The organism is Streptomyces sp. NPDC020965 (genome assembly GCF_044333555.1).
Classification (GTDB): Bacteria; Actinomycetota; Actinomycetes; order Streptomycetales; family Streptomycetaceae; genus Streptomyces.
Genome location: NZ_JBIRRE010000001.1, coordinates 1 through 113407, shown reverse-complemented (window position 1 = coordinate 113407; position 113407 = coordinate 1). Strand labels below are relative to the sequence as shown.

Here is a 113407-nt window from a genome sequence, read left to right as displayed (position 1 = left end):
TGGGTGATCGCGTACACCGTGTCACGCTCCAGGGCGAGTTACGTTGGCACGAGTCGGCCGGGGAGTATCTCCGGCCGCATCCATCGAGAGGCACCTCATGCGCTTCACGCGCACCATCGCCGCTTCACGGACTCTTCTGATCACCTCGATCGCCGTCGTCGGCCTCACCGCCGCCCCCGCCGTCGCCTCCACCGCAGGCCACGCGGGCGCCGCCGCCTCCGGAGCCCGCGGCGGCTCCGGCATCCTCGGCCTCCCCGGCAGCAACGGTTCCAACGGCGTCGGGAGCAGCGGCGGTGTCGGTGGCCTCGGAGGCCTCGGGGGCGCTGCCGGTGCCAATGGCAACGGTGGTAACGGCGGCAACGGCGGCAATGCCAACGGCACTGGCAGTACCGGTGGCCAGGGCGGCGCCGGCGGCGCGGGCGGCGCCAACGGCAACGGCGGTAACGGGGGCGCCGGGGGTGTCGCCACGCTCGGCGGCACCGGTGGCAAGGGCGGCGTGGGCGGTGTCGGCAATGCCGGTACCGGCATCCCCGGCGGCGCGGGTGGTAACGGCGGCGCCTCTACGGCCGGCGGTGTCTTCACCGGCGGCACCGGTGGTGCGGGTGGCGCGGCCAGCCCGGTCTGCCCCGGCAAGCCCGGCGGCAACGGCACCGCCGCGACGGCCACCGCGAACGGCACCACCGGTGCCACCGGCGCGGCCGGTAAGTCCACCCTCCCCTGCTGACCCGGCTCCCTGACCGGCGGAGCAACTCCTCGTACGCCGCGCGCGGCGCCGCCACCGTCTCCCGGTGGCGGCCTGCGTGGTTTCCGGACCCCGCCCGCGTCCAGCGGGGCCTTCGCCGTCACCGTGCCCGGCGGTCCCGAACGGTAGCCACTCGAACCATGGTTGACCTCAAGCGCGCTTGATGTTCAACGATGGCCGGTGAGGGCGCACCACAGGGGGGCGTCGAACCGAGGGGACACCGTCATGACCGCGTATGTGACCAGCCGGCCCGATGCCCGGCCCGACCTCGGCCGCTCCGGCGTGGGCGTCGTCAAGGTGTCCACCTGGGACGTCGGCACCCCCGAGCGCCAGCACGCCACCGTCGACGCCATCGCCACGGCCTGGGGGAGCCGGAGATGGCCCGCCGTCGGACTCCTCTCGTACACCGTGCACATCGGCGAGGACGGGCGGACGCTGCTGCACTATTCGCAGTGGGCCGATGAGGAGGCGTACCAGAAGTTCTTCCGGGGCTACCGGGACGAGCGGAACGCCGAGATCGACGCGGCCGTCCCCGGGATCGATCGGGTCGGGATCCACGGGTACGAGCTGTACCGGGGCGGAGTACCGGAGGGGGACGGCCGGGTCCCCGGGGCCGTCGTGATCGTGGAGGTGGAGTTCGAGGGACCCGACCGGGAGCGGCAGCGGGCGTGGGTGGACCAGGTCCTGACCGCGCTCGCCGCCGACGAGAAGTCGGGCGCGGGCCGGGGCGGGCCCCGGGACGCCGGGATCTCCGGCTGGTTCCACCTCGGCGTGGACGGCGACCGGGTGCTCAACTACGCGGAGTGGGAGACCGCCGACGCCCATCGCGCCGCCCTGGCCGCGCCCGGTGAGGGCATCGGCGGCGACGGTCCTGAGTGGGCCGCCGTGCACGCCTTCCCCGGGGTGACCGGTCGCCGGGTGACCCGCTACACACCCGGACTGAGCATCAGCCCGGGTGGGTAGGACGGGACAGTACGGTTTACGGGCGGAAGCGCAGCACCTGCGGGTCGTGGTCGCTGTTCTGCTCCGCGAACTCCGCGTTGATGTGCACGCTGTCGTACTCGAAGTCGTCGATCGAGGGGCTGGTCAGGATCTGGTCCAGCACCTGGCTGTTGCCCTGGAAGACGTACGAGTAGCGCTCGGCGCGCGGCAGTGAGGTGATCGCCGCGTGCAGCGCGCCGCCCTCGGTGAGCGTCTTCGTCGTCGCCGAGAACTCGAAGTCGTTGATATCGCCGACGACGAGGACGTCCGCGCGGCGGTCGGCCTTGAGGATCTCCTTGACGAACGTGTTCACCGAGCGCGCCTGGGCCACCCGCTGGACCTCGGAGGACCGGTTCGGCGGCTGGAACTGCGAGGTCAGGGCCTGGTCGCCGCCCTTCGACGCGAAGTGGTTGGCGATCACGAAGACCGGGCGGCCACGGAAGCTGAACTCACCCGCGAGCGGCTTGCGGCTGGACTCCCAGGCGGCGGTGTTCCCCGGGTCGACCCGGCCCGGGGACAGCGTCAGGGCGGCCCGGCGGCCGTCCCGTACGACCCCGGTCGGTGTGGTGGCGTCGCCGCCCGCGCGGTCGGTGAACGAGACCCGCTCGGGGTTGAAGAGGAAGACCTGGCGGATGTTGCCGCCCGGCTGGCCGCCGTCCTTGTTGTTCTCCGGGTCCACGGACCGCCACTCGTACGCGGGGCCGCCCGCCGCGACGATCGCTTCCGTGAACTTCCGCACGGTCTTGTCGGCGGCGACCGTGCCGTCGTTCCGGCTGCCGCTGTTGTCCTGGATCTCCTCCAGGGCGAGGATGTCGGGCGAGGCCAGATTCTCCACGACGGCCCGGCCGAGCGCGTCGAACGTCTCCTGCGGGTCGGACGGGTCGAGGTTCTCCACGTTGTACGTGGCCACGGCCAGCTCGCCCCGGCGCTGCGGGCGGGTCCGCTCGGGCTGGAGGCCCCGGTCGGCCACCGTGCCGAGGGTCCGCGCGGTCAGGGTGTAGCCACCGAACTGGCTGAAGTCCAGCGGGCCCTCGGTCCAGCCGGTGAGCCAGTCGCCGACGTTCGCCTTCGGGAAGGGCTGCTCGGCGGTGGGGACCAGCGACTGGATCTGGAGCCGGCCGGTGTTCTGGGAGGCGTACGAGCCGTAGCGGGTGCCGCCGCCCGCGGTCGGGTTCTCGAACGGCTTGACCGTCACCCACAGCTCGGAGAACGGGTCGGTCGCGCCCACGACCCTGGAGGTGCCGACGCGGACGTTGGTGCCCTCCAGGGACTCGTAGTAGTCCAGGGCGTACGTACGCGGCTTCAGCGGCAGGGCGTTCACGCTGCCCCCGGCCGCCGGGTCGCCCTCCGGGGCGTAGCGGGACGGCACGGACCAGGCGGAGACCGTGACCGGCGCGGGCAGCTCATTGCCGGAGGAGAGCACCGTGACCGTCGGGCGGGAGAGCTGGGTGAGCGACTGGTTGCCGGAAGCGGCCCCTCCGGGGACGAATTCGGCGACCGTGCCGGAGACCCGCACATCGTCGCCGACCTTGACGGCCGGGGTGGAGCCGGGGCCGGTGAAGACGAAGAGGCCCTCGCTGGTCGCCGGGTCGCCGTCGCCGCCGGGGTCCTGGATCCAGAAGCCGCGCGATGAGCCGTAGGTCCGTACGCCGGTGACGATGCCGGGGACCTCGGCGACGGCCTGCCCGGCGAGCGGGGAGGTCCGGGTGGAGCCCTGGACGTCATGGATCCGGACGCCGTCGCCGGGCGCCGGGGCGGCGGACGCGGCGGCGGAGCCGGTGAGCAGGCCGGCCGCGAGCGCGGCGGCGACGAGGGAGGCGACGGCGGCGGTTCTCGGTACGACGGAGGAAGGCATCGGGTCTCCGGTGTCAGAGGAGTGAGGGTGTGTGGGTGGTGTCGAGGAGCGAGGGTGCGTGCGTGGGGTGGTGCGGTGCACGACAAGTTCTACGCGCGTCAATCTCTTTGCTGAGCAGGGCACTTGTCAAGGGTCGGTGAGTGGACGGAAAGGGTCGGGCCGGTGAACCGCCCGAACCCGCGCTCCGGGCCCTCCGGCCGGAGCCGCCCGGGAGGCGGCCGGGGGCCCCTGCGCCCCCGGCGCCCCTCGCGCCGGGGGGACGCCTTCGGGGTGCGCCGGGCCTTGGCCGGGAATGCCGACCGGTCGGCGAAACCCGGTGATATACGTCTACGCTGGGTGCCGCCCCCGGGGCCGTGACCGGACCCCGTACCCGCCGCCCCGCCCCCGAGGAGATTCACCTGATGTCCCAAGACCGTCCCACCCTGCCGCCCGTACGGCTGCACTCGGACGCGGAGCTGGCGCGGGACGCGCTCGCCACACCCCTGCTGACGAAGGCCGTACGGCTCGCACGCTGGGCGGGTCCGGAGACCCGGGTGGGCGCGGGCGGGGAGCTGGCCGACGAACAACTGCCCGCCGCGGCACAGGCGCTGGGGCTGACCGACGACGAGGACGGGCCCGCCTACGCGAGCGAGGCGTGGCGCACCGCCGTCGACGCCGGTCTGGTGGCGGTCCACGACGCCGACGCCGATGCCGACGACACCGACGCGGCCTCTGCGTACGGCACGGTCTCGGCCGGCGAGAACCTCGCCCTGCTCACCTCCGGCGCGCCCCAGGACGTCCTCGCCATCTGGCAGGAGGCGCTGGACGCCGTGCACGCCGACGCCATCGCACCGCTGCTGGACGATCTGACCGAGGCGATCGGCGCGGACGGTGAGATCGACTACGGAATGCTCGACTGGGACCCGGAGGGCGAGGCCGAATTCCTCGACGGAGTCCTCGGCAACCTCTACCTCCTCACCGTCACGGACGGCGGCGCGGGCGACGAGCCGGTGCCGCTGCCCGCGCTCGCCGCTTCGATGATCGTCCCCGACGATATGGGCCAGCCCACCGACGAGGTGCTGGAGCAGGTGTCGGTCGCGATGATGCGGCTGGACGACCAGTTCCAACTGCTGGAGGGCATCGGCCTGGTCGAGTACCGGCCGGTCGACGAGGCGCTGATGATGGACGAGGGCGACGGCACCGACACCCCCGCGCCGGCCGTCGACGAGGAGGACGTCTCCCGGTATGGGCTGGTCAAGCTGACCCGCCTCGGCCTCTACGGCGTCCGGGCGCGGCTGCTGGAGAGCGGTGTCGACGCGCCCGCCGTGGGCGATCTGGCCGAGAAGGGCGCGGACACCCTCCTCGACGGGCTGGCGCACTACCCCGAGTCGGCCGCCCGCGCCGAGACCGAGCAGTGGCTGGCCCGGCGCGAGCCCGCCGCCGCCGCGCACGAGCTGCTGCTCGCCGCGCGCGGTGCGGACGAGGGCGGCCCGCTGCGGCGGCTGCGCTGCCAGCAGGCGCTGACCCTCGTCGGCGACCAGGCGGAGCACGAGGTCCGCGCCGTCCTGGACGACGCCGAACTGGGCGGGCTCGCCCGGGTCTGGCTCGCCGAGCGCGGCGCGGCCGATGTGCCCGCACCCCCGGAGACGATGATCTTCTGGCTCTCGATCGACACCATCGCCGCCCAACTGGACGCGGACGGTGAGTCGGAGGAGCTGCGCGGTCTGGTCGAGGGACTGACCGGACAGCACAGCGGCTTCTTCGACGCGGCCTGGCGGGTCGACCACCCCGCGACGGCTGAGGTGCTGGAGGCGATGGGGCGCGTACATCCGGACAAGCGGGTGGCGAAGGAGGCGCGGAAGGCGGCCTTCAAGGCCCGGTCGAGGGCGGGGGCCTAGCCGGGGCACCCCACCAACCATGGGGCCCAAGGGGGACAAGGGGAGAAACGGTCCGCACGGGACGCCCGGCCACCGGTGACCGCCGTGGCCGGGCGTTCGCGCGCCCGCGCGTGATCCCCCGGATGAGGCCCGGCCGAACCGCTCGGATTCGGCCGCCCGCCCGCCGATCGGTGTTCAGGACGCGTCCGTACGAGGCAGAAACCGTATGCCCGTCATCCGCTCAGCAGCCTCATCGGACGCACGCCCCCCAGGGAGTCACGCGATGTCACTCACCCGCAGGGAATTCTCCAGACAGTCCGCGCTCACCGGAGCCGGTGTCGCCCTCACGGGCGCCGTCGGTTCGCTCGCCACCGCCCCCGGCGCCCTCGCGGCCGACGAGGCCGCCATATCGGCGGGCGCCCCCGGCATCCTCGGTTACGGTCCGCTCCTCCCCGACCCCCAGGGGCTCCTCGCCCTCCCCCGCGGTTTCACCTACCGGGTCATCACCCACAGCGGGGTGACCCGGCTGGAATCCGGTGAGTTCACCCCTTCCGGCCACGACGGCACCGCCACCTTCGCCGGGCCCCGCGGCATCACCCTCCTCGTCGCCAACCACGAGCTGGGCGGCGCGCGCTCCCGCTGGGAACACCCGGTGCCGCTCGCCGAAGGACTCGTCTACGACCCCGCCGCGGCTGGCGGCTGCTCGGTCGTCGAGGTCCGCCCGCACGGCGCCGTCGCCCAGTGGGTCGGAGTCGCCGGCACCTCCACCAACTGCGCGGGCGGCCGCACCTCCTGGGGCACCTGGCTCACCTGCGAGGAGTCCGAGGACCTCGCGGGACAGAACGGCATGACCAAGGACCACGGCTATGTCTTCGAGGTCGACCCCTACGACCGCCGGGCCAACCGCGACCCCCACCCCATCAAGGCGCTCGGCCGCTACGCCCACGAGGCCGTCGTCATCGACCCCCGGCGCGGCCACGCCTATCTGACCGAGGACGCGAGCAGGCCCCACGGCCTCTTCTTCCGCTGGGTGCCGCCGGCCGGCTTCCGGCACGGGCGCGGCAGGCTGCGCACCCTCGCCGACGACGCCGGCGTCCTCCAGGCCGCCCGCTGCTTCGACTCCGGCGGCCGCTTCGTGGACGACCTCTCCCGGGCCACCCGGATCGGCACCGTCTACGGCGTGGACTGGGCCGACGTGCCCGACCGGGACGCCAGGATCACACCCGTGCGCCAGCAGTTCACGGACACCGAGGTCACCCGGGGCCGCAAGCTCGAAGGCATGTGGTGGGGCGACGGCGGCGCCTACGTCGTCTCGTCGTACGCCCGCTCCGACAGCCCGGGGCCGCACGACGGCCAGGTCTGGTTCTACGATCCGGGGCGCCGCACCCTCACCCTGAAGGTGCTCCTCGGCGTGACGCCCGACCCGGACCGGTTCGAGGGCCCCGACAACATCACGGTCTCCCCGTACGGCGGGCTGATCCTCGCCGAGGACGGCGCGGGCGGCCAGCACCTCTTCGGCGCCACCGACCAGGGCCGTACCTACCCCATCGCCCGCAATGAACTGGACATCGGCACCCCGGACGCGCCGGAGTACGGGGAGTTCGCGGGGGTCGTCTTCTCGCCCGACGGCCGCACCCTCTACGCGAACATCCAGAACCCGGGCATCATGCTCGCCATCACCGGGCCGTGGCGGCGGCAGCGGGACCGCCACTGACGGGGAGGACGCGGTTGTACGCCCGTACCCGGTCGGCGGTACGGGCGTACCAGCCCCACCCGTCGGCGGCGATGCCCTGAAGACCCGGCTCCCGCCAGATCCGCAGCGGGGTGCCGGTGGCGAGGTCGAGCTGTGCGCAGACCTCGTTGGTGGCGGCGTAGCCGACCGGGCCGCCCAGGACCGGCGGGAGCTGGGCGATGCCCGGCAGGGCGCGCCGCCAGCGGACCGCGCCCGTGCGGGTGTCCAGGGCCTCCAGGGTCCCCGGCGCCGACCAGTGCAACAGCACGCGCCCGCCGGGCAGTACGGGACGGCGGGCCCCGCCGACGGTCACGGGCCAGTTGGCCTCCAGACCGAAGGTGGCGCGCTGCCAGCGCCGGCGCCCGTCCCGCGTGGTGAAGCCGCAGAGCGTTCCCCCGGCGATCAACAGCCCGACGCCGCCGTCGTCGGCCACGGCCGCCGTGCCCGTGCGCACCGCCGTCATCGGCCGCTGCCGCGCGACGCGGGAGCCGTCTCGGGCGCCGAAGAGGTGCAGTGTCCCGCTCTCGGTGAGGACGGCGAACCGGTGCACCGCCGAGAGCCCCGCCATCGCCACGATCCGGTCGCCGTCGTTCAGATCCGGGGCGCGCCACAACTCCTCGCCGGTGGCGGTGTCCACACAGACCACCCCGGGGGTCGACTCCGGGGCCAGCAGCACGGCCCCGTCCACGACAGCCGGAGCCTTCAGGGTCTGTGTGGACAGCCGCCAGCGGACCGCTCCCGTCCGCAGGTCGAAGCCGTACAGGGGCAGGTCCGCGTCGGCCGGGTACTCCGTGATCAGCGTCGGGCCCGCGACGGTGTACCAGAGGGGCGCGGGAGGCAGCGTCGCCGGATCGCCGACCGGCTCACCCGTCGACGGGCGGATGGCGTGCGCCCCCACCTCGCCCGCCACCAGAACACCCGCGTGCACACCCCAGGCGCCGGGCGTCCCGGCGCCCGCCCGCCGATGCCACCGGGGGGCGCCGTCCTCGGGACGGAAGCACTGGAGGTTCCCCGAACCCGGGCCGGTGGTGGCGTGCAGCACCAGGGCGCTGTTCCGGTCGAGCACCATGCCGTCGACCACGCCGTCCTTCAGGACGAGGGTCCAGCGCAGTGCGCCGGGCGCGGCCGAGCCCGCCGTCGTCGCGGTCAGCGCGTCGGCCCCCGCCGTGCCGCCGTCACGATCCCGCGCCGCGAGACCGATCAGGGTGGCCAGGCCGCCAGCCCCGGCCAGCAGGACGCCGCGCCGGGCGAGGACGCGACCACGGGCGAACCGCCGCCGGCCCGCCGCCACGGATGGTGTGACCAGGGTCAGCGTGGTGGTCGGCCGGGCGACCGTACTGTCCTCACTGGCCTTGGGGGCCGTCCCGTCCGTCGCTGTCATCAGCGTCCGCAGCGGCTCCGCGCGCCACCACAGCGGGGCGGCGGGGTCGGCCAGCCCCAGCAGCACCGCGGCCACGGTCGGCCGCAGCTCGGGCTCCTTGCGGAGGCAGGTGGCGATCACCGTCCGCAGGGGGTCCGGCACGTCCGGCAGCTCGGCCGCCTCGTGCACGGCGCGGTAGAGCAGGATCGCGGCCGTGCCGTCGCCGAACGGGTTCCGCCCGGTCGCCGCGAACGCCAGCACCGCCCCCAGCGCGAACACGTCCGCCGCCCCGGTGACCGGGGACGCGTCGGTGATCTGCTCCGGCGCGATGAACCCCGGGGTGCCGACGATGTCACCGGCCGCCGTCAGACCGTGGTCGCTGAGCGCCCAGGCGATCCCGAAGCCGATGATGCGCGGTCCGTCCGCCGTGACCAGCACATTGGACGGTTTGAGATCGCGATGGACGAGACCCGCGCCATGGATTCCGGTCAGCGCCTCGGCGAGGGCCGCGCCCAGCGCCCGTACCGCGTCGTCCGGCAGGGGGCCGGTGGCCGCGACCGCGCGGCGCAGGGTCACCCCCGACAGATAGGCGGTGGCCAGCCAGGGGACCGGTGAATCGGGGTCGGCGTCCAGCACCGCCGCCGTGTGCGCGCCGGTCACCGCGCGGGCGGCGGCGGCCTCGCGCCGGAAGCGCTCCCTGAAGTGCGGGTCGGCGGCGAGGTGCGGGTGGACGGTCTTCACCGCGACCAGCCGGCCACCGGTCGTACGGCCCAGATACACCTGGCCCATGCCACCGGCGCCGAGCCGGCCGAGGAGGCGCAGGGATCCCAGTCGGGTCGGATCGCCCGGGAGCAGCGGATCGGTCATGCCGGGTCCGGCAGGCCGAAGGTGTACAGCGTGCCGTGGGACGACACATGGAGGAGACCCGTCCCGGCGACGGCGGTGATATCGCGCATGGTGTCGAGCGGTGCCCGCCAGGCCATGTCGCCGGTGCGGACGTCGAGGGTGTACACCCCCCACGCGTCGGCGTGCGGGGCCGGCTCCCGGCTCTTCGGGTCGGGACCGGAGAGATGGACCTGGGAGCCGGAGACCAGCGGCGGCCGGTTCGCCATGAGCCCCGCCACATCGGTACGGCTCCACCGGGTCCGCCCGGTCCGGGCGTCGAGCGCCCGGAACTCCTCCGGGGTCGAGACGAGGACGACACCGTGGGTCGCGGTCGGGGTGATCCGGGCCTCCTCCTCCAACGCGCGCCGCCAGAGCACGCGGCCGGTCGCCAGCTCCACCGCGCTCGTCAGCCGCCCTTCGGCGTAGTGGCCGACGCCGGTGGACCCCGGGTGGACCTCGGGGCGGGCGCCGCCGTCGGGGATCTCCCGTTCAAGGGTGCCGTCGCGGGCCCGCAGGACGAACAGCGGCCGGGGCGGCGGTTGTCCGGAGGCCCGCTCCGGGCTCTGGGAAGCGGCCACCGCGATCCGTCCCCCGGCCTGGTGGACGCCGACGACACCCGCCGACGTGCCCTCGTGGAACCAGAGAGCACGGCCGGTACGGGCGTCGTAGCCGTAGGCGTGCCAGCGCTGGCCGCGCGCCGACCGCTCTTCCCAGAGGGTGGTGCGCGGGGCGTGGGTGACCAGGCAGACGACGCCGTCGCGGACGGAGAGGACCGCCGACGCGCCCTCGCCGGCCGGCCGGCTGACGGTGCTCGCGCCCAGCGGCCGTTCCTGGCGGCCCATCAGGCCGACGCTCAAGAGGGGTCTCCCGATCCCGCCGGACCAGCGGGGTTTCCCGGTCGTGGCGTCGAGGGCGATGACCTCGTGGTGGATGACGGGTGCGGACCGCAGGACGAACAGCAGACCGCCCGCGGCGGCCAGGCCGGTGATGCCGTCGTCGTCGTAGGTCCAGCGGACCGCGCCGGTACGGGCGTCGAGCCGGGTGATGCGCGTCGGTTCGTGCAGGCAGAGGCCCGTGCCGTGCCGCAGCAGGGCCGCCCCGCCGACGCGGCGCGTCCACAGGGTGCGCGGCTGGGGGCCGACGGCCACCTCCGCCTGGGTGAGCTCCCGGGTGCCGCCGAAGGGCCGGGCGCTCATGGCCACCACCCCGCCGACCGCCGAGCCGCCCACCAGGAGGGCACCGCCCCACCGGAGTAGCCGTCGACGGGACGACGGCTGCCGGTGCTCAGAGGTCGGCGGGTCGGGGCGCGCGGGGGACCTCCGGACGGCCGGGGCCGTGCCCGCGGCCAGCGCCGCCACCTCCTCCTCCCGCCGCGCGATCAGCCTGGTGACCACCGCGCCCTCCCACCAGGGCACCGCCGGTGCCCGCGCGGCGCACCAGTCCAGGACGCCCGTCACCGTGGGCCGTTCGGCGGGATCGCGGGCCAGCAGCCGACCCAGGAACTCCCGCCACTCCGGATCGGGCACGCCGTCCAGGTCAGGCCCGTCGTGCAGGGACCGGTAGAGGATCTGGTGCGGCCGGCCCGTCCCGTACGGTGGCCGGCCGGTCGCCGCGCGGCTCAGCAGCGCGCCCAGCGAGAACACATCCGCAGCCGGGGTCGGTGCCACCGTCGCCGTCAGGAGTTCGGGGGCGATGAAACCGGGTGAGCCGATGATCTCCCCGTCGCCGGTCAGGGTCCGCTCGGCCGCCGCCTTCGCGATACCGAAGTCGATCACCATGGGTCCGCCGCGGGTCACTACCACGTTCGACGGGGTGAGATCGCGGTGGACCAGCCCCGCCGCGTGGATGGCAGCCAACGCCTCGGCGAGCGCGGCCCCGAGCGTCGCCAGCTCGCCGGAGCGCAGTGGTCCGTGCGCGTCGACCGCCGTGCCGAGCCCGGGACCCGGGCAGAACACGGTCGCCAGCCACGGTCGTACGGCGTCGGGGTCGGCATCGAGCACCGCGGCGGTGAACGGGCCCGTCACGGAGCGGGCCGCCACCAGCTCGCGGCGGAAGCGCTCGCGGAAGGCGGGCTCGGCGGCGAGATGCTCATGGACGGTCTTCACCGCGACCAGCCGCCCGGACGCGGTGCGGGCCAGGTGCACCCGGCCCATACCGCCGTCGCCGAGTGGTGCGACGAGCCGGTATCCGGCGATCCGCTCCATTCCGCCCGCCCCTCTTCCCCGCCCGTACCGCCGCCGCCCGTACCGGTCACTGTGACCCGGCGTAGGTACCGGTCACGGTGACCCGGTCACTGCGACGCGGGGGAGGGCACGGTCGGTTGCGCGGGTCCCCCCGGACGCTCAGACGGGTAACGAGACTGCCCGCCCGGCGCGCCGGCTGTCCAGGCGCGCGGGGGCGGGGTGGAACTCCCGGGCCGAGGGCCTCACCTGTACGGCCGGCTGTCCAGGCGCGCGTGCGCGGGTGATGGGGGCGCCGCGACACCGTGGGCGGCGGCTCCGCCGCGCCCGGGGCGCGCCCGGGAGCGGATCGGGCGCAAGGGGCGGATCGCGCGGCCACCCCGCCGCACCCCCGGCGGGCGCTTGTCTTCACTCGTCGGAGTGGAGCGCCCCCGCCGGCACGGGCGCTCGAACTGGAGAGCTGTATCGCGCGGCCCCTCGCCCGGGGCCCGTACGGAGCGGCTCCTGGGGGGTCGCGGCGGCCCGCGTGGACTGAGGGAATCGTCACAGATCCCGTGCACCGGGCGCATGCCGACGGTGCGGACGACCGAGCTGGTCACCTCGTGGGGAGATCCACTCCGGGGCGACCGGGCTCCGCTTCCACCTCGGTGGAGAGCCCCCGATCACCGCCGCTGGCACGGGCTCCGGAACCCTTGGGACACCCCCACAGATTCCATGATCACTGTTGCGATCCGGTCGCACTTCTGATCGAGCGGTGTCCGGGCACGGCTGGAGGCACCATACTTCGGTAATGACGAAGTCAGCCGGATCCCGGCGCCATCTGCCGTCCAGTCCCTTCAACCGCACGGCTCCGGCGACTCCACCGATCGAGCAGTACACGGTGGGCGACCGGGTTTCGCACGACCAGTTCGGTCTCGGGAGGGTGATCGCGGTGGAGAATGACAACGCCGCCGTCCTCGTCGACTTCTCCGGTCGCAAGGGGCGCATCGCGAGCCCTTACGCCAAGCTGGCCAAGCTCTGAGCGACCGCCGTCCCCGTCGGGACCGTCGCCGTCGCTCGCGCGCGACGGCGACGACCCCGAAGGCGCCGTCAGAGCGCCTGTGCGGCGGGCTTGACCATGCCGCGCACCGTGCGTGACTTCACGAAGTCACCCATCGCGGTCATCTCCCACTCGCCCGAGAACTGCTTGATCAACTTCGCCATCATGACCCCGGTCTGCGCCTCGGCACCGGTGAGGTCGAAGCGGACCAGCTCCTCGCCGGTCGCCGCGTCCATCAGCCGGCAGTATGCCTTGGCGACCTCGGTGAACTTCTGTCCCGAGAACGAATTCACCGTGAAGACCAGACCGGTGGCCTCGGCCGGGAGACGGCCCAGATCCACGGTGATCGCCTCGTCGTCGCCGGCGCCCTCGCCCGTCAGATTGTCGCCGGAGTGCTTGACGGAGCCGCCGAGGATCGTGAGCTTGCCGAAGTAGCAACTGTCCAGGTGGTTGCGCTGGGGGCCGTAGGCGATGACCGAGGCGTCGAGGTCGATGTCCTTGCCGCGGTACGCCGGCTCCCAGCCCAGACCCATCCTGACCTGGGAGAGCAGCGGACGGCCGCCCTTCACCAGCGACACCGTCTGGTTCTTCTGGAGATTGACCCTGCCCTTGTCCAGGTTGATCTTCCCGGTGCCCGGCGCGGGCGCGGCCGGGGGAGCGGCGGGCGGGGCGGGCGCGGCCACTCGGGGGTCCACCGGCGCGGGCGCCACCGGCGGTGCCACGGCGGCGGGGGCCGGCGCGGGGGCCGCAGCGGGCTCCTCCTCGACCGAGACACCGAAGTCGGTGGCGATGCCCGCCAGGCCGTTGGCGTAGCCCTGGCCGACCGCACGGGCCTTCCAGACGCCGTTCCGCCGGTAGATCTCCACCACGACCAGCGCGGTCTCGCCGCCGAGCTGCGGCGGGGTGAAGGTGGCGTAGGCGCTGCCGTCGTCGGCGTTACGGATGGTGGCGGTGGGCTCGATGCCCTGGAAGGTCTGCCCTGCGGCGTCCGGACTGGCCGTGACGACGATCTTCTCGATGCCGGGCGGCACGGCGGTGGTGTCCACCACGATCATGTCGGGGGCGCTGCCACCGCCTGAGCGGTAGGTGACACCGGGGCCCGTCGGCTGGTTGAAGAAGATGAAGTCGTCGTCGGAGCGCACCTTGCCGTCGGCGGTGAGCAGCAGGCCCGATACGTCGAGCCGCACCGGGGCGGCGACGTCCACCGCGACGCGGGCGGCGGGGAGAGGGATGTTCGAGCCGGGGGTCATAGCTGTCATGCCGGGGTAACGAGCGAGGTCCGTCCGCCGTTCCCCGCTGCTCTCCGCCGTTCCCCGGCGTTTCCCCCGGTCGGACCAGTCCGCACCGGTGACGGCCCCACGCCGGTGCGGCGGCGCACGGGTCACGGTCCCGGTCGGTGCGCGGGCGGCACCGGGGGATCGCCCGGACAGGGCCTAGCTGCGGGGCGGCGCCGGGAGGACGCTCAAGAGGGCCAGCGCGGCGGGTCGGTGACGAAGTGCCCGCCGAGACGGGCGTGGTCCGGCCGCTCCGGGTCGAGTTCGCCCTGCTCGGCGACGAGTTTGGGGGCGTACTGCTCGGAGTCGTCCTGGGGCTCGTAACCGAGCGCGCGCGCCGTGCCGAGGTCCCACCACAGCCGGGTGTTGGCGGAGGAGCCGTAGGCGACGGTGTGGCCGACGCGGTCGGCGGTCAGCGCCGCGTGGAAGAGCCGGGCGCCGTCTCCGGGACTCAGCCACACGGACAGCATCCGTACCGTGGTGGGCTCCATGAAGCAGGAGCCGATGCGCACCGAGACGGTTTCCACTCCATCGCGGTCCCAGTAGAGCTGGGCGAGATCCTCACCGAAGCACTTCGACAGCCCGTAGTACGTGTCCGGCCGGCGCGGGGTGTCGATGGGGATCAGCCGCTCGGGCGGGCAGGGGGCATCCCCCCGGGGGCGCGGCGTGTAGCCGACCGCGTGGTTGCTGGAGGCGAAGACGATGCGTCCCCGGCCCGCCGCCGTACCTTCGGCGCCCCACTCGTCGCGCGCGGCTTCGTAGAGGTTGTACGTCCCCTCGATGTTCGAGCGGAGGATGTCCTCGAACGGGGCTTCCAGCGAGATGCCCGCCAGATGGACGATCGCGTCCACGCCCCGCACCGCCTCGCGCAGCGCCTGCTTGTCGGCGAGGTCGGCGGTGATCGCCGCCGGCTCGCCCTCGATGGGGGTGGCGTCGAAGAGCCGGAGTTCATAGCCGTACGCGGGGAGCAGACCCCGCATCAGGGTGCCGAGTCCGCCTGCTGCGCCGGTGAGCAGGACGGTGCGGGGGGTCGGCATGGAGGGGTCTCCTTGATGCTCAGGTCCATGGCCGGTGTTCGCGTCCATGGACGGACGGGGGAGTGGTCCGGGACACCGTCAAGTGTGGCCCGGAGGGGGTGACTCCGCCCCTGAGTCGCTGCTTCCGGTCGTGTTCCGCGCCGGTCGTGTTCCGTGCGGATCGAGAACCGCGCTGGTCGTGTTCCGTGCCGGTCGTGTTCCGTGCCGGTCGAGACCGTGCCGGTCAGGGTCCGCCGCCTGTCAGGTACGTCCCTGGTACGTCCGGCACGGCGGGTGCGGTGCCGGACGTACCGGATGTACCGGACGCGTCGGGCGTGCCGCCGTGCCGGACGGGAGGACGGGCCGCGACGCTGTCAGCGCAGCGCGGCGGCCATCATCTTCTGGGCGACCGGCGCGGCCAGCCCATTGCCGCTGACCTCCGAACGCGGACCGCCCGCGTCCTCGATCAGCACCGCCACCGCGACCTCCTTGCCGTCGGCCTTCCCGTAGGAGGTGAACCAGGCGTACGGCGTCTTGCTGTTGTTCTCGCCGTGCTGGGCCGTGCCCGTCTTGCCGCCGACCTCGGCGCCATCGATCTGGGCGTTGGAGCCCGTGCCGTCCTCGACGACGGTCACCATCGCACTGCGGAGCTGTTCGGCGGTCTCGGCCGAGACGACCCGCTTCGATGCACCGTCCTCGTACGAGTCGAGGGTGGTGCCGCCGGAGTCCACCACCTTGCTGACCATGTGCGGGGACTCCATCACACCGTCGTTGGCTATCGCGGCGGAGACCATCGCGATCTGGAGCGGGGTGGCCGTCACATCGAACTGGCCGATGCCGGTGAGCGCCGTCTCCGACCGCTCCAGACCGGTCGGATAGACGCTCTCGTACGCCCGCACCGGGACGTCGATCTTGTCGTCGTTGAAGCCGAACTTCTCCGCCATCGCCCGGACCTTGTCCTGCCCCAGGTCGACCGCGAGATTCGCGAAGACGTTGTTGCACGACCATCGCAGGGCCGTCCGCAGGGAGGCGTTCTCACAGGGCGCGGTGGGGATGTCGTTGTCGAGCTGCCGGGTGGTGCCGGGGAGGACGTACGGCATGGGGCTGTCGGTCTTCTCGTCCACCGATCCGTACCGGCCGTCCTCCAGCGCCGCCGCCGCGACGACCAGCTTGAAGGTCGAGCCGGGCGGCAGCGGCTGCCGAATCGCCCTGTTGACCAGTGGTTTGTCCTCGTCGGCCAGCAGCTTCTTCCAGGCCGCCGAGTCCGAGGTCCCGGCGATCGTGGAGGGGTCGTACGACGGGGTGCTGACCATCCCGAGGATCTTCCCGGTCTTCGGGTCGATCGCGACCGCCGCGCCCTTGATGTCACCGAGCGCCTCGTAACCCGCCTTCTGGACGGCGGGATCGATGGTGGTCAGTACGGAGCCGGGCTTCTGCTGCTTGCCGGTGAGGGCGTCCACGGGGTTCTTCAGCCGGGGGTCAGTGCCGTCCAGGACTTCGCTGTGGATGCCCTCCAACTGGGTCGCGCCGTACGCCTGTGAGCTGTAGCCGGTGACGGCCGAATACAGCGCGCCATCGGTGTAGGTGCGCTTGTACGCCAGATCGCTGCCGGTCGTCGGCGTCGACCCGGTGATCGGGGTTCCGGCCACCACGATGTCGCCCAGCGGCTGTGCGTACTGGTCGATGACCGTGCGCCGGTTCTTGTCGTTCTCCGCGAGTGCCTTGGCGTCGTATGCCTGCACCCAGGTGGCCCGCACCAGAAGGGCGAGCACCAGCAGCAGACTGAAGACGGCGGCGTGTCTGATCGTTCTGTTCATCCCACGGAAAGACGAACGGCGCGGGGCGTCGCGTTCCCGTACGTCCCGATTCTCAGGATCTCCTCATCCGGAGGGGGAACGACCGGCAGCGGCCCCCAGGCGGGGAGGGCGGGGCCCCGAGGGCGGGGCTAAAGACGTCGGGTCGCCAGCGTCAGCCGGTCCCGCGCGTCGAAGAGCGCGTCCTTGATCAGTTGCTCATGGCCCTGGGTGAGCCTGGCCACCGGCACCGAGCAACTGATCGCGTCCCGTGCCGGACTCCGGTAGGGAATCGCGATACCGAAGCAGCGCAGCCCCAGGGTGTTCTCCTCGCGGTCCACGGCGTACCCCTGTTCGCGGACCGTCCCCAGCTCCTCGATGAGCCGCTCGCGGTCCGTGATGGTGTGCTCGGTCAGGGAGGACAGCTTGGCGGGGAGCATCGTGCGCAGCCGTTCGTCGCTGTGGGTGGCGAGCAGCGCCTTGCCCAGCGAGGTCGAGTGGGCGGGCAGCCGACGGCCGACGCGGGTGAAGGGGCGCAGGTAGTGCTGTGACTGCCGGGTGGCCAGATAGACCACATTGGTGCCGTCGAGGCGGGCGAGGTGAATGGTCTCGGCGGTGTCGTCGGAGAGCCGGTCCAGTGTGGGCCGGGCGGCGGCCACCACTTCGTCGCCGTCGATGTAGGAGGTGCCGACCAGCAGCGCGCGTACCCCGATTCCGTACCGGGTGCCCGTCGCGTCCGTCTCCACCCAGTCCAGATCCACCAGGGTGCGCAGCAACATGTACAGACTCGACTTCGGATAGCCGACCGCTTCCTGGACGGTGGCGAGCGAGTGCATACCGGGACGTCCGGCGAAGAACTCCAGCAATTCCACCGTCCGCACCGCGGACTTGACCTGTGCTCCGCCTGAACCGGCCGTCGACATCGCTTTGTCCCCTTCGTGACCGCTGTGACCGCTGTGACCGCTGTGAGCGCCGGGATCGCGCGGAGTGTCCGGAAAGGGGTCCCCACGCCATTCACCGACAGGAACGGCGTTCACGATACCGAACGAGTGCCGGTACGGGGCCGTCCCGAGGAAGCTGCCGCGCGGGACTCCCCAGCTCCGCCTCCGGCCGATCCCTCCCGACCCGTCTGCCCCCTCCCGCCCCCGCGACCCGCTGGAATCTGTGGGACGCCGTATGCGTTCCCTACGTGGCGAAGGACGCCCCCGCAGTCGTACGACCCCACTGGAGAGCCTCATCATGCGCGTCGAAATCTGGAGCGATATCGCTTGTCCCTGGTGCTACGTAGGCAAGGCACGCTTTGAGAAGGGGCTCGCTGGATTCGCCCACCGCGATCAGGTCGAGGTGGTGCACCGCTCCTTCGAGCTCGACCCGAACCGGGCCAAGGGGGACACCGAGGCCGTCGTCGACATGCTGGCGCTGAAGTACGGCCGGACCCGTGACGAGGCACTCGCCATGGAGGAGAACGTCGCCTCCAACGCCCGTGCCGAGGGCCTCGGCTACCGCACCGAGGGTCGTGACCACGGCAGCACCTTCGACATCCACCGGCTGCTGCACCTGGCCCGGGCCAGGGGCCGCCAGGGCGAGCTGCTGGACCTCGCCTACCGGGCCAACTTCGCCGAGGAGCGATCGGTCTTCGACTCCGAGGTGCTGCTCCGGCTCGCCGTCGAGGCCGGACTCGACGAGACCGAGGCCCGCGCGGTCCTCGCGGACGAGAGCGCGTACGCCGACGAGGTGCGCGCCGACGAGCGCGAGGCCGCCGAGCTGGGGGCGACCGGGGTGCCGTTCTTCGTCTTCGACCGGAGGTACGGCCTCTCCGGCGGCCAGCCAGCCGAGCTGTTCACCCAGGCGCTGGAGCAGGCGTGGCAGGGCCGCGACGACACGCCGGCCGATCCGGCGGCGTCGCGGTCGGCCGATACCGCGCCCGCCTGCGACAGGGACGGATCGTGCGAGGTCCCGCAGCACTGACAGGCAGACGGGGCGGGCCCCGGCAGACGCAGGCGGGCGCAGGCGGGCCGGCACCTGCCGATATCGGCCGATATCGGCAGGTCGGGCGCTTGACATGGTCGGCGCCGGCCCGTCCGGGTGCTGATGGGTGGGCGCGCGGGCGGGTCGGTGTGGCCGGGGACGGCTGCGGTGACCCGCCCCCGCGCCGCCCCGCCCCCGCGCCCCCCCGCCGTTCGGTCGCCACCCGGCGTGATTCTCGATTGACCAGTCGTCAAGAGCACCGCAGTGTGAAGATATGGATACCCTGGGTGGCGCCGAGTTCGCGCCGGAGACGACCTACCTCAACACCTCCACCTGCGGCCTGCTGCCGATGGCGGCGGTCGCCGCGATGACGGCGCTGCTGGGAGAGCTGGTGGCCGGGCGGCCGGGCGGAGCCGGTGACCAGGAGATGGTGACCGCCGCCCGGCAGTCCTTCGCCCGGCTGGCCGGCGTGCCGCAGGAGCGGGTCGCCGCCGGCGGTTCGGTCTCGGTCCACGTCGGACTGATCGCGGCCTCGCTGCCGCCCGGCGCCGAGGTGCTCTTCCCGGAGGGCGAGTTCGCCTCGGTGGTCACCCCGTTCACCGTGCGCGACGACCTCAGGCTGCGGTACGCCCCGCTGGAGCGCCTCGCGGAGGCGGTCGGCCCCGAGACCGCGGTGGTGGCGTTCTCCCTGGTGCAGTCGGTCGACGGTCGGATCGCCGATCTGTCGGCCGTACGGTCGGCGGCGGCGGCGCACGGGGCCCGTACGCTCGTCGACGCCAGTCAGTCGGCCGGTTGGCTGCCGCTTACCGCGGGTGACTGGGACTACACGGTCACCGGCGGTTTCAAATATCTGCTCTGCCCGCGCGGGGTCTCCTTCCTCACCGTCACCGAGGAGGCCCAGGAGTCGCTGGTGCCGGGCCATGCGGGGGCCTACGCAGCCGAGGACCCGTGGGCACGGATCTACGGCCCGATCAAGGAGCTGGCCCGCTCCGCCCGCCGCTTCGACGAGCCGCCCGCGTACCTCGCCTACCACGGGGCCGAACGGTCGCTCGCGCTGGTGGAGGAGATCGGGGTGGACGCCATCCACGCCCATGCGACCGCGCTCGCGCGACGGTTCAGGGAAGGGGTGACGGCCCTCGGTCACACCCCGGTCCCGGGCGAATCGGCGATCGTCGCCGTCCCGGGCCTCGGCTCCCGGGTGGCGGACCTGGCCGGCCGGGGAGTGCTCGTGGCGGGCCGTGCGGGTGGGCTGCGGGCGTCGTTCCACCTCTACAACTCGACGGCGGACGTGGACCGGGCCCTGGAGGTGCTGGCCGGCTGAGCCGGAGGCGGCGCGAGGCCGGCCCGGCGCGCCCCGAAGCCCGGTGCGTCCATGGTCGCGGTGTGCGGTGCGCCCGCGATCCCGGCGCGCCCACATCCCGGTGCCCGGCGCGACCAGCGCGCCCGGGGGGCCTGGTGCCCTGCCCGCCCATGGTCCCTGCCCGCCCATGGTCCTGGCGCGCCCATGGTCCCTGCCCGCCCAAGATCCTGGCGCGCGGTGCACCCATGGTCCCGGTGTGCCGTGCGTCCGTGGCTCCGGCGTCCGTGGCTCCGGCGCGCCCGGCCGGGGGTCTGTGCCCCGCGCCCGGCCGGGGGCCTATGCCGGTCCCGTGCAGTCCGCCGTCTGTCGGCAGAGGTTGTCCTCCACCTTGCCCAGCAGCCGGATCAGCTCCGCCCGCTCGGTCTCGTCAAGACCCGCGAGCGTCTGCCCCTCCAACTGGGTCCAGGCGTCCTCCACCGCCCATCGCAGGGCGCAGCTCTCCGCCGTCGCCTCGACCAGGACCGCGCGCCGGTCGGCCGGGTCGGGGTGGCGGCGCACATGGCCCGCCTGCTCCAGTCGCTGGAGCATCTTGGTGACCGTGGAGGGGTCGAGGTCCAGGGTCTTGATCAACTCAGACTGGCGCAGCGGACCCGCGTCCCACAGGTGCATCAGCAGGAACTCCTGCCCCGGGTAGAGGCCGAGGCCCCTGAGTACCTTGGCCGCCGCCATCCGATGCAACCGGGAGACCCGGGAGACGGCGTGGCTGACCGGCCCGCCGAGCGAGCAGCCGGGCAGCGGCTCCCCGCAGCTCGGTGGCGGCGGGCTACAGACGGGGTCGCCCGCGGTCTCGTGGGTCATCGGGGCCTCCTCGCTGGGAACTGTTCCGGACAGTCTCCCCGACCGTCGGCCGGTCGCTCCACAAATTTTACCTTGGTCGGCCAAGTAATGCGCTACAGTGACTCTCATCGGTAAATGCTTGGCCGACCACATACTTTTCCTGGAGCCCTTATGACCATCGCGTTCGCCCCCGTGGACCTCTCCGGCAAACAGCTCGCGAACCGCATCGCCATGGCCCCCATGACCCGCAGTCGCGCCTTCGGCCCCGGCCTCACGCCGACCGAATCGACGGTGGAGTACTACGCGCAGCGGGCCGGCGCCGGTCTGATCGTCACCGAGGGGATCCAGCCCTCCGTCACCGGTCAGGGCTACCCCGACACCCCGGGGCTGCACAGCGACGAGCAGGTCGCCGCCTGGCGCAAGGTCACCGACGCCGTGCACGCCAACGGCGGCCGGATCTTCGCCCAGCTGATGCACTCGGGCCGGATCGGCCACCCGGTGCTCTTCCCGGACGGGCGGGCCAGCGTCGCCCCCTCCGCCGTCGCGGCCGCCGGTCAGCTCTTCACCCACGAGGGGCCGAAGGACTTCCTGCCCCCGCGCGAGCTGGCGGCCGACGAGATCCCGTCCGTCGTCGCCGAGTTCGTGCACAGCGCCCGTAACGCCGTCGCGGCCGGATTCGACGGTGTGGAACTGCACGGCGCCAACGGCTACCTCATCCAGCAGTTCCTGTCGTCCAACACCAACCTGCGCACCGACGAATGGGGCGGTTCCGTCGAGAACCGGGTCCGTTTCGCCGTCGAGGTGACGCGCGCTGTGGTCGAGGCCATCGGCGCGGACCGGACCGCCATCCGGATCTCGCCCACCAACGCCTACAACGACATCGCCGAGACCGACGCGCACGAGGTCTACCCCGCGCTGGTGGACCTGCTGCAGCCGCTGGGCCTGGCGTATCTGCACATCACCGAGACCAACCCGGGCGCCCGCGAGGTGACGGTCGCGCTGCGTGAGCGGTACACCGGGACCGTCGTGCTCAACCCGACGACCGAGGGCCCGACGGACCACGACTCGCTCGCCCTGATCGAGGAGGGCCTCGCCGACATCATCGCCTTCGGCGCCCTCTTCCTCGCCAACCCGGACCTGCCGGAGCGGCTGCGGACGGCCGGTCCCTACAACGCCCCCGACCCCGCCACCTTCTTCGGCGGCGGCGACAAGGGTTACACGGACTACCCGGCGCTCCAGACCGTCTGACCCGTCGCGCCGTCGACGGCGTCCGAGCGAGCCGCACCACCCAGGGGGACGGGGACGGGCCGGTCCGCTGGTGCGGACCGGCCCGTCCCCGACACATAGCGCCCGGGGCAGCCACCCAGGCCCCTCCCGGACAGGACCTCCCGGTCAGCGCACCGGGGTGAAGTCCCGCGAACCGATGAACTCCGGCCGGGGGACGGGCGCGGCGAACGGCCGCACCGCCGCGTTCTCCACGCTGTTGAAGACGATGAAGACATTGCTGCGCGCGTACGGGGTGATGTTGTCGCCCGAGCCGTGCATACAGTTGCAGTCGAACCAGGTCCCCGACCCGGCCCGGCCGGTGAAGAGTCGGATGCCGTGCTGATCGGCGAACCGGGTCAGGGCGGCGTCGGACGGCGTGCCGGCGTCCTGCATCTGGAGCGACTTCTTGTAGTTGTCCTGGGGCGTCTCACCCGCGCACCCCAGGAACGTCCGGTGTGAACCGGGCATGATCATCAGACCGCCGTTGGTGTCCCGGTTCTCGGTCAGCGCGATGGAGACCGAGACGGTCCGCATGTTCGGCAGCCCGTCCTCGGCGTGCCAGGTCTCGAAGTCCGAGTGCCAGTAGAAGCCCGACGCGCCGAAGCCCGGCTTCACATTGATACGGGACTGGTGGACGTAGACGTCCGAGCCGAGGATCTGCCGGGCCCGGCCCACCACGCGCTCGTCGCGCACCAGGGCGGCGAAGACCTCGCTCAGCCGGTGCACCTCGAACACCGAGCGCACGTCCTGCGACTTCGGCTCGATGATCGAGCGCTCGTCGGCGCGGACGGCGGGGTCGGCGATCAGCCGTTCCATCTCCGTGCGGTAGAGCGCGACCTCGTCGTCGGAGATCAGATCCTCGACGGCGAGGAATCCGTCCCGCTCGTACTCCGTCAGCTCGGTCGGGACGATCGGCCCCGGCGCGCCCGGCGCCGACCAGACGACCGGGTCCTGGCGCGGGGTGACCACCTCGCCCACACCACGGGTCGGGTAGAGATCGGTGCGTACGGCGGTTGCCATGGTTCAGCCCTCCTCGGTGATCAGGGGATATACCCCGTTCTCGTCGTGGTCCTCGCGCCCGGTGACGGGCGGGTTGAAGACACAGACACAGCGGAAATCGGTCTTGGGACGCATGGTGTGACGCTCATGGCCGTCCAGCAGATACATCGTGCCGGGCTCGATCCAGTGGGTCTCGCCCGTCTCGTCGTTGGTCAACTCGGCCTCGCCCTCCACACAGAGCACGGCCTCGATGTGGTTCGCGTACCACATCGACGTCTCCGTACCCGCGTAGAGCACGGTCTCGTGGAGCGAGAAGCCGACCTTCTCCTGGGCGAGCACGATCCGCTTGCTCTCCCAGGTGCCGGAGGCGGCCCTGACATGGCGTTCGGTGTTCTCGATGTCCTTGAACGAGCGGACGATCACGGTGCGTGGCTGCCTTTCTCTGGCGTACGGAGTGGATGCGGAGGCGCGGGGGACAGGGGTGCGGGGGACAGGGGTGCTCGGACGTGCGGGGACACCGGCGTACGGGGTGTATCCAGCCGTACGCGGTGACTCAGGCGGTCTCGCGGACGCTGCGCGCCACGATGCTGAGGCCCTCGTCCAGTTCATCGGGCGTGACGGTGAGCGGCGGGAGGAGTTTCACGACCTCGCTCTGCGGTCCGGAGGTTTCGAGGAGGAGGCCGAGTTCGAAGGCCCGGGCGCAGATGGCGGAGGCGCGGGAGGTGTCCTCGAACTGGAGGCCCCAGACGAGACCGCGACCGCGGAAGCTGACGCCGGGTTCGGCGCTCTCGCCCGCGATGGCGAGGAGGGCCTGCTCGACCTGTTCGCCGCGGGCCAGGGTCTGCTTCTCCATCTGGCCGTCGGCCCAGTAGGTGTCGAGCGCGGCGGCGGCGGTGACGAAGGCGGGGTTGTTACCGCGGAAGGTGCCGTTGTGCTCGCCGGGCTCCCAGATGTCGAGTTCGGGCTTGAAGAGGCAGAGGGACATGGGCATCCCGTAACCGCTGATCGACTTGGAGAGGGTGACGATGTCGGGGGTGATCCCGGCCTCCTCGAAGGAGAAGAACCCTCCGGTGCGACCGCAGCCCATCTGGATGTCGTCGACGATCAGGAGCATGTCCTGGCGGTGGCAGAGGTCCTGGAGCGCGCGGAGCCATTCGGGGCGGGCGACATTGATGCCGCCTTCGCCCTGGACGGTCTCCACGATCACGGCGGCGGGCTTGTTGAGCCCGGAGCCCTGGTCCTCCAGGAGGCGTTCGAACCAGATGAAGTCGGGGATCTGTCCGTCGAAGTAGTTGTCGAAGGGCATCGGGGTGCCGTGGACGAGGGGGATGCCGGCGCCGGCGCGCTTGAAGGCGTTACCGGTGACGGCGAGCGAGCCCAGCGACATGCCGTGGAAGGCGTTGGTGAAGGAGACGACCGACTCGCGGCCCTTGACCTTCCGGGCGAGCTTCAGCGCGGACTCCACCGCGTTGGTGCCGGTGGGGCCGGGGAACATCACCTTGTAGGGGAGGTCCCGCGGTCGGAGCACGATGTTCTGGAAGGACTCCAGGAACGCGCGTTTCGCGGTGGTGGCCATGTCCAGACCGTGGGTGATGCCATCGCGTTCGATGTAGTCGATCAGCGCGCGTTTCAGTACGGGGTTGTTGTGGCCGTAGTTCAGTGATCCGGCGCCGGCGAAGAAGTCGAGGTAGCTGTGGCCGTCCTCGTCGTGCAGGCGGCTGCCCTGGGCGCGGTCGAAGACGGCGGGCCAGCCGCGGCAGTAGCTGCGGACCTCGGACTCAAGGGTTTCGAAGACGCTGAGGGCGGGCGGGGTGATGGTCACGGCGAAGTCTCCCGTCGAGGGGGCGAAAAAGATCGGAGAAGAAGGCGGCGGCGGTGGTGGGCGCGTGGGGCGGCCGGGGCGATCGGGGAAGGGCCGGTCCGTCGTGGTGGACCTGGCGTCGGCCCCCGGGTCCCGCGGTGTGCGGGTCGGCCAGTGGGTCGGCGGCGCGGTCGGCCAGCGGGTCGGATGGCCTCTGGCGCGGTCGGCCAGTGGCTCAGTCGGCGAGTGGGCCGATGCGGTACAGCACCTCCGGCAGGTGCGCTCCCGCGGACTCGTCCTCGGCACCGGAATCCCGTGGGAAGAGGGCCCCGTCGAACAGGACCTCCCGCTCCATCCGTGCCCCGTGCCGCTCGGCGAAGGAGGTGAACAGCCGTTCCGACGCGGCGTTGTCCGGCGTGATGGTGGTCTCCACCTCGCGGATGCCCCGGTCACCGCCGACCTTCGCGATCAGCGCGTCCAGGAGGACCCCGGCCAAGCCCTGGCCCCGGTGCGTGGCGTCGACGGCGATCTGCCAGACCACCAGGGCCTGGGGCCGGTCGGGCCGTGCGTAACCGGTGACGAACGCGACCGGCTCACCGCTCGTGTCACGGGCCACCAGCGACGTCGCGGCGAAATCACGACACCACAACAGATAGCTGTACGAAGAGTTGAGGTCCAGGACCTCGGAGTCACGGGCTATACGCCAGATCGCGGCTCCGTCCTCCACTCGTGGCGTGTCGATGGTGGTGAATTCGCTCGTAGGGATGGCTCGTACAAGGTCTTCTTGTGCGGCGGTCATGGCCAAGTAATTTACCGAGCAAATTCGGAAAATGCATGGTCGGGAGGGGTTGGGTGAAAGGGCCCTATGTGTTATCGCGCGGGCGCGACCTTCGGTCGCGAGGGCTTGGGTTTCGTGGTGATTTGTCCGGTAAATAAGCCACTAAACGGGCACGTTGTGGAGTAGGTCACATGGTCATCACGCCCCGGTGAGCCTTGTTGAAACCTTAGTGTTTAAGCCCGGGGGGAGGGGGCAGAAGAAAACGGGAAGCTGCTCGCTATAAAGCAGCTTCCCGTTTTTATGAATTATTCACGAGCAATTGTCTTCGCCGGGTCAACCTTTACGCCGGAGTGAGCGTCTTAGAGAAGCTGAGCCGAATCCGATCCGTCTCGCCCGTGGTGCACACTCGCGGTCGGCCGAAAAAGTCGGCAGACCGAAGCACCCGGCAGACCGAAGCGCCCGGCCGAGCGCCCGCCGCCCGGCCAGGCCCGCTCCGCTACGCCCAGACCTCCGTGACCGCCCGCCCGGCCGCCTCCAGGTCAACCGGGGCGCCACGCTCCGCGAGCGCCGAGCCCAGCGCCGTCAGCGAGGAACGCACCGCACCGCGGGTGGCGTCCACGCCGTAGTGATTGACCCGGATCATCTCCTTGGCCAGCGCCCCACCGCCGGCGATCAGCGGCAGCGAGGGATCGGCGGCCAGTGCCTCCGCGACCAGCTCCGACGCGTTCACCCCGGCCGGCACGCGCAGTGTCGTCGCCACCGGGGCCGCGTCCCGCGCCTCGTGGACATACGGTTCCAGCCCGCCGCCGAGCGCGAGCACGCCCCTGCGCGTCGCCGCCGCCGCCGAGGCGTGCCGCGCCATCACCGCGTCCAGCCCCTCCGTCTCGATCCGCTCCACGCACGCTTCGAGCGCGAGCATCTCCAACTGCGCGGGCGCGTGCAGCAGCGCCTTGCGGCCACCGTCGATCCAGCGCTCCTTCCAGTCCAGCAGGGAGAGGTACGAGCGCCGGGGTGCGGCCGGGTTGGCCGCGAACCGCTCCCAGGCGCGGGCGCTGACCGACACCGCCGAAACCCCGGCCGGGCCGCCCATCGCCTTCTGCGCGCCGATCACGCAGAGATCGACGCCCCAGGCGTCCGGCAGCAGCGGCTCGGCGGCCACCGAGGCCACCGCGTCGAGCATGAAGAGCGCGCCGTGCGCCCGTACGACCTCACCGATCTCCGCGACCGGGTTGGTGTTGCCCGTCGCCGCCTCCGCGTGCACCAGGGAGACGAAGTCGATCTCCGGATGCGCCGCGAGCGCCCGCTCGACCTGCTCCGCCGTCACCGCCGTGTGGAAGGGCACCTCCAGATCGACGACCCGGGCACCGCAGTCCCGCAGCCAGTTGCCGAAGGTCTGCCCGTACGGGCCCGTGACGACGTTCAGCGCGGTCGAGCCGGCCGGGGCGCCCGCGCGGATGCAGCCCTCCAGCGGCAGCAGCGCCTCCCCCTGGGTGATCACCACGTCCTGCTCGGTGTCGAGCAGTGTGGCGACCCGCCGTTCGATGGCCGCGAACCGCGCGGCGGTCAGCGGGGGCAGGTCCAGAAACGGATGTGTCACGGCGGTGCCTTCTTCGGATCAGTGGTCGGGCAAGGGGCGGGGACGGGCTTGTCCGGCCCCTCGGTCGAGGGTACCGAGGGGCTCGTACAGTGCTGACATGAGCGATCACGTGGTGCTGCATGTGAAGGGGCGGGTGCTCGTCGGCCCGGAGGACGTACGGGACGAACTCTGGGTCGTCGGCGGGCGGATCACGTATGACCGGCCCGTGGGCGCCGGTGAGGTGACGACCGTGACGGGTTGGGCGCTCCCGGGGTTGGTGGACGCGCACTGTCATGTGGGGCTCGATCGCCATGGACCGGTGGACGACGCGACCAGCGAGCAGCAGGCGCTCGCGGACCGTGCGGCGGGCGCCCTGTTGATCCGGGACGCCGGATCGCCGTCCGACACCCGGTGGATCGACGATCGCGAGGACCTCCCGAAGATCATCCGGGCGGGGCGGCACATCGCCAGGACCCGCCGCTACATCCGTAACTACGCCCATGAGATCGAGCCGGACGATCTCGTCACGTACGTCGCCAGGGAGGCCCGGCGCGGTGACGGCTGGGTCAAGCTCGTCGGCGACTGGATCGACCGAGAGGCCGGTGATCTGACCGCGTGTTGGCCGCGCGGCGCGGTGGAGGCGGCGATCGCCGAAGCCCATCGGCTGGGCGCGCGGGTGACCGCGCACTGCTTCGCCGAGGACTCCCTCCGCGATCTTGTGGAGGCGGGTATCGACTGCATCGAACACGCCACGGGTCTCACCGAGGAGACCATTCCGCTCTTCGCCGAGCGGGGCGTCGCCATCGTCCCGACCCTCGTCAACATCGCCACCTTTCCGGCGTTGGCCGACGGCGGCGAGAGGAAGTTCCCCGTCTGGTCGGCCCATCTGCGGCGGTTGTACGAGCGCAGGTACGACACGGTCCGCGCGGCGTACGACGCCGGTGTGCCGGTCTTCGTCGGTACGGACGCGGGCGGTTCGCTCGCCCACGGCCTGGTCGCGGGCGAGGTCGCGGAGCTGGTGAAGGCGGGCATCCCGCCGATCGAGGCGCTGTCGGCGACCTCCTGGGGCGCACGGGCGTGGCTGGGGCGTCCGGCGCTGGAGGAGGGCGCGCCGGCGGATCTGGTGGTGTACGACACCGATCCCCGGCAGGACGTCGGAGTGCTGGCGACCCCGCGCCGGGTGGTCCTGAACGGACAGGTTGTGGGCTGACACGGGCGCGCTCGCGGTCCTCCGGCCGGGGGGGAGTCGTGTGCTGACGGAGCCGTGTTCTCGGCCGGGGGAGCCGTGGACTGACGGAGCCGTGTTCTCGGCCGGGGGAGGAGGCTGACCGAGGCGCGTTCCCGGCCGGGCACGGGCCGATGCGGGCGCGTCCTCAGCCGGGGGCACGGGCGGACAGGAGCGCGTCTTCGGACGGTGGCGAAGGTGCTCGTGCGGGGCGGCGGGTTGACGAGGGCGTCTCCCGTGACCTGGCCGTTCGTTGAGCACCAAACGCGTGAGCATTCGCGTTCATCCGATATGCCCGGCGTGCCCCCGTCGTGGGCCGGCGTGCGACCTGCGGCTGTGTGACACGCGGGGCGTCAGGGAACACTCGTACCTCAAGAATCGAATACAGGCGCGGAAACCCCCCTTTGGAGTGAACTAACCCCAGGTGTGCGCGAGTTCACTCTCAGTGCGTAAAGATTCCGGTGTCCCAGTCGCCACCGCCCACGAGTCCCTGTGGGACGGCGGGTGACGCCATGTCTCCTGTGGGGGTTCCACCACCTTGAACAGCAACACCTTCCGCATGCCCGTACGCCGCTGCGCCGCCGTCACGGCCTCCGTCGCCCTGGTCGCGACGCCCGTCGCGCTCGCCGGCCCCGCGCATGGCACCGGGGGCGGCGCCGAAGGGAGGGCCAGTGCGGTCGTCCTCCGTACCGGACTCGACGTGTCCCTGCTCAACAAGACCGTCAACCTCCCGCTCAACGCCTCGTTGAACGAGGTGACGGCGCCCGCCAGCGCCGAACGCAGCACGCTCTCCGTGCGCCTGGACGGCGTCAACCAGGGCCAGCCCTTCCAACTGCTCCGTGCCGATGTGGCCACGGCGAAGGCGACCGCGGACGAGAAGCGGGCCGAGGGCTACGCCAATCTCGTCCGCGCCCGGATCCATGTGCCGGGGCTCCCGCTGGTCTCCCTCATCGAGGTCGAGAAGGTCACCTCCAGGGCCTTATGCCTGGCGGGCGAGCGGCCCGTCGCCGAGTCCAACGTCCTCGGCCATGTGACGGTCCTCGGCGAGAAGGTCACGCTCACCGCCGGGGGGCGGACGACGGTCGACGTGCCCGCCGTCGGCAAGGTGACCCTCGACCTGTCCCGGGAGCAGACCACCTCCCGGACGGCCGCCGCCACCGCCCTGCAACTGAAGGTCGCGGTCAACCCGCTGAAGCTGAACGTCGCCGAGGTGAACGGCACCGTCACCCTCGTCCAGGCCACGTGCACTTCGCCCAAGGCCCCGCCGAAGAAGGAGGAGAAGCCGGCCGAGGAGAAGCCGAAGCCGGAGATCACCCCGCAGACCGGCGCGGAGCCCAAGGAGAATCTGGCCGAGACGGGCGGCAGCTCCACCACGCCCTACATCGCCGGGGGGTCGGCGGCGCTGCTGGGCCTCGGGGCCGGCGCGCTGGTGATGGCGCGGCGCCGGGGCCGCGCCCGCGCCCGGGGCTGAGAGGGTCCCGGCACCCCGGCCCCGCCCCAGGGAGCGGCGGCCCGGCTGAACCAAAGCCGCGCTGAACCAAAGCCGCGCAGGACCACGCCTCTACAAGCTCTACAGAAACTCAGCTCCCCAGAACCACAGCTCCACAGCTCCACACAGAGTCGGGGCCCGCGGCCGAAGCGTCGCGGAGCCCAGCCCCCGGGGACCCGCGGCCAGGGAGAGGCCGTGAGTCCCCGGGGGCGTGCACCGGCCCGTTCCGGGCCGGGCGACGCCACTCCGAGGCCACTCCCTACGCGCCCACCATCGTCAGCGCCTGGTCGAGCGCCTGTAGAAAGCGGTTGGTGGTGGCCCGGTCCCGGACGGCTATCCGCAGCCAGCCAGGACCGAGGCCCGGGAAGGTGTCTCCACGGCGGACCGCGAACCCGAGCCGGCGCAGTCGCTCCCGCACCTGCTCACCGTGGCGCACCCGGACGAGCACGAACGACGCCTCGGCCGCGGCCACCACCCGTACCTCATCGAACTCCGCCAGACCGGCCAGCAGATGGGCCCGCTCGCGGGCGATCCGCCGCGCCGCGTCCGCCGCCTCCGCCAGTGCGGCCGGGGTCATGCACGCCTCCGCCGCCGTCAGCGCGGGGGAGGAGACGGGCCAGAGCGGCTGGGCCCGCTCCAGGGCCGCCACGGTCTCCGGCTCGGCCAGCACATAGCCGATCCGCAGCCCAGCCAGCCCCCAGGTCTTGGTGAGACTGCGCAGCACCACCAGACCCGGCACATCCGTACGGTCCGCGAGCGACTCGGATTCGCCCGGCACGGCGTCCATGAATGCCTCGTCCACCACCAGCAGCCGCCCCGGGCGGGCCAGGGAGACGATATCGGCGGCCCGGTGCAGCACCGATGTGGGATTGGTCGGATTCCCGATCATCACCAGGTCCGCCGAATCGGGCACGGCTGCCGGATCGAGCCGGAAACCGTCCTCCTCCCGCAGCAGCAGCCGCGCCACCGCGTGACCGGCGTCCCGCAGCGCCGCCTCGGGTTCGGTGAACTGCGGATGGACGACCAGCGGCCGGCTCACCGCCAGGGCGCGGGCCAGCAGGACGAACGCCTCCGCCGCCCCCGCCGTCAGCAACACCCGTTCCACCGGCAGCCCGTGCCTGGCCGCGACGGCGGCCCGGGCCGCGCGCCCGTCCGGATAGGTGCCCAGGGAAGCCAGCGAACCGGCGATCAGCTCCCGCAGCCACTCCGGGGGCGTGCCCGTGCGCACATTGACCGCGAGATCGGTCAGCGTGGCGGCCGTGTCCCGCATCTCGGCGTCACCGTGGTGACCCAGATCGTGCGGGTCGTCAGTGTGCGTGTGCATGGCTGCCGTGGTGGTGATGCCCATGCCCGTGCCCGTGGTGATGGCCGTCGTCGTTCGGGTGGAAGTGCGGCTTCTGCTCCATGCCGACCTTGTCCTCGAAGCCCGGCAGGGCGATCCGGTAGACACAGGAGTCGCAGTTCATCCGGATATCGCCTTCGACGGCCTCCCGATAGCGCTCCAGCACCAGATCGAGCAGCTCGTCGGTGGCGCCGATCACCTCCGCCGAGACCACGTCGATCTCCGGGTGGGCCGCCGCCCACTCCTCGGTCTGGGCCAGCACCCGGTCCGGCAGGATGCCGGTGAAGAGGAAGTACGGCAGCACCACGACATGGCGCGCGCCCAGCAGGACACATCGGTCGAGGCCGCTCGGCACGTCCGGCGCCGCGAGCGACACGAACGCCGTCTCGACACCCGCGTACCCCCGCCCCTCCCAGAGCAGCCGCGCGGCCTTCAACACCTCGGCGTTGGCGTCCGGGTCGGTCGAACCCCGGCCCACCAGCAGGACGGTCACCTCGGAGCGGTCGACGGTGAGCCCGGCCAGCGCGTGCTCGATCCGCCGCTCCAGGACCCGCAGCAGCGCGGGGTGCGGGCCGAGCGGGCGGCCGTAGCTGTACGAGATCCCGGGGTGCCGCTCCTTCTCACGGGCGAGGGCGGCGGGGATGTCCCCCTTGGCGTGACCGGCCGACACCAGCATCAGCGGTACGGCGGCGAATCGTTTCACGCCCCGCTCGACCAATTCGGTGACGGCCTCGCCGAGCGGCGGCGGCGAGAGTTCTATGAAGCCGCCGGCGACGGGGATTCCGGGTGCGCGGCGCCCCAACTCCTGGACGAAATCACGGAAAGCCTGCGCTCCCGCTTCGTCACGGGTTCCGTGGCCGGCGATGAGCAGTGCGGGCGGGGTGGTCACGCGTTCTCCTTGATATGGGGGTGGTACAGCAGGGCGTTGAGCGCCGCCGATGCGACGGCGCTGCCACCCTTCTCGGACACATTGCTGACGGCGGGCAGTCCGCTCGCGCGGAGGGCGGCCTTGGACTCGACGGCGCCGACGAATCCGACCGGCAGTCCGATGACGAGGGCGGGTTCTGCGCCGAGGGTGAGCAGCTCCTCCAGCGCGGTCGGCGCGCACCCGATCACCCAGAGGGCGCCGGGCCCCACCTGCTCGTACGCCAGCCGTATCGCATGGGCGGAGCGGGTGCGGTCGGGCGTCGCCGTGGCGTCCTTGAGCCGGCAGACGGTCTCACGCCGGGTGATCCCGGCGGCGACCATCTCGACATCGACCACCACGGGCGCGCCCGAGTGCAGCGCGGTGTGCGCGTCGGCGAGGGACGTCTCGTCGCAGACGAGGTCGGCGGCGTAGTCGAGGTCGGCGGCGGAGTGCACGACCCGCTCGACGACGGCGCGGGTGAGCGGCGGCAGCGCGGTGGTGTCCAGGCGGGAGCGCAGCCGGCGGAAGGATTCCTGTTCGATGGGGTGGACGACACGTGTCACGCGGCGACTCCGGTGGGTGGGGGAGAGGGGGTTCGGGACGCTTCGGCGGGGGTGACCGCGTCGCGTCGTCGGACGGTTCCGGTGGCGGTACGGCGCCGTGCGGTACGGGCACGGGGAGGGCGGCCCATGGCGTACGGGGCCGTCACGGAGCCCGCCCGGCGCGCGCGGCGCCGTGTCCGCGCGCACACGGAAGCGCGCGCGGTCATGATTGCCACCGGTAGCCGCGCGGGGTCACCATGCGGGACGCGATGGTGCGGGTGGCCGTGTTGCCGACCGTCACGACCGTCATCATGTCCACCGTCGCCGGATCCACTCCGGCCAATGTCGTCACCCGGCTTGATTCATCCGGCCGTGAGGCGTTTCGCACCACTCCCACCGGCGTCTCCGGCTCCCGGTGCTCCGCCAGGATCGACAGCGCCTTGGGGAGCTGCCAGTCCCGGCCCCGGCTCCGCGGGTTGTAGAAGGTCACGATGAGGTCGGCCGCCGCCGCCGCCCGCACCCGGCGCTCGATGACCTCCCACGGGGTGTGCAGGTCCGACAGGCTGATCGAGACATGGTCATGGCCCAGCGGGGCGCCCAGGATCGACGCCGCCGCCAGGGCCGCCGTCACACCGGGCACGCCCACCACGTCGATGTCGTCGGACGCCTCCGCGAGCGCGGGCGACGCCATCGCGTAGACGCCCGCGTCCCCGCTGCCGATCAGCGCGACCGCGTGGCCCGCGCGGGCTTCGGCCACCGCCGTACGGGCCCGTTCCTCCTCCGCCCCGAGGCCGGACTCCAGGATGCGGGTCCCGGGCCGGATCAGATCGCGGATCTGGTCCACGTACTGGTCGAGCCCGACCAGCACGGACGCCCGCCGCAGTTCGTCGGTGGCCCGGGGGGTGAGCAGATCGCGGGCCCCGGGGCCGAGGCCGACCACCGCGAGCCGTCCGCGCGGCGCCCGGCGCACCACCGCGCAGGTCGCCATCGCGGGCCGTCCGCCGGGGGTCGACTTCCGCTTCGGCACCAGCAGTTCACCGCCGCCGGCGAGTGCCGCGGCCTCCGCCACGGACGGGGTGCCCACCGCCGCGAGCGGGGCGGCGGACGGATGGGGCACGGCGATGGCGGCCAGCCGCTCGGCGGGGTGGGTCACCAGGGGCACGCCCAGGTGCTCCGCCGCCGCCACGATGCCGGGTTCGGTGGCCTTCGCGTCGACGGTGGCCAGCTCAGCGACGCTCAGCTCCGACAGCCCGGCGTCCCGCAGCGCGTCCCGGATCAGACCGATGACCTCCGCCGCGGGGGCGCCGCTGGACGCGCCGACGCCGACGACCAGCGACGGCGGCCGCAGCACCGCCTCGTACACCTCGGATGCCTCGTACGCCTCGTCCTTCGTGTCGGACCCGGGCGCCTCGTACGTCTTCTCGGACCCGGGTCCCACCAGCCGGTCGGTCACCCGCAGGACCGTCGCGGGCGCATCAGGCGTGAGCGGCGCGTCGGGTACGGCCCCTGCGTCGAGCACGAGGGGCGTATCGGGTACGGGGGATACGGGGCGGGGCCGGCCCGCGGTGTCCGGTGCGGCGGGAACCGTCCCGTCCGCGCCGCCCGGTGTCACGGCCGGCCCGGTACCCGCCACCGCCAGCGGCGCGGTCACATTCGGCGGCAGCGGCGGCAGCGGCCAGACCGCGTCCGCCCGCAGCGCCACCGGATCGCCGTCCAGCATCGCCCGGGAGACCGCCGCCACGGCGCCCTCCACCGGCCAGCCCAGCGTGTCCAGTCCGGGCACGCCGGTCGCGTCCGTCGCCGTCGTCACCACCGGCGCGCAGCCGATGACCTCGGCGACCCGGTCCGCCAGTTCGTTCGCGCCGCCGCCGTGGCCGCCGAGCAGGGCGACCGCGAACCGCTGACCCTCGTCCACACAGACCACACCCGGGTCCGTCGCCTTGTCCACCAGCAGCGGGGCGACCAGCCGTACCGTCGCGCCCGTCGCGAGGAAGCACACGAGCTGCTCGCACTCCGCGAACGCGCGCTCCACCGCCGCCCGCACCGGGCCCTCGTACACCCGGGTACGGCCGGGCCAGGCCGCGGCGAGTCGGTCGCGGGCGGCGGCGCCGGCCGCCGTCGCGGAGATCAGGCCGATCACTGGGGAGTTCCTTCCGTCAATGCGTCCGAGGGGCGGTCGCCCCACAGCAGAAACACCGGGTTGGTGGCCGCGAGCCGGGTGACGTCCCCGGGCAGCGGCGCGAGCCGTGCCGCGTTCAGCAGCACCCCGTCGGTGGTGAGGCCCGCGCCGGAGAGCGCGGCCCGTACGGCGGGCACCCGGTCCAGCGCCGCCAGCGCGACGACCACCGTGCGCCGGGCCCGCGGCGCGCACGCCGCCACGATCGCGGGCAGCCCGCCGCCCCCGCCGCCGATGAACACCGCGTCCGGTTCGGGCAGTCCGGCCAGCGCCTCCGGCGCCGAGCCGTGCACGGCCCGGACGTCCACGCCGTGTGCGGCGGCGTTCGCCCGGATCCGGTCGACTCCGTCCGCGGCCTTCTCCACCGCGACCGCCGCCGCCCCGAACCGCGCGCACTCCACGGCCACCGAACCCGATCCTGCGCCGATGTCCCAGACCAGATCGCCGGTGCGCGGACCGAGCCTGGCCAGTGCCAGCGCCCGTACCTCGAACTTGGTGATCATCGAATCGCGGTGCGCGAACGCGTCCTCGGCCAGCGCCCAGCGGTCCGGGGCCCGACCGCCCCCGGCGACGGTGAGCTGCCCGGGGGCGAGCGCCCGCGCCGGATCCAGACAGAGGACCACGCTCACCGCGTCCCACTCCCGCTCCGCGGCCCGCTCCGGGGTCAGCCGTTCGACGCGCTCCCGGTCCGGGTCGCCCAGCGCGGTGGCCACCACCAGCACCCGGCCCGTGCCCACCAGGGCCGCGCCCAGCTCGGCGGGGCCCGCGCCGGGCCCGGTCAGTACGGCCGTCTTGGGGTGCGCGAGACAGCTGTTGACCGCGGTCCGCAGCGCCCGGCCGTGCGCGCTGATGACCAGCGCATCGTCCCAGGGCAGCCCGATCCGGGCGAAGGCGACCGCGACGGACGCCGTCCCGGGCCGGACGTCCAGCGCCTCCGGGCCGAACCGTTCGGCCAGCGCCCGGACGATCCCGAAGAACCCGGGATCGCCGGAGGCCAGCACCACCGGCCGGCTCGCCGCCGCCAGCCGGTCGAGCGCGGGCGCCAGCGGCCCGAGCGTGATCCGCTCGGCGCCGGCCGGCACCGGTGCCGCCGCCAGATGCCGGGCCGCGCCCACCACCAGCGTCGCCGCCGTCAGGGCCGCGGTGTCCCGCGCGGACAGGGGCGCGCCCGTCCCCGTACCGATCACTGTGATCATGGCGTGGCACCCTGGGCGCGCAGGGCTCTGCGGGCCTCCGGGTCGGCCTTGCGGAAGCCGTGGAAGTGCCCCGGGTGGTAGAGGTGCGACCGGGTCCCCGACGCCGACAGCGCGGGGCCGACCAGGAACAGCGTGTGCTTCCAGAGCTTGTGCTCCTTGACGGTCTCCTCCAGCGTGCCGATCGTGCAGCGCAGGATCAGCTCCTCCGGCCAGGTCGCCTGATACGCGATCACCACCGGAGTGCCGGTCGGGTAGCCGCCCTCCAGCAGCTCCTGCGTCAACTGGCCCGATCTGGCCGCCGACAGGAACAGCGCCATCGTGGTGCCGTGCCGGGCGAACTCCCGGACCTCCTCGCCCGGGGGCATCGGGGTCTTCCCGCCGCCCAGCCGGGTCAGGATCACCGACTGCGCGACCTCCGGAATCGTCAGCTCGCGCCCGACCAGCGCGGCGACGGCCGAGAACGACGACACCCCCGGCACGATCTCCGTCTCGACCCCCAGCTCCACGCACCGGTCGAACTGCTCCTGCGTGCCGCCCCACAGCGCGGGGTCGCCGGAGTGGATCCTGGCCACCCGCAGCCGCTCGTCGCGCGCCCGCTCGTAGACGGCCACGACGTCCTCCAGCGACATGGTGGCCGAGTCGAGGATCTCGGCGCCCTCGCGGGCGTGCTCCAACACCTCGGCCTGCACCAGGCTCGCCGCCCAGATGACGATGTCGGCGTCGGCGATGGCGCGCGCGGCGCGGAACGTCAGCAGATCGGCGGCGCCTGGGCCGGCACCGACGAAGGTCACCTTGCCCTGAACGGCAACGGCCATGAGTAGGGGGTCCTCTCGGGTCAAACGGGTGATTCGGAAGTGTGCGGGAGGTGGGGCGGGTCTGAAGGGGTTACGGGGCGGTTCGATCGGCTAGCAAGGGCGCATGGCGGTGTTCGTCGCGCTCGGCGCGTTCCTGATGACGCTCTTCGGCGGGTGGACGGCGCAGCGCGTCACCGACCGCCGCCACCTCGTGCTGGGCCTGGCGGGCGGGCTGATGCTCGGCGTCGTCGGCCTCGACCTGCTGCCCGAGGCACTGGAGGCGGCCGGCCGGCCGGTCTTCGGCGTGCCACAGGCGCTGCTGCTGTTCGTCGGCGGCTTCCTCGTCGCCCATATGGTGGAACGGCTGCTGGCGGCCCGGCAGTCGGCGCACGGCGCGGCCGACCGGCCGGCCGGCGCGGGCGGGGCGGCGGGCGCGAAGGCGCCCCAGATGGGTCTGACGGCCGCCGCCGCCATGGTCGGCCACAGCCTGATGGACGGCATCGCCATCGGCGCGGCCTTCCAGGTCGGCGAGGGCATGGGGCTGACCGTGGCGCTCGCCGTCATCGCCCACGACTTCGCGGACGGTTTCAACACCTACACCCTCACCGCCGCGTACGGGAACACCCGGGGGAAGGCGGTCGCCATGCTCCTCGCGGACGCGTGCGCCCCCGTGGTCGGCGCGGCCTCCACCCTCTTCGTCACCATCCCGGTCGAAGCCCTCGGCAGCTACCTCGGCTTCTTCGGCGGCGCCCTGCTCTACCTCGCCGCCGCCGAGATCCTGCCCGAGGCGCACCACACGCACCCGGCCCGCTCCACCCTGCTGTGCACGGCGGCGGGGGCCGGATTCATCTGGCTGGTGGTCGGCATCGCCCAGTGACGGCCCCGGAGGACCGCCCGGGAGATCCGGTGCGGCGGGTCTCACAACTTGCCCCCACGGCCGCCGTCCCGTCGGGCCGGCGCGATCAGCGTGGAGAGGTACGGCAGCGGTGCGGCGGTCGGACCGCCCTCCGGACCGTCCTCCGGGCCCCCCGTCTCCACCAGCTCCGACGCCCGCCGGATCGACTCCCCGGGCAGCCCGAGCGCCGACCCCCACACCGCGCCGTCGGTCCGCCCGGTCTCGCGCAGCGCGGTCGCCACCTCCGCCGCCAGCCGGCCGAACTTGTACGCCACGACCGTCCCCGGGCCCGCCAGCGCGTCCTTCAGCACGGCCGCGCCCGCCGTCACCGGGACCAGCGTCAGCGGCTCCGTGCCCTCGGTGAGCACCGCGCCGCTGCGGGCCGCCAGATCCTGCATCGCGGTGATACCGGGCACCGTCTCCACCACCGTCCCCGGCAGCAGCTCGCCGATGGTCTGCGCGAGATAGGTGAAGGTGGAGTACACATTGGGGTCGCCGATCGTCGCGAACGCGACACTGTCGCTCTCGCCCAGCAGCGCGGCGACCCGCGCGCCCGCCGCGTCCCAGGCGGCCTCCCGGCGGGCCCGGTCGGTGCGTTCATTGAGTGCGAAGACGATCCGTACGACGTTGTCCGCCGGGACGTAGTGCAGCACGGTCGCCTCGGCACGCCCCCGCTCACCGGTCTCCATCACGGGCACGACGACCACATCGGCCTCCCGCAGCACCCGCACGCCCTTCACGGTCACCAACTCCGGGTCACCGGGTCCCACTCCGACCCCGATCAGCCTGCTCATCGCGTACACCTTTCGACAAAACGACGGGCCACACCGGGCTCGGCCGCCCAGTGCGTATGCAGATAACTCGCGTGCACCCCGCCCTGGACGAACCCCTCGGTACGCCGCTCCGGCCGGTACACACCCCACGCGGGGGACGGGCCCGCCCCTGGTTCGATCACCGTCCGGTGGAATTCATGACCGCGCAGCCGGGTCCCGGCCGCCGCGAGACAGCTATCGGTGACCGCGACGGCCTGCCGATACCCGAGGGTGAGCCGCTCACCCATCCGCGCGTCGGCGTCCAACACCCCGCACATGGGCTGTCCGTCCAGCGAACGGGAGAGGTAGAGGAGGCCCGCGCACTCGGCGGCGATCGGCGCACCGGAACGGGCCAGCTCGCCGACGGCCTTCCGCAGCGGTTCGTTGGCGGCCAGCTCCGGCGCGTAGACCTCGGGGAAGCCGCCGCCTATGACGACTCCGGCCGTGCCGTCGGGCAGCAGCTCGTCCCGGAGGGGGTCGAAGGTGACGACCTCAGCGCCGGACGCGGTGAGCAGTTCGAGCTGCTCGGCGTAGGAGAAGCTGAAGGCCGGGCCGCCCGCCACGGCGACGACGGGCCGCGCCCGCCCGGGGGGTCGCGGCGCCGGCGGTTGGTCCCCGCCGTCCGGAACGGGCAGCTCCGGGGCGCTCCGGGCCAGCGCCAACAGCGCGGGCACATCGCACCCCGCCCGTACTAGCTCACCCATCGCGGCGACCGCCGACAGGGCCTCGGCCCGGCGCTCCGCCACCGGGACCAGCCCCAGATGCCGGGACGGGGTCGCCACCGCGGCCCCCCGCCGCAAGACGCCCAGCACCGGCGCGCCGGCCTCGTCCAACGCCTCCCGGAGCAGGGCCTCATGGCGGTCGGAACCCACCTTGTTCAGGATCACGCCGCCGATCCGCACCTCCGGATCCCAGGAGCGGAAGCCGTGCACCAGCGCCGCCACCGAACGCGACTGCGACGACGCGTCCACCACCAGCACCACCGGCGCCCGCAGCAGCTTCGCGAGCTGCGCCGTGGACGCCAGCTCGCCCTCGCCCGCCGCGCCGTCGTACAGCCCCATCACGCCCTCGACGACGGCCACGTCACAGCCGGCCGCGCCCCGGGCGAAGAGCGGGGCCATCAGCTCCGTACCGCAGAGGTAGGCGTCCAGATTCCGGCCCGGGCGGCCCGTGGCGAGCGCGTGGTAGCCCGGATCGATGTAGTCGGGGCCCACCTTGTGCGGGGAGACGGCGAGGCCCGCCGCGGCGAAGGCGGCCATCAGGCCCGTCGCCACGGTGGTCTTGCCGCTGCCCGACGACGGCGCGGCGATGACGAGTCGTGCTACCACTCGATGCCCCGCTGCCCCTTCTGACCCGCGTCCATCGGGTGCTTCACCTTCGTCATCTCGGTCACCAGATCGGCGAAGTCGACCAGCTCGGCCGGGGCGTTACGGCCGGTGATCACCACATGCTGGTTGCCCGGGCGGTCCCGCAGCACCGAGAGGACCTCGGCCGTGTCCACCCAGCCCCAGTGCAGGGGATAGGCGAACTCGTCCAGGACGTAGAGCCGGTAGCTCTCGGCCGCCAGATCCCGCTTGATCTGCTCCCAGCCCTCGCGGGCCGCCTCCTCATTGCTGAACTGGCGGTCCCGCTGCACCCAGGACCAGCCCTCGCCCATCTTGTGCCAGTCGACCCGGCCGCCCTCGCCGGACGCCCCCAGCACCCGCAGCGCGTTCTCCTCGCCGACCTTCCACTTGGCGGACTTGACGAACTGGAAGACCCCGATCGGCCAGCCCTGATTCCAGGCGCGCAGCGCCAGCCCGAAGGCGGCCGTCGACTTGCCCTTGCCGACGCCCGTGTGGACGACGACCAGCGGCCGGTTGCGGCGCTGACGGGTGGTGAGCCCGTCGTCCGGTACGACGGACGGCTGTCCCTGTGGCATTACGCGGCCCTCCCGGCCCGAGCGGCGGACTGAACATCCCGGACGAGCCCGGCTATCGCATCGGCCCGCAACTCGTCGAGCGTGACGGCGGCGCCGTCCAGATCGCCCGCCAGCTTCGCCGCGAGCCCCAGCCGGACCGGCCCGGACTCGCAGTCCACGACGATCGCGGCCGTCCCGCCAGCGGCGTGCAGCCGCGCGGCCCGGGACGCCAGCGCCACCGGATCGGGGCCGCCCGTCGCCCGGCCGTCGGTGACCACGACCAGCAGCGGACGCCGCGAGGGATCACGGGTCCGCTCCACCCGCAGGACGTCATGGGCGCGCAGCAGCCCGGCCGCCAGCGGGGTCCGCCCACCGGTCGGCAGCAGCTCCAGCCGGGCCGCCGCCGCGTCCACCGATGAGGTCGGGGGCAGCGCCACCTCCGCCTCCTTGCCCCGGAAGGTCACCAGACCGACCTTGTCGCGGCGCTGGTAGGCGTCGAGCAGCAGCGACAGCACCGCACCCTTGACCGCACCCATCCGCTGGCGGGCCGCCATCGAACCGGAGGCGTCCACCACGAAGAGCACCAGATTGGACTCGCGCCCCTCCCGGACCGCCTGCCGCAGATCGTCCCGCCGCACCACCAGACCGGGGCCGCTGCGCCCCCGCGCCCGCTGGTACGGCGCCGCGGCCCGTACGGTCGCCGCCAGATGCAGCTTGGTCAGCGCGCCCCTCGGCCGCCGCGAACCCGTCGTACGGCCGTGGTCGGCCCGGGAGCGCGACCTGCGGCCCGCGGCGCCGTCACCGGTGCCGGGCACGCTCAACATCCTGGTACGGAACGGCTCACCGGCGCCGACCGCCCGCTGCTCGCCGCCCCCGCCGCCGCTGGGCGAACCGTCCTGGTCACCCGCCTCCGGGCGGGCCGGCTCGTCCTCCCGCGGCCCGCCGTCGTCTCCGCTTCCGTCACCGCTGTCGTCCCCGTTGGCGTCCCCGTCGCGGGGGCCGCCCCCCGGGCCGCCGTCGGGTCCGCCGCCGTCCGGGTCGGGATCCGGGTCGTCGTCGCCGAACTCCCGCAGCGTGTCGTCGAGCCTGTCCTCGTCCAGCCCCGGCGCATCGAACGGATTGCGCCGGCGCCGGTGGGGGAGGGCCAGCAGCGCCGCCTGGCGGACATCCTCCGCCAGCACCTCCGTACGCCCCGCCCAGGCGGCCAGCGCGGTCGCCGTACGGGCCATCACGATGTCGGCGCGCATCCCGTCCACCTCGAACGCCGCGCAGGTCGCCGCGATCTGCCGCAGCGCGCCGTCGCCGAGCCGGACCTCGGGCAGCAGCGCCCTGGCCGCCACGATCCGCGCCCGCAGCGCCGCCTCCTCGTCGGCCCAGCGGGCCGCGAAGGCCGCCGGATCGTCGTCGTACGCCAGCCGGCGCCGCACCACCTCGACCCGCTGGTCCGGCTCCCGCGAGGCCGCGACCTCGACTGTCAGACCGAACCGGTCGAGCAACTGCGGGCGCAGCTCGCCCTCCTCCGGGTTCATCGTCCCCACCAGCAGGAAGCGCGCGGCGTGCCGCACCGACACCCCCTCGCGCTCGACGTAGGACGCGCCCATCGCCGCGGCGTCCAGCAGGGTGTCCACCAGATGGTCGTGCAGGAGGTTCACTTCGTCGACGTACAGGATCCCGCGGTGCGCGTCGGCGAGCAGCCCCGGCTCGAACGCCTTCACGCCCTCCGCCAGCGCCCGCTCGATGTCCAGCGCGCCGACCAGCCGGTCCTCGGACGCGCCGATGGGCAGTTCGACCACCCGGGCGGCCCGGGACGTGCCGGGGTCCGCCCCGTGCGGCCCGTCGGGGCAGGCCGGGTCGGGGACGGCGGGATCGCAGGAGAAGCGGCAGCCCGCGACGACGGCGACATCCGGCAGCAGCGTGGAGAGCGCGCGCACGGCGGTGCTCTTCGCCGTGCCCTTCTCGCCGCGGACCAGGACCCCGCCCACGGCCGGGGAGACCGCGTTCAACAGCAGCCCGAGCCGCAGATCGTCCTGTCCGACGATCGCGGTGAACGGAAAGGGCGTGCTCATACCCGGATCACTCCTTGGGGATAGTTCTTCGCGGTGCCGGTCCGGTGCCGGGGCCGCCGCTCGCGGTACGGGGTTCCCGGGGCGCTCACTCGTCGCCCTCCAGATCGCCTTCGAGCTCCAGATACGTCTGCCGCAGCCGCTCCAGCGTCTCCGCGTCCGGCTCGGCCCACAGGCCCCGGTCCGCCGCCTCCAGGAGTCGTTCCGTGATGCCGCGCAGGGCCCAGGGGTTGGACTTCTTCATGAAGTCCCGGTTCTCCGGGGCGAAGACGTACTCCGCCGAGAGCTTCTCGTACATCCAGTCGTCCACGACCCCGGCCGTGGCGTCGTACCCGAAGAGGTAGTCCACGGTCGCGGCCATCTCGAAGGCGCCCTTGTAGCCGTGCCGCCGCATCGCGGCCATCCAGCGCGGATTCACCACCCGCGCCCGGAACACCCGGTGCGTCTCCTCGCCCAGCGTCCGCGTCTTCACCTGGTCGGGGGTGGCCGAATCGCCCACGTACGCCTCCGGGCTGGTGCCCGTCAGATGGCGCACCATCGCCACCATCCCGCCGTGGTACTGGAAGTAGTCGTCGGCGTCCACGAGATCGTGCTCCCGGGTGTCGACGTTCTTCGCCGCCACCGCGATGCGCCGGAACGCCGTCTCCATGTCCCCGCGCGCCGCCCGGCCGTCCAGCCCGCGTCCGTAGGCGTAGCCGCCCCACACCGCGTACACCTCGGCCAGATCGGCGTCGCTGCGCCAGTTCCGCGCGTCGATCAGCGGGAGCAGGCCGGCCCCGTACGCGCCCGGCTTGGAGCCGAAGATCCGGGCGGTGGCGCGGCGGCGGTCGCCGTGCTCGGCCGTGTCCTCGTCCGCGTGGGCCCGTACGTAGTTGGCGTCGGCGGGCTCGTCCAGCTCGGCCACCGTCCGTACGGCGTCGTCGATCAGGCCCACCACATGCGGGAAGGCGTCCCGGAAGAAGCCGGAGATCCGGACTGTGACATCGATCCTGGGCCGGCCCAGCTCCGCCAGCGGCACCACCTCGAAGCCGGTGACCCGGCGGGACGCGTCGTCCCAGACCGGGCGGCAGCCCAGCAGCGCCAGGATCTCGGCGATGTCATCACCCTGGGTGCGCATCGCCGATGTGCCCCAGACGGTGAGGCCCACCGAGGTCGGATAGGCGCCGGTGTCGGCGAGGTACCTGGCGACCAGCGAATCGGCGAGCGCCTGGCCGACCTCCCAGGAGAGCCGGGACGGAATCGCCTTCGGGTCGACGGAGTAGAAGTTGCGCCCCGTCGGGAGCACATTGACCAGCCCGCGCGTCGGCGAGCCGGAGGGCCCGGCCGGGACGTAGCCGCCGTCCAGCGCGCGCAGGATGTGGGTGATCTCGTCGGTCGTACGGGCGAGTCGGGGCACCACCTCGCGGCAGGCGAACTCCAGCACCGCCACCGGGTCCGGCAGCTCGGCGCCGAGCACCTCCCGCACCAGGGCGGGGACCCCGGCGGCGTCCCAGCCCAGCTCCTCCATGCGCTCCGCCAGTCGCCGGCAGAGCTGTTCCAGCAGATCGATCGCGTCCGCCGCCGACCTGGCGGGGCCCGGCACCAGGGAGCTGAGCCCGTCGGGGACCTTCACCCGCGCGCCCGGCTCGGCCAGCAACTCCTTCTCGACCAGGCCGAAGTGCTCGGCCAGCGAGGCCCGCAGCCCCGGCAGGGCGTTCGCCTGCCCGCCCCACACCTGGGACGCGCGCAGCACCGCCAGCACCAGATTGACCCGGGGTTCCGCCTCGGGGCCGCCGCCCAGCACATGCAGGCCGTCCCGGATCTGGACGTCCTTGATCTCACAGAGGTAGCCGTCGATGTGCATCACGAACTCGTCGAAGGAGTCGTCGTCCGGCTGCTCGTCCACATGGAGGTCGTGGTGCAGCTCGGCGGTCTTCACCAAAGTCCAGATCTGCGCCCGCACGGCCGGGGCCTTCACCGGGTCGAGATCGCTGACCAGGGCGTACTCATCCAGGAGTTGTTCCAGCTTCGCCAGGTCGCCATAGGTGTCGGCGCGCGCCATCGGCGGCACCAGATGGTCCACGACGGTGGCGTGCCCCCGGCGCTTGGCCTGGGTGCCCTCGCCGGGGTCGTTGACGATGAAGGGGTAGACCAGGGGCAGTTCACCGAGGACCGCGTCGGGGCCGCACCCTGCCGACAGCCCGAGGCCCTTGCCCGGCAGCCACTCCATGGTGCCGTGCTTGCCCATGTGGACGACGGCGTCGGCGCCGAACGACTCCTCCAGCCAGCGGTAGGCCGCCATGTAGTGGTGCGACGGGGGCATGTCCGGATCGTGGTAGATCGCGATCGGGTTCTCCCCGAAGCCGCGCGGCGGCTGGATCATCACGACCACATTGCCGAACTGCAGTGACGCCAGGACGACGTCGTCGCCATCGACGTAGAGGGTGCCCGGGGGCTCCCCCCAGTGCTCCAGCATCCCGTCGCGCAGCTCCGGTTCCAGCTTGTCGAACCAGCCACGGTAGTCGGCGAGCGGCACCCGGGCGGGGGCGGCGGCCAACTGCTCCTCGGTCAGCCACTCCACATCGTGCCCACCGGCGTTGATGAGCCGGTGGATCAGCTCGTCGCCGTTGTCCGGATAGCCGTCGACCTGGTAGCCGGCGTCCCGCAGCGCGTCCAGGACCCGCACCGCCGAAGCGGGTGTGTCGAGACCCACGGCGTTGCCGACCCGCGAGTGCTTGGTGGGGTAGGCGGTGAAGACCAGGGCGAGCTTCTTCTCGGCATTCGGCTTGTGCCGCAGCCGGGCGTGGCGCACCGCGATCCCGGCCACCCGCGCGGCCCGCTCGGGGTCCGCGACATAGACCGGTACGTCGTCGGGCCCGCGCTCCTTGAACGAGAACGGGACCGTGATCAGCCGCCCGTCGAACTCGGGGATCGCCACCTGCATCGCCGCGTCCATGGGCGAGAGGGCGGCGTCCGACGCCTCCCAGGCCGCCCGCGACGACGTGAGGCAGAGTCCCTGGAGCACCGGGACGTTCAGCTCGGCGAGGGCGCCGATGTCCCACGCCTCCTCGTCGCCGCCCGCGCTGGCCCGGGAGGCGTTGGTGCCGCCAGCCGCGAGCACGGTCGCGATCAGCGCGTCGGCCGTCCCCAGCAGCTCGTACAGCTCCGGTCCGGCGTCCCGCAGCGAACCGACGTACACCGGGAGTGCGTTGGCGCCCCGGGCCTCGATCCGGTCGCAGAGCACCTCCACGAAGGAGGTGTTCCCGGCGAGCTGGTGGGCGCGGTAGAAGAGCACGCCGACCGTGGGGCGGCCCTCCTCGCGGGCGTAGCCGCCGTGCACCCCCCACTCGGGCATCTTCTGCGGTTCGGCGAAGCCGTGGCCGGTCAGCAGCACGGTGTCGGAGAGGAAGCGGGCCAGCTCGACCAGATTCCCCGGGCCGCCCTCCACCAGATAGCGCAGAGCCTCGGCGACCACACCGGCCGGCACCGACGACTCGGCCATCAGCTCGGCGTCCGGGACGGCCTCCCCGCCGAGGAGCACCGTCGGTATCCCCGAGGCCCGCAGCGCGGCGAGCCCGTCCTCCCAGGCGCGCTTGCCGCCCAACAGCCGGACGACGGCGACCGAGGCGCCCTCGATCAGCCCGGGCAGTTCGGCGGCCACGTCGACACGGGTCGGATTGCCGATCCGGTACGGCGCGCCGGAGGCCCGGGCCGCCAGCAGATCCGTGTCGGCGGTCGACAACAACAGCACTGTGTTCATGCGGGTGCTCCGAGTTCTCCAGATGCGGCGGACGTGGTGGTGGGTGTGGCGGATGTACTGGGTGTGTCTGGTGTGGCGGTTGAGCCTGATGCGGTGACTGTGTCTGGTGCTCCGGATGCGCTGGACGCGCCGGATGTGTCCGATGCCTCGGCTGGGGCGGGCGCGCCGGATGTGTCCGATGCCGATGCCGATGCCGATGCCGTGGCCGGTGCGGGCGTCGGGTGGTCGGGCGCACCCGGCGGGATGAAGGGAAGACCGGCGGGCGCGCCGTGCTCGATGAGCCGCAGCAGCGCGTCCGTGTCCATGTGGTCCTCGACGAGATCGCCGAGGCGGTCGAGCTGTTCCTCGCGCAGGGCTTCGAACGACGTGTCCGGAGCGGGTACGAAGCGCCGGCCGGTGGCGCTCGCAACCCGGCTCAGGAACTGTCGTCGGAAGCCGTCGCTCTCCAACGAGCCGTGCCAGTGGGTGCCCCACACCTCACCGACCCGGCAGCCGCCCAGGAACTCCTCGCCGCCGAGCACATCGGCGACGCCGTGGTGGATCTCGTATCCCGTAACCGGCTCGCCGAGCGCTGTGCCCGCGGGCCGTGCAAGGGTCTTCTCGGCCCGGAACCGCACCCGCACGGGCAGCAGTCCCAGACCGGTCACGGAACCCGCCCGTGACTCGACCTCATCCGTGATGTGCTCACCGAGCACCTGGAACCCGCCGCAGATCCCCAGCACCGGACGGCCGTCGGCCGCCCTGCGCGCCAGCTCCCGCGCGAGTCCGCGCTCCCTCAGCCACTCCAACGCCCGTACCGTGCCCCGGGTTCCCGGCACGATCACGAGATCCGCATCGGCCAACTCCTCCGGCCGGTCCACGAATCGGACCACCACACCCGGCTCGGCGGCCAGTGCGTCCACGTCCGTGAAATTGGACATCAGCGGCACCGCGCACACCGCGACGCGCAGGATGTCCGCGCCGACGGGCGGTGCCACCACCGACTCGCGCACGGCTCCGCGCAACGAGACCCGCAGCCCGTCCTCCTCGTCGATGCCGAGGCCCCGCGCATACGGCAGCACCCCGTACACCTGCCGTCCGGTGAGTCCCCGGAGCATCTCAAGCCCCGGCTCCAGGAGTGCCACGTCCCCGCGGAACTTATTGACGAGATACCCCGCGACCAGCTTCTGGTCCTCGGCGCCGAGCAGTGCCGTCGTACCGAAGAAGGAGGCGAAGACGCCGCCGCGGTCGATGTCCCCGACGACGAGCACCGGGAGCCGTGCGGCCCGGGCGACCCCCATGTTCACGATGTCCGTACGGCGCAGATTGATCTCGGCCGGACTGCCCGCCCCCTCGCAGATCACGGCGTCATACGTGCCCCGCAGCTCCTCCAGGCACGCCACGACGGTCCCGAGCAGCGCCTCCTGCCGGCCGCCGCGCAGCGCGTTCCCCGGTGCGTCCGGCCCGCCGAAGAAGCCACGCGCGCTCAGCTCCCCGACCGGCTTGCCCAGCAGCACCACCTGACTGCTGCGGTCGCTCCCCGGTTTGAGCAGCACCGGATTCATCAGCGCCGTCGGCTCCACCCGCGCGGCCTGCGCCTGCATCGCCTGCGCGCGGCCGATCTCCGCGCCCTCCCGGGTCACGAAGGAGTTGAGCGACATGTTCTGGCCCTTGAAGGGGGCGACCTTCACGCCCTGCCGCACCAGCCAGCGGCAGATCCCGGCGGTGACGACGCTCTTGCCGGCGTCGGAGGTCGTCCCCGCCACCAGCAGCCCGCCACCGCGCTTCCCACGACCACTCATGCCGTCCCCTCCCGTCCGCGGACCCGCCGCGCTCCCCGGGTGGCCAACAGCCGCCCGGCCACACTCACGCCCAGCGCCAGCAGACCCACGCGCCGTGACAGCCGCACGGCGCGTTCGATGTCCGCGACCTCCACCGGCCGTCCCGCGCCATGGAGCACCGGCCGGTGCTCGACCCGGCCGCCGTACGCCAGGGTGCCGCCGAGCCGGACGCCGAGCGCTCCGGCGAACGACGCCTCCACGGGGCCCGCGTTGGGGCTCGGATGCCGGTGGGCGTCGGCCCGCCACGCCCGTACGGCGCCGCGCGGGTCGTCGCCCGCGAGCACCGCGAGAGCGGCCGTGAGCCGGGCGCCCGGCCAGCCGGCGAGGTCGTCGAGGCGGGCCGAGGCCCAGCCGAACCGGCGGTACCGGGGCGAACGGTGTCCGACCATCGCGTCCAGGGTGTTGACCGCGCGGAAGCCCACCAGACCCGGCACACCGGCGACCGCGCCCCAGACCAGCGCGCCCACCACGGCGTCGGAGGTGTTCTCGGCGACGGACTCCACGACGGCGCGGGCGATCTGCCGCTCGTCCAACGACTGCGGATCACGCCCGCAGAGATGGGGGAGTCGCGCACGGGCCCGGGTCACGTCCCCGGCTTCGAGGGCGGCGCCGATGGCGCGCGCCTCCCGTCCCAGCGACGTACCGCCGACGACGGTCCAGGTGGCGGCGGCGGTCAGGGCGACGGAAGCGGCGGGGGCGACCCGGACCCCGCGCGCGAGCAGCGCGGCGGCCAGTGCGGCGCCTCCGGCGCAGACGGCGGTGTGCAGGGCGCCCCACCCGCGGTGGTCACGCCACAGGACACGCTCGACGGCGCCCGCGGCACGACCGAAGGCGGCGACCGGATGTCCGCGGCGGGGATCGCCGAGCAGCAGGTCCCCGACGAGGCCGAGGGGGGCGCCGTACGCGAAAACTCGGTCGGCACGCATGGTTCAGGCCGGAGTCTCGTTCCGGACGGGTCGGGAGCGCGGGGCGCGACACGGGGGAGCGGCTGAACCGGGGCCGGGCATGGCGATATGTCCTCACTCAGGGTATCCGCGCCCTGGTTCGACGTGATCGACGGTGAGAGTTCCTGGCTTCCGGGGATGGTCGTCCTCGGTGACAGTGGCGGGACCGCGCCGGATTCGCACCGGCTTCCTCTGCTGACGTCGTAATGGCCTCGGCAGTCCACCACGCTGCGCGAACACCCGTCAACCTGCCGTTGACCTGCGACGGGGCAGTGTGCCGAGCCCCACACGGAACCGGGCCCAGTGGGGGAGTACGGGACGGCGTACGGGGGTGGACCCGGCCCGGGGGCGGGTGAGCCGTCCCCGGGTACGGCGCGGGCGTCCCCCGGCCGGCGGCGCCGGGAACGGCACCGGGCCGGAACATCGACGGCGATGTTCCGGCCCGGTGGGTGGTGCGGTGGTGCGGCGGTGACCTCAGGTCACGATCAGGAAGATCCCGTACGAGACGGCAGCCAGGCAGAGCGCGAAGCAGACATACGCGCCGGTGCGTGCGACGGCGACGGAGCCGCCGCCCTGGCCGCTCGCCGACGGCTCCTTGCTCAGGCCGATGATGCCCAGGGTGAACAGGCCCACCAGGGCCACGGTGGCGACGAGACTGATACCGAATACGGAGCCGAGGGCTGCCCAGTCGATGTTCATGCTGATCTGTCCTTACACCGCGGCCGGGCGCGTCGCCTGGCCGGGTTCGGAGGAGGCGGGGGTCGGGATGGTCGACTTGAGACCGTCCGCCACGGGAGTGCCGGCCGGGGGCGGGGTGACGGCCGCGATGGCCTCGGTCACGACGCCGGGAGCGTCGCCCTCGTCGTCTCCGTTGACGTTGGTGTGGTCGATGACCTGGCGGCGCGAGTACACCCAGATCGCGGCGGACGAGGCGACCAGGAAGATCGTGACGACGGCCATGCCCCAGTCACCCTGCCGGGTCACCAGCTCCGAGGCCGCGGCGACCAGACCGGCGGCCGGCAGGGTCAGACCCCAGGCCACGAACATCCGGGTGGCGGTGGACCAACGGACCACACCGCCCTTGCGGCCGAGGCCCGCACCCATCACGGCACCCGAGCAGGAGTGCGTGGTGGAGAGCGAGAAGCCGAGGTTGGAGGAGGCGAGGATGACGCTGGCCGCGCTGGTCTGGGCGGCGAAGCCCTGCTGCGGCTGGAGGTCGGTGAGGCCCCGACCCATGGTGCGGATGATGCGCCAGCCGCCGAGGTAGGTGCCGAGCGCGATGGCGACACCCGCCGAGACGATGACCCACATCGGGGGGTTGGAGCCGGGGACGAGCACGCCGCCCGCGACCAGGGCCAGCGTGATGATGCCCATCGTCTTCTGGGCGTCATTGGTGCCGTGGGCCAGCGAGACCAGACCGGCCGAGGCTATCTGGCCGGCGCGGTAGCCCTTCGCGGTGGACTTGGCGTCGGCGTTCTTGCCGAGCCTGTACGTCAGCCGGGAGGCCAGGTAGGCGCCGATGCCGGCCACCAGCGGGGCCGCGATGGCGGGGATCAGCACCTTGGTGACGACGGTGCCGCCGTTGACGCCGCTGATGCCGACCGAGGCGATGGTCGCGCCGATCAGACCGCCCATGAGGGCGTGCGACGAACTGGACGGAAGACCGACCAGCCAGGTCAGAAGATTCCAGAGGATGGCGCCGACGAGCGCCGCGAAGATGACTTCTGGGGTTATGCCTGATTCGTTGACGATGCCGCTGGAGATCGTCTTGGCGACCTCCACCGAAAGGAACGCGCCGACGAGGTTGAGCACGGCGGACATCGCCACCGCGGTCTTGGGCTTCATGGCGCCGGTCGAGATGGTCGTCGCCATCGCGTTGGCGGTGTCGTGGAAACCGTTCGTGAAATCGAACACGAGAGCCGTCACGATCACGATCGTGAGCAGCAGCGTGATGTGTTCCATTTACCCAGGCAATCTTTGGACGTCAGTGGCCCGGCGAACGTAGATAACCTGGATGAACGGAAGGTGAACTGGGGTGTACTTCGGGGTGTCTCCAAGTGAGGTTACGGACTCCACTTGCTCTCGGCGGGGGTTGATCGCGGCCCCCGGGCCGGGCCGCGCCCGGTCGAAGTGGCCGCTAAGGGCTATTCATGGCTTGTGTGGTGATATGCATCACGCGCGGTCTGTCGGGGCGCGGTTCCGGCTGCCAGGATCGTCATATGAGCGATCAGCCGAGTCAGGACGCGATCGAACAGGGGTGGCGCGATCTCGTCGTCACCGCCCGCAGGACGGCGGCGGAGGGGCTGGTGGTGGGCACATCGGGCAATGTCTCGGCCCGGGTCGGTGACCTCCTCCTGGTCACCCCCAGCGGGGTCCCCTACGACCGGCTCACCGCCGGCGACATCGTCGGCGTCGACCTCGACGGACGACAGGTCATCGGCCGTCTCGCGCCCACCAGCGAACTCCCCCTCCACCTGGCGGTCTACCAGGGCACCGGCGCCCGTGCCGTCGTCCACACCCACGCCGTGCACGCCACCGCCGTCTCCACCCTCGTCACCGAGCTGCCGCCGATCCACTACATGACCGCGGCGCTGGGCGGGCCCGTCCGCGTGGCTCCGTACGCCCTCTACGGCACCGAGGCCCTGGCGGAGCACATGCGCCGGGCCCTGGACGGCCGCACCGCGTGTCTGCTGCGGAACCACGGCACCATCGCCTACGGGGACACCCTCGACCAGGCGTACGACCGGACCGCGCAGCTCGAATGGATGTGTCGCCTCTGGCTCACCGCGTCCTCCCTGCCCGGCCGGGTCCCGTCGCTGCTCACCGACGCCCAGCTCACCGAGGTCACCGAACAGCTCAAGGGGTACGGCCAGCAAGGCTGAGCCCCCGGCGCCTGTGCCCCTGGCGCCTGTGCCCCCGGCGCCCGGGGCGAGGTATCCGGGGGCGAGGCGCCGACGGCCGGTGCTGCCACCGGCCGTCGGTGTCCGGGCGCCCGGGGCCCCGCCAGGGCGGGATGCGCGGTCGGACAAGTGCCCGGATCGGCGGCGGCGGGCGTCTGCGGTGGCGTCCCGGCGACCGCTCACGGCCCACGCCGACCGCTCCCGGGCCGGCGATGACCGGCTTCCGGGGGCCGATGACCGGGGCCGGCGCCTGGCGCACCAGCGCGGGCAGTCGGCAATGGGCGGCGGGCCGTGGGTGGCGGCACGACGCCCCCCACGGCCCCCGCCCGCTGGCAGGGCCGCCCGGTGGTGCCGACACTGGAGGGGTGCGCCCGGCAACAGTGACGGCAGCGGCCGTCACCACCCTGATCGGCGCCGGTGTGGTCGCGGTCGCGGCCGGCCGGTACGCCAGCGACGCGGTGCTCAAGGCGTCGCCCGGCCGGCCCCTGCCCGGCGACCCCCGGCTCACCGTGCACGCCGCGGAACCGGGCCGGATCACCCTGACCCGCGGTATGGCCTCCAGGCGGCCCGGCACCTACGGAATCGAAGGGCACGGTGTCCACGCGGTCGTCGGCCCGGTGCTCGACACCGTGCCGCACTCCGCCGACACCCTCGTCCGCCGCCTGGAACGCATCACCCACGGCACCCTGGACCCCGGCACCAGAGTGCGGCTGACCCCGAGCCTGCACACCGGCGACCCGACCGAAGCCCTCGGCATCGGCCATACCGACGTCAGCGTCCCGGGCGAGCTGGGGGCGTTGCCCGCCTGGTTCGTGCCCGGACCCCGGGACACCTGGATCATCGCCGTGCACGGGCTCGGCACCACCCGCGAACACCCGATGAACCTCCTTCCCTTTCTGCACGGCAGACGTCTACCGGTACTCGGGCTCGGGTACCGCGGCGACCCGGACGCTCCGCGCTCCCCCGACGGCCTCGGACGTCTCGGCGACGCCGAGTGGCGCGATCTCGATGCCGCCCTCCGCTTCGCCGTCCGCAACGGCGCGAACAAGGTGGTCCTGCACGGCTGGTCCACCGGCGCCACCATGGCGCTGCACGCGGCGACCCACTCCCCCCTCCGCGACCGTGTCAGCGGCCTCGTCCTGGACTCCCCGGTCCTCGATCGGGAAGCCACCCTCCGCGCCCTCGCCGCGGCCCACCACACTCCGGTCCCGCTGCTGCCGCTGGCCGTCCGGGCCGCCCAGGGGAGGGCCGGGCTCTACGGAGAATCGCTGCTCACCCTGGCCGACGCCCAGTCCCTGCGGGTGCCGACGCTGATCTTCCACGGCCCGGACGACACCCTCTCCCTCTGGGGCCCGTCCCGTGAACTCGCCGCCCGCCGCCCCGATCTCATCGGACTCCACACCGTCCGCGACGCCCCCCACGCGGCCATGTGGAACGCTGATCCGGCCCGCTACGAAGAGGCACTCCGCCGCTTCCTCACCCCCCTGATGTGACTCCCGGCGCACCACGCGCCTATCGTGATGCGGCCCTGTCAGAACGACCGTCGAAGACCGGCCAACCCTCGGCACCTCAGGTTCCGTTTGGGCTTTCGGGCTATCAGCGGGAAGACTGGTCCCCGTGACGTCCCGAAAGCCTGATGAGCAATTGGCGCGCAACTCCAGACTCCGTCTTGTCCGCCCGCGACCACTGGCCACCGCCCGACGGGCCGTGACGACCCGGCGTACCCGGCCGGCCCCGAGGCCGCCCGAGGGCACGCTGCCCCCCGCCGAACTGGCCCGCCAGGCCAGGGCGGTCCTCGCCGACGCCGTCCGCATCGCCCGCTGGGCGGCCGTGGAACGGGATCCCGGCACCACGCCGCTCGCCGCGACCGCCCAGGAACGGGCCGCCGCCGCGCTGCGACTGACCCCGCTCCAGGTACGCGCGGGCTGGGACCGCGCCCGTCTCGCCGGCCTTGTCGAACTGCACGGCGACACCGCCCGCCCCGGCTGGCGGCTGCGCGCCTGGGACCGCGACGACATGGCCGTACTGCGTGGCTGGGTCGCCCTGCTCGACGCCTGGTCGCTGGCCCACCCGGCGCCGGACGACGTCGCCCCCGCGGCGGTCGCCGAGGTCGTCGAGGCCGTCCCCCAGTTGCTCTCCCTCCTTCAGCTCTCGGCCGGGCCCGTGCTGGTGCCCGCCCTGCTCGACCTGCTGGAACAGCGCGTCGCGGAACTGCGCGCCGAGCGCTGCGAAGTCCCCTATGGGCCGCAGGCCCAGCCGCTGCCCGCCCCCGACGCCACCGCGCCGGAGAACGCGGGCCCCGCCGCGGGCGTCACACCCGCCCCCGCGGCCGGTACCGTCGCCCCCCTCCTGGACTGGGCCCTCGACGGACTCGCCTCCGTCGGCGCGCTCACCCTCGACAGGGGCCGCTCCGCCACTCTCACCCCCCTCGGTAGCTGGGCGGTCTGGGTCAAGCTGGAACAGATCTGCGTCGCAGCCCAGAGCCCGGCCGGCAACATCGAGCAGCCCGCCGACGACATGCTGCGCGGCTGTGCCCGCCTCACCCCCGGCCCCGCACGCGCCGAGTACCGCGCCTGGTTGGCGGCCCGCACCGTCGCCGGCGCGGTCGCCGAACTGCTCGCCGTCGCCCGGGGCGAGGACGCCCTGCTGCGCGGACTCGCCTTCGAGGCGCTCCGGGTCGTCGGCGGCCCCGCCGAGGCCGAGGTCCGCGCCGCCGCCACCGAACCCCCGCTGCGGCCCTACGCGCTCCTCTGGCTCGCCGAGTACGGCGGGATGGACGCCGAGGACGCCCATGACGTCCTGACCCGGGAGGAGGCGACCTGGCTCTGGGTGGACACCGCGGCGGCCGTCACCGACCACGGAGAGCCCCAGCTACTCCTGCGCCACCTCGACTCCGCGGTGCAGGGCACGGTCCCGGCGCTGCTCGACGAGGTCCGCGCCGGAGGCCACCCGCGCACCGTCCAGGTCCTGGTCGCCCTGGCCGCCGCCCACCCCGACCCGGCCCTCGCGAAGGCCGTGCGCCGGGCCGCCTTCCAGGTCCACACCGGCGGCGCCTAGGCACTGCCCGAGCGATCGCGTCGGGCCCCGCCGACGACTACGACACGCCCCCTCGACCCGTGCGGCCGGGGGGAGGCGCCGCGACCTCGGCTCGTGGGGCCTGCGGAAACCCGGCGCCTCGGCCCTCGGCTAGGGCGGCCTGGAGAGGCCCCACGCCTCGGCCCGTGCGGCCTGGGAGGCGCCACGACCTCGGCTCGTGGGGCCTGCGGAAACCCGGCGCCTCGTGTGCGGCCTGGCAGGGCCTCATGCTCGGCCCGTGGGGCCTGGTGGGATCCCCTGCGGAGTCGTCGGAGCCATCGGGGGATGTCCGGTACGAGGACAACTCCCGTGGCTTCGCCGGGGCCCCTCGGCCTTGCGATGCGTCCCCTGGGCCCTTGCGGCCTGGGGGAGGCTCGCGGCCCGGAGAGGCCCCACGCCTTGACCCGTGGGCCTGGGGGGAGCCTCACGCCTCGACCCGTGCGGCCTGGGGGGAACCCCACGGGTCGGCTCGTGGGGCCTGCGGAAACCCGGCGCCTCGGCCCTCGGCACGTGGCGCCGGGGGAGGCCCCGCGCCTCGGCTCGTGCGGGCCTGGAGAGGCCCATGCATCCGACGCCGCGGGCTGGTCCTCGAAGATCGCCCGGACAGCCCCCAGGCGGGGGTGCTCCGGCCGTCCGGCCGGAGGCCGAGCCCGGGCCGGAACGCCCCGGGGGACGCACGCCCGTAAGCCCCGCCGCGCCCGCTCCCGGCTCCTGCGCACACCCGCCCACGGCCCCCCGGCGGCGCCGCGCACTCAGCCCTTGGGGCCGTCGGGGACCTCGGGTATGTAGTTCCCGAAGCTCCAGACGTTGCCCTCCAGATCCCGCGCCAGGTAGTCCCGCGCTCCGTACTCCTTGTCGGACGGCGGTGCCACGATGTCCACCCCGTACGCCGAAGCCCTGTCGTGGTGCGCGTCGACGTCATCGACATGGACGAAGACGCCCGTCGGCCCGGCCCCCGCCATCAGGGTGTCGAAGTCCCCACCCGTCATCTTGCTGCCCAGCATCACCATGCCGTTGCCGTACGTCAGCTCGGCGTGGGCGACCAGACCGCTCGCGTCCTCGTACACCGCGCCGCTGGTGAAGCCGAAACCCTCGGTGAGCTGCTTGATCGCGGCCCTGGCGTCCGCGTACAGCAGCGACGGACAGATACTCGCTGACTGCGCCATGTCCCTCACTCCCTCACGATCGGTCCGATCGGTCGATCGAACGGTGCTCACGGCCGACGGTGTCGACCGCGCTCACGAGCCGAATCCCCGCGAGCGGGCCGAGCGGCCCCCGACGGTCCGGATGTGAGCTGCGTCTCAGTCTGGCACCCACCACTGACAATGCTCGTCGAGACCGCTCCGCCGCAGGTCACAGCCGCTCCGACCGGCCCAGCCGACCGGGAGCCGCTCCGACCTGCCGCCGACCGGCCCAGTCGGACCGGAGCCGCCCGGCGCGGGCCGCCGCGCAGCTCAGCGGAAGGTGTCGCAGCGCGCCATGTCGCCCGTCCGGTACCCCGTGAAGAACCACTGCTGCCGCTGTGCCGCCGAGCCGTGCGTCCAGGTCTCCGGAGTGACCCGCCCCTGGAACCTCTCCTGGATCCGGTCGTCGCCGACCGCCGCCGCCGCGTCCAGTCCGTCCCGGATGTCGGCGTCCGTCAGCCGGGCCAGCACCGGCCGTCCCGTCCGCTCGTCCGGTGTCGTCGTCGCGTGGTGCGCCCAGACCCCCGCGTAGCAGTCCGCCTGCAGCTCCACCCGTACCGCGTTGCTCCCGGCGCCTTTCCGGCCGTCCTGCGCCCGCTGGAGCGTCCCCATGAGGTTCTGCACGTGGTGGCCGTACTCGTGCGCCACCACATAAGCCTGTGCGAACGGCCCGCCGCTCGATCCGTAGCTCGTCCGCAGCTCGTCGAAGAACCCCAGGTCCAGATAGATCTGCCGGTCGGTCGGGCAGTAGAACGGCCCCACCGCCGAGGTCGCGGCCCCGCACGCCGTGTTCACCCGGCCGGAGAACAGCACGGTCCGTGCGTCCGTGTAGCGCCCCTGCCGCCGTGGGAACTCCGCCCGCCAGTAGTCCTGAACGCTGTTGACCACCGCCACGATCCGGCAGTCGTCCCGCGTATTGGCGTCCGAACCCCGCTTGCATGCCTGATCGACCTCCGCCTGTGAAGACGCCGACGCGGTCACGGCCGGTACCGGCTCGCCCGATGACAGCCCCAGCTGTTCGGGCCCCACGCCGAAGACGAGTCCCAGGATCAGCGCGATCAGCCCGGCCACGCCCCCGCCGATGGTGGCCCGGCCCCCGGGGACCCGACTCCGGCGCACATCCCTGACCTCGGACGTGTCCAGACGGGCGTCGTCGTCGAACTGCATGGGCCACCACTCTCGGTCCGATGCTCACCGGCGGGGGGCAGCCCACCGCCCTGCGCCGAGTATCGATCACCAAGGACCGTTCTGCCCTTTTTGTTATTTTCGGTCCCTTGTCGGGAGGCCCCCGCTCCCCGCCGTGGGAAAGCCCCCGGCTCTTCCTTCCCGGCCCCTGGCCACGAGCCGGGAAATGCACTTGCCCCGCCCCGTTAGACTGGCCCTTATGGCCATACTCCGTATGCATTAGACGGCGTCGAAGCTCCCACGCCCCTTCCTTCCGCCGTCCATACCGCCCTGGAGTCTGTCCGTGATCACCGCTTCCGGCATCGAGCTGCGCGCCGGCGCGCGCGTCCTCATCGAGTCCGCTTCCTTCCGTATCGCCAAGGGCGACCGCATCGGCCTCGTCGGCCGCAACGGCGCCGGCAAGACCACCCTCACCAAGTGCCTCGCGGGCGACGGCGTCCCCGCGGCCGGCACCATCACCCGCTCCGGTGAGGTCGGCTACCTCCCGCAGGACCCGCGCACCGGCGACCTCGACACCCTCGCGCGCGACCGCATCCTCTCGGCCCGTGACCTCGACTCCGTACTGAGAAAGATGCGGGAGAACGAGGACCGGATGGCCAATGGGCAGGGCGCCACCCGCGAGAAGGCGATGAAGAAGTACGAGCGCCTGGAGACCGAGTTCCTCACCAAGGGCGGTTACGCCGCCGAGGCCGAGGCATCCACCATCGCCGCCGCGCTCGGTCTGCCCGACCGGGTCCTGGGACAGCCCCTCCATACGCTCTCCGGTGGTCAGCGCCGCCGGGTCGAGCTGGCGCGCATCCTGTTCTCGGACGCCGACACCCTGCTGCTCGACGAGCCCACCAACCACCTCGACGCCGACTCGATCGTCTGGCTGCGCGACTACCTGAAGTCCTACCGCGGTGGATTCATCGTGATCTCCCACGACGTCGACCTGGTCGAGACCGTCGTCAACAAGGTCTTCTACCTCGACGCCAACCGGTCCGCGATCGACATCTACAACATGGGCTGGAAGCTCTACCAGCAGCAGCGCGAGGCCGACGAGAAGCGCCGCAAGCGCGAGCGCCAGAACGCCGAGAAGAAGGCCGCGGCCCTCAACTCGCAGGCCGACAAGATGCGCGCCAAGGCCACCAAGACGGTCGCCGCGCAGAACATGGCCAAGCGCGCCGAGCGGCTGCTCGCCGGCCTGGAGGAGGTGCGGGCCTCCGACAAGGTCGCCAAGCTGCGCTTCCCCGAGCCCGCGCCCTGCGGGAAGACCCCGCTCACCGCCGAGGGCCTGTCCAAGTCGTACGGATCGCTTGAGATCTTCACCGATGTGGACCTGGCGATCGACAAGGGCTCCCGGGTCGTCATCCTCGGCCTCAACGGCGCGGGCAAGACGACGCTGCTCCGGCTGCTCGCCGGAGTGGAGACGCCCGACACCGGCGCGGTCACTCCCGGTCACGGCCTCAAGCTCGGTTACTACGCCCAGGAGCACGAGACCCTCGATCCGGAGCGCTCGGTCCTGGAGAACATGCGTTCCTCCGCCCCCGACCTCGATCTGGTCGCGGTGCGCAAGACGCTCGGCTCGTTCCTGTTCTCCGGGGACGACGTCGACAAGCCGGCCGGAGTCCTCTCGGGTGGTGAGAAGACCCGGCTGGCCCTCGCCACCCTGGTCGTCTCGTCCGCCAACGTCCTCCTGCTCGACGAGCCCACCAACAACCTCGACCCGGCCAGCCGCGAGGAGATCCTCGGCGCGCTGCGCACCTACAAGGGCGCGGTCATCCTCGTCACCCACGACGAGGGCGCGGTCCACGCGCTGGAGCCGGAGCGGATCATCCTGCTGCCGGACGGCGTCGAGGACCTGTGGGGCGCGGACTACGCCGACCTGGTGGCCCTGGCCTGACCTCCGGCACCCCGCCGCCCCACGGGTGGCGGGGCCGCCGGCGTCCGCACCATCCAGCCCGGTACAGCACGCCGCCACCCGCCCGGCCCCGTGGCGGTGACCCCTTCGCGCCCCCGCCACCCTCGCCGCCCGGTTCGCGCCCCGTTCCGCCTCCTCCGGCCCGCCCTCCCGCCCGCCCCGGCTCCGGGACCCCCGCTCCATCCGTCGTCGTGTCGGCTCGTCGGACGGGGGACCGGCACGTGATCCACTCCGTATGGATCATTCGGCTCACGCGTGATCCATCATCTGAGTGAGGGCGTCTCATCCTGTGGCGCGGCGATCGGCGGATGGTCACTGTGCGTGGGGGCGCCCGGGTCGGCTCGTACGCACGGTCGCTGACCTGGAGATTCCTTCGACGGGCCGTCCCGGCGCATGGACGCGAATCCACGGAACGAGGTATTCCGGGGGCGCCGGGCACGCGGCGCGCACCCAAAGCTCCCCCGATGGACCTTGCTGAATGGGTGGCCAGGAAGCGCACGAGGGGTGATCATGAGAAGTCCAGAGCGCACTTCCACGAGGAGGCACGGGTGGCCGAGACTCTGAAGAAGGGCAGCCGGGTAACCGGCGCCGCGCGTGACAAGCTCGCGGCAGACCTGAAGAAAAAGTACGACTCCGGTGCGAGCATCCGGGCGCTGGCCGAAGAGACCGGCCGCTCCTATGGGTTCGTCCACCGGATGCTGAGCGAGTCCGGAGTCACGCTGCGGGGACGCGGCGGAGCGACACGAGGCAAGAAGGCCGCTTCGCCCTGATTCCCGAGGCTGATTCCTGAGGCTCCTTCGGTCCACCGGGTTCACGGTGACCACCCGGCCGGTCGGACGGCCGACCGGGTGGCTACCGTCGGGTTATTACTGTGCGGTCGCTTAGGGCGATCCGTACGGACTGAACCCGAATCGGAGGCGCCCCATGACTTCGCTCGATTCCGCGCGTGACTTCGTCTTGGACCAGGACGGTGTACGACTCACCGTCGAGGACGCGGTCGCCACGGTGACCCTGACCAACCCGTCCAAGCGCAACGCTCAGTCCCCCGCTCTGTGGCGGGCGTTGACACAAGCGGGTCGGTCGCTACCGGGCACCGTGCGCATCGTGGTGCTGCGTGGCGAGGGTAAATCCTTCTCCGCGGGGCTCGACCGACAGGCGTTCACGCCCGAGGGCTTCGACGGCGAGCCGTCCTTCCTCGATCTCGCACGCGGATCCGACGCGGAACTCGACGCCGCCATCGCCGAGTACCAGGAGGCTTTCACCTGGTGGCGGCGGAGTGATCTCGTCACGATCGCGGCCGTCCAGGGCCATGCGATCGGTGCCGGTTTCCAGCTCGCGCTGGCGTGCGATCTCCGGGTCGTCGCGCGCGACGCCCAGTTCGCCATGCGCGAGACCAGCCTCGGACTCGTCCCCGATCTCGGCGGTACGCATCCACTGGTCTCGCTGGTCGGCTACGCCCGCGCGCTGGAGATCTGCGCCACGGGCCGCTTCGTCCACGCCGATGAGGCCGAGCGCATCGGGCTCGCCAACCTCGTGGTGCCCGCCGCGGAGCTGGACGACGCCGTACGGGATCTGACCGCCGCGCTGCTCGCGGCGGAGCGGGACGCGGTGGTCGAGACGAAGGCGCTGCTCCGGGGTGCCGTCGGGCGTTCGTACGACGAGCAGCGCACCGCCGAGCGTGCCGCGCAGGCACGCCGGCTGCGCGACCTCGCGGGCCTCGGAGACTGAGGGCGCACGGCCGGTGCGGGGCGGCCAGTGCGGTGCGGGGCGGCCGGTGCGCTGTCGCACTGCCGCGAGCCGCTGTCACGCCCCGGCCCGGCCGGGCGCAGGGCCGCACCTCGACGCCGACGCCCCGCGAGGACCTCGCACCGGCACCCGCCAGGACCTCCACACCGGCACCCGGGCCGGCCGGCCCGGCGTGCCCGCCAGGACGACGGACGCCGGCCCCCCCGCCCGGTCAGCGGTGCCGGTGCCTCGCCAGGACGGCGACACCGGCGCCCCGGCCGGACAGGTCAAGTCGGCGCCCCCGTCGGAACCTCGGCACGGCGCCGCGCGAGCACGACAGCACCGGCGCCCCGCCAGGACCTCGGCATCGGCACCCCGGTCGGCTCGACCACTTGCTGAGCCGGTCAGACGGCCACGGCGGTGACCAGGACCGATACCGGCCTGCCGTCCCCCAGCTCCGCAGAGACCGCGGCACGGACCGCCCGCACCACATCCAGCGGGCGGTGACCACGTGCCACCGCCACCTCGACCCGCACATGGTCCGACGCCAGATGCACCGCCGCGCCCAGGGTCGCCGTCAGCCGGGCGACCCCCGGCGCGGCGGCGGCGACCCGGGCCGCGGGATCCGCCACGGACACGGCCCGTCCCCCGACCGGGGGAGTGGCGGTCGGACTTTCCCCGGCCGTCGCCGCCCCGTCCCCCTCGGGCGCGTCCAGCAGCTCCGTCACCCGTAGATCCACCTCGGTGACGGTCAGCCCCAGCTCCTCCACGGCGGCCGTGAACAACGCATCCCGCACGGCGGATGCCACCGCCGGCAGGGGCAGGTCCGCCGTCGCCGCGAAGTCCGCCTCGATCCGCAGCGGCCCCGGTGGCAGGGCACTCGGCGGCGCCGGTACGGACCCCGGCGGGGCGGCGCCGTCCGGATCGGCCGGGGTGACCCGCAACCGGCCCGGCACCGCCCCCTCGATCCGGCCCGCCGCGAGCCGTAGTACCGGGTCGGCGGCCTGTTCGGTCAGCCAGGCCCCGTCCTCGGGCCCGCCCAGCGGAAGCAGTCTCCCGAGGCCGAGCCGTGCGCGTACCGCATCAGCAGTCGTCATTGCCCCAGCCTGCCGTATCCCCGGCGCGAGACAGGGCATTCGCACTTAGTGTGGTGAATAGAATGCCTTTCGGGGCAATCGTGAAGGTGCTCCCCAGGGGAGTCCGTCAGCCCGGCAGCGCCGGGCGCACCGGACGGACCCGCCAGTTCGGAAAGGACGCGACGCGATGACCGACACCACCGGCACTGGGCCGTCCGGCTCAGGCGACGAGCACAGGAAGACATCGACCGGCAAGCGCGGCGGCGGCGACCCCGGGTCCCGCGGCCGTACCACCATCGCCGACGGGGTGGTGGAGAAGATCGCCGGACTCGCCGCACGTGATGTGGTCGGCGTGCACGCGATGGGCAGCGGTCTCTCCCGGACGTTCGGCGCGGTGCGCGACCGGGTGCCCGGCGGTGCCAAGTCCAATGTCACCCGGGGAGTGAAGGCGGAGGTCGGGGAGGTGCAGACCGCGCTCGATCTGGAGATCGTCGTGGACTACGGCGTCTCCATCTCCGACGTGGCCCGCGCGGTACGCGAGAACGTGATCTCCGCGGTGGAACGCATGACGGGCCTGGAGGTCGTCGAGGTCAACATCGCGGTCAGCGATGTGAAGCTGCCCGAGGAGGAAGAGGACGAGCCGGAGCCACGTCTCCAGTAGTTCCTGTTCTCCCATTCCCCGTCGGTCCTGTCAGTCCAGTTGTTTCCGTGTTCTTCAGTTGAGGAGCTCACCATGAGCATGGCTGTCGTCGGCCTCGTGGCCGGCATGGCGCTCGGCTTCGCCGGATACTTCGGCGGCTTCGGCGCGTTTCTGCTGGTCGCCGCGCTCGGGGCGGTCGGGTTCGTGGTCGGGCGCTTCCTGGAGGGCGATCTGGAACCCGCGGAGTTCTTCCGGGGACGCGAGCGCGGCGACCGGCGGCGGTGACACGGGGTGGCCACGGATCACCTCGCACCGACCACCGAACACCGTACGGCGGAGGGACGCGTAGCCGCCGCCGACCGGGGCTCGACCGTCATCGCCGACCGGGTGGTGGCGAAGATCGCCGCACAGGCGGCACGGGAGGCGCTCGACGGCGTTCCCGCCGCCGGTGGCACGCCCCACGCGATGGTCACCGTGCACCAGGACTCCGCACGGGTCCGGATCAGCCTCGAACTCGACTACCCCTCCGACATCGGCCGGCAGTGCGGCGCGGTGCGCCGACGCGTCGCCGAGCGGGTCGAGACGCTGGCGGGCATGGACGTGCCCGACGTCGCGGTCCTCGTGGAGCGGCTGCACTCGGCGCACACCCGCGGCGCCACCCTGGGGAGGCTCGCATGACCGGCCCCGTACCACCGGCGCTCGATCCCGACCCGTCCGACCCGTCCGACCCGTCCGACGCGTCCGGTCCGCACGCGGCGCGCGAGGAGGGAGCGGAGGGCCCTGGTTCGCGGTCCGGCGCGGCCGGGAAGGCCGGCCGTTTCTGGTCCGTACGGCGGATTCCGGCCGCGCTGCTCTCGCTGATCGTCCTCGGTGGTGCGGGCCTGCTGCTGTACGACATCGTGGCGGTCCGGGCGGACCGGCCCGCCATGGAGTGGCGGCGGGCCACCGCGGACCGGCTGGCCCGGTGGCGGCTGGACGAGCCCTGGGCGCTGGCCGCCGCCGCGGTGCTGGCGCTCATCGGCCTCTGTCTGATCCTCATCGCGCTCACCCCCGGTCTGCGCAAGCTGCTGCCCATGCGCCGCGACGACGCGTCCGTACGGGCGGGCCTGTCCCGGGACGCCGCCGCACAGGTGTTGCGGGACCGGGCGATGGAGGTCGCCGGGGTGCAGTCCGTACGGGTGCGGATGGGCCGGTCCAAGGTGCTGGTGCGGGCTCGTTCCCACTTCCGTGAACTCGACGACGTACGCGAGGACCTGGACGCGGCGCTGGGCGGGGGCATCACCGAACTCGGACTCGCCCGGTCGCCCAAGCTGACCGTGCGGGTCGCCAGGCCATCGGCCAAGAAGGGGTGACACGGAATGCTTCGGGGCGTCAATCGAGTGCTGCTCGGGCTCGCGGGTCTGGTGCTACTGGCCGTGGGCGGTGGGGCGCTGGCGGCGGGTGCCGGGCTCTCGGTGCCGTCCTGGTGGCCCTGGGACGGCCGCCGGGACGTGCTGCTGAGCACGGCGGACCGGGAGCGGTGGCGGGACGAGGGCTGGTGGTGGCCGGCGATCATCGCGGGCCTCGCGGTGCTGGTCCTGCTGGCGCTCTGGCTCTTCCTGGCCCAACTGCGCCGACGGCGGCTCACGGAGGTGCTGGTGGACAGTGGCGACGGTGCGGGCGCGCGCCTGCGGGGCCGGACGCTGGAGGGCGCGACGGCGGCGGAGGCGGAGTCGCTGGACGGCGTGGAACGGGCGCGGATCAGACTCTGCGGCCGGCGCCGTGAACCCGTCATGCGGGTACGGCTCCTGCTGGAGCCCTTCGCCTCACCGGCCGGCACGCTGGACCGGCTGACCTCGGAGGCCGTGGCGCACGCCCGCGAATCGGCGGGCCTCGCGTCGCTTCCGACGGAGGCCCGTCTGGACGCGGCCAAGCACCGGGCCAGCCGGGTCTCCTAGGTCCTGGCTGAATAATTCAATTCGGTCGTCCAGTCCGGTCAGCGGTCTGCCCAGTCCGGCGCCCACACGTCGTGCGGGGTTCGTGGGCCCGCGGTGCGCAGATGGGCGCGTAGCGCGGTCAGCACGGGGTGTTGGTCTCCGCTGCGGAACAGCAGCACGTGCGGGTAGACCGGGGTCGGGTCGTGCAACGGGATGCGTCGTAGGTCGTGGGTCTGGGGCCACAGGTACCGGTCACCTCCGCCGACGAGGGTGGCGAGCGAGGTCGAGTCGGCCAGCGCGTCCATCAGGGCCTCGTCACCGAAGTTGGGGCCGAGCGCGTCGATGCTCAGGCCGAAGGCATCGGACAGCGCTTGGTAGAACGCTGCCCACTCCGTGCCCGGTCTGATCCCGGGGATCCAGATGCGGTGGCCTGCCAGGTCCGCGGGACTGACCCAAGGTGCGTTCGCCAAGGGGTGGCCGGGTCCGACCAGGAGTTCCAGGGGTGCGTCCAGCAGTCGTTCGGCGCTGATCCCGGCCGGGACCTGGTCTGCCGGCAGGGCACGGAAGGACGCGTCGACCGTCCCTTCGAGCACCGCCTGGGCGGCCTGGGCGGCGTTCTCCTTGCTCAGCGTGACCGCGTCCAGCTCCATCTCGGGGTGGGAGCGGTAGAACCGGTAGACGGCCTGGGCCGGGGAGATGCGCCGATTGAGGACATCGACGCGCAAGGGACGGCTGCCGGGGCGCACGGCCTGCTCGGCCTGCTCGATGACCGCCAGGACCTTCTTGGCGTGTGGCAGGAAGACCTGCCCGTCCAGGCTCAGCCGGGAGCCTCGGGAGGTCCGCACCAGGAGCGTGACCTCGATGTGCCTCTCCAGGGCCGCGATTCGCTTGGAGACCGCCTGCTGGCTGATCCCCAGCTCGTCGGCGGCAGCTTGGAACTGGCCGGTCCCGGCGACGGCCACGAATGTCCGCAGCGCTTCAACATCCACGCTGCCACGCTACAGGTACAACCATTGGTTGTGTCTGGTGGATGCAGGGTTGTTTGATCGAGTGCTCTGCGCGGTGGTGGGATCAGCGCATGTCTACCCGTACAGAGCAGGTCATGTATGTCCAGACGCCTGAGTTCACGCGTCATGTGGAGCGGATCGTGGAGGTGACCGATGCGACGTCTCGACTGAACGTGCTTCCGTTCAGCGACAGCGAAGGCCGCGCGGAACTACTTTCCGTTGTGCTCGGTGGCCCGCTGCCGGAGTCGGTGACGATCTACCCGCCGTTCTTCACCGAGTGCGGGCTGAACACGACGTTCGGGGAGAACGTCTTCGTCAACCAGGGATGCACCTTCATGGACAAGGGAGGCATCCGCATCGGCGACGGCGTCATGATCGCCCCGAAGGTCAGCCTCATCACCGGAGGCCATCCGCTGCCCCTGGCCGAGCGCCGCGAATACCTCTCCTTCGCCCCGATCGTCATTGAGGACGACGTCTGGATCGGGACGGCTGCCGTGATCACGCAGGGGGTGACCATCGGTGCCGGTGCGGTGGTCGCTGCGGGTGCGGTGGTCACTCGTGACGTTCCTGCCGGCACCGTGGTCGGGGGAGTGCCCGCCCGGGTGATCAAGACGATCGACTGAGTCCGGCCGGGCTGCCGGCCCGGGGGCGCGGCCCCGCGCCTGAGGGCGCCGAACCCGCCCCGGGCCTGTCCCGGCCTGCCGAAGGCCCCTGACGACGGGTGTCCCGCGCCGGGATCAGAAGCCGAGCCGGGATCAGAGGCCGCGCCGGGATCAGAAGCCGCGGCGGGTGCCGCCATCCACCGGCAGCATCACGCCCGTCAGATACGACGCGGCCGGTGACAGCACGAACGCCGCCACCTTCCCGAACTCCTCCGGCGTGCCGTACCTCCGCAGCGGAATCCGGGACTCCTGCCCGGCGCGGGCCGCCTCCGCGTCGCCCGAGAGGGCGTCGAGCTCACGGACGCGGTCCGTGTCGATGCGGGACGGGAGCAGGCCCATAACCCGGATGCCCCGGGGACCCAGTTCGTCCGCGAGGGACGCGGCGAAGCCGGCGAGTCCCGGGCGCAGACCGTTCGAGATCGTCAGGCCCGGGATGGGCTCGTGGACGGAGGCCGAGAGCACGAAACCGATCACGCCGCCCTCGCCCAGTTCCGCGGCGGCCGTACGGGCCATCCGCACCGCGCCGAGGAACACCGACTCGAACGACGTACGCCACTGGTCGTCCGTGACGTCCGCGACGAACCCCGGTGCCGGACCGCCGACACTGATCAGCACTCCGTCGAACCGCCCGAAGTGCGCCCGGGCCGCCGCGATCAGCCGTTCCGCGCCCGACGGATCGGCGTTGTCCAGGGCCACGCCCACCGCGTTCGGCCCGAGCTCCGCCGCGGCGTCACTGACCGTCCGCTCGTCGCGGCCGGTGATCACGACCTTCGCGCCGTCCGCGACCAGCGCGCGCGCCGAAGCGTTGCCCAGCCCCCGAGAGGCACCCGTCACCACATACACACGGTCGTTCAATCCAAGATCCATGGGCCTATCCTGCATTCTCCTCCCGGCTCAGCGCGAGAGCGGTCGTCACCAGGGCGATATGGCTGAACGCCTGGGGGAAGTTCCCGAGCTGTCGTCCCGACACCGGGTCGTACTCCTCGGCGAGCAGCCCGACGTCGCTCCGCAGCGCCAGCAGCCGCTCGAAGAGCTCCCGGGCCTCCTTCCCCCGCCCGGTCATCCGCAACGCGTCCGCCAGCCAGAACGAGCAGGCCAGGAAGGCGCCCTCGTCCCCCGGCAGCCCGTCCACGGTCACTCCCGAGGTGCTGTAGCGGCGCACCAGACCGCCGGGGGTGCCCAGCTCCGCCCGGACCGCGTCCACCGTCCCGATCACCCGTGGATCGTCGGGCGGCAGAAAGCCGACCCGGGGGATCAGCAGGGTCGCCGCGTCGAGTTCCGCGGAGCCGTAGTACTGGGTGAAGGTGTTCCGCGCGGGGTCGTACGCCTTCTCGCACACCTCCCGGTGCACCTCGTCCCGCATCGCCCGCCACCGCCGTACGTCCCCGCGCAGGGTGGGGTCCGACTCCAAGGTGCGGACGGCGCGGTCGGCCGCCACCCACGCCATCACCTTGGAGTGGGTGAAATGCCGGCGCGGTCCCCGCACTTCCCACAGTCCCTCGTCCGGCTCGCGCCACTTCGACTCCAGGAATCCGAGCAGGCTGAGCTGGAGGTACCAGGCGTGCCGCTCCGAGGGCAGCCCCGCCTCCCTGGCGAGGAAGAGGGAGTCCAGCACCTCGCCGTACACATCGAGCTGCAACTGCTTCACGGCTGCGTTCCCGGTGCGTACGGGGGTGGAGCCGGCGTACCCCGCCAGCCAGGGCAGCTCCGTCTCCGGCAACCGGCGCTCCCCGGCCAGCCCGTACATGATCTGGAGGTCGGCCGGGTCGCCCGCCACCGCCCGCAGCAGCCAGTCCCGCCAGGCCGCGGCCTCTTCCTGGTAGCCCGCCTCCAGCAGGGCGCCCAGGGTGAGGGTGGCGTCCCGCAGCCAGCAGAACCGGTAGTCCCAGTTCCGTACCCCGCCCAGCTCCTCCGGCAGGGAGGTGGTGGGCGCGGCCACGATGCCGCCCGTCGGGCCGTAGGTGAGCGCCTTCAGCGTGATCAGCGAACGGACCACGGCCTCCCGGTAGGGGCCCTCGGTGCTGCACCGCCGCGCCCAGTCGTGCCAGTCGCGCAGACTGCCCTTCAGCGCGTCGAACGGGTCGACGAGTTGGGACATCCGCTGGTGCGACGGGTGCCAGGTCAGCACGAAGGCCACCTGCTCGCCGGCGCCGACCGTGAACGACGAGATGGTGCTGAACTGCTGGCCCCAGGTCTTGACCTGCGGTTCGCTGCGGAGCCAGACGGCGTCCGGACCGGCGACGGCCACCCGGTGGCCGTCCGCGCGCCGCATCCACGGCACGACCGATCCGTAGTCGAAGCGCAGCCGGAGCACGCCCTCCATCTCGACCGAACCGCTGACACCCTCCACGATCCGCATCACATCGGGCGTCCGCTCGCGCTGCGGCATGAAGTCGGTGATCTTCACCGTGCCGGTCGGTGTGTCCCACACCGATTCCAGCACCAGTGAGTCACCCAGATAGCCGCGGCTGGTGCAGGGGCCGGCGCCCTTCGGTGCGAGCCGCCAGTGGCCGTTGTCCTCGCCGCCGAGGATGGCGGCGAAGCACGCCGCCGAGTCGAAGCGGGGGAGACAGAGCCAGTCGATGGAGCCGTCCTTGCCGACCAGTGCCGCCGTCTGGAGATCGCCGATCAGGGCGTAGTCCTCAATGCGAAGAGTCACGTTCTGGCCTGTTCCCGTCCGTTGGGACGGCTAAGCAGACGGAAGCGCGGAAGCCTCCGGAACGCGGCGCGGTGCCCCTGCGTGCGCGGGCGGGCGAGGTGCGGCCCGGCTGGCTGGGCTGATCGCACGGGGGATGCCCCCGTGCGTGGCCGGGGCGCGGCAACAGGACCGGTACGGGGACCGGAACCACCCGGTGCCCCGCGTGCGGGCGGGAGTGTGGGCGCGTGGCAGCGCGGGTCGATCGGGCGGCGGAGGCGGGGCTGCACATCGCCACCAGCGTCTCCCGGCTGACCAGTCTGCTGGTCACCAATGACCCGGACTCGGCGACCTCGAAGACCGTCAAGGCGAAGTCGTTCGGGACACCGATCGTGGACGAGGGGGGCGCGTGGCGGAGGCGGTACGGGGCCGTCGGTCCGAGGGGGTACGTGCCGTCAGGCGGAGGCGGAGGCGGCGGCCGGGGTGGGTTCCGGTGCCGTCGGCTGTGCGGCGGCGGCCCGGCGGTCGCGCACCTCGCGGCGGACGAGGACCACCCAGCCCACGGGCACGCCCGCGACGAAGAGCCACCACTGGATCGCGTACGCCATGTGCGCCCCGATGGAGCCGTGGTCGGGCGCGGAGACCTGCTGTGGAGAGTCCCCAGCCGGCTTGGGCGCCGTCTGTTCCAGGTAGCCGCCGAGCACGGTACGGCCGGTCAGCTCAGCCTGCTGGGCGCTGTTGATCAGCATGACCTGGCGGGGCGGCAGCCCGGCCAGATCCTTGATGCCGCTGCCCTTGCTCGTCTCGTCGGCCTTGAGCCGGCCGGCGACGGTCACGGTGCCCTTCGGGGGCGGCGGTACCGCCGGGTAGGTCCGCTGGTTCGGCGCGGCCGGAATCCAGCCCCGATTGACGACGACCGCCCGGCCGTCGGCGAGGACCAGAGGGGTCAGCACCATGACGCCGACCTTGTCGTCGGAGTTGGTGCGACGGCGTACGACGACCTCGCGCTCGGTGTCGAAGGTGCCGGTCGCGGTGACCCGGCGCCAGTAGTCCGAGCGGGGCACGGTGTGGCCCGGGGAGGTGAGGTCGGTCATGGGGACCGGCGCCGCCTCCAGATTGCGGGCGATCAGCTCATTCTGCTCGACCCGGCGCTCATGCCGGTGGAACTGCCAGAAACCCAGTTCGATCATCGTGGGGATGAGAGCGAGGGACAGAAGGGTGAGGATCACCCACTGCCGGGACAACAGGAAGCGGTACACGGCGTCGACCGTACCTGTTGCGCCGAACGGTGTCGGCGGTGGGTCCCCCTCTCCGCGCGCCCCGGACCACCCGGAATCCGAGGAAGCGGCGGAACTCCTTCCGCACGGCCCGGACGGCCCTGCGCGACCCCCTCCGCACGGCTCCGGACCATCCTGCGCGGCCCGGACCGCCCTGTCCGACCGGCAGGGGGCCACTGCGGCGGCGCCGCATGGCCACCCGGGTACGGCGGGGGTGCCCGACGCGTCCGATGGCTCGACGCGCCTGCCGCCCGGCCACGGCTACCGGCCGGAGGTCCGCTCGCCGGGGGCCACGTCCCGCAGCAACTGGGTGAAGCCCGCCTCGTCCACGATCGGTGTCCCGAACGACTTCGCCTTGACGGTCTTCGAGGTCGCCGAGTCCGGGTCATTGGTGACCAGCAGACTGGTCAGCCGGGAGACGCTGGTGGCGATGTGCAGCCCCGCCTCGATCGCCCGGTCCTCCAGCAGCTCGCGGTCGATGGAGGTGTCGCCGGAGAACGCCACCCGCATCCCCTGCCGCAGCGGTTTATCCGTCTCGTACCGGCCGGGGTTCGCATAGGGGCACGCGGGCCGCTTGCGGGACTGGCGCCAGCTCCCCGGACCGTACGAGCTGTGCGAGGACTGGCCGTACGACGACTGATAGCCGACCCGGGGCGCCGCGGGGGAGTCCGACCACTCGGTCAGCGGAAGGCACTCCAGCAGCGGCAGCCGCACACCGTCCCGGGCCGCGGTGCGCAGACTCGGTCGGAACGCCTCCGCCAGCACCCGGGCGTCGTCCAGCGCGTGGTGCGCGCGCTGCTGGACGACCCCGAAGTGGGCTGCCAGCGACTCCAGTTTGTGATTGGGCAGCGGCAGCCGCAGCTCCTTGGCCAGGGCGATGGTGCACAGCCGCTGGCGGGTGGGTGCGGTGCGCCGGGCCCGGGCGTACTCGCGGGCGATCATGGACCAGTCGAAGATGGCGTTGTGCGCGACGAGCACCCGGCCGTCGAGCCGCTCGGAGAACTCCTCGGCGATGTCCGCGAAGAGGGGGGCGCCTTCGAGCAGGTCGGTCGTCAGACCGTGGATCCACACCGGGCCGGGATCGCGCTCGGGGTTGACCAGGGTGTACCAGTGGTCCTCGACCTCGCCGCGGGCGTCGAGGCGGTACACGGCAGCGGAGACTATCCGGTCGTCACGGGCGAGACCGGTGGTCTCCACGTCGACGACCGCGTACCCCTGGGGGTAGGCGGTCGGCCACGTCGTCGCTGCGGTGATCCTGTCGTCGAGCATGGTCACAGAGAATACGGGCCCCCACTGACAATCCCTGATCCGCCTGCCCTGTACGCTCCTTGTGCCCCTCCGCGCGCCGGGGGCGCGTCCCCCGTCGCCCCCTGTCCCAGGAGGCTGCGCGCGACCCTCGCCCGAGAAGCCCCGCGGGCCCGCGCCAGCTTCTCCCGGCCCCGCGCTCAGGGCTCCACGCGTCCGCCCACCAACGCCAGTACCTAAGCGAAGAACGGTTTCTCCGCTGGCGTGCCGACCGGGCCGGCGCCCTCGACGGGGCCGGATCGCCCCCATCTCCGTACGCGCACGGCTCTTTACCCTTCATCGACCGCGGTGTAACTGTGTTGCAGAGCTGCCCACCCCTGACGGACCTGATTGATGGACGAAGGGCGGTACGCATGGGACGCGTACGGTACGGCGCACGTTCCGAGGCGGAGATCAGCGCGGCCGGCGCCGCGGGTTCCCGACTCCCGGCCATCTGGTCGACCGGTGTCACGGCGGTCTGGGAGAGCGATCCGGAGGCGGTCGCCGCCGTGTTGCCGCCGCCGCTGGAACCGCCCGAACGGCCCCTGGTGCGGGTCGCCATCGGCAGGGTCGAACTGCCGGGCCATCCGCTCGGCGCGGGTTCCGTCGCCGTCGCCGCCCGGCACGACGGGCACGCGGGCTGGTATCCGCTGGTCATGCCGATGAGCACGGAGCGCGCCCTGATCGGCGGCCGGGAGGTGTTCGGCGAGCCCAAGAAGCTCGGTGAGGTCACCGTCGAGCGGGACGGACTGGTCGTCCGCGCCTCGCTCGCCCGGCACGGGATCGCCTTCGTGGAGGTGCGCGGCGCGGTGGACGGGCCCCTTCCGCTGCCCGCGCCCGCCGAGAAGCTGGACTTCTACTTCAAGTTCCTGCCCGCCGTCGACGGCCGGGGACCCGGCGGCCACGGCTTCGACACCGACCCCGTCCTGGTCCACTGCCTCCGGACGGAGAAGTTCCGCAAGCTGGAGAAGCTCACCGGCGACGTGGTGCTGCGCGAATCGATGTACGACCCCGTCGCGGACCTCCCCGTACACCGGCTGGTCGAACTCACCATCGGCGAGAAGACCACCGACCAGCGGGGCCGGATCGCCGGTCGGGTCAGTGCGCGGGCCCTGCTCCCCTACATCCACCAGCGCTACGACGACACGCGGCAGCTCATCGACGCGGCTCCGGCGCCGGCTCCGGCTCCGGACGGCGTCGTCTGACGCGCCCGCACCGCCCCCTGCGACCGCACGAGCCCCCACCTCCTCCGACCGCCCCACCGAGGGATGTGTGATGACCGACGGATCAGCGATTTCCGACCCGTACCTGATCATCTCCTCCGACTGCCACGCGGGACTGCCGACCGAGCTGTACCGGCCCTATCTCGACGCCCGCTACCACCGCGACTTCGACACCTTCCTGGCCGGCCGCGATCACCGCCGCGCGGAGATGACCCGGCTCGGCGTCCGAAACGAGGCGTTCGCCACCCAGTGGTTCAACGACCACGAGGAAGGGCTCAAGGGCGGCTGGGACAGCGACCGGCGGATCAAGGAACTCGACGGTGACGGAGTGTCCGCCGAGGTCGTCTTCCCCGACGCGGACGCCGTCGACAGCCGGACCGCCGCGCCCTTCGGCGTCGGCCTCGGACTCTCCGGCGACCAGGACCCCGACCTCGGCATGGCGGGCGCGCGCGCCCACAACCGCTGGCTCGCCGAGTTCGTCGCCCCCCACCCGGAACGACACTGTGGGGTGGCGCTGCTGCCCGTCACCGGCGACGTGGGCGAGGTCGTCGCCGAGATACACCGGGCCCGGGAATCGGGCCTCGGGGCGCTGATGATCCCCGCGATGTGGGTGGACAAGGCCCCCTACCACGATCGGCGTTACGATCCGGTCTGGGCCGCCGCCGCCGAGACCGGAATGCCCGTCGTCACCCACTCCGGCGCGGCCCCGCGCCATGAGTACGGCGATCACCTGGGCATCTACGTCTCCGAGGTCACCTGGTGGCCGGCCCGCCCGCTCTGGTTCCTCCTCTGGTCCGGGGTCTTCGAACGCCACCCCGGGCTGCGGTTCGGCATCGCCGAGTCCGGCTGCTGGTGGCTGCCCAATCTGCTCTGGTTCATGGACCGCCTCTATCTGGGCGCGCACGGCGGCAAGAAGCTCTCGCCGTTCGCCGGGCTGACCCGGCCGCCGAGCGAGTATCTGGACCGGCAGGTGTTCATCTGCGCCACCAACACCAAACGGCGGGAGCTGGCCCAGCGGTACGAGATCGGGGTGGACAACATCCTCTGGGGCAGCGACTTCCCGCACCCGGAGGGCACCTGGCCCGACACCCGTCAGTGGCTGCGCCGTACCTTCCATGACATTCCGGTCACCGAGACCCGTCGGATGCTCGGTCTCGCCGCAGCCGAGGTCTTCGGCTTCGACACCGACCGACTGGCCCCCGTCGCCCGCCGGATCGGGCCCACCCCGGCCGATCTCGGCCAGCCCGCCGACCAGACCGCGGTGGAGGCGTCCTGGGCGCGCTCCCGCGAGGTGGGCCGCCACTGGCTGACGGACCATGACTTCCCCGTCCTGGGGGCCTCCGGATGACCGGCGCCGCCCCGCCGCGCACGCCGGCGCGCGGTGCCGACCGCTACACCGTCATCTCGGCGGACTGTCACGCCGGTGCCGACCTCGTCGACTACCGCCCGTATCTGGAGAAGCGGTACCACGACGATTTCGACGCCTGGGCGGCCGGCTATGCCAATCCGTACGAGGACCTCCTCGCCGACACCGCCGACCGCAACTGGAACTCCGACCGCCGGGTCGCCGAACTGGCGGCGGACGGCATCGTCGCCGAGGTCGTCTACCCCAACACCGTCCCGCCGTTCTTCCCCAGCGCGTCCCTGCTGGCGCCCGCGCCGTCCCCGGCCGAGTACACCAGGCGCTGGGCCGGGTTACGGGCGCACAACCGCTGGCTCGCCGACTTCTGCTCCCTCACCCCCGGGCGCCGGGCCGGCGTGGCGCAGATCCTGCTCAACGACGTCGACGACGCGGTCCGCGAGATCCGCCGTACGGTCGCGGCCGGACTCACCGGTGGGATCCTGCTGCCCGGCACCCCACCGGGCTCGGGACTGCCCGAGCTGTACTCCCGGACGTACGACCCGATCTGGGACGTCTGCGCCGAACTGGGCGTCCCGGTCAACCACCACGGCGGCTCGGCCTCCCCGCCGCTCGGCGACGAGCCGGCCGCACGGGCGGTCTTCATGGTCGAGACGACCTGGTTCTCCCACCGCGCGCTCTGGCACCTGCTCTTCGGCGGGGCCTTCCGGCGCCACCCGGATCTGCGTCTCGTGCTGACCGAACAGGGTTCCGGATGGATACCGGGCGTGCTCGACATGCTGGACTACTACCACGGACGGCTGGTGGCGGCGGCGACCGGCGGGACCACGGCCGAGTCCCGGTTCGGCGCGGGGCTGGCCGGCGCGATGGGCAAGGGCCCCAGCGAGGTCTGGCGCGACAACTGCTTCGTCGGCGCCAGCTTCATGCGCCCGCACGAGGTGCCGCTACGGGACCGGATCGGGCTCGACAAGATCATGTGGGGCTGTGACTACCCGCACGACGAGGGCACCACCCCTTACTCCCGGGAGGGGTTGCGCATCGCCTACGCGGGCCTGCCCCCGGCGGAGATCGCGGCGATGGTCGGGGGCAACGCGGCCCGCGTCTACGGATTCGACCCGGCGCTCCTCGATCCGATCGCGGCGGTGGTCGGCCCCACCGTCGCGGAGATCGCCGAGCCGCTCACCGAGATCCCGCCGGGGGCCACCAGCCCCGCCTTCGCCCCCGGCGGATCGGTCCGCGTCTGGTGAGCCGGCCGGTGGGAGTCGGTGCGCAGACGCCCCCCGGCGGCCCTCCCGTACCGCACGAGCCGCCTGGGGGCCATGGGAGGAAGCTGCCAGAATCCGCTGACAACAGGTCTCACATACTTGTGGGTAACAACGTCTAGCCCCGCCCTGACCACCGCCTCTACGGTGCACCTATGCCGAACCCGCCCGATGTCGTGCTGTGGTCGATACCCGCCTTCGCGCTGCTCACCGTCCTCGAAGTGATCAGCCACCGGCTCCATCCCGACGAGAACGCCGCCGGCTACGAGACCAAGGACGCCGCCACCAGCGTCGGCATGGGCCTCGGCAGCCTCGGCTTCGACCTCCTGTGGAAGATCCCGATCGTCGCGGTCTACACCGCCCTCTACGAACTCACCCCGGCCCGGATCCCCTTCCTCTGGTGGACCGTGCCGCTGATGCTGCTCGCCCAGGACTTCCTCTACTACTGGTCACACCGCGGCCACCACGTCGTCCGCATCCTCTGGGCCTGCCATGTGGTCCACCACTCCAGCCGGAGGTTCAACCTCACCACCGCGCTGCGCCAGCCCTGGACGACGCTGACCGTCTGGCCGTTCTATCTGCCGCTCATCGCGTGGGGTGTGCACCCGGCCGCGCTCGCCTTCTGCTCGTCCGTCAACCTCGTCTACCAGTTCTGGGTGCACACCGAGCGGATCGGCACCCTGCCGCGCCCCTTCGAGTACGTACTGAACACGCCCTCCCACCACCGGGTGCACCACGCCTCCCAGGGCGGCTACCTGGACCGCAACTTCGGCGGCATCCTCATCGTCTGGGACCGGCTCTTCGGCTCCTTCGCGCCCGAGACCGAGCGGCCGGTCTTCGGCCTCACCAAGAACATCGACACCTACAACCCGCTCCGGGTCGCCACCCATGAGTACGTGGCCATCGCCCGCGACGTCAGGGCCGCGACCACCTGGCGTGAGCGCGCCGGGCGGGTCTTCCGTGGACCGGGCTGGCAGCCATCCGCCGCCCCGCTCCCACCCGCCGCCACCTCCCCGGCCGCCGCGCCACCCCCATCCGCCGCGCGCCACAGCGCGCCGACCGCCGGACGTGCCCGATGAACTCCCCGGACCTCCACGCCTCGATGAGCCCGACGCGCCCGATCCGCCCGACGCGTCTGCCCGGCCCGGCCGGCCCGGTGATCCTCGCCCTCTTCGCCGCTGCCGTACTCGTCGACCTCGGCTCCCTGCTCCTCGGCGCGGAGACGGGCCACCGGATCGCCAAACCCCTGCTGATGCCGCTGCTCGCCGCGTACACGGCCGTACGGGGCGGACCCCGGCTGCTCGTCTGCGCGCTGCTCCTCGGCTGGGGCGGCGACGTGTTCCTGCTCTCCGACGCGGACTGGGCCTTCCTCGTCGGCATGGGCTCGTTCGCCGTGGGACACGTCTGCTACCTGGTGCTCTTCGGCCGGGGCGGTACGCCCCGCTGGCTCGGCCCGCTCTACGCCGTCCTGCTCGTCGCCGCGCTCGTCCTGCTCTGGCCCGGCCTACCGGCCGAACTGCGCGTCCCGGTGGCCGCGTACGCGACGCTGCTGACGGTCATGGCCTGGCGGGCCGCCGTCGTCGGGCCGCTCGCGGCGGCGGGTGGTGCGCTCTTCCTGGTCTCGGACCTGATCATCGCTATCGATGTCGCCGAGATGCCGCAGCCGCCCGCCACCGACTTCTGGATCATGTTCCTCTACAGCATGGGACAACTGCTGCTCATGCTCGGCCTGCTGGCCCGCCACCGGACGCGGCGGTCCGGCTGACGCGCGGCGGGGCCGGACCCCCGGGTCACCCGGAGGTCCGGCCCCGCCGTTGTCCGACCGGTCAGCGGCGTACGGCGTCCAGGGCGTCGGTGACGCCCGTTCCGTAGAAGCCGTTCTTGGTCTTGCCGCCCTCGCACACCGCGTCGACGACACCGTCACCGTTGATGTCGTACGGGTTGGTGCACGCCTTGTCGTCCGCCTGCGCGTACAGCAGCGCCTTCAGTGCGGCCGGGGACGCACCCGGGTGCTTCGACTTGATGAGCGCGACCACGCCCGCGACATGCGGCGAGGCCATCGACGTACCGGCCGAGTAGCCGTAGCGCCCGTTGGGCAGCGTGGAGAGGATCCGGCCGTCGGTGGCCGGGGCGTCCGGCTTCTGGAAGACCGTCGAGTCGCCGCCGGGGGCGGAGATGTCGACCACGCCGTCGCCGTAGTTGGAGAACGACGACTTCAGGTTCTTGGCACCCAGCGAGGACGTGGTGACGACCCCCGGGAGCTGGGTCGGGATGTCCAGGCAGACCTTCGGGTCGATCTCCCGCGTGCCCGGGGTGGAGTCGTTGGGGCTGGTCACGTCGGTCAGCTTGGCGGCCGCGAGGTCCATCCGGCTGTTGCCGGCCGCCGCGACGTTCACGGCGCCCTTGCGCTCGGCGTACCGGGTGGCCCGGGAGACCGCCTCGACCAGGGCCTTCTGGTCCGGGTCGTTCTTGCAATTGAACAGCCACGGGTCGACGTAGTAGCTGTTGTTGGTCACCTCGACACCGTTCTCGGCGGCCCAGATGAAGCCGCAGACGATCGACTCGGTGTAGAAGAAGCCGGCCGTGGTCGACACCTTGATGCCGGAGACCTTGACGCCCGGGGCGACACCGGTCACGCCGATACCGTTCTTGGCCGCGGCGATCGTGCCCGCGACATGCGTGCCGTGGCTGCTCTCGTTGGCGGCGGGGCGCCAGGAACCGGGTGTGGTGTCCGGCTTGCCGGTGACGCAGTTCGCCGAGGCGCGCTGGTCGAAGTTGGGCGCCAGGTCCGGGTGGGTGTCGTCCACGCCCGTGTCGAGGACGGCGACCGTGACCTTCTTGCTGCCCAGCGTCCGCTTGTGGGCCTGGTCCGCCTTGATGGCGGGGAGGCCCCACTGGAGCGGCTCCAGCGGGTCCTGGTCGGCCGCGGCCCTGGCCGCCGCCTTCTTCGCCTCCGGGGCGCTCAACGGACTGACCGTGCCGACGGAGTTGTCCATGGCCGTGGTCAGCGGGGCGGTCCGGGTGGCACCGGCGGAGACGACGCCCCGTACGGTGCGGATCGTCTCCGCGAACTCCGGGTTCTGCGAGTGGACGACTATGACGCCTATCTGGTCATAGGCGATCACTATCGAACCGCCGGCCCTGGCTATCGCCTTCTTCACCGTCTTGGCGGTGTGGGAACCGCTCTTCACGTTCACCACGTACGACAGCTTCGGGCCGTCGGTCTTCACCACGGCCGCCGTGGTGACGGCGGAGGCCGATCCACCCGGGGCGGCCGATGCCGCTCCCGCCGGGAGGAAGCCGAGCGAAGCGGTGAGCGCCAGACCTGCGGGCAGCGCAATGGCGCGACGCCGTCTGGATCCCAGATGAGCCATGGGTTCTCCACATCATCCGTGACAACCGCCCAGACACGAGTGCGCATGGGCGCGTACATGACCAGCGAAGCTATCGCCCTTCTTGATCATCATCAATGAGTTCGGGCGGAAAACGTGAAGGAAGTCGGAGAAAAGACGCCATGAACCGGCGCGAAACACGGCTCGTGGAAGAAATCGAGGAGAAAAAACGGCCGATGTTGAACCGGTCCGGCGTGCTCTCCGTGCCGTTGTCAGGAGGAGGAGCACCATCGACCAGGCCCCGAACGCTCCTGACTGAAGGACTCCGCTTGTCTGTCCCCACCGCTCCCACGTCACGAGGAGAATCCGTGGCTACCGAAGTACCGCAGCCGCCCCACGGCCATGCGGACACCGACCCCGTACAGCCCACGACCGAGCAGTTCGTCGAGGTGCAGCAGAGCGCGGAGTTCGCCGAACTCCGGCACACCTACCGCTCCTTCGCCTTCCCGCTGACCTTCGCGTTCATCGCCTGGTACCTGCTGTACGTCCTGCTCTCGAACTACGCGGGCGGGTTCATGGGCACGAAGCTCTTCGGCAACATCAATGTGGCGCTCGTCTTCGGCCTCGCCCAGTTCGCCACCACCTTCCTGATCGCCTGGCTCTACTCGCGCCACGCGGCGAACCGGCTCGACCCCAAGGCCGACGCCATCAAGGCCCGGATGGAGGCCAACCTGTGAGCCCCTCCCTGCACCTCGCGGCGGGCGGTCTCGCGGCGGAGAACGCCACCACCGAACACCGGCCGCTCATCATCACGCTCTTCGGCCTCTTCGTCGTGGCGACCCTGCTCATCACGGTCTGGGCCGGTCGCCAGACCAAGAGCGCCGCCGACTTCTACGCGGGCGGCCGGCAGTTCACCGGCTTCCAGAACGGCCTGGCGATCTCCGGCGACTACATGTCCGCCGCCTCGTTCCTCGGCATCGCCGGCGCCATCGCCCTCTTCGGCTACGACGGGTTCCTCTACTCCATCGGCTTCCTGGTGGCCTGGCTGGTCGCCCTGCTGCTGGTCGCCGAACCCCTGCGCAACTCCGGCCGCTTCACCATGGGCGACGTCCTCGCCTACCGGATGCGCCAACGCCCGGTCCGCACCGCGGCCGGCACCTCCACCATCGTCGTCTCGATCTTCTATCTGCTCGCCCAGATGGCCGGCGCCGGAGTGCTGGTCTCGCTGTTGCTCGGCATCACCAACGACAGCGGCAAGGTCCTGATCGTCGCCCTCGTCGGCGTGCTGATGATCCTGTACGTCACCATCGGCGGCATGAAGGGCACCACCTGGGTGCAGATGGTCAAGGCCGTCCTGCTGATCGCGGGCACGCTGCTGATCACCTTCCTGGTCCTGCTGAAGTTCAACTTCAACATCTCCGACCTGCTCGGCACCGCGGCCGAGAAGAGCGGGCACGGATCGGCGTTCCTGGAGCCGGGCCTCAAGTACGGCTCATCCGGCACCTCCAAGCTGGACTTCATCTCGCTCGGCATCGCCCTGGTGCTGGGCACCGCCGGACTGCCGCACATCCTGATCCGCTTCTACACGGTGCCCACCGCGAAAGCCGCCCGTAAGTCCGTCAACTGGGCCATCGGCATCATCGGCGCGTTCTACCTCATGACGATCGCGCTCGGCTTCGGCGCGGCGGCGATCGTCGGGCCCGCCGAGATCAGCGAGTCCAACAAGGCGGGCAACACGGCGGCGCCCCTGCTCGCCCTCCATATCGGCGGCACCGACTCGGCGGGCGGCGCGATCCTCCTCGCGGTGATCTCCGCCGTCGCCTTCGCCACCATCCTCGCGGTGGTCGCGGGACTCACCCTGGCCTCCTCCTCGTCGTTCGCCCACGACATCTACGCCAATGTCATCCGCCGGGGGCAGGCCACCGAGAAGGAGGAGGTCCGCGCCGCCCGCTGGGCCACCGTCGCCATCGGTGTCGTCTCGATCGCACTCGGCGCGCTGGCCCGCGACCTGAATGTGGCGGGACTGGTCGCGCTCGCCTTCGCGGTCGCGGCGTCGGCGAACCTGCCCACGCTCCTCTACAGCCTCTTCTGGAAGAGGTTCACCACCCAGGGCGCCCTCTGGTCCATCTACGGCGGACTGATCTCATCCGTGGTACTGGTGCTGTTCTCGCCCGTCGTCTCCGGAAAGCCCACGTCGATGTTTAAGGACATGGACTTCTACTGGTTCCCGCTGGAGAACCCGGGGCTGGTCTCCATCCCGCTGGGCTTCCTGCTCGGCTGGCTCGCCTCGCTCCTCTCCAAGGAGAAGCCCGACACCGGCAAGTACGCGGAACTGGAGGTCAAGTCCCTCACCGGGACCGGAGCCCACTGACCTCCCGGATCTCCCGGATCTCCCGGATCTCCCGGACCAGGGCCTCACCGAACCACCGAACCACCGAACCACCGAACCACGGTCCTCCCGACCGGACGCCCCCGGTCCGGTCGGGGAGGACCGTGGTTCGGTGTACGAGGGCGGTCGCGCGGTGGTCGGCTGGTGGTCTCGCGGGGAGGCTCACCACCTCCGCGCGATGTTCGCCACCGCCGGAGGGCCCGGGTTGTCACCCCTCTGGCGTAGGGTCGGTGAGAAGATCTCCGCCGGGAGGGGGACCCAGTGCTCATCGACACCTATGGCCGGGTGGCCACCGATTTGCGTGTCTCCCTGACCGACCGCTGCAATCTGCGGTGCACGTACTGCATGCCGGAAGAGGGCCTGAGCTGGCTCGCCAAGCCCGATCTGCTGACCGACGACGAGATCGTCCGGCTGATTCGGATCGCCGTCACCCTGCTCGGGGTCACCGATGTCCGCTTCACCGGCGGAGAGCCGCTGCTGCGACCCGGCGCCGTCGGGATCGTGGCGCGCTGTGCCGCCCTCAGCCCCCGCCCCAGGACCAGCCTGACCACCAACGGCATCGGCCTCCAGCGCACGGCGACCGCGCTCCGGGCGGCCGGCCTCGACCGGGTCAATGTCTCGCTCGACACCCTGCGGCCCGACGTCTTCAAGACCCTCACCAGGCGGGACCGGCTGCCGGACGTGCTGGCGGGCCTCGCCGCCGCCCGGGACGCCGGCCTCACCCCGGTCAAGGTCAATACGGTCCTGATGCCCGGCCACAATGACGACGAGGCCCCCGACCTGCTCGCCTGGGCCGTGGCCGAGGGATATGAGCTGCGGTTCATAGAACAGATGCCGCTCGACGCCCAGCACGGCTGGCAGCGCGACGGCATGATCACGGCGGGCGACATCCTGGCGTCCCTGCGCACCCGCTTCACCCTCACCCCGGAGACCGACGACGAGCGCGGCTCCGCGCCCGCCGAGCGCTGGATCGTGGACGGCGGACCCCACCGGGTCGGCGTGATCGCGTCCGTCACCCGCCCCTTCTGCGGGGCCTGCGACCGCACCCGGCTCACCGCCGACGGTCAGGTGCGGAACTGCCTCTTCGCCCGCGAGGAGACCGATCTGCGGGCCGCGCTGCGCTCGGACGCGTCCGACGAGGAGATAGCGGCCCTCTGGCGGCGGGCGATGTGGGGGAAGAAGGCGGGTTCGGGCCTCGACGATCCGGCGTTCCTCCAGCCGGACCGCCCGATGTCGGCGATCGGCGGCTGATCAGCGCCCGTCGGGCGGTATCGGCGATCGACGGCTGACCGCCCGGCACCCGGCGCCGTCACTCGTCGCCGTGCCACTGCTCCAGCGTCACGACATCCTTCAGGAACCCACGGAGATCGAGGAAGTTCGACAGATGCTCGCGGTGCTCGTCACACGCGAGCCAGGTCTTCCGCCGCTCGGGCGTATGCACCTTGGGATTGTTCCAGGCCAGCACCCATACCGCGGCCGCACGACAGCCCTTGGCGGAACAGATCGGGGTCTCGTCACTCACCGGATCACTCATCACCGGATCATTGTCCACTCATGGCGACGCCGGGCAGCCACGGGGGGAGCTGCCCGGCGTCGGTCCATCGCTCCGACGGGGGATGCGGAGCGCGTAGGCAGTATGTCACGGGCAACGGGGTGCGAGGCACCGGAACTTCATGATTGATCTGAGCATTTCCTGAGGTTCGCCGGCCCTGTGCAATCAGTTGGCCGCGCGCTCCCGTTCGCTCTTGTCAGCGGTCGTATCCCGCGCAGCCGCACCCGCGGCGGCGGTCGTGCCGCCCTCCGCGTCGGCTTCCCCGTCGGATCCCGTGTTGGATCCCGCGTTGGATTGAGGCGGGGCCGTTCCCGCCGTCGGCTCGATCGCTGGCCGGACCGGCGTGGGGACGTACGCGGAGGGGAGCGTGGGGACGTTCTCCCGGCCCGCGTTGGCGATGACCACGGCGATGTAGGGGAGGAGAATGCCGAGGGCCAGGGCCACGATCGCCACATGGCGCTCCACGTTCCACAGCACGGCGGCGAGCACCACCGACACCGTCCGCACCGACATGGAGATCACATAGCGTCGCTGCCGACCCCGTACATCGTCGGTGAGCCCCTGCCGGGCGCCGGTGATCCGGACGACCTCCGCCTTCGACCGCTTCCGCATCACATTCCACCACCGGGTTCCCCGCCGGGGGGAGCCCCCGGTCCTGACTCCTTCCACGGTACGCCGCCCCTGCGCCGCCTACGAGAGCGGGGGCCGGACCAGGCTGCGTGCCGGGGCTGCGCCGTACCGCGTATGGCACCGCCCGACATGCGCGGTACGGCGGATGGGCCGAGACTGGCGGCGTAACTGCTCACGCGGAGCCGTACGAGGAGGCAGCAATGGGCTGGTTGTGGGCGATCATCGTGGGATTCGTGCTGGGCCTGATCGCGAAGGCGATCCTGCCCGGCAAACAGCATCTCCCCCTGTGGCTTGCCACCATCTGCGGCATCGGCGGCGCCGTCCTCGGCAACTGGATCGCGGCCGGGTTTGGAATCGAGGAGACTCCGGGCTTCGACTGGGGTCGGCACGCCTTCCAGCTCATCGCCGCGATCATCCTCGTCTTCATCGGCGACCGCGCCTGGGTGGCGCTGAAAGGCAACAGACAGCGAACCTGACCGCACGCACGCACGCACGCACGCACGCGGAGCGGCGGCGGGCGGAGGGGCACGATGTCCCCTCCGCCCGCCGCCGTGCGTTCATCCCGTCACGCGCCGTGTGTTCATCCGGCCACGTTCCTACAGCCGGGGGTGCTAACCGATCTCGACAGCGGCGAGGCTCTTCTTGCCCCGGCGCAGCACCAGCCAGCGACCGTGCAGCAGGTCCTCCCGCGCCGGAACCGCGTCCTCGGCCGTGACCTTCACATTGTTCACGTAGGCCCCGCCCTCCTTCACGGTACGGCGGGCCGCGGACTTGCTGGCCACCAATCCGACCTCGGCGAGGAGGTCCACCACCGGAGCCAGCTCGCCGACCTTGGCGTGCGGCAGCTCCGAGAGGGCCGCCCGCAGCGTCGGCTCGTCCAGCTCGCTCAGCTCGCCCTGGCCGAAGAGCGCCTTCGAGGCGTACGCCGCCGCCGCGTACTGGTCGGCGCCGTGCACCAGCGTCGTCAGCTCCTCCGCCAGCGCCCGCTGGGCCGCGCGCGCCCGCGGCTGCTCCTCGGTCAGCCGCTCCAGCTCCTCGATCTCGCTCCGGGAACGGAAGCTGAAGATCCGCAGGAACTTGGAGACATCGCGGTCGTCCGCGTTCAGCCAGAACTGGAAGAAGGCGTACGGCGTGGTCCGGTCCGCGTCCAGCCAGATGGTGCCCGACTCCGTCTTGCCGAACTTCGTGCCGTCGGCCTTGGTGATCAGCGGCGTGGCCAGGGCGTGCACCTGGGCCTCCGGCGCGACCCGGTGGATCAGGTCGGTGCCCGCGGTGAGGTTGCCCCACTGGTCGCTGCCACCGGTCTGGAGCACGCAGCCGTGCCGCCGGTACAGCTCCAGGTAGTCCATGCCCTGCAGGAGCTGGTAGCTGAACTCGGTGTAGCTGATCCCCGCGTCGGAGTTCAGCCGCCGCGCGACCGCCTCCTTCGCGATCATCTTGTTGACCCGGAAGTACTTGCCGACATCGCGCAGGAAGTCGATCGCCGACAGGCCCGACGTCCAGTCCAGGTTGTTGACCATGGTCGCGGCGTACGGACCCTCGAAGTCGAGGAACCGCTCGACCTGCTCCCGGAGCCGCCCCACCCAGGCCGCGACCACCTCGGGCTCGTTCAGTGTGCGCTCGGAGTTCGGCTTGGGGTCGCCGATCAGACCCGTGGCCCCGCCGACCAGGCCCAGCGGGCGGTTCCCGGCCTGCTGGATCCGGCGCATGGTGAGGATCTGGACCAGATTCCCGAGGTGCAGGCTGGGCGCGGTCGGGTCGAAGCCGCAATAGAACGTGACGGGACCGTCCGCGAACGCCTTGCGCAATGCGTCCTCGTCAGTGGAGAGGGCGATCAGCCCGCGCCACTGCAACTCGTCGACGATGTCCGTCACGTCTCTCGTGTCTCCTTGAATCCGTTACTGGAAGGGGTGCCGGACCGCATTCGGTGCCGGCCGACCCCTCCGAGGTTATACGCCCTGGCTGACCGAACTCATATTGAAATCCGGGACCCGGAGCGCGGGCATTGCGGCCCGGGTGAACCAGTCGCCCCATTCACGCGGCAGCGTCTTCTCCGTACGGCCCGCCTCGGCGGCCCGGGAGAGCAGGCCCACGGGCGACTCGTTGAACCGGAAATTGTTCACCGCACCGACGACCTCGCCGTTCTCCACCAGATACACGCCGTCCCGGGTCAGCCCCGTCAGCAGCAGTGACGCCGGATCGACCTCCCGGATGTACCAGAGGCAGGTCAGCAGCAGTCCGCGTTCCGTCGCCGCGACCATCTCGTCGAGGGACCGCTCGCCACCGCCGTCCAGGATCAGGTTCCCGGCCCCCGGCGCGACCGGCAGCCCCGTCAGCCCGGCGCTGTGCCGGGTGGTCACCAGATGCTCCAGCCGTCCGTCGCGCACCCAGTCCGTCCGCTCCAGCGGCAGACCGTTGTCGAAGACCGAGGCGTCGTCGCCCGAGGAGTGCGCGATCACGAACGGCGCGGACTGGAGACCCGGCTCGTGCGGATCGCTGCGCAGGGTGAGTGGCAGCGGGGAGAGCGTCTCGCCCACCCGGGTCCCGCCGCCCGGCTTGGAGAAGACCGTACGGCCCTCCACCGCGTCCCGGGCCGTCGCCGACCAGATCTGGTAGATCAGCAGATCGGCCACGGCCGTGGGCGGCAGCAGTGTCTCGTACCGGCCGGCGGGCAGGTCGATCTTGCGCTCGGCCCAGGCGAGCCGCCGCGCCAGCTCCGCGTCGAGTGAGCCGGGGTCCACGTCCTTGAAGTCCCGGGTGGCCCGGCCGGCCCACGCGGACCGGGCGAGGTCCGGCGATTTGGCGTTCAGCTCCAGGGTCCCGTTGGGCTGGTCGTGCCGGAGCCGCAGCCCCGTCGAGGTACCGAGGTAGGTGGAGGTCATCTCGTGGTTGGCGAAGCCGTACAGCTCCCGCTTCCCGGCGCGGGCCCGCGCGAACGCCTCGCCCAGTGCGGGCGCGAACTCCGCGAAGACGGCGGACGACGTTTCGGCGGGCGCCTCGGTGAAGTCGGGCGCCGCCGCCACCCCGGTGACCAGCGGACCGGCGTCCTCGGCGGGGCCCGCGGTACGGGCGGCCTCCTCCGCGGCCCGGACCAGCGGTTCGAGGTCATCGGCGGTCACGGCGGACCGGGACACCACCCCGGACGCGGTGCCCTCGGCGCCGTCGACGGTCGCGATGACGGTGAGGGTGCGACCCCGGGTGACGCCATTGGTGGTCAGGGCGTTACCGGCCCAGCGCAGATTGGCGGACGAGGTCTCGTCCGCGATGACGACACAGCCGTCGGCGGTGGAGAGCTCAAGGGCGCGCTCGACGATCTCGTACGGCTTGCTGGTGCGGCTCATCGCCCTGCCTCCTGTGTCGTGCGGTCACTGCCCGGGGCCCGGTCCCCGGCCCCCCGGAGGCCACCCTCCCGGAAGGAGGCAGTCCGGAGGAGAGAAGTCCGGGGTGGGGAAGTCCGTGGGCGGGAAGTCCGCGGGAGGGAAGCCCTCATCGCCCCGCCTCCTGCGTCGTATTGAGAATGTTCACGCCCCGGAACAGCGCCGATGGGCAGCCGTGCGAGACCGCCGCCACCTGCCCCGGCTGTGCCTTGCCGCAGTTGAAGGCGCCGCCCAGCACATAGGTCTGCGGGCCGCCGACCTGTTCCATCGAGCCCCAGAAGTCCGTCGTCGTCGCCTGGTAGGCGACATCCCGTAGCTGTCCGGCCAGCCGGCCGTTCTCGATCCGGAAGAACCGCTGCCCGGTGAACTGGAAGTTGTACCGCTGCATGTCGATCGACCACGACCGGTCGCCGACCACGTAGATCCCGCGCTCGACGCCGCCGATCAGATCCTCCGTCGACAGCCCCCCGGGCGTCGGCCGGAGCGACACATTGGCCATCCGCTGCACCGGCACATGGCCGGGGGAGTCGGCGTAGGCACATCCGTTGGAGCGCCCCAGGCCCGTCAGCTTCGCGATGCGCCGGTCGAGCTGGTAGCCCACCAGGGTGCCGTTCCTGACCAGGTCCCAGGACTGCGCCTCGACGCCCTCGTCGTCGTACCCGACGGTGGCCAGTCCGTGCTCGGCCGTCCGGTCGCCGGTCACGTTCAGCACCGACGATCCGTACGCGAGCTTCCCCAGCTTGTCGAAGGTGGCGAAGGAGGTCCCGGCGTACGCCGCCTCGTACCCCAGCGCCCGGTCCAGCTCGGTGGCGTGACCGATGGACTCGTGGATGGTGAGCCAGAGGTTCGACGGGTCCACCACCAGGTCGTACCGTCCGGCCTCGACACTCGGGGCGCGCATCTTCTCGGCGAGCAGGGCCGGGATCTCCTCCAGCTCGGAGTTCCAGTCCCAGCCCGTGCCGGTCAGGTACTCCCAGCCCCGGCCCACCGGGGGCGCGATCGTCCGCATCGAGTCGAACTCGCCGGTGGTCTCGTCCACGGCGACGGCCGTGACCTGCGGATGCAGCCGCACCCGCTGCTGGGTGGTGATCGTGCCGGCGGTGTCCGCGTAGAACTTGTTCTCCTGCACGGTGAGCAGTGAGGCGTCCACGTGCGCGACCCCGTCGGCGGCCAGCAGCCGTCCGCTCCACTCGGCGAGGAGTGCGGTCTTCTCCTCGTCGGCGACGTCGAAGGGATTGATCTCGTACGAGGAGACCCAGGTCTTCTCCGCGTGCACCGGCTCGTCCGCCAGCTCCACCCGCTCGTCGGAGCCGGCGGCGGCGATGACCTTGGCCGACAGCCTGGCCATCGCCACGGCCTGCCCGGCGACCCGGGCCGCCGCGTCCATGGTCATGTCCACGCCGGAGGCGAATCCCCAGGCGCCGCCGTGCACCACCCGTACCGCATAGCCCAGGTCCGTGGTGTCCGACGAGGCCGCGGGTTTGGCGTCACGGAGCCGCCAGGCCCCGCTGCGCACCCGCTCGAAGCGGAAGTCGGCGTGGTCGGCGCCGAGCGCGCGCGCCCTGGCCAGCGCGGCGTCGGCGAGCGCGCGCAGTGGCAGCGCGAGGAATGTCTGATCGATGTCATGGGGCACGGGGCCCTCCCCTTCTCGGCCGGCGCGATCGCCGCCACGGTCGGCATCCCGGCCGACGCGACAACAGACCCGCAGTGAATCATGTGGGCGCCGGAGCACCTCCCGCCCCCGGCCGGTTTCTGTCGGAACCCAACAGCATGGACGATTCCGCGTCCGTTTCTGTAGGGACCCGACAGCGACGCGATGAAGGCGCTGTCAGGGCCCGATTCTCCGGGAGCGGCACGGGACGGATAGTTTCGGGGGGTAACCACGACCGCCAAAGAAAGGGTGATCCGTTGAGCCGCTCGGTTCTCGTCACCGGAGGAAACCGGGGCATCGGCCTCGCCATCGCCCGCGCTTTCGCCGACGCCGGTGACAAGGTCGCGATCACATACCGTTCCGGTGAGCCCCCGGAGGGCTTCCTCGCCGTCAAGTGCGACATCACCGACAGCGAGCAGGTGGAGCAGGCGTACAAGGAGATCGAGACGACGCACGGTCCGGTCGAGGTGCTGGTGGCCAACGCCGGTGTCACCAAGGACCAGTTGCTGATGCGGATGTCCGAGGACGACTTCGTCTCGGTCCTCGACACCAACCTCACCGGCACCTTCCGGGTCGTGAAGCGCGCCAATCGCGGCATGCTGCGCGCCAAGAAGGGCCGCGTCGTGCTGATCTCGTCGGTCGTGGGTCTCCTCGGCTCGGCGGGGCAGGCCAATTACGCCGCCTCCAAGGCCGGCCTGGTCGGCTTCGCCCGCTCGCTCGCCCGTGAGCTGGGCTCCCGGAACATCACGTTCAATGTCGTAGCGCCCGGTTTCGTCGACACCGACATGACCAAGGTGCTCACCGACGAGCAGCGCGCGGGCATCGTCGCCCAGGTGCCGCTCGGCCGTTACGCGCAGCCGGAGGAGGTCGCCGCCGCCGTGCGCTTCCTCGCCTCCGACGACGCCTCGTACATCACTGGAGCCGTCATTCCCGTTGACGGCGGATTGGGCATGGGTCACTGACCACCATGAGTGGAATCCTCGCCGGCAAGCGCATTCTCGTCACGGGCGTCCTCACCGACTCCTCCATCGCCTTCCACGCCGCCAAGGTGGCGCAGGAGGAGGGCGCGGAGGTCATCCTCACCGGCTTCGGCCGGCTCAGCCTGGTCGAGCGGATCTCGAAGCGGCTGCCCAAGACCGCCCCCGTCATCGAGCTGGACGTCACCAACCAGGAGCACCTGGACGGCCTCGCGGACAAGATCCGTGAGCACTCCAGCGACGACTCAGGTCTCGACGGCATCGTGCACTCGATCGCCTTCGGCCCGCAGGGCGCGTTCAACTTCCTGGAGGCGGAGTGGAGCGACGTCGCCACCGCGGTCCAGGTCTCCGCGTACTCCTACAAGTCGCTGGCCATGGCCTGTCTGCCGCTGATGGAGCGCGGCGGCTCGGTCGTCGGTCTCACCTTCGACGCGCAGGTCGCCTGGCCGGTGTACGACTGGATGGGCGTGGCCAAGGCCGCGCTGGAGTCCACCAACCGCTACCTCGCCCGTGACCTGGGCCCCAAGAACATCCGCTGCAACCTGATCTCGGCGGGTCCGCTCAAGTCGATGGCGGCCAAGTCGATCCCCGGCTTCGAGACCCTGGCGGACGGCTGGGACCACCGCGCCCCCCTCGGCTGGGAGCTCGGCGACCCGGACCCGGCCGGTCGCGGCATCGTCGGTCTGCTCTCGGACTTCTTCCCGCGGACCACGGGCGAGATCGTCCACGTGGACGGCGGCGTCCACATGCTGGGTTCGTAACGCCCCGCTGGCTCCGGCCGACGCCCCGTTCCCCGCGGCTCGCGGGGGGCGGGGCGTCGCCCGTTCGGCCCGCACAGCGCGCGGCGCGCGGGCCTGACGGCGAGGCTGGAGGAGCAATCCCCCTTGTGGTGCAGCCGCGGCGCGCTCGCGCAGCGGTACGGCCGAGGAGGTCATGCTCATGCGTATGATCCGGCGCTCAGCGCCCGTACTGGCGGCGGCGACGCTGCTGCTGTGGGCCACCCCGGAGGCCCTGTCCCAGGAACCGGAACCCAGGACGTACGAGGCGGACTGCCGTACGGAGATCGAGGGCTCCCGCGCCACCGCCTACTGCCACAATCCGTACCCCGTCACGGACCGCGTCCGGCTGCACGTGGAGTGCGAGCGCTGGTGGGACATCGACGGGGACAGCGCGCCGGCCGACCTCGATCCGGCCGGCTATCTGGCCCTCACGGACCGCTGCTGGAAGGAGATCCGCGCGGTCTGGGTGAGCCATCAGCCCGTCGTGGGCTCCTAGCGCAGCTCGTCCGGATCTCGCCGGGCTCCCGTCCGATCCCAGCGGAAGACCCTAAGGAAGCTGACGGCGCGGACAGAGGAACGGATAGCTCGCGGCCTCGGCCGCCGCCGCCTCTCCGTCGCCCGCCCTGATCGCCTCGACCAGCCGGCCGTGGTCCATGTGCTGCCCCGGGCGCAGCTCATCACCCACGTCGTCGCGCACCCAGTCGCGCAGCAGATCGCCCAGGTCCGCGTAGAGCTCCCCGAGTACGTCGTTGTGGGAGGCGGCCACCACCGCCAGATGGAAGGTCAGGTCGGCGGCGACGAAGCGCTCCGCATCACCCGACGACCAGGCATCGTCGCGACGGGCCAGCAGGGTGTCGAGCTGCCGCAGATCGCGGTCCGTGCGCCGGAGCGCGGCCAGCCGGGCGGCCGAGGACTCCAGGGTCGACCGCACCTCGGCGACGTGCAGGGGCGCAGCGCCGGAGAAGCGGCGGTGCATCACACCGGCCAGTTCGCTGGTGGCCAGGACATAGGTGCCGGAGCCCTGCCGGATGTCCAGCAGTCCGTTGTGGGCGAGGGCGCGGACGGCCTCGCGGACGGTGTTACGGGCCACGCCGAGCTGCTCGACGAGTTCCGGTTCGGTGGGGATGCGGGTACCGACCGGCCACTCGCCCGAGGTGATCTGGTTCCGCAACTGGGCGATCACCTGATCGGTGAGCCCGGAGCGGCGGGGAGAGGTCAGGGACATCGTGCTCCTCGGTCCTTCGTGTCGGTCGGTCGGTGCGTCGTCGTGGCGGCGGCGCATGGCGTGACGGTCGGCGGCGGGCGGTTCGGTCGGCAGTGGGTCACGGCGTGGCGGTCGGCGGCGGGCGGGTTCGGCAGGGGACGGTGGGTCACGGCGTGGCGGTCGGCGGTGGCGTGACAGGAGTCACGGCCGGGGGCGGTGGGCCGGTGGCGCCTGGGCGCCTCGTGCCGCGTGCCCGTTCCTTGGTTCAATTATTAGTTCGAGATTGGACAATCAATCATCCCATGATTCTATGATGGCTCCATGCCTGATGAAACCCGGACCCGGCCGGAGGGATCGACCCGGCCCGCGATCCCCACCCTGACGGCCGACGCGCTCGCCCCCCGGCACACGGTCTGGATCACCCGGCTCGTCATGGTCGGCATCGTGCTCGCAGCCCTCAACCTCCGCCCCGCGATCACCAGCCTCGGCCCCCTGCTGGAAGAGATCCGCACCGGCCTCGGTATGAGCGGCAGCGTCGCCGGCCTCCTCACCTCCGTACCGCCCCTCTGTTTCGCCGTCTTCGGCATCGCGGCACCCCGCCTCGCCCGCCGCTTCGGCCCCGTCGCCGTGGTCTCCGCGGGCATGGCCGCCATCGCGACCGGACTCCTGATCCGGCCCTTCGCGGGCGGCACGGCCGGCTTCCTCGCCGCTAGCGCACTCGCGCTCATGGGCATCGCCGTCAGCAATGTGCTGATGCCGGTGATCGTCAAGCGGTACTTCCCGCACCGCGTCGGCTCGATGACCGGGCTCTACTCCATGGCCCTCGCCATCGGCACCGCGGGCGCGGCGGCCGTCACCGTCCCCGTCACGGAGCTGCTCGGCGGTAGCTGGCGCCTGGGGCTCGGCGTCTGGGCGCTGCTCGCCGTCCTCGCCGTGCTGCCCTGGATCGGCCTGGCCCGCGACCGCACCGCCACCGTCCACGACGGCCGTTCCCGCGGTACGGAGCGGAGCGGTACGAGGATCACCCGCAGCCGGACCGCGTGGGCGCTCGCCGCCTTCTTCGGGCTCCAGGCCACCGGCGCGTACATCACCATGGGCTGGATGCCGCAGATCTTCCGGGACGCGGGGGTCCCGGCCGGGACGGCGGGCGCGCTGCTCGCCGTGACCATGGTGATGGGCGTACCGCTCGCGTTCGTCATCCCGAAACTGGCCGCCCGGCTCCCCCGGCAGGGGCCGATCGTCGTCGTCCTCGGCCTGTGCGGGCTGCTGGGGTACGCGGGACTGTTCTTCGCCCCCGCAGCCGGAGCCTGGGCCTGGGCCCTGCTGCTCGGCATCTCCAACTGTGCCTTCCCGCTCGCCCTCACCATGATCGGGATGCGGTCGAGGACCGGCGCCGGTGTCGTCCGGCTCTCCGCCTTCGCCCAGTCCACCGGCTATCTGATCTCCATCCCAGGACCGCTGCTCGTCGGTGTCCTGTACCAGCACAGCGGCGGTTGGGAGCTGCCGATCGCGCTGATGGCGGGGCTGCTCGTGCCGCAGATCGTCTTCGGCGTGCTGGCCGGGAGGGACCGGACGATCGAGGACGAGACCGGGATGCGAGACTGACCCCATGCCAGTCCTCGACCCGAATCCGAAGAACGGCCAGAAGAAGCTCCTCCTGGTCTTCGGCACGATGATCGCCCTCTTTGTCGTCATGGGGGTCATCGCCTCCATCGCCTCACCCTGACAGGCTCGTTGGCCTCTCGGTCGGGATGGTGGGGCTAGCACCACCATCCCCTAGGGGGCCAGGGTCAGGGGGAAGTGGGTGGCGCGCCGGGTGGGCCCAGTGGCCTCTGCTCCGTAGGTTTGTCGTATCGATCGCAGACCTGCCGATCAGAATCCACGGAGGCGGCCATGTCGGCCCATACGACCATCCCTTCCCGGACCGAGGGCCGCGTCGATATCAGGCTGCCGTGGTGGGCGCTCGCACTGCCGGTGGTGGCTTTCGCCGTGCTGTTCGTGGTGATGGCCGATCCCGCCCAGGCGCAGGCCGTCGACGGCGAGTCCGACCTCCGCCGGGCCCTGGAGTACTTCCAGACTCTGCTGACCCGCTGACCCGCTGACCCGCTGACCCGCTGACCCGCTGACCCGCTGACCCGCTGACCCGCTGAGCTGACCGGCTGACCGGCTGACCCGCGGTCCCTCCGCCGGCGCGTCGGACCACCCGAGCGGCCCCGGGTGGCGGATTCACCCACAGTGGGGGAGCCCGTCAACACCCCGCGCCTGCTGGCACGTTTCATGCGAAGCTGGGGTGCATGAGCGTCGCCACGTCTTCCGGAGGGACATCCCCCGGACCCTCCCCATCCCGCACGATCGTTCTCCTGCGACACGCGAAGGCGGAATGGTCGCAGTCCGCCGACCATGAGCGTCCGCTCGCCGAGCGGGGCCGTATGGACGCCCCCGTGGCGGGCCGCAGGCTCGCCGAGACCGGTATCGCCCTCGACCTCGCGCTCTGCTCGACATCGACCAGAACCCGGGAGACGTGGAAGCTGGCCGTGCACGAGCTGCCCGAGCGCCCCCGCACGGTCTACGAGGAGCGGCTGTACGAGGCGTCACTCGGCGAGCTCATCGCCCTGCTGAACGAGACCTCGGACGACGTGTCCAACCTCCTCGTCATCGGCCACAACCCCGGGACGCACGCACTCGCGGACGCGCTCGCGGGGGAGGCGGAGGGCGACGCCCTCGCGAGGATGAACCGCAGCGCGTTCCCGACCTCGGCTTTCGCCGTCATCCGCTTCACCGGCTCCTGGAAGGCCGTGGAGCACGGCGTCGGCACGCTGGCGGAGTACTGGACCCCGCACGACTGATCCACACGACTGATCCACACGACTGATCCGCGTGACTGATGCGTCCGGCCGACCCGTTACGGCCGTCGTGCCACGGATCCCCCGGATGTCCCCGGACCCCTCGGATGCTTCTGATACCGGTCCCGGCGCGCACCGCGTGTCGGGACCGGGGCATGTTCCGAACCCGGGAGCGTACCGCCGGGCGATCGGCCCGCCGAGCCGTCGCCCTGCTGGCCGACCGTCGGCCGGGGTCGCTCCGTGCCCCCCGCGGCGTCCACCCGGATCCGTACACCCGTCGCCGCGTACGTCCCCGTACGTCCCCGTCCTGCGGGTGCGGGGAGGTACCGATCGGAGCGCCCCACGGCGGACGCGCCCTTACGGTCAGTGTTCGGCGCCCTCGCCGTCGGCGGCCTCGACCTCTTCGCGGGTGATCCCCAGCAGATAGAGCACGGTGTCCAGGAAGGGCACATTGACCGCCGTGTGGGCGGCCTCCCGGACGACGGGCTTGGCGTTGAAGGCGACGCCGAGGCCGGCCGCGTTGAGCATGTCCAGATCGTTCGCACCATCGCCGATCGCGACCGTCTGGGCGAGCGGCACCCCGGCCTCGTCGGCGAACCGGCGCAGCAGCCGCGCCTTACCCGCACGGTCCACGATCTCGCCGGTCACCCGGCCCGTCAGCTTGCCGTCCACTATCTCCAGGGTGTTCGCCGAGGCGAAGTCCAGCCCCAGCCGCTCCTTCAGATCGTCCGTGACCTGGGTGAAACCACCAGAGACCACTCCCACCTGGAAGCCGAGCCGCTTCAGCGTGCGGATCAGGGTCCGGGCGCCGGGAGTGAGGCGCACCTCGGAGCGCACCTTGTCCACCACCGAGACATCCAGGCCCTTCAGCAGCGCCACCCGAGCGTGCAGCGACTGCTCGAAGTCCAGCTCCCCGCGCATCGCGGCGGCCGTGACCTCGGCGACCTCGGCCTCGCACCCCGCGTGCGCGGCGAACAGCTCGATGACCTCGTCCTGGATGAGCGTCGAGTCGACGTCCATGACGACCAGCCGCTGGGCGCGGCGGTGCAGTCCCGCGGAGACCACGGCCACATCGACGCCGATGTCCGCCGCCTGGGTGGCCAGCACCGTACGCAGGGCTTCCGTCTCCGTACCGGACACCGCGAACTCCACGGCCGTCACGGGGTACTTCGCCAACCGGAAGATCCGGTCGATGTTGCCGCCGATGGAGGTGATCCGTGCCGCTATGGCCGCCGTCGTCTCGGCGGTCAGCGGATGCCCGAGCACGGTGACGTGGGAACGCCCGCTGCCACGCGGTCGGTTGTCACCGACGCCCGAGATGATCTCGGCCTGGAGGTTGAGGGAGTCGGCCCAGCTGTGGACGGTGGCCCGTAGCTCCCCCGCGTCGGTACCGGCCGCGGTGGGCTCGGTGACCAGGGCGCACAGGACCAGCCGGCCCCGGGAGACGACCTGCTCGATGTCCACGACATCGACGGCGTAGGCGGCCAGCGTGTCGAACAGCCCGGCGGTGATCCCGGGACGGTCCTTCCCGAAGATCTTGACGAGAAGGGTGCGTACGTCTGAGTTCTGCGAAGCGCTCATGGTCTGTCCACCGTATCCGGCGAAGGTGACGACGAGACGCCGCGTCCCGATGGGCGGACACCCCGGAAGTCGGAGATCACCGGCCGCCGCCCCCCGGCACCCCCGGTGGCGGCGGGCCATCCCCTCTCCCGGGCCCTTGGCCTGTCCGGGGTCCCTCCCCCCTCCCGGGCCTGGCGCCCCTCCCCGGCCCCTTTGCGCCGCCAGGGCTCTCGGGCCGGGGCGGTGGTAGCGGCCCCGGCACCGTCCGCGCGCCATGGCCACCCGGAGGCAGTCGGAGGTACGGATTGGTGTCCGGGTTCGGCGGCCGGTACGGGGCCACCAGCCGGTACGGCCCCGGTGCCGCGGACTCCGCCCCGGGGCCCGTGCCCACCGCCCCCGCATGCGCGCTCTCCTCGTGGCCACCCCCGGTCAGCCGGACGAGAAGCGCCCCCGCGCCCCCCGCCGCCGTCCCCCAGACCGCCCCCAGCAGCAGCGCCGTGCCCGTCTGACCGTGCAGTTCGATCCGCGCGCCGAAGGCGTCCAGGCCCAGCACCGACAGCGAGGCGTCCACCGATACGTCCGTCAACCACACCAGCAGCGGCAGGACCAGCGCGGTCACCGCGCCGAGCCGTAATGCGCACCGCCCCGCGAACGCGGCGGTGCCCCGCCCGTCGGCCGGAGTGCGCGAGGCCGCCAGTACCCCCGCGTGCAGCATCATCACCGCGGCGGCCACCGCCAGCAGCCACACCCGGGAGTCCAGCTCCGCCAGCCGGGACACCGTCGCGGGCCGGTCCGCCGCGAGCTGGAAGAACTCGTCCAGTGGGTCCGGCAGCATCCGGGCCAGCGCGCCCCCGGCCTCGCCGTGCCACGGTACGAACAGCCCCAGTGGAGCCCCCAGCCACACCCCGTTCGGCGCCCCGAGCAGCGCCGCCCCGGCGATCCGGCCCGGACGGTCGTCACCGAGCGCGGCGTGTCCGGCGGCCGCGTATCCGGCGACCACCGCGACCAGCAGCACGCTCACCGTCGCGGACGTGGCCGGCCGGACCGCCCGGCCGAGCGCGGTCAGGGCGCGCGGCAGCGGTGCGCGCCGCCCGGCGAGCAGCGCGATCAGCAGCACCCCGAGCACCCAGCACGCGGCCCCGACCAGCGAGTCGGCGATCTCCACGGTGAAACCGACCGACGCCCTGGCGTCCACCAGCTCACCCAGCCGGTCCGGCAGCAGCTCTCCGACGGCGCCGAGACCCGGCAGCTCGATGCCCCCGCCGCCGATCCCGGGCACCCGGTCCGCGCCGGGCCCCAGCTTCGCCCCGTCGAGGGTGATGACATCGTGGCCCGCCCACGCCAGACCACCGGTCGTGGCGACGAAGAGCACCACGACCGCGCCCGTCCGCGCGGCGAGTTCCGTACCCGGGATGTACGCCCCGGCCCGCCGCAGAGAGCGCAGAAAGAAGTACGCGAGAAGCAGGGCACCGACCAGACTCACTCCGAGTGGCGTGATATCGACGGCGCTCCGCGCCTGAGCGCCCTCCAGACCAAATACGGAGACATCGCCGGATGGGCGGACCGAACCGTTCACCGCGAGGACCACCACGGCCGCCGTCATGGGTCCCAGCGCTCCCGCCGCGTCGGCCTCCAGCAGCCGCAGGCCGAGCGCGGCCACACCCGCCATCCCCACTAAGGACCAGCTCACAGCGGTGACCGCGGCGAGCACCACATCCGTCCAGGGCACTCTGCCGCCGCTGCCGGTCGTGTCCACGCGGACCCCCCGATCCCTGCCGGCTCCAACCCGGTCGCCGACTCCGGGTGATCTCACGGAGCGTTGGCCGACTGCCGCTCTCCGTCCACTCTCCGCGGGCGCCCTCCCGCCGTCAACGGGTCGTGCCATGGTCCTCCCGCCGGGGGGGCCACCGCCTCGGTCCGACTGTCCGCCGCCCCGCCCTTCACCAGGCCCGACTACCAGTGGTGCGACCGCGCCTGAAATAGTTCCCCCCGATGTTCGCCATCCCTAGACTCCCTGCAACGGGGGTAACTCGGGGGAAAATTAGTGGGGCATGGAGTGCGTGAACTCGTACTGGAATGGAATGGCGCGACCTGGACTCTCGATCCGTCCAGGCCGTACAGCCTGGGTCGCGATCCGCAGGGTGACCTGGTGCTGGCGGACGCCCGGGTCTCGTGGCGGCACGCCACCATCAGTTGGAACGGCCAGAGCTGGGTGATCGAGGATCACCAGAGCACCAACGGCACCTATGTGGAGGGCCAGCGGGTCCAGCAGTCGGAGATCGGCGCCGGGTCGACCGTACGACTGGGCAATGCGACCGACGGCCCGCGGCTGAATCTGAACGGTGCCACGACCGACCCGTACGGCGCGCCCGAGCGCCCGGAGGCCGATCACCGGACGCGCCCGGCACCGGCACAGGTCCCGCTGTCGGCCGAGGGCGGCGCTGCCTGGCAGCACCAACATCAGCAGCCCCCTGGTCACCACCAGCAGCCTTCTGGTCACCAACACCAACACCAGCAGCACCAAGCCGCCCACCAGGCACAGCGCCCGCCCATCCCGCGTCAGCAGGAGGCCGGCGCCCACCCCGTCCACGGCGACCGCAGCCCGACGACCTTCCATCAGCTCGCACTGGGCCGTGTCATGCGCATCGGCCGGGCGCTGGAGAATGAGCTGGTCGTCTCCGACCTCCAGGTCTCCCGCCACCACGCCGAATTCACCGCCGCCCCCGATGGCCGCTTCCAGATCCACGACCTCGGTTCCCACAACGGCACCTACGTCAACGGCCAGCCGATCGCCAAGTCCGGCACCGCCGTCATCGGCCCGAACGACATCGTCGGCGTCGGCCACTCCACCTTCCGTATCGTCGGCGACCGGCTGGAGGAGTTCGTCGACACCGGCGGGGTCTCGTTCTCCGCCCGCCATCTGACGGTGACGGTCGACGGCGGGAAGCAGATACTGCGGGACGTGTCCTTCGGGGTGCCCGAGAAGTCGCTGATCGGTGTCATCGGCCCCTCGGGCTCCGGCAAGTCCACCCTGCTCAAGGCGCTCACCGGCTACCGCCCCGCCAACGAGGGTGATGTCCTCTACGACAACCGCAGCCTCTACCGGCAGTTCGCCGAACTGCGCCAGCGCATCGGTCTGGTCCCGCAGGACGACATCCTGCACAAGGAGCTGACCGTCCGGAAGGCGCTGAAGTACGCGGCCAAACTCCGCTTCCCCGGTGACACGGCCGAGTCCGAGCGCGAGGCCCGCGTCGACGAGGTGCTGCGCGAGCTGAAGCTCGACATCCACAAGGACAAGAAGGTCAGCTCCCTCTCCGGGGGCCAGCGCAAGCGTGTCTCCGTAGCCCTGGAGCTGCTGACCAAACCCTCGCTGATCTTCCTGGACGAGCCGACCTCCGGCCTCGACCCGGGCATGGACCGCGATGTGATGCAGTTGCTGCGCGGTCTCGCCGACGACGGCCGGACAGTCCTGGTCGTCACCCACTCCGTCGCCGAGCTGCACCTCTGCGACAAACTGCTCGTGATGGCACCCGGGGGCTCGGTCGCCTACTTCGGCCCCCCGGAGGAGGCCCTCAACTTCTTCGGCTACACCACCTGGGCCGATGTGTTCTCCGCGTTCGAGAACTACCGCGATTACGACTGGGCGGGCCGCTGGCGCGGTTCACAGCACTACCAGTTGTACGCGGCGGATGTCGATGCCGCCGTCGCGCAGCCGGCGAGTGCGCCCCCGCCACAGCGGCTGCGCCCGCCGAAGCCGCAGAGCTGGAGCGTGCAGCTCGCGACGCTGGTGCGCAGATATGTCTCCGTCATCGCGTCCGACAAGGGTTTCCTGGGCCTGATGGTGATCCTGCCCGCCGTGCTCGGCCTGGTCAGTGTCGTCATCCCGGCCGAATTCGGCCTCGCCCGGCCCGACGACGGCAAGTCCCGGTTCAACGGCGAGGCGGGCACGATCATGCTGATCCTCGCGGTCGGCATGTGCTTCTCGGGCGCCGCCAACTCCGTACGAGAGCTGATCAAGGAACGGGTCATCTACGAACGGGAGCGGGCCACCGGTCTCTCCCGCTCGGCCTATCTGATGTCCAAGGTGATCGTTCTCGGGCTGATCACGGCCTGCCAGGGCGTCATCCTCTGCGGTATCGGCTTCGCGACCCGGGAGCTGCCGGCCGAGGGCCTGATCATGCCGCCCGCCATGGAACTCTGCGTGGTCGTGATCGCCCTCGGCCTCACCTCGATGATGTTCGGCCTGGTGATCTCCTCGCTGGTGAAGACCGCCGAGAAGACCATGCCCCTGCTGGTGATGTTCGCGATCGTCCAGGTCGTGTTCACCGGCATCCTCTTCAAGATCTACGGTTCCCCCGGTCTGGAGCAGTTCGCCTGGCTGATGCCGTCCCGCTGGGCCATCGCGGGCGCGGGCTCGACCCTCGACCTGGGCCGTCTGATGCCGCCGTGGGACCCGAAGAACCCGGACGACCTGGACCCCCTCTGGGAGCACACGGCGAGCCAGTGGGGCCTGAATGTGGCGATCCTGCTCGCCATCGGTGTGATCTGCGGCTTCGCGGTCGCCCGGCTGCTCCGCCGCCATGAGCCGGAGGTCATGCGCAAGTAACCCCCCGCCTCACTACCGCCCGGCCCGGCCCGGGCAGTGGGCGGTACGGACAAAGGGCGGCACCCCCCGATCCGGGGGATGCCGCCCTACGTCTGTGTGTACGCGTCCGTCGGCTCAGTAGGCGCCGAAGACGTTGTCGATCGAGCCGTAACGGTCGGCGGCGTAGTTGGCCGCGGCGACGATGTTGGCGACCGGGTGGTACAGGTCGAACGGGGTGCCGGCCACGTGGTACGCGTTGAACGTCGGCTGGATGACCTGGAGCAGACCCTTCGAGGGCACGCCGTTGATGGCGTTGATGTCCCAGTTGTTGATGGCGCGCGGGTTACCGCTCGACTCACGCAGGATGTTGCGGTGCAGCCCGTTGTACGAACCCGGGATGCCTTCCTTCTTCATGATGTCGAGCGACTCGCGGATCCAGCCGTCCAGGTTGTTCGCGTAGACCGGCTTCGCGGCGACGGAGCGGCTGGCGACGGTCTTCGCCTCGACACGCTTCTTGACGGCGGTCTCGGCGGCGGCCTTCTTGGTCGCCACGGCCAGCTTCGCCTTGACGGCGGTGTCGGCCTCGGCCTTCGCGGCGGCCTTGGCGGCGGCCTCGACCTTGGTCTCGATCGCGGTCTTCTGCGAAGCGATGTGCGACTCGGCGGACAGGGTCTTCGCCGTCTTGGCGTCGACCTCCCACGCCACCGGGGCGGCCTTGGCGGCGGCCTCGTCGGCAGTGGAGCCGTTGGGGATGAGGGAGAGGGTGATGGCTGCGGTACCGGCGGCGGCGATACCGGCGATCGAGACCTTGCGGGCCTTGGTCATACGGGTGCTGGACGCGGACATACAGACGTACCTCTTCGAATCGGGAAGTCGCATCAGGCCGAGGAGGCGGCGCTGCGCTCCTGTGGCGGCGACTGGGTAATTCTTAGCGGCAGCAAAATGCCCTGGCAAAGGTGTGACGTACGATCCTGGATAGTGGATCAGGGCGGCGTCCAAACGCCCTTTTGTTTACTCCGCACCCGCTCACACGGCTCTTATGTCTCCACTACGGAGATTCGTAAGTGATGTGGGTCCTATGCCCGGGCTCACACCACACCCCCCTCGATTTCACAATGCGTTGCGTCAGCAATTCAATGTGTGAGCGGTGTCATCCGGAAGTACGAGATGGACGTCGCCAAACTCGTGCCAGAGGTAGAGACGGCGCAGCGCGGCTTCGTACGCGAGGCCCAGGGCGGGCCGTCCCGCGATGGCCTCCAGCATCAGCAGGTGCGACGCCTCCGGCTCGTGCAGCCCGGTCAGCAGGCCGTCCACGGCCCGTACGCCGCGCTCGGGCGTGATCACCAGATCGGTCCAGCCCGCCACGGCCCGCACCACCCCGTCCGAACTGGTCGCCGACTCCAGGGCGCGTACGGCCGTCGTCCCGACCGCCACGATCCGGTCGCCACCCGCCCGCGCGGCGTTCACCAGCCGCGCCGTCGCCGGTGCCACCGCGAAGCGCTCCGGATACGGCGGCTCATGCGTCTCCGCCGACGCCACCCCCGTGTGCAGCGTGATCGGCGCGAACTGCACCCCCCGGCTCACCAGCTCCGCGACCAGCCGAGCGGTGAAGGGCCGGCCGGCGCTCGGCATCTCCGCCGAGCCCGAACCATCGGGGGAGGGGAGCGCGAAGACCGTCTGATGGGCGGCGAGCGGCTGGTCCCGCGCGGTGTACGCGTACCGGATCGGCCGCCCGTACCGGCCCAGCAGCTCCGGCACGTCCACGGAGACCGATGCCCACCACAGCCGGTCCGCGCCGGGGGAGAGGGGCTCCTCCAGGACGACCCGTCCGCCCCCGGGCAGCCGTACGACCGCCCCGCGCGGGCCGCCCCCGCGCGGCAGCGTGCTGCCCGACCCGTCCGGCCGCCTCAGCTCCACCGCCCACCGGGCCCGCCCCGGCCCGGGGTGCGCGGCGTCGCCGCTCGTGGAGAAGTGCACGACGACCACATCGCAGCCGACCCGCCCGGTCACGGCGGCGGGCAGCGTGGTGGACGTGTTGACCACCAGGACGTCACCGGCCCGCAGCAGCCCCGGCAGCTCCCGGAAGGCGTGGTGCGAGACCCGCTCCCCGTGGGAGACCAGCAGCCGCACATCGTCCCGGCCCGTACCCCGCACCTCGGGCGGCACCCGGGCCGACAGCTCGTCGGGCACCCGCAGCGCAGCCAGCACGGCCGCGCCGTCCGGTGTCCCGGCCCCCGGCGCAACCCCCTCCGACATCGCGTCTTCCGGCATCACAGCCTCCGTCCCCTCAGTCCCCTCCGTCCCGCGTCCGGTCCGCACCGTCCGGCCGGGGGCCGCGCCCCGGCCCCGGTGCCCCCGACCCGCCCGTGCGGCGCCCGGGAGCGCCCCTGGGCCCCACACCGGCCCAGCCGCCCCGGATCACGCCACGGCACGCGAAGCCCGCGCTCAGAGAGCCCGCGCTCAGAGAGCCCGCGCTCAGAGAGAAGGAGCCGCGTACCGGCCGCTCACCGGCCGTTCGTCCAGCAGCCGCAGAAAGCCCGGCACGACCGACTCCGGCGTCGGCCGGATCTCGTCCTGATCGGCCGGTACGGCCGCCGTGTGCAGATCCGTGTCCATGTCACCCGGGTCCACGGCCCACACCCGCAGCTCCGGCTCCTCGACCGCCAGCACCGCCGCCAGATGGTCGAGCGCCGCCTTGGAGGCGCCGTAGCCACCCCAGGTCTCGTACGCCTCCGCCGCCGCATCCGAACTGATCGCGATCACGGTCCCCGCCCGCGCCTCCCGCAGCAGCGGCAGCGCCTCCTGTACGAGCCCGAGCGCGGCCACCACATTGGTCTCCAGCGCCTCCCGCAGACCGGCCAGCGGCTGCGCCTCCAGCCGCACCAACGGCTCGGCCCCCAGCACACTGGCGTTGCTCACCAGCAGATCCAGCCCGCCCAGCTCCCGTGCGGCCGCCACCAGCTCCGCCCGGTGCCCGGCGTCCTTCACATCACCCGCCACGGCCACCACACGTGTCCCATGGGCACCCACGGCGTCCGCGGTGCTCCGCAGTACGTCGGCGGTCCTGGCGCCCAGCACCAGATCCCAGCCCCGTTCGGCGAGCGCCGAGGCGAGCGCGCGCCCCAGCCCCTTCGAACCGCCCGTGATCACTGCTACTGGCATGTTGTTCCCCTCTCCACCGACTTCTCCACCCGGCCCGGCCGTCCCTGCAACCCGCCCGTGCCGACGCCACCACCGTAGAAAGACCGACAGCGGACCCGCCTCGTCCGCGAGACCCCACCCGACAAGGCACTTCGACCTAGGCCGCCGGTCCTAAGCAACTGCACCCTCAGGCCGATACGGAGTGTCACAGCGCGCCGGTACGGTGAATCCATGAGCCATCGACCCAGCTCCGGCATCGCGGCCGTGAGCACCGCGCTGCTCGCGATGAGCCGGCACCTCGAAGTGCGCGACGTCCTCAAGACGATCGTCGCCTCGGCCCGGGAGCTGCTCGACGCGGAGTACGCGGCCCTGGGCGTCCCCGACGATCACGGCGGCTTCGCCCAGTTCGTCGTCGACGGCGTCAGCGACGCCCAGTGGAAGGCGATCGGCCCCCTGCCCCGCCAGCACGGCGTGCTCGCCGCGATGCTCCGTGACGCCCGCACCGAACGACTCGCGGATGTCCGCGAGGACCCCCGCTTCGAGGGCTGGCCGGCCGCCCACCCCGATATGTCCGACTTCCTCGGCCTGCCCATCAAGGACGGCGACGAGACCATCGGCGCGCTCTTCCTCGCCAACAAGCGCTGCCCCAAGCCGGACGGCGGCTGCGGCTTCACCGAGGACGACGAAGACCTCCTTTCCATCCTCGCCCAGCACGCCGCGATCGCCCTCACCAACGCCCGGCTGTACGAGCGCAGTCGCGAGCTGACCATCGCCGAGGAGCGCTCCCGCCTCGCCCATGAGCTGCACGACGCGGTCAGCCAGAAGCTCTTCTCGCTGCGGCTCACCGCCCAGGCCGCCACGGCCCTGGTGGACCGTGACCCGGCTCGCGCCAAGGACGAACTGCACCAGGTCGCCACCCTCGCCGCCGAGGCCGCTGACGAGCTGCGCGCCGCCGTGGTGGAGCTGCGCCCCGCCGCGCTGGACGAGGACGGTCTGATCAACACCCTCCGTACCCACATCCAGGTCCTGGACCGGGCCCACAGCGCCAGGGTCACCTTCGACACCTGCGGCACCAAGGCCCTGCCCGCCGCCCAGGAGGAGGCGGTGCTCCGGGTCGCCCAGGAGGCCCTGCACAACGCCCTGCGGCACTCCGGCGCCGACCGGGTCGATGTGGTCCTGGCCCGCCGGGGGGCCGGCGCGGTCCTCAGCGTCACCGACAACGGCAAGGGCTTCGAACCACGCACGGTCCGCCGGGCCGGCCGTCATCTGGGACTCGTCTCGATGCGCGACCGCGCCAGCGGCGTGGGCGGGGAGCTGCGTGTGCAGTCAGCGCCCGGCAAGGGCACCACGATCGAGATGGAGGTCCCCGGTGGGTGACAAGCGAATCCAGGTCCTGCTGGTCGACGATCACCAGGTGGTCCGGCGCGGCCTGCGCACCTTCCTGGAGATCCAGGACGACATAGAGGTGGTCGGCGAGGCGGCGGACGGCGCCGAGGGCGTGGCCCGCGCCGAAGAGCTCAAGCCGGACGTCGTATTGATGGATGTGAAGATGCCCGGCGTCGACGGCATCGAGGCACTCCGCAAGCTCCGGGAGCTGGCCAACCCGGCCAAGGTGCTGATCGTCACCAGCTTCACCGAACAGCGCACGGTGGTCCCCGCACTGCGGGCCGGCGCCTCCGGTTACGTCTACAAGGACGTGGACCCCGAGGCGCTCGCCGGAGCGATCCGCTCGGTCCACGCGGGCCATGTGCTGCTTCAGCCGGAGGTCGCGGGCGCGCTGCTCTCCCAGGAGGAGCAGAGCAGCGGCACGGGTCGCGGGAACACCCTCACCGAGCGGGAGCGCGAGGTCCTCGGCCTGATCGCCGACGGCCGCTCCAACCGCGAGATCGCCCGGGCGCTTGTCCTCTCGGAGAAGACCGTGAAGACCCATGTCTCGAACATCCTGATGAAGCTCGACCTGGCGGACCGCACCCAGGCGGCGCTCTGGGCCGTGCGCCACGGACTGACGGAGTAGACCCGTCTCTTCAGAGGACCTGATCAAAAGGTTCCCAGCCGGTCCGAGATTCATACTGTCGGGTGTATGTCACCCAGACGGCGCATCCTGAACCCCCTCGCGGCGTTCTCCAGGGCGTGCCGCGGCGGCCTGCCGCGGCGAATGCCCAGGAGGATTTCGAAGTGAAGAACCTGAAGAAGGCCGCCGCCCTCACCATGATCACCGGCAGTCTGGTCGCCGCCGGCGCGGGCGTCGCGTCCGCCACCGGTGCGCACGCCAATGGTCACGCCGTGGGCTCCCCGGGAATCGCCTCGGGCAATGTCATCCAGGTCCCGGTCCACGTCCCGGTGAACGCGGTCGGCAACACGGTCAATGTCATCGGCCTGCTGAACCCGGCGTTCGGCAACCACGGCATCAACGCCTGACACCCCCGCTCCTCCTGACCGGCCCCCGGCTCCCCTCGGTGGCCGGTCAGTCATTTCCGCCGCCGCCCTTGTCAGACGCCCCGCTCCCGTTCCTCCACGTACGCGTTGTAGGCGGCGACCTGCGCCCGCCTCGCCACCCGCTCCACCGGCCGCAGCGCCTCCCCCCGCGCCGCCATCTCGGACGCGCTCACCGCCCCGCCGTGCCCGTTCTCGTACGCCACCGAGACCAGCAGCCCGACCCGCTGGGCCAGCTCCAGCACCCGCACCGCGCGGGGCGGATACCCCGGGGCCAACGCCTCCCGCCCGGCCTCCGCACGAGCCCGGTACGCATCGATCGCCGCTTCCGCCACCGGCCCGGACGCCGCCACATCCAGTCGCGACAGCACATCCGTCGCCTCGCGCAGCGCCTCCGCCAACTCCCGTTCCGCCTCCCCGAGCGAGGGCACGTCCGCCGGCGGGGCGTCCCGTACCGGCAGACAGCGCCAGACGACCTCCACATGGACATCGGCGGCGCCGGGCCCGGACCCCGCCTCGTACACCTCGGGCACCAGCCCGTACGGCGCCCCGTGGCCGACGGCGGCCTCCGTCGCCTCCAGCGCCAGCGCATTGAACTCCGGGGGTCCACTGAGCCCCAGCGGATGCCCCGGCGCGGGCAACGCCACCCGCCAGCCGGTCACCCCCAGCCTCCGCAGCCGCCCCAGCGCCAGCGTGAGCCCCACCGGCTCCGCCTCACCCGGCAGTCCCGCCACGCGGTGCACCGCGTCGTCGCCGACGATCGCGAGCGCCGCGTCGTCGGGTGATGCCACGCCGGCCAACAGGGCGTTCCCCCATGCGGCCAGCCGTCCTGAACGTGGTTCCGAAAACATGCACCCAGCCTAAGGATCGGACCGGGGGATCGGGTCGCCCGGCCGGTGGCGTAGGTTTTCCCTGGGGGCCGCGCCCACAAGCGAACGAAGCCTCCTCAGACCTCAAGACGATTGCATGGGGAGACAACGCGCTCATGAGCGATGTACTGGAGCTGGTGGACGTATCCGTGGTCCGCGACGGACGCGCTCTGGTGGACGATGTCTCCTGGTCGGTCAAAGAAGGCGAGCGCTGGGTCATCCTCGGCCCCAACGGCGCCGGCAAGACGACCCTCCTGAACATCGCGTCCAGCTATCTGTTCCCGACGACGGGCACGGTCAAGATCCTCGGCGAGCGCCTCGGCGGCGTCGACGTCTTCGACCTGCGCCCCCGGATCGGTATGGCCGGTATCGCGATGGCGGACAAGCTGCCCAAGCGCCAGACCGTGCTCCAGACGGTGCTCACGGCCGCGTACGGGATGACCGCCACCTGGCACGAGAACTACGACCCGGTGGACGAGGAGCGCGCCCGCGCCTTCCTCGACCGGCTCGGTATGACCGACTACCTCAGCCGTCGGTTCGGCACCCTCTCCGAGGGCGAGCGCAAGCGCACCCTGATCGCCCGCGCGATGATGACCGACCCCGAGCTGCTGCTGCTGGACGAGCCCGCCGCCGGTCTCGACCTCGGGGGCCGCGAGGACCTGGTGCGCCGGCTCGGCCGGCTCGCCCGGGACCCGTACGCGCCCTCCATGATCATGGTCACGCACCATGTCGAGGAGATCGCGCCGGGCTTCACCCACGTCCTGATGATCCGGCAGGGCAAGGTGCTGGCCGCCGGTCCCATGGAGATGGAACTGACCTCCCGCAATCTCTCGCTCTGCTTCGGCCTGCCGCTCCTGGTCGAGCGGAACGACCAGCGCTGGACCGCGCGGGGTCTGCCCCTCGGCTGACAGCGCGCGCCGATCGCGACGGCGACCGGTCCGCTTCCGCCCACTCTGAACCGCCTTCGCCCCCTGTCCTGAGCGGACCCGGCGGATCTACCATGACCCTGTGGAAATCGATGCGTGGGTGTGGTGGCTGATCGGAGCGGTCGGGCTGGGCATTCCGCTCGTCCTGACGGCGATGCCCGAGTTCGGAATGGTCTCGGCCGGCGCGGTCGGCGGGGCGATCGTCGCCGCGCTCGGCGGTGGCGTGGTCGCCCAAGTGCTGGTGTTCGCCGTGGTCTCCGTCGCGCTCATCGCCGTCGTACGGCCGATCGCGGCCCGACACCGCACGGGACGCCCCCAATTCGCCAGTGGAATCGACGCGCTGAAGGGCCGTCAGGCGATCGTCGTGGAGCGGGTGGACGCCAACGGCGGCCGGATCAAGCTCGCGGGGGAGATCTGGTCCGCGCGATCGCTGGACGCCTCCGCGGCGTTCGAGGTGGGCCAACAGGTCGATGTGGCCGAGATCGACGGTGCCACCGCCGTCGTGATGTGACGCCGCCCGATCTCATCGCATGATCCCACCGCCGATCTGATACAACCCAGTTGTACGCCGTGCACGCGAGACCGTGGTCTGGGAAACTCGATCATCGGACACATGAGATGCACATCGGACACGTCAGCTCCATCCGGCCATCAGAACCATTCGGCAGCGAAGGGCACAGGGAAACGCGATGCAACCGATCATCATCGTCCTGATCATTCTGGTGGTGCTGGTCTTCATCGCCTTGATCAAGACGATCCAGGTCATCCCGCAGGCCAGTGCCGCCATCGTCGAACGCTTCGGGCGCTACACCCGCACCCTCAACGCGGGCCTGAACATCGTCGTCCCGTTCATCGACTCCATCCGCAACCGCATCGACCTGCGTGAACAGGTCGTGCCGTTCCCGCCCCAGCCGGTGATCACCCAGGACAACCTGGTCGTCAACATCGACACGGTCATCTACTACCAGGTGACCGACGCCCGCGCCGCGACCTACGAGGTCGCCAGCTACATCCAGGCCATCGAACAGCTCACCGTCACCACCCTGCGCAACATCATCGGTGGCATGGACCTGGAGCGGACCCTGACCTCCCGCGAGGAGATCAACGCCGCGCTGCGCGGAGTCCTCGACGAAGCCACCGGCAAATGGGGCATCCGCGTCAACCGCGTCGAGTTGAAGGCGATCGAGCCGCCCACCTCCATCCAGGACTCGATGGAGAAGCAGATGCGCGCCGACCGCGACAAGCGCGCCGCGATCCTCACCGCCGAAGGCATCCGCCAGTCGCAGATCCTCACCGCGGAGGGCGAGAAGCAGTCCGCGATCCTGCGCGCCGAGGGCGAGGCCAAGGCCGCCGCGCTCCGCGCCGAGGGCGAGGCCCAGGCCATCCGTACGGTCTTCGAATCCATCCACGCCGGCGACCCCGACCAGAAGCTCCTCTCCTACCAGTACCTCCAGATGCTTCCGAAGATCGCCGAAGGCGACGCCAACAAGCTCTGGATCGTGCCGAGCGAGATCGGCGACGCCCTCAAGGGCCTCTCCGGCGCCTTCGGCAATCTGGGCAGCGGTATGTCCGGCTTCAACACCGGCGGCGAACGCCGCGAAGAGCCCCCCGTCAAGTAACGCCCACCCGATGTCAGGCATGATCGGTGCACTCAGCACCGATCATGACCGACCACGGAGGGCACCACCGTGACCATCTGGGAGATGCTCGCCGTCTTCGCCGCGGGGATCAGCGCCGGAGGGATCAACGCCGTCGTCGGCTCCGGCACCCTGATCACCTTCCCGGTGCTCCTCGCCACCGGACTGCCCCCGGTGACCGCGACCGTCTCCAACGCACTCGGTCTCGTCCCCGGCGCGATCAGCGGAGCCATCGGCTACCGCGCCGAACTCGCCGGCCAGCGCCGCCGCGTGCTCCGCCTCAGCGCGGTCGCCGCGATCGGCGGTAGCTGCGGAGCCGTCCTCCTGCTGACCCTGCCGTCGACCGCCTTCGAGACGATCGTGCCGGTGCTCGTCGCCCTCGCCCTCGTCCTGGTGATCATCCAGCCCCGCATCGCCCAGGCCGTCCAGCGCCGCCGCGAGAGCAAGGGCACCCCCGCCCACCCCGACGGTGGCCCCCCGCTCCTCGCCGGGCTGTTCCTCGCCAGCGTCTACGGCGGCTACTTCACCGCCGCCCAGGGGGTCATGTACGTCGCCCTGATGGGCATGTTGATCGACGACACCCTGCAGCGGATCAACGCCGTGAAGAACGTCCTCGCCGCAGTCGTCAACAGCATCGCCGCGCTCTTCTTCCTCTTCGTCGCGGAGTTCGACTGGACGGCGGTCCTGCTCATCGCGGTCGGCTCGACCATCGGCGGCCAGATCGGCGCGAAGTTCGGTCGCCGGCTCTCCCCGACGGTGCTGCGGGGCATCATCGTGGCCGTCGGCACCGTCGCCATCGTCCAACTGCTGTTCCGCCGCTTCGGCTGACCCCGCCCCCCCGCACCCAAGCCCCCCGGCCCCTGACGCGCGAAAGCCCGCCCCGCCATCTCCATGGCGGAACGGACTCCCGGAGCGCCGGACCGCTGACGCTCCGGCTCTGCTTCCGTCTACGCGGCGGGCTGCGCGGCCAGCCACCCCGGCAGTGCGGACCGCTCCCCGGCCCGCATCCCCAACAGCATCGCGTCGGCCGGCGACGGGACGAACGGCTGGTGCAGCAGCGGCATCCCCGCCTGCTCCGGCGTACGGTCCGCCTTGCGGTGGTTGTCCTCGGCGCACGAAGCCACCGTGTTCAGCCAGTTGTCGCCACCACCGTGCGACCGCGGGACCACATGGTCGACGGTCGTGGCGCGTTTCCCGCAGTACGCGCACCTGTGCTGGTCCCGCACCAGCACGCCCCGCCTCGACCAGGGGGCCTGTCTTCGGAACGGCACCCGTACATATCTGCAGAGCCTGATCACCCGGGGCACCGGAAGATCGACCGCGGCGGCACGCACACGGAGTCCGGGATGGGACTGCTCGACCACGGCCTTGTCCTGGAGCACCAGCACCACCGCCCGGTTGAGAGTCACCGTCGACAGCGGCTCGAAGCTCGCATTGAGCACCAGCGTGTCCCGCATCCCGCCCACCTCCCGTACGCCGGGCCCCGTGGCTCGTGGACCCTCGGCTCTGGTCAACTCTGGCCGGGCGCGCCGAGATGGACAACGCAATATCGCCGCGTCCCCGGGGCCTCTCGGAGACCCGGGCAACGAAAAACTGCCCTGCTCTGATCTCTCCAAGACCAGAGCAGGGCAAACAACTCGGCAACACTCAGCTCGCTGAGGGCCCCTCGTACACACCGATCAACTGCGCGCGGCCGATCGTGTGGAACCGCAGGTTGAAGCCCACGACAGCGGGCGACACATCGGCGTCCGGCCCGAGCTTCTCACTGTCGACCGCGTACACGGTGAACACATAGCGGTGGTTCTCCCCGGCGGGCGGCGCCGCACCGCCGAAGTCCTTGGACCCGTAGTCATTACGGGCCTGAACGGCGCCCGCGGGCAGCCCGTCGAACGCACCCGTCCCCGCACCGGCCGGCAGCTCGGTCACCGACGCGGGAATGTCGAAGACCACCCAGTGCCAGAAACCACTACCGGTGGGCGCGTCCGGATCGAAGCAGGTCACGGCAAAGCTCTTGGTCTCCGGCGGGAAACCCTCCCACCGTAGCTGGGGCGAGGTGTTGCCCGCCGAGTGGACCTGGGCGTCCTTGAGCACCGACCCCGGCGAGACATCGTCGCTCACCACGGTGAACGCCGGCACCTCCGGATGGAAGTCATGCGGAAGGGGAGCCCTCTTCAGATCGGTCACGTCAAAACCTCCGGTCGACTGTCGTACAGCTCTGCCGAAGACGACACTAGAGCTGCCGCTAGAGCCAGTTACGGCGGCCACCCACATCGGCGAGCCACTGGTTGAGATACGCCGACCAGTCGGTCGACTGGAAGTCGTGGTGCCCGACGATGAATGCCTTGTACGAGTCGCTGCCCTCGCTGAACAGCCCCGGCTTCTTGTCCATCTCCAGAATGACGTCCATCTCGCGCTCGTCCGCGATGAAGGTCAGCTCGACCTGGCGCAGCCCGCGGTACTGCTGCGGCGGGAAGAACTCGATCTCCTGGTAGAAGGGCAGCCGCTGCCGCGTCCCCCGGATGTGCCCGCGCTCCATGTCCGCGCTCTTGAAGCGGAAGCCGAGCTGGAGGAACGCGTCAAGAATCGCCTGCTGCGCCGGCAGGGGATGCACCTGAAGGGTGTCGAGATCGCTGGAGTCCACGGCCCGCGCGATCTCCAGCTCCGTGACCACCCCGATGTCCATACCGCGCAGCCGCTGGCCGGCGATGTTCGTGACCGGGGTCTCCCAGGGGATCTCCAGTCCGAACGGCACCACATGCACCGCGCCGGCAGCCACCTCGAAGGCGCCGCCCAGTCGCTGCTTGTTGAAGACGATGTCCTGCTTGACCTCGTGATCGCCGCCCTCGACCTCGACTCGCGCCTGCAGACCGACGGAGAGACCCTCGATCCGCTGTGCCACCGAGCCGCCCTGGATGCGCACCTCACCCTGGACGACACCGCCGGGCACCACGTTCTCCTCGGTCAGCACCGTATCCACGGAGGCGCCACCGGCCCCCAGGCTCGCGAGCAGCTTCTTGAAGCCCATGTCCACTCCTTCTCTGTATTGACCTCTACATACGCGACCACGACGGTCGCCGGTTCCCCGGTACCCTCGGACGCCATGATCGAGGCATCCGACCGTACGCCGTTGCCCCGCGAGTTCTTCGACCGCCCTGTGCTGGAGGTCGCGCCGCTACTCCTCGGCACCACACTGATACGCCGGACGGACGACGGCCCCATCGAACTGCGTATCACCGAGGTGGAGGCGTACGCGGGAGAGCTGGACCCCGGCTCCCACGCCTTCCGTGGCCGTACCGCGCGCAACGAGGTGATGTTCGGGCCGCCCGGTCACGCCTACGTCTACTTCACCTACGGAATGTGGCACTGCCTGAACGCGGTGTGCGGACCCGAGGGCCGGGCGAGTGGGGTCCTGCTGCGGGCCGGCGAGGTCCTGGTGGGCGCGGAGCTGGCCCGTGAACGTCGTGTCTCGGCCCGGCACGACAGAGAACTGGCCAAAGGCCCGGCCCGTCTGGCCACGGCCCTCGCCGTGGACCGGGCGCTGAACGGCACCGACCTCTGCGCCGACACGGCCGCCCCACTGTCCCTGCTTCCAGGTCTCCCGGGTTTGGCTCTCCGCCCCGACCAGGTGCGCAACGGCCCCCGTACCGGAGTAGGCGGCGACGGCGCCCACCAGCCCTGGCGCTTCTGGATCGACGGCGACCCCACCGTCAGTCCCTACCGCGCTCACGCACCGCGCCGCAGAGCAACTTGACTCGACCTTGCTTGCCGCCTAACGTAGCCCGAGCCGCTTGAAACGGGCCCTGCTGTTCAGCACCCCGAAGTGGCCAACCACCTCCTTACAACGAACCCCCAAATCGGGTGTGATTTCGGCGTGCCGAAATTTAATCCTGATCAACTCGATTATGAGTTGCGGCGGGAACCAGCTAATGTGGTGAACACGCCGAAAGGCAAAAGGCCACTCCAGCGGCCACTGGATGAAATTCCAACACCGGAAACGGGAACGGAAAAGAGTCTGGTAGAGTTGGAAACGCAAGACCGAAGGGAAGCGCCCGGAAGGACCTGAAAGGGTCTGAAGGAAGCGTCCGTTCCTTGAGAACTCAACAGCGTGCCAAAAGTCAACGCCAAATAT

General features: G+C 71.8%; 100 protein-coding genes, 1 pseudogene and 1 riboswitch. Of the genes and pseudogenes, 49 read left to right on the top strand and 52 right to left on the bottom strand.

The features are described from left to right. The first annotated feature begins 97 nt into the window (after positions 1–97). Together ACH4S7_RS00505 and ACH4S7_RS00500 are read left to right on the top strand one after the other, a co-directional pair. Positions 98–724, top strand: coding sequence for a hypothetical protein (locus ACH4S7_RS00505; RefSeq protein WP_398518831.1), 627 nt, complete (start codon positions 98–100; stop codon positions 722–724). Between the two features lie 243 nt (positions 725–967). Continuing rightward, positions 968–1705, top strand: a complete 738-nt coding sequence (locus tag ACH4S7_RS00500) for an antibiotic biosynthesis monooxygenase (RefSeq protein ID WP_398518830.1) — start codon at positions 968–970, stop codon at positions 1703–1705. Between the two features lie 16 nt (positions 1706–1721). Here the strand turns inward: ACH4S7_RS00500 and ACH4S7_RS00495 are convergent, their stop codons facing one another. After that, positions 1722–3578: an endonuclease/exonuclease/phosphatase family protein gene (locus ACH4S7_RS00495; protein ID WP_398518829.1), complete on the bottom strand. Its 1857-nt coding sequence runs from the start codon at positions 3576–3578 to the stop codon at positions 1722–1724. A 401-nt stretch (positions 3579–3979) separates the two neighbouring features. Here ACH4S7_RS00495 and ACH4S7_RS00490 point away from each other — a divergent pair, with 401 nt between their 5' ends. Further along, positions 3980–5455: a hypothetical protein gene (locus ACH4S7_RS00490; RefSeq protein WP_398518828.1), complete on the top strand. Its 1476-nt coding sequence runs from the start codon at positions 3980–3982 to the stop codon at positions 5453–5455. Positions 5456–5717: 262 nt separating this feature from the next. Then, positions 5718–7148 carry an alkaline phosphatase PhoX gene (locus tag ACH4S7_RS00485; protein WP_398518827.1) on the top strand — a complete coding sequence of 477 codons (1431 nt, stop codon included), beginning with the start codon at positions 5718–5720 and terminating at the stop codon, positions 7146–7148. Here the strand turns inward: ACH4S7_RS00485 and ACH4S7_RS00480 are convergent. Both ACH4S7_RS00480 and ACH4S7_RS00475 read right to left on the bottom strand, forming a co-directional pair. Next, positions 7111–9393, bottom strand: coding sequence for a PQQ-binding-like beta-propeller repeat protein (locus ACH4S7_RS00480; protein WP_398518826.1), 2283 nt, complete (start codon positions 9391–9393; stop codon positions 7111–7113). The genes ACH4S7_RS00485 and ACH4S7_RS00480 overlap by 38 nt on opposite strands. Next, positions 9390–11615 carry a PQQ-binding-like beta-propeller repeat protein gene (locus ACH4S7_RS00475; RefSeq protein ID WP_398518825.1) on the bottom strand — a complete coding sequence of 742 codons (2226 nt, stop codon included), beginning with the start codon at positions 11613–11615 and terminating at the stop codon, positions 9390–9392. Before ACH4S7_RS00475 ends, ACH4S7_RS00480 begins: the two co-directional genes overlap by 4 nt. A gap of 766 nt (positions 11616–12381) precedes the next feature. On the opposite strand from ACH4S7_RS00475, the gene ACH4S7_RS00470 reads away from it, so the two are divergent. Next, positions 12382–12612: a hypothetical protein gene (locus ACH4S7_RS00470; protein ID WP_398518824.1), complete on the top strand. Its 231-nt coding sequence runs from the start codon at positions 12382–12384 to the stop codon at positions 12610–12612. Positions 12613–12680: 68 nt separating this feature from the next. Here ACH4S7_RS00470 and ACH4S7_RS00465 read toward each other — a convergent pair whose 3' ends face one another. The 4 genes from ACH4S7_RS00465 to ACH4S7_RS00450 form a co-directional block, all read right to left on the bottom strand. After that, positions 12681–13889, bottom strand: coding sequence for a TerD family protein (locus ACH4S7_RS00465; RefSeq protein WP_398518823.1), 1209 nt, complete (start codon positions 13887–13889; stop codon positions 12681–12683). A gap of 203 nt (positions 13890–14092) precedes the next feature. After that, entirely contained in the window at positions 14093–14941 is an 849-nt protein-coding gene (locus ACH4S7_RS00460) for an NAD-dependent epimerase/dehydratase family protein (protein ID WP_398518822.1), read from the bottom strand. Positions 14942–15294: 353 nt separating this feature from the next. Continuing rightward, complete coding sequence (locus tag ACH4S7_RS00455) at positions 15295–16737, bottom strand: peptidoglycan D,D-transpeptidase FtsI family protein (RefSeq protein WP_398518821.1); 1443 nt, start codon at positions 16735–16737, stop codon at positions 15295–15297. Positions 16738–16865: 128 nt separating this feature from the next. Further along, a complete protein-coding gene (locus tag ACH4S7_RS00450; RefSeq protein ID WP_398518820.1) occupies positions 16866–17636 on the bottom strand; it encodes an IclR family transcriptional regulator in 771 nt (256 codons plus the stop codon). 316 nt (positions 17637–17952) lie between these two features. Between ACH4S7_RS00450 and ACH4S7_RS00445 the strand changes: the two genes are divergently transcribed. Continuing rightward, the gene (locus ACH4S7_RS00445; protein ID WP_398518819.1) at positions 17953–18681 is read left to right on the top strand and encodes a DsbA family oxidoreductase; all 729 of its coding nucleotides are present in this window, start codon (positions 17953–17955) and stop codon (positions 18679–18681) included. Positions 18682–18955: 274 nt separating this feature from the next. Beyond that, the gene (locus ACH4S7_RS00440) at positions 18956–20002 is read left to right on the top strand and encodes an aminotransferase class V-fold PLP-dependent enzyme (protein ID WP_398518818.1); all 1047 of its coding nucleotides are present in this window, start codon (positions 18956–18958) and stop codon (positions 20000–20002) included. Positions 20003–20317: 315 nt separating this feature from the next. On the opposite strand, the gene ACH4S7_RS00435 is transcribed toward ACH4S7_RS00440, so the two are convergent. Then, the gene (locus ACH4S7_RS00435) at positions 20318–20839 is read right to left on the bottom strand and encodes a MarR family winged helix-turn-helix transcriptional regulator (RefSeq protein ID WP_398518817.1); all 522 of its coding nucleotides are present in this window, start codon (positions 20837–20839) and stop codon (positions 20318–20320) included. A gap of 150 nt (positions 20840–20989) precedes the next feature. Here ACH4S7_RS00435 and ACH4S7_RS00430 point away from each other — a divergent pair, with 150 nt between their 5' ends. After that, on the top strand, positions 20990–22066 hold the full coding sequence (locus ACH4S7_RS00430) for an alkene reductase (RefSeq protein ID WP_398518816.1): 1077 nt from the start codon (positions 20990–20992) through the stop codon (positions 22064–22066). Between the two features lie 144 nt (positions 22067–22210). On the opposite strand, the gene thpD is transcribed toward ACH4S7_RS00430, so the two are convergent. The 5 genes from thpD to ACH4S7_RS00405 all read right to left on the bottom strand — a co-directional run bounded on the left by thpD (position 22211) and on the right by ACH4S7_RS00405 (position 27259). Next, a complete protein-coding gene (thpD, locus tag ACH4S7_RS00425) occupies positions 22211–23104 on the bottom strand; it encodes an ectoine hydroxylase (protein ID WP_398518815.1) in 894 nt (297 codons plus the stop codon). A gap of 3 nt (positions 23105–23107) precedes the next feature. Continuing rightward, the gene (locus tag ACH4S7_RS00420) at positions 23108–23506 is read right to left on the bottom strand and encodes an ectoine synthase (protein WP_398518814.1); all 399 of its coding nucleotides are present in this window, start codon (positions 23504–23506) and stop codon (positions 23108–23110) included. A gap of 130 nt (positions 23507–23636) precedes the next feature. Continuing rightward, positions 23637–24905, bottom strand: a complete 1269-nt coding sequence (gene ectB / locus ACH4S7_RS00415) for a diaminobutyrate--2-oxoglutarate transaminase (protein ID WP_398518813.1) — start codon at positions 24903–24905, stop codon at positions 23637–23639. A gap of 214 nt (positions 24906–25119) precedes the next feature. Beyond that, complete coding sequence (gene ectA / locus ACH4S7_RS00410; RefSeq protein WP_398518812.1) at positions 25120–25683, bottom strand: diaminobutyrate acetyltransferase; 564 nt, start codon at positions 25681–25683, stop codon at positions 25120–25122. A 475-nt stretch (positions 25684–26158) separates the two neighbouring features. Then, entirely contained in the window at positions 26159–27259 is a 1101-nt protein-coding gene (locus tag ACH4S7_RS00405; protein ID WP_398518811.1) for a pyridoxal-phosphate-dependent aminotransferase family protein, read from the bottom strand. A gap of 97 nt (positions 27260–27356) precedes the next feature. On the opposite strand from ACH4S7_RS00405, the gene ACH4S7_RS00400 reads away from it, so the two are divergent. Both ACH4S7_RS00400 and ACH4S7_RS00395 read left to right on the top strand, forming a co-directional pair. Further along, entirely contained in the window at positions 27357–28448 is a 1092-nt protein-coding gene (locus ACH4S7_RS00400) for an amidohydrolase family protein (protein WP_398518810.1), read from the top strand. Positions 28449–29001: 553 nt separating this feature from the next. Continuing rightward, a complete protein-coding gene (locus tag ACH4S7_RS00395) occupies positions 29002–29934 on the top strand; it encodes an SCO1860 family LAETG-anchored protein (RefSeq protein ID WP_398518809.1) in 933 nt (310 codons plus the stop codon). 277 nt (positions 29935–30211) lie between these two features. Here the strand turns inward: ACH4S7_RS00395 and cobC are convergent, their stop codons facing one another. From cobC to cobM, 6 genes are all read right to left on the bottom strand, one after another. Beyond that, a complete protein-coding gene (gene cobC / locus ACH4S7_RS00390) occupies positions 30212–31276 on the bottom strand; it encodes an Rv2231c family pyridoxal phosphate-dependent protein CobC (RefSeq protein WP_398518808.1) in 1065 nt (354 codons plus the stop codon). Then, a complete protein-coding gene (locus ACH4S7_RS00385) occupies positions 31260–32183 on the bottom strand; it encodes a sirohydrochlorin chelatase (protein ID WP_398518807.1) in 924 nt (307 codons plus the stop codon). Before ACH4S7_RS00385 ends, cobC begins: the two co-directional genes overlap by 17 nt. After that, on the bottom strand, positions 32180–32764 hold the full coding sequence (locus tag ACH4S7_RS00380; protein ID WP_398518806.1) for a precorrin-8X methylmutase: 585 nt from the start codon (positions 32762–32764) through the stop codon (positions 32180–32182). Before ACH4S7_RS00380 ends, ACH4S7_RS00385 begins: the two co-directional genes overlap by 4 nt. A 202-nt stretch (positions 32765–32966) precedes the next feature. Then, the gene (gene cobJ / locus ACH4S7_RS00375; RefSeq protein ID WP_398518805.1) at positions 32967–34883 is read right to left on the bottom strand and encodes a precorrin-3B C(17)-methyltransferase; all 1917 of its coding nucleotides are present in this window, start codon (positions 34881–34883) and stop codon (positions 32967–32969) included. Next, complete coding sequence (gene cbiE / locus ACH4S7_RS00370) at positions 34880–36115, bottom strand: precorrin-6y C5,15-methyltransferase (decarboxylating) subunit CbiE (RefSeq protein WP_398518804.1); 1236 nt, start codon at positions 36113–36115, stop codon at positions 34880–34882. The genes cobJ and cbiE overlap by 4 nt, the downstream gene beginning before the upstream one ends. Continuing rightward, the gene (gene cobM / locus ACH4S7_RS00365) at positions 36112–36930 is read right to left on the bottom strand and encodes a precorrin-4 C(11)-methyltransferase (RefSeq protein ID WP_398518803.1); all 819 of its coding nucleotides are present in this window, start codon (positions 36928–36930) and stop codon (positions 36112–36114) included. Before cobM ends, cbiE begins: the two co-directional genes overlap by 4 nt. A 103-nt stretch (positions 36931–37033) precedes the next feature. On the opposite strand from cobM, the gene ACH4S7_RS00360 reads away from it, so the two are divergent. Beyond that, positions 37034–37786 (top strand): ZIP family metal transporter, encoded by a 753-nt coding sequence (locus tag ACH4S7_RS00360; protein WP_398518802.1) that lies wholly within the window; start codon positions 37034–37036, stop codon positions 37784–37786. A 41-nt stretch (positions 37787–37827) separates the two neighbouring features. Here ACH4S7_RS00360 and cobI read toward each other — a convergent pair whose 3' ends face one another. The 9 genes from cobI to ACH4S7_RS00315 form a co-directional block, all read right to left on the bottom strand. After that, positions 37828–38598: a precorrin-2 C(20)-methyltransferase gene (gene cobI, locus ACH4S7_RS00355; protein WP_398518801.1), complete on the bottom strand. Its 771-nt coding sequence runs from the start codon at positions 38596–38598 to the stop codon at positions 37828–37830. After that, a complete protein-coding gene (locus ACH4S7_RS00350) occupies positions 38595–39944 on the bottom strand; it encodes a cobyrinate a,c-diamide synthase (RefSeq protein WP_398518800.1) in 1350 nt (449 codons plus the stop codon). The genes cobI and ACH4S7_RS00350 overlap by 4 nt, the downstream gene beginning before the upstream one ends. After that, positions 39938–40537 (bottom strand): cob(I)yrinic acid a,c-diamide adenosyltransferase, encoded by a 600-nt coding sequence (gene cobO / locus ACH4S7_RS00345; protein WP_398518799.1) that lies wholly within the window; start codon positions 40535–40537, stop codon positions 39938–39940. The genes ACH4S7_RS00350 and cobO overlap by 7 nt, the downstream gene beginning before the upstream one ends. Further along, complete coding sequence (locus tag ACH4S7_RS00340; protein ID WP_398518798.1) at positions 40537–42582, bottom strand: putative cobaltochelatase; 2046 nt, start codon at positions 42580–42582, stop codon at positions 40537–40539. Before ACH4S7_RS00340 ends, cobO begins: the two co-directional genes overlap by 1 nt. An 85-nt stretch (positions 42583–42667) precedes the next feature. Next, entirely contained in the window at positions 42668–46318 is a 3651-nt protein-coding gene (cobN, locus tag ACH4S7_RS00335) for a cobaltochelatase subunit CobN (RefSeq protein ID WP_398518797.1), read from the bottom strand. Then, entirely contained in the window at positions 46315–48099 is a 1785-nt protein-coding gene (locus tag ACH4S7_RS00330) for a cobyric acid synthase (RefSeq protein WP_398518796.1), read from the bottom strand. Before ACH4S7_RS00330 ends, cobN begins: the two co-directional genes overlap by 4 nt. Further along, positions 48096–49064 (bottom strand): cobalamin biosynthesis protein, encoded by a 969-nt coding sequence (locus tag ACH4S7_RS00325; RefSeq protein ID WP_398518795.1) that lies wholly within the window; start codon positions 49062–49064, stop codon positions 48096–48098. The genes ACH4S7_RS00330 and ACH4S7_RS00325 overlap by 4 nt, the downstream gene beginning before the upstream one ends. Positions 49065–49180: 116 nt before the next feature. After that, a riboswitch (cobalamin riboswitch) is annotated at positions 49181–49323 on the bottom strand. 233 nt (positions 49324–49556) lie between these two features. Further along, positions 49557–49781 carry a hypothetical protein gene (locus tag ACH4S7_RS00320; protein WP_398518794.1) on the bottom strand — a complete coding sequence of 75 codons (225 nt, stop codon included), beginning with the start codon at positions 49779–49781 and terminating at the stop codon, positions 49557–49559. Positions 49782–49793: 12 nt separating this feature from the next. Further along, positions 49794–51044 carry an anion permease gene (locus tag ACH4S7_RS00315; RefSeq protein ID WP_398518793.1) on the bottom strand — a complete coding sequence of 417 codons (1251 nt, stop codon included), beginning with the start codon at positions 51042–51044 and terminating at the stop codon, positions 49794–49796. 257 nt (positions 51045–51301) lie between these two features. Between ACH4S7_RS00315 and ACH4S7_RS00310 the strand changes: the two genes are divergently transcribed. The 3 genes from ACH4S7_RS00310 to ACH4S7_RS00300 all read left to right on the top strand — a co-directional run bounded on the left by ACH4S7_RS00310 (position 51302) and on the right by ACH4S7_RS00300 (position 55039). Continuing rightward, complete coding sequence (locus ACH4S7_RS00310) at positions 51302–51964, top strand: class II aldolase/adducin family protein (protein ID WP_398518792.1); 663 nt, start codon at positions 51302–51304, stop codon at positions 51962–51964. 383 nt (positions 51965–52347) lie between these two features. Beyond that, a complete protein-coding gene (locus tag ACH4S7_RS00305) occupies positions 52348–53475 on the top strand; it encodes an alpha/beta hydrolase (protein WP_398518791.1) in 1128 nt (375 codons plus the stop codon). A 124-nt stretch (positions 53476–53599) separates the two neighbouring features. Continuing rightward, positions 53600–55039 (top strand): hypothetical protein, encoded by a 1440-nt coding sequence (locus ACH4S7_RS00300; RefSeq protein WP_398518790.1) that lies wholly within the window; start codon positions 53600–53602, stop codon positions 55037–55039. Between the two features lie 770 nt (positions 55040–55809). On the opposite strand, the gene ACH4S7_RS00295 is transcribed toward ACH4S7_RS00300, so the two are convergent. Together ACH4S7_RS00295 and ACH4S7_RS00290 are read right to left on the bottom strand one after the other, a co-directional pair. After that, positions 55810–56223, bottom strand: a complete 414-nt coding sequence (locus tag ACH4S7_RS00295) for a VOC family protein (RefSeq protein ID WP_398518789.1) — start codon at positions 56221–56223, stop codon at positions 55810–55812. 288 nt (positions 56224–56511) lie between these two features. Then, on the bottom strand, positions 56512–57408 hold the full coding sequence (locus ACH4S7_RS00290; protein WP_398518788.1) for a neutral zinc metallopeptidase: 897 nt from the start codon (positions 57406–57408) through the stop codon (positions 56512–56514). Positions 57409–57709: 301 nt separating this feature from the next. Between ACH4S7_RS00290 and ACH4S7_RS00285 the strand changes: the two genes are divergently transcribed. From ACH4S7_RS00285 to ACH4S7_RS00275, 3 genes are all read left to right on the top strand, one after another. Next, entirely contained in the window at positions 57710–59308 is a 1599-nt protein-coding gene (locus ACH4S7_RS00285) for an ABC-F family ATP-binding cassette domain-containing protein (protein WP_398518787.1), read from the top strand. Between the two features lie 566 nt (positions 59309–59874). Next, positions 59875–60096: a helix-turn-helix domain-containing protein gene (locus ACH4S7_RS00280; protein WP_398518786.1), complete on the top strand. Its 222-nt coding sequence runs from the start codon at positions 59875–59877 to the stop codon at positions 60094–60096. Positions 60097–60250: 154 nt separating this feature from the next. Beyond that, on the top strand, positions 60251–61054 hold the full coding sequence (locus ACH4S7_RS00275) for an enoyl-CoA hydratase/isomerase family protein (protein ID WP_398518785.1): 804 nt from the start codon (positions 60251–60253) through the stop codon (positions 61052–61054). A 401-nt stretch (positions 61055–61455) separates the two neighbouring features. Here ACH4S7_RS00275 and ACH4S7_RS00270 read toward each other — a convergent pair whose 3' ends face one another. Next, entirely contained in the window at positions 61456–62148 is a 693-nt protein-coding gene (locus tag ACH4S7_RS00270) for a hypothetical protein (protein ID WP_398518784.1), read from the bottom strand. 166 nt (positions 62149–62314) lie between these two features. Between ACH4S7_RS00270 and ACH4S7_RS00265 the strand changes: the two genes are divergently transcribed. The 5 genes from ACH4S7_RS00265 (at position 62315) to amaP (ending at position 64704) form a co-directional block, all read left to right on the top strand. Beyond that, complete coding sequence (locus ACH4S7_RS00265; RefSeq protein ID WP_398518783.1) at positions 62315–62788, top strand: Asp23/Gls24 family envelope stress response protein; 474 nt, start codon at positions 62315–62317, stop codon at positions 62786–62788. Between the two features lie 72 nt (positions 62789–62860). Further along, on the top strand, positions 62861–63052 hold the full coding sequence (locus tag ACH4S7_RS00260) for a hypothetical protein (protein WP_398518782.1): 192 nt from the start codon (positions 62861–62863) through the stop codon (positions 63050–63052). Between the two features lie 6 nt (positions 63053–63058). Continuing rightward, positions 63059–63445, top strand: a complete 387-nt coding sequence (locus ACH4S7_RS00255) for an Asp23/Gls24 family envelope stress response protein (RefSeq protein ID WP_398518781.1) — start codon at positions 63059–63061, stop codon at positions 63443–63445. Continuing rightward, on the top strand, positions 63442–64119 hold the full coding sequence (locus tag ACH4S7_RS00250) for a DUF6286 domain-containing protein (RefSeq protein WP_398518780.1): 678 nt from the start codon (positions 63442–63444) through the stop codon (positions 64117–64119). Before ACH4S7_RS00255 ends, ACH4S7_RS00250 begins: the two co-directional genes overlap by 4 nt. Positions 64120–64125: 6 nt before the next feature. Then, complete coding sequence (gene amaP / locus ACH4S7_RS00245) at positions 64126–64704, top strand: alkaline shock response membrane anchor protein AmaP (protein WP_398518779.1); 579 nt, start codon at positions 64126–64128, stop codon at positions 64702–64704. A gap of 38 nt (positions 64705–64742) precedes the next feature. Here the strand turns inward: amaP and ACH4S7_RS00240 are convergent, their stop codons facing one another. After that, positions 64743–65672 (bottom strand): LysR family transcriptional regulator, encoded by a 930-nt coding sequence (locus tag ACH4S7_RS00240; RefSeq protein ID WP_398518778.1) that lies wholly within the window; start codon positions 65670–65672, stop codon positions 64743–64745. Positions 65673–65785: 113 nt separating this feature from the next. Between ACH4S7_RS00240 and ACH4S7_RS00235 the strand changes: the two genes are divergently transcribed. Then, positions 65786–66313: a DapH/DapD/GlmU-related protein gene (locus ACH4S7_RS00235; protein ID WP_398519973.1), complete on the top strand. Its 528-nt coding sequence runs from the start codon at positions 65786–65788 to the stop codon at positions 66311–66313. 150 nt (positions 66314–66463) lie between these two features. Here ACH4S7_RS00235 and ACH4S7_RS00230 read toward each other — a convergent pair whose 3' ends face one another. Together ACH4S7_RS00230 and ACH4S7_RS00225 are read right to left on the bottom strand one after the other, a co-directional pair. Then, a complete protein-coding gene (locus tag ACH4S7_RS00230; RefSeq protein ID WP_398518777.1) occupies positions 66464–67219 on the bottom strand; it encodes an SDR family oxidoreductase in 756 nt (251 codons plus the stop codon). Positions 67220–67223: 4 nt separating this feature from the next. Beyond that, the gene (locus ACH4S7_RS00225) at positions 67224–69011 is read right to left on the bottom strand and encodes a glycoside hydrolase family 15 protein (protein WP_398518776.1); all 1788 of its coding nucleotides are present in this window, start codon (positions 69009–69011) and stop codon (positions 67224–67226) included. 236 nt (positions 69012–69247) lie between these two features. Between ACH4S7_RS00225 and ACH4S7_RS00220 the strand changes: the two are divergent. Further along, positions 69248–69388 (top strand): annotated as a pseudogene (locus tag ACH4S7_RS00220) (DEDDh family exonuclease); the annotation flags it as partial. Between the two features lie 54 nt (positions 69389–69442). On the opposite strand, the gene ACH4S7_RS00215 reads toward ACH4S7_RS00220, so the two are convergent. Beyond that, positions 69443–70246 (bottom strand): SURF1 family protein, encoded by an 804-nt coding sequence (locus ACH4S7_RS00215; protein WP_398518775.1) that lies wholly within the window; start codon positions 70244–70246, stop codon positions 69443–69445. 279 nt (positions 70247–70525) lie between these two features. After that, positions 70526–71533: a DEDDh family exonuclease gene (locus ACH4S7_RS00210; RefSeq protein WP_398518774.1), complete on the bottom strand. Its 1008-nt coding sequence runs from the start codon at positions 71531–71533 to the stop codon at positions 70526–70528. A gap of 389 nt (positions 71534–71922) precedes the next feature. Between ACH4S7_RS00210 and ACH4S7_RS00205 the strand changes: the two genes are divergently transcribed. The 5 genes from ACH4S7_RS00205 to ACH4S7_RS00185 all read left to right on the top strand — a co-directional run bounded on the left by ACH4S7_RS00205 (position 71923) and on the right by ACH4S7_RS00185 (position 77158). Then, positions 71923–72753 carry an acetoacetate decarboxylase family protein gene (locus tag ACH4S7_RS00205; RefSeq protein ID WP_398518773.1) on the top strand — a complete coding sequence of 277 codons (831 nt, stop codon included), beginning with the start codon at positions 71923–71925 and terminating at the stop codon, positions 72751–72753. A 70-nt stretch (positions 72754–72823) separates the two neighbouring features. Next, on the top strand, positions 72824–74119 hold the full coding sequence (locus tag ACH4S7_RS00200; RefSeq protein ID WP_398518772.1) for an amidohydrolase family protein: 1296 nt from the start codon (positions 72824–72826) through the stop codon (positions 74117–74119). Next, entirely contained in the window at positions 74116–75378 is a 1263-nt protein-coding gene (locus ACH4S7_RS00195) for an amidohydrolase family protein (protein ID WP_398518771.1), read from the top strand. Before ACH4S7_RS00200 ends, ACH4S7_RS00195 begins: the two co-directional genes overlap by 4 nt. 170 nt (positions 75379–75548) lie before the next feature. After that, positions 75549–76472: a sterol desaturase family protein gene (locus ACH4S7_RS00190; protein ID WP_398518770.1), complete on the top strand. Its 924-nt coding sequence runs from the start codon at positions 75549–75551 to the stop codon at positions 76470–76472. Next, complete coding sequence (locus ACH4S7_RS00185) at positions 76469–77158, top strand: lysoplasmalogenase (RefSeq protein WP_398518769.1); 690 nt, start codon at positions 76469–76471, stop codon at positions 77156–77158. Before ACH4S7_RS00190 ends, ACH4S7_RS00185 begins: the two co-directional genes overlap by 4 nt. Positions 77159–77219: 61 nt before the next feature. Here ACH4S7_RS00185 and ACH4S7_RS00180 read toward each other — a convergent pair whose 3' ends face one another. Beyond that, positions 77220–78767, bottom strand: coding sequence for a S8 family peptidase (locus ACH4S7_RS00180; protein ID WP_398518768.1), 1548 nt, complete (start codon positions 78765–78767; stop codon positions 77220–77222). A gap of 326 nt (positions 78768–79093) precedes the next feature. Between ACH4S7_RS00180 and ACH4S7_RS00175 the strand changes: the two genes are divergently transcribed. The 3 genes from ACH4S7_RS00175 (at position 79094) to moaA (ending at position 82365) form a co-directional block, all read left to right on the top strand. After that, positions 79094–79462, top strand: coding sequence for a DUF485 domain-containing protein (locus ACH4S7_RS00175; RefSeq protein WP_398518767.1), 369 nt, complete (start codon positions 79094–79096; stop codon positions 79460–79462). After that, the gene (locus ACH4S7_RS00170) at positions 79459–81096 is read left to right on the top strand and encodes a cation acetate symporter (protein ID WP_398518766.1); all 1638 of its coding nucleotides are present in this window, start codon (positions 79459–79461) and stop codon (positions 81094–81096) included. Before ACH4S7_RS00175 ends, ACH4S7_RS00170 begins: the two co-directional genes overlap by 4 nt. Before the next feature lie 279 nt (positions 81097–81375). Then, the gene (moaA, locus tag ACH4S7_RS00165; RefSeq protein ID WP_398518765.1) at positions 81376–82365 is read left to right on the top strand and encodes a GTP 3',8-cyclase MoaA; all 990 of its coding nucleotides are present in this window, start codon (positions 81376–81378) and stop codon (positions 82363–82365) included. A gap of 58 nt (positions 82366–82423) precedes the next feature. On the opposite strand, the gene ACH4S7_RS00160 is transcribed toward moaA, so the two are convergent. Continuing rightward, the gene (locus tag ACH4S7_RS00160; protein ID WP_398518764.1) at positions 82424–82648 is read right to left on the bottom strand and encodes a hypothetical protein; all 225 of its coding nucleotides are present in this window, start codon (positions 82646–82648) and stop codon (positions 82424–82426) included. Between the two features lie 183 nt (positions 82649–82831). Beyond that, a complete protein-coding gene (locus tag ACH4S7_RS00155; protein ID WP_398518763.1) occupies positions 82832–83278 on the bottom strand; it encodes a DUF3099 domain-containing protein in 447 nt (148 codons plus the stop codon). Positions 83279–83496: 218 nt separating this feature from the next. On the opposite strand from ACH4S7_RS00155, the gene ACH4S7_RS00150 reads away from it, so the two are divergent. After that, positions 83497–83772, top strand: coding sequence for a GlsB/YeaQ/YmgE family stress response membrane protein (locus tag ACH4S7_RS00150; RefSeq protein WP_398518762.1), 276 nt, complete (start codon positions 83497–83499; stop codon positions 83770–83772). 135 nt (positions 83773–83907) lie between these two features. On the opposite strand, the gene tyrS is transcribed toward ACH4S7_RS00150, so the two are convergent. The 3 genes from tyrS to ACH4S7_RS00135 form a co-directional block, all read right to left on the bottom strand. Continuing rightward, entirely contained in the window at positions 83908–85170 is a 1263-nt protein-coding gene (gene tyrS / locus ACH4S7_RS00145; RefSeq protein ID WP_398518761.1) for a tyrosine--tRNA ligase, read from the bottom strand. 75 nt (positions 85171–85245) lie between these two features. Next, positions 85246–86637: a metallopeptidase TldD-related protein gene (locus ACH4S7_RS00140; protein WP_398518760.1), complete on the bottom strand. Its 1392-nt coding sequence runs from the start codon at positions 86635–86637 to the stop codon at positions 85246–85248. A gap of 145 nt (positions 86638–86782) precedes the next feature. Then, on the bottom strand, positions 86783–88306 hold the full coding sequence (locus ACH4S7_RS00135; protein ID WP_398518759.1) for a TldD/PmbA family protein: 1524 nt from the start codon (positions 88304–88306) through the stop codon (positions 86783–86785). Between the two features lie 275 nt (positions 88307–88581). Here ACH4S7_RS00135 and fabG point away from each other — a divergent pair, with 275 nt between their 5' ends. The 3 genes from fabG to ACH4S7_RS00120 all read left to right on the top strand — a co-directional run bounded on the left by fabG (position 88582) and on the right by ACH4S7_RS00120 (position 90576). Beyond that, positions 88582–89286 carry a 3-oxoacyl-[acyl-carrier-protein] reductase gene (fabG, locus tag ACH4S7_RS00130; RefSeq protein WP_398518758.1) on the top strand — a complete coding sequence of 235 codons (705 nt, stop codon included), beginning with the start codon at positions 88582–88584 and terminating at the stop codon, positions 89284–89286. Positions 89287–89291: 5 nt separating this feature from the next. Continuing rightward, on the top strand, positions 89292–90062 hold the full coding sequence (gene fabI / locus ACH4S7_RS00125; protein WP_398518757.1) for an enoyl-ACP reductase FabI: 771 nt from the start codon (positions 89292–89294) through the stop codon (positions 90060–90062). 184 nt (positions 90063–90246) lie between these two features. Further along, positions 90247–90576, top strand: coding sequence for a hypothetical protein (locus tag ACH4S7_RS00120; RefSeq protein WP_398518756.1), 330 nt, complete (start codon positions 90247–90249; stop codon positions 90574–90576). 51 nt (positions 90577–90627) lie between these two features. On the opposite strand, the gene ACH4S7_RS00115 is transcribed toward ACH4S7_RS00120, so the two are convergent. After that, a complete protein-coding gene (locus ACH4S7_RS00115) occupies positions 90628–91305 on the bottom strand; it encodes a FadR/GntR family transcriptional regulator (RefSeq protein ID WP_398518755.1) in 678 nt (225 codons plus the stop codon). 300 nt (positions 91306–91605) lie between these two features. Here ACH4S7_RS00115 and ACH4S7_RS00110 point away from each other — a divergent pair, with 300 nt between their 5' ends. The 4 genes from ACH4S7_RS00110 to ACH4S7_RS00095 all read left to right on the top strand — a co-directional run bounded on the left by ACH4S7_RS00110 (position 91606) and on the right by ACH4S7_RS00095 (position 94130). Continuing rightward, the gene (locus ACH4S7_RS00110) at positions 91606–92889 is read left to right on the top strand and encodes a CynX/NimT family MFS transporter (RefSeq protein ID WP_398518754.1); all 1284 of its coding nucleotides are present in this window, start codon (positions 91606–91608) and stop codon (positions 92887–92889) included. 4 nt (positions 92890–92893) lie between these two features. Beyond that, positions 92894–93010 (top strand): SGM_5486 family transporter-associated protein, encoded by a 117-nt coding sequence (locus ACH4S7_RS00105; protein WP_398518753.1) that lies wholly within the window; start codon positions 92894–92896, stop codon positions 93008–93010. A 167-nt stretch (positions 93011–93177) separates the two neighbouring features. Continuing rightward, positions 93178–93378, top strand: a complete 201-nt coding sequence (locus ACH4S7_RS00100; protein WP_398518752.1) for a hypothetical protein — start codon at positions 93178–93180, stop codon at positions 93376–93378. 200 nt (positions 93379–93578) lie between these two features. Next, complete coding sequence (locus ACH4S7_RS00095; protein WP_398518751.1) at positions 93579–94130, top strand: SixA phosphatase family protein; 552 nt, start codon at positions 93579–93581, stop codon at positions 94128–94130. Positions 94131–94490: 360 nt separating this feature from the next. On the opposite strand, the gene serB is transcribed toward ACH4S7_RS00095, so the two are convergent. Both serB and ACH4S7_RS00085 read right to left on the bottom strand, forming a co-directional pair. Then, complete coding sequence (serB, locus tag ACH4S7_RS00090; RefSeq protein WP_398518750.1) at positions 94491–95708, bottom strand: phosphoserine phosphatase SerB; 1218 nt, start codon at positions 95706–95708, stop codon at positions 94491–94493. 76 nt (positions 95709–95784) lie between these two features. Next, the gene (locus ACH4S7_RS00085) at positions 95785–97356 is read right to left on the bottom strand and encodes a streptophobe family protein (protein ID WP_398519972.1); all 1572 of its coding nucleotides are present in this window, start codon (positions 97354–97356) and stop codon (positions 95785–95787) included. Between the two features lie 387 nt (positions 97357–97743). Between ACH4S7_RS00085 and ACH4S7_RS00080 the strand changes: the two genes are divergently transcribed. Beyond that, positions 97744–100293, top strand: a complete 2550-nt coding sequence (locus ACH4S7_RS00080) for an FHA domain-containing protein (protein ID WP_398518749.1) — start codon at positions 97744–97746, stop codon at positions 100291–100293. Between the two features lie 114 nt (positions 100294–100407). On the opposite strand, the gene ACH4S7_RS00075 is transcribed toward ACH4S7_RS00080, so the two are convergent. The 3 genes from ACH4S7_RS00075 to ACH4S7_RS00065 form a co-directional block, all read right to left on the bottom strand. Further along, complete coding sequence (locus ACH4S7_RS00075) at positions 100408–101118, bottom strand: transglycosylase SLT domain-containing protein (protein WP_398518748.1); 711 nt, start codon at positions 101116–101118, stop codon at positions 100408–100410. Positions 101119–101397: 279 nt separating this feature from the next. Further along, on the bottom strand, positions 101398–102528 hold the full coding sequence (locus ACH4S7_RS00070) for an S-adenosylmethionine:tRNA ribosyltransferase-isomerase (protein WP_398519971.1): 1131 nt from the start codon (positions 102526–102528) through the stop codon (positions 101398–101400). A 219-nt stretch (positions 102529–102747) separates the two neighbouring features. Then, positions 102748–103434 (bottom strand): SDR family NAD(P)-dependent oxidoreductase, encoded by a 687-nt coding sequence (locus ACH4S7_RS00065; RefSeq protein ID WP_398518747.1) that lies wholly within the window; start codon positions 103432–103434, stop codon positions 102748–102750. Positions 103435–103644: 210 nt separating this feature from the next. Between ACH4S7_RS00065 and ACH4S7_RS00060 the strand changes: the two genes are divergently transcribed. The 3 genes from ACH4S7_RS00060 (at position 103645) to ACH4S7_RS00050 (ending at position 105831) form a co-directional block, all read left to right on the top strand. Further along, positions 103645–104790: a GAF domain-containing sensor histidine kinase gene (locus tag ACH4S7_RS00060; protein ID WP_398518746.1), complete on the top strand. Its 1146-nt coding sequence runs from the start codon at positions 103645–103647 to the stop codon at positions 104788–104790. Next, entirely contained in the window at positions 104783–105427 is a 645-nt protein-coding gene (locus tag ACH4S7_RS00055; protein WP_398518745.1) for a response regulator, read from the top strand. The genes ACH4S7_RS00060 and ACH4S7_RS00055 overlap by 8 nt, the downstream gene beginning before the upstream one ends. A gap of 161 nt (positions 105428–105588) precedes the next feature. Then, entirely contained in the window at positions 105589–105831 is a 243-nt protein-coding gene (locus ACH4S7_RS00050) for a chaplin (protein ID WP_398518744.1), read from the top strand. 71 nt (positions 105832–105902) lie between these two features. On the opposite strand, the gene ACH4S7_RS00045 is transcribed toward ACH4S7_RS00050, so the two are convergent. After that, the gene (locus ACH4S7_RS00045; RefSeq protein WP_398518743.1) at positions 105903–106697 is read right to left on the bottom strand and encodes a hypothetical protein; all 795 of its coding nucleotides are present in this window, start codon (positions 106695–106697) and stop codon (positions 105903–105905) included. Positions 106698–106831: 134 nt separating this feature from the next. Here ACH4S7_RS00045 and ACH4S7_RS00040 point away from each other — a divergent pair, with 134 nt between their 5' ends. From ACH4S7_RS00040 to ACH4S7_RS00025, 4 genes are all read left to right on the top strand, one after another. After that, positions 106832–107623, top strand: a complete 792-nt coding sequence (locus tag ACH4S7_RS00040) for an ABC transporter ATP-binding protein (RefSeq protein ID WP_398518742.1) — start codon at positions 106832–106834, stop codon at positions 107621–107623. Positions 107624–107723: 100 nt separating this feature from the next. After that, the gene (locus tag ACH4S7_RS00035; RefSeq protein WP_398518741.1) at positions 107724–108152 is read left to right on the top strand and encodes an NfeD family protein; all 429 of its coding nucleotides are present in this window, start codon (positions 107724–107726) and stop codon (positions 108150–108152) included. A 178-nt stretch (positions 108153–108330) separates the two neighbouring features. Continuing rightward, on the top strand, positions 108331–109260 hold the full coding sequence (locus ACH4S7_RS00030) for an SPFH domain-containing protein (protein WP_398518740.1): 930 nt from the start codon (positions 108331–108333) through the stop codon (positions 109258–109260). 69 nt (positions 109261–109329) lie between these two features. Continuing rightward, a complete protein-coding gene (locus ACH4S7_RS00025) occupies positions 109330–110106 on the top strand; it encodes a sulfite exporter TauE/SafE family protein (RefSeq protein ID WP_398518739.1) in 777 nt (258 codons plus the stop codon). A 119-nt stretch (positions 110107–110225) separates the two neighbouring features. On the opposite strand, the gene ACH4S7_RS00020 is transcribed toward ACH4S7_RS00025, so the two are convergent. The 3 genes from ACH4S7_RS00020 to ACH4S7_RS00010 all read right to left on the bottom strand — a co-directional run bounded on the left by ACH4S7_RS00020 (position 110226) and on the right by ACH4S7_RS00010 (position 112303). Then, positions 110226–110735: an HNH endonuclease gene (locus tag ACH4S7_RS00020; protein ID WP_398518738.1), complete on the bottom strand. Its 510-nt coding sequence runs from the start codon at positions 110733–110735 to the stop codon at positions 110226–110228. Positions 110736–110925: 190 nt separating this feature from the next. After that, on the bottom strand, positions 110926–111462 hold the full coding sequence (locus ACH4S7_RS00015) for a YbhB/YbcL family Raf kinase inhibitor-like protein (RefSeq protein WP_398518737.1): 537 nt from the start codon (positions 111460–111462) through the stop codon (positions 110926–110928). 58 nt (positions 111463–111520) lie between these two features. Beyond that, entirely contained in the window at positions 111521–112303 is a 783-nt protein-coding gene (locus tag ACH4S7_RS00010; protein WP_398518736.1) for a sporulation protein, read from the bottom strand. A gap of 75 nt (positions 112304–112378) precedes the next feature. Here ACH4S7_RS00010 and ACH4S7_RS00005 point away from each other — a divergent pair, with 75 nt between their 5' ends. Continuing rightward, a complete protein-coding gene (locus ACH4S7_RS00005) occupies positions 112379–113029 on the top strand; it encodes a DNA-3-methyladenine glycosylase (protein ID WP_398518735.1) in 651 nt (216 codons plus the stop codon). Positions 113030–113407 lie beyond the last annotated feature (378 nt).

What these genes read in the sequence shown, in the direction of transcription:
- ACH4S7_RS00505 (WP_398518831.1), top strand. Translation starts at nt 98, where the DNA reads ATGCGCTTCACGCGCACCATCGCCGCTTCACGGACTCTTCTGATCACC.
- ACH4S7_RS00500 (WP_398518830.1), top strand. Translation starts at nt 968, where the DNA reads ATGACCGCGTATGTGACCAGCCGGCCCGATGCCCGGCCCGACCTCGGC.
- ACH4S7_RS00495 (WP_398518829.1), bottom strand. Translation starts at nt 3,578, where the DNA reads ATGCCTTCCTCCGTCGTACCGAGAACCGCCGCCGTCGCCTCCCTCGTC.
- ACH4S7_RS00490 (WP_398518828.1), top strand. Translation starts at nt 3,980, where the DNA reads ATGTCCCAAGACCGTCCCACCCTGCCGCCCGTACGGCTGCACTCGGAC.
- ACH4S7_RS00485 (WP_398518827.1), top strand. Translation starts at nt 5,718, where the DNA reads ATGTCACTCACCCGCAGGGAATTCTCCAGACAGTCCGCGCTCACCGGA.
- ACH4S7_RS00480 (WP_398518826.1), bottom strand. Translation starts at nt 9,393, where the DNA reads ATGACCGATCCGCTGCTCCCGGGCGATCCGACCCGACTGGGATCCCTG.
- ACH4S7_RS00475 (WP_398518825.1), bottom strand. Translation starts at nt 11,615, where the DNA reads ATGGAGCGGATCGCCGGATACCGGCTCGTCGCACCACTCGGCGACGGC.
- ACH4S7_RS00470 (WP_398518824.1), top strand. Translation starts at nt 12,382, where the DNA reads ATGACGAAGTCAGCCGGATCCCGGCGCCATCTGCCGTCCAGTCCCTTC.
- ACH4S7_RS00465 (WP_398518823.1), bottom strand. Translation starts at nt 13,889, where the DNA reads ATGACAGCTATGACCCCCGGCTCGAACATCCCTCTCCCCGCCGCCCGC.
- ACH4S7_RS00460 (WP_398518822.1), bottom strand. Translation starts at nt 14,941, where the DNA reads ATGCCGACCCCCCGCACCGTCCTGCTCACCGGCGCAGCAGGCGGACTC.
- ACH4S7_RS00455 (WP_398518821.1), bottom strand. Translation starts at nt 16,737, where the DNA reads ATGAACAGAACGATCAGACACGCCGCCGTCTTCAGTCTGCTGCTGGTG.
- ACH4S7_RS00450 (WP_398518820.1), bottom strand. Translation starts at nt 17,636, where the DNA reads ATGTCGACGGCCGGTTCAGGCGGAGCACAGGTCAAGTCCGCGGTGCGG.
- ACH4S7_RS00445 (WP_398518819.1), top strand. Translation starts at nt 17,953, where the DNA reads ATGCGCGTCGAAATCTGGAGCGATATCGCTTGTCCCTGGTGCTACGTA.
- ACH4S7_RS00440 (WP_398518818.1), top strand. Translation starts at nt 18,956, where the DNA reads ATGGATACCCTGGGTGGCGCCGAGTTCGCGCCGGAGACGACCTACCTC.
- ACH4S7_RS00435 (WP_398518817.1), bottom strand. Translation starts at nt 20,839, where the DNA reads ATGACCCACGAGACCGCGGGCGACCCCGTCTGTAGCCCGCCGCCACCG.
- ACH4S7_RS00430 (WP_398518816.1), top strand. Translation starts at nt 20,990, where the DNA reads ATGACCATCGCGTTCGCCCCCGTGGACCTCTCCGGCAAACAGCTCGCG.
- thpD (WP_398518815.1), bottom strand. Translation starts at nt 23,104, where the DNA reads ATGGCAACCGCCGTACGCACCGATCTCTACCCGACCCGTGGTGTGGGC.
- ectA (WP_398518812.1), bottom strand. Translation starts at nt 25,683, where the DNA reads ATGACCGCCGCACAAGAAGACCTTGTACGAGCCATCCCTACGAGCGAA.
- ACH4S7_RS00400 (WP_398518810.1), top strand. Translation starts at nt 27,357, where the DNA reads ATGAGCGATCACGTGGTGCTGCATGTGAAGGGGCGGGTGCTCGTCGGC.
- cobC (WP_398518808.1), bottom strand. Translation starts at nt 31,276, where the DNA reads ATGCACACGCACACTGACGACCCGCACGATCTGGGTCACCACGGTGAC.
- cbiE (WP_398518804.1), bottom strand. Translation starts at nt 36,115, where the DNA reads ATGATCACAGTGATCGGTACGGGGACGGGCGCGCCCCTGTCCGCGCGG.
- cobM (WP_398518803.1), bottom strand. Translation starts at nt 36,930, where the DNA reads ATGGCCGTTGCCGTTCAGGGCAAGGTGACCTTCGTCGGTGCCGGCCCA.
- ACH4S7_RS00360 (WP_398518802.1), top strand. Translation starts at nt 37,034, where the DNA reads ATGGCGGTGTTCGTCGCGCTCGGCGCGTTCCTGATGACGCTCTTCGGC.
- cobI (WP_398518801.1), bottom strand. Translation starts at nt 38,598, where the DNA reads ATGAGCAGGCTGATCGGGGTCGGAGTGGGACCCGGTGACCCGGAGTTG.
- cobO (WP_398518799.1), bottom strand. Translation starts at nt 40,537, where the DNA reads ATGCCACAGGGACAGCCGTCCGTCGTACCGGACGACGGGCTCACCACC.
- ACH4S7_RS00340 (WP_398518798.1), bottom strand. Translation starts at nt 42,582, where the DNA reads ATGAGCACGCCCTTTCCGTTCACCGCGATCGTCGGACAGGACGATCTG.
- cobN (WP_398518797.1), bottom strand. Translation starts at nt 46,318, where the DNA reads ATGAACACAGTGCTGTTGTTGTCGACCGCCGACACGGATCTGCTGGCG.
- ACH4S7_RS00330 (WP_398518796.1), bottom strand. Translation starts at nt 48,099, where the DNA reads ATGAGTGGTCGTGGGAAGCGCGGTGGCGGGCTGCTGGTGGCGGGGACG.
- ACH4S7_RS00325 (WP_398518795.1), bottom strand. Translation starts at nt 49,064, where the DNA reads ATGCGTGCCGACCGAGTTTTCGCGTACGGCGCCCCCCTCGGCCTCGTC.
- ACH4S7_RS00320 (WP_398518794.1), bottom strand. Translation starts at nt 49,781, where the DNA reads ATGAACATCGACTGGGCAGCCCTCGGCTCCGTATTCGGTATCAGTCTC.
- ACH4S7_RS00315 (WP_398518793.1), bottom strand. Translation starts at nt 51,044, where the DNA reads ATGGAACACATCACGCTGCTGCTCACGATCGTGATCGTGACGGCTCTC.
- ACH4S7_RS00310 (WP_398518792.1), top strand. Translation starts at nt 51,302, where the DNA reads ATGAGCGATCAGCCGAGTCAGGACGCGATCGAACAGGGGTGGCGCGAT.
- ACH4S7_RS00295 (WP_398518789.1), bottom strand. Translation starts at nt 56,223, where the DNA reads ATGGCGCAGTCAGCGAGTATCTGTCCGTCGCTGCTGTACGCGGACGCC.
- ACH4S7_RS00290 (WP_398518788.1), bottom strand. Translation starts at nt 57,408, where the DNA reads ATGCAGTTCGACGACGACGCCCGTCTGGACACGTCCGAGGTCAGGGAT.
- ACH4S7_RS00275 (WP_398518785.1), top strand. Translation starts at nt 60,251, where the DNA reads ATGACTTCGCTCGATTCCGCGCGTGACTTCGTCTTGGACCAGGACGGT.
- ACH4S7_RS00270 (WP_398518784.1), bottom strand. Translation starts at nt 62,148, where the DNA reads ATGACGACTGCTGATGCGGTACGCGCACGGCTCGGCCTCGGGAGACTG.
- ACH4S7_RS00265 (WP_398518783.1), top strand. Translation starts at nt 62,315, where the DNA reads ATGACCGACACCACCGGCACTGGGCCGTCCGGCTCAGGCGACGAGCAC.
- ACH4S7_RS00260 (WP_398518782.1), top strand. Translation starts at nt 62,861, where the DNA reads ATGAGCATGGCTGTCGTCGGCCTCGTGGCCGGCATGGCGCTCGGCTTC.
- ACH4S7_RS00250 (WP_398518780.1), top strand. Translation starts at nt 63,442, where the DNA reads ATGACCGGCCCCGTACCACCGGCGCTCGATCCCGACCCGTCCGACCCG.
- amaP (WP_398518779.1), top strand. Translation starts at nt 64,126, where the DNA reads ATGCTTCGGGGCGTCAATCGAGTGCTGCTCGGGCTCGCGGGTCTGGTG.
- ACH4S7_RS00235 (WP_398519973.1), top strand. Translation starts at nt 65,786, where the DNA reads ATGTATGTCCAGACGCCTGAGTTCACGCGTCATGTGGAGCGGATCGTG.
- ACH4S7_RS00230 (WP_398518777.1), bottom strand. Translation starts at nt 67,219, where the DNA reads ATGGATCTTGGATTGAACGACCGTGTGTATGTGGTGACGGGTGCCTCT.
- ACH4S7_RS00210 (WP_398518774.1), bottom strand. Translation starts at nt 71,533, where the DNA reads ATGCTCGACGACAGGATCACCGCAGCGACGACGTGGCCGACCGCCTAC.
- ACH4S7_RS00205 (WP_398518773.1), top strand. Translation starts at nt 71,923, where the DNA reads ATGGGACGCGTACGGTACGGCGCACGTTCCGAGGCGGAGATCAGCGCG.
- ACH4S7_RS00200 (WP_398518772.1), top strand. Translation starts at nt 72,824, where the DNA reads ATGACCGACGGATCAGCGATTTCCGACCCGTACCTGATCATCTCCTCC.
- ACH4S7_RS00195 (WP_398518771.1), top strand. Translation starts at nt 74,116, where the DNA reads ATGACCGGCGCCGCCCCGCCGCGCACGCCGGCGCGCGGTGCCGACCGC.
- ACH4S7_RS00190 (WP_398518770.1), top strand. Translation starts at nt 75,549, where the DNA reads ATGCCGAACCCGCCCGATGTCGTGCTGTGGTCGATACCCGCCTTCGCG.
- ACH4S7_RS00185 (WP_398518769.1), top strand. Translation starts at nt 76,469, where the DNA reads ATGAACTCCCCGGACCTCCACGCCTCGATGAGCCCGACGCGCCCGATC.
- ACH4S7_RS00180 (WP_398518768.1), bottom strand. Translation starts at nt 78,767, where the DNA reads ATGGCTCATCTGGGATCCAGACGGCGTCGCGCCATTGCGCTGCCCGCA.
- ACH4S7_RS00160 (WP_398518764.1), bottom strand. Translation starts at nt 82,648, where the DNA reads ATGAGTGATCCGGTGAGTGACGAGACCCCGATCTGTTCCGCCAAGGGC.
- ACH4S7_RS00155 (WP_398518763.1), bottom strand. Translation starts at nt 83,278, where the DNA reads ATGCGGAAGCGGTCGAAGGCGGAGGTCGTCCGGATCACCGGCGCCCGG.
- ACH4S7_RS00150 (WP_398518762.1), top strand. Translation starts at nt 83,497, where the DNA reads ATGGGCTGGTTGTGGGCGATCATCGTGGGATTCGTGCTGGGCCTGATC.
- ACH4S7_RS00140 (WP_398518760.1), bottom strand. Translation starts at nt 86,637, where the DNA reads ATGAGCCGCACCAGCAAGCCGTACGAGATCGTCGAGCGCGCCCTTGAG.
- fabI (WP_398518757.1), top strand. Translation starts at nt 89,292, where the DNA reads ATGAGTGGAATCCTCGCCGGCAAGCGCATTCTCGTCACGGGCGTCCTC.
- ACH4S7_RS00120 (WP_398518756.1), top strand. Translation starts at nt 90,247, where the DNA reads ATGATCCGGCGCTCAGCGCCCGTACTGGCGGCGGCGACGCTGCTGCTG.
- ACH4S7_RS00115 (WP_398518755.1), bottom strand. Translation starts at nt 91,305, where the DNA reads ATGTCCCTGACCTCTCCCCGCCGCTCCGGGCTCACCGATCAGGTGATC.
- ACH4S7_RS00110 (WP_398518754.1), top strand. Translation starts at nt 91,606, where the DNA reads ATGCCTGATGAAACCCGGACCCGGCCGGAGGGATCGACCCGGCCCGCG.
- ACH4S7_RS00105 (WP_398518753.1), top strand. Translation starts at nt 92,894, where the DNA reads ATGCCAGTCCTCGACCCGAATCCGAAGAACGGCCAGAAGAAGCTCCTC.
- ACH4S7_RS00100 (WP_398518752.1), top strand. Translation starts at nt 93,178, where the DNA reads ATGTCGGCCCATACGACCATCCCTTCCCGGACCGAGGGCCGCGTCGAT.
- ACH4S7_RS00095 (WP_398518751.1), top strand. Translation starts at nt 93,579, where the DNA reads ATGAGCGTCGCCACGTCTTCCGGAGGGACATCCCCCGGACCCTCCCCA.
- serB (WP_398518750.1), bottom strand. Translation starts at nt 95,708, where the DNA reads ATGAGCGCTTCGCAGAACTCAGACGTACGCACCCTTCTCGTCAAGATC.
- ACH4S7_RS00085 (WP_398519972.1), bottom strand. Translation starts at nt 97,356, where the DNA reads ATGGCGGGTGTGGCCGCGCTCGGCCTGCGGCTGCTGGAGGCCGACGCG.
- ACH4S7_RS00075 (WP_398518748.1), bottom strand. Translation starts at nt 101,118, where the DNA reads ATGTCCGCGTCCAGCACCCGTATGACCAAGGCCCGCAAGGTCTCGATC.
- ACH4S7_RS00070 (WP_398519971.1), bottom strand. Translation starts at nt 102,528, where the DNA reads ATGTCGGAGGGGGTTGCGCCGGGGGCCGGGACACCGGACGGCGCGGCC.
- ACH4S7_RS00065 (WP_398518747.1), bottom strand. Translation starts at nt 103,434, where the DNA reads ATGCCAGTAGCAGTGATCACGGGCGGTTCGAAGGGGCTGGGGCGCGCG.
- ACH4S7_RS00060 (WP_398518746.1), top strand. Translation starts at nt 103,645, where the DNA reads ATGAGCCATCGACCCAGCTCCGGCATCGCGGCCGTGAGCACCGCGCTG.
- ACH4S7_RS00045 (WP_398518743.1), bottom strand. Translation starts at nt 106,697, where the DNA reads ATGTTTTCGGAACCACGTTCAGGACGGCTGGCCGCATGGGGGAACGCC.
- ACH4S7_RS00040 (WP_398518742.1), top strand. Translation starts at nt 106,832, where the DNA reads ATGAGCGATGTACTGGAGCTGGTGGACGTATCCGTGGTCCGCGACGGA.
- ACH4S7_RS00030 (WP_398518740.1), top strand. Translation starts at nt 108,331, where the DNA reads ATGCAACCGATCATCATCGTCCTGATCATTCTGGTGGTGCTGGTCTTC.
- ACH4S7_RS00020 (WP_398518738.1), bottom strand. Translation starts at nt 110,735, where the DNA reads ATGCGGGACACGCTGGTGCTCAATGCGAGCTTCGAGCCGCTGTCGACG.
- ACH4S7_RS00010 (WP_398518736.1), bottom strand. Translation starts at nt 112,303, where the DNA reads ATGGGCTTCAAGAAGCTGCTCGCGAGCCTGGGGGCCGGTGGCGCCTCC.
- ACH4S7_RS00005 (WP_398518735.1), top strand. Translation starts at nt 112,379, where the DNA reads ATGATCGAGGCATCCGACCGTACGCCGTTGCCCCGCGAGTTCTTCGAC.